Below are 114,949 nucleotides of genomic sequence, written 5' to 3' on the forward strand. Positions count from 1 at the left end.
GACCGCTGCATCCCACGGCAAAGGTAACGGAATGGATCCTCGGGTCTGCGCGCGTCGCTTCGCTCCTTGCTCCGCCCGTGGATGACGACATGACAAGCGCCTCGGCTAATCTCCAGGGGTGCTCGATCCAATCGCGCGATCATCCGCCGTCGCCTCGCTACCCTAGTGCACCGCCGCGTACATGATCTTCTCCTCCGTCGCCTCCGCCGGCGAGAACTCCTCGACGATGCGGCCCTGGCGGCAGACAAGGATGCGGTCGGACAGGTTCATGATCTCCGGCAGGTAGGACGAGATGACGACGACGGCGAGGCCTTCGTCCGCCAGCCGGTTGATGATCTGGTGTATCTCGGCGATGGCGCCGACATCGACGCCGCGCGTCGGCTCGTCGAAGATGACGATGCGCGGCTGCTGCACCAGACCTTTGCCGATCACCACCTTCTGCTGGTTGCCGCCGGAAAGCTCGACCACGCGGGCGTTGTCGTTGATCGCCTTGATGTTGAGTGTCTTGGTCCATTCGGCCGAGAGCTGCCGCATCTCCTGCTGGTTGATCATCCAGGCCTTCTCGCGGCCGGCGGCAAGCAGGCCACCGAAGAGGTTCTCGGCGATGCCCATGGTCTCGAAGATGCCTTCGCTCTTGCGGTCCTCGGTGACATAGACGATGCCGTCGGCCACCGCCTCGCTCGGCACGAGGTAGCGCACCGGCTTGTCGTCCAATTCAATCGCGCCGCCGCGCAAAAAGTCGCGCTTGTAGATACCCGAGACAATCTTGAAGGTCTCGGTGCGGCCCGATCCGATCAGCCCGAACACGCCGGTGATCTGGCCTTCGAAAATCGAGAAGGAATTGTTGCGCACGATGTTGCTCATCGAGATGTCCTGCACCGAGAGCACTTTCTTGCCGGCCTTGCGCAATTTCGTCTCGTCGCGCTGGCGATAGATCTGCCCCGACAGCGAGCGGCCCACCATGGCCGCGACGATCTTGTCGCGGTCGAAAGCCGATGTCTGGTCGGTGATCACCAGTTCGCCGTCGCGCAGGATGGTGATGCGGTCGGCAATCATCAGCGCCTCTTCCAGCGCGTGGCTGATGAAGACGATCGACACGCCGCGCGCTTTGAGCCTCCGGATCAGCGCGAAGAAATGGCGTTTCTCTTCCGGCGTCAGCGTCGCCGTCGGTTCGTCGAAGATGATGATCTCGGCATTATGGTGGACGGCGCGCGCGATCTCGACCATCTGCCGCTTGGCCGCGCCCAGCGTCGCCACCATCGCATTGGGATCGACCGGAAAATTCAGCGACTGCAGGAATTGCTGCGCCGAGATGTAGGTGCCGCGCAGCCGGTTGAGGAATTTCTCGGTGCCAAGATAAAGGTTCTGCGCCACCGTCATCGACGGCACCAGGCTGGTCTCCTGGAACACCATGGCGATGCCCGCTTCCAGCGCGGCGTGCGGCGATGCATAAGCCGTCTCGACGCCCTTGTGGAACATCTTGCCCGACGTGGCGTCGACGACGCCGGCAATGATCTTGGTCAGCGTCGACTTGCCGGCGCCGTTCTCGCCAAGCAGCGCATGGATCTCGCCCTTCCGCAGATCGAAGGTGACGTTCTTCACCGCCGGAACGCCGCGATAGGTCTTGGTGACGTTTTCCAGACGGACGATCGGTTCCATCAGAAACCTCCCGAAGCGAGGTCGAGCGCCAGGACGCAATCACCGCCCTTCGAGGCGACGAACAGGCGACCGTCTTTTTCCGCCACGCTGCAGATGCCGTGCCGCGTGCCGTTGGCGCGGCTGTGCAGGCTGAATTGCGGCTGCAGGCCCCGATCGAGCTTGACTACCAGCCCATAGGAGCGGCTGGGCGACCACGGCTTGTGGATGCCCATGGTGCGGATGCCGCCGCATTGCAGCGGCTCGAGGAAGCTGCGGTTGGAGGCCAGCGCCGGCGCGATCCAGTAGGCAGGCGGCACCTGGTCGATCATGTCCTGGCGATAATGCGTTTCCTGCAGCACGAATTCGATCAGCCGGTTGCGTGACGCAAATAGCGTCAGCCACGCGCCGCCATCTCCCGCCGGCGACAGCCGCGCGGGATAGCCGGGCAGATGCGTCAGCACCGTCGAGCGGTTGCCAGTCGCGTCAAAGCGCACGAGCTGGTGGCGCCAGCTTTCGCTCACCAGCACGTTGGCACCGACCGGGTGAAGTCCATAGGGAAAGGCGATGTCGCCGGCGATCTTCTGAAAACCGATGCCACCCGCCCCGCACCGCCACAGCGAACCGGATGCGCCCTTCTTCATCAGGTCGGCCGCCCATTGCGACGGAGCATGCGCGCCGGAGCCGTTGGCCAGCCACAACGTGCCGTCATCGGCATAGGCGAGCGCGGTGATGCACCGTATTTCGGCCGGCAGCGAAACCTCCTTGCCGGCAATCAGCAGTCTGCCGCTCTCCAGCCCGACGGTCAGTTCGCCCGATGGCGACAGCGCCAGCGCGGTGATGGGGGATTGAAAGGTTTCGACAGCGACGGGCTCGGAACCAGCCGCAACCGCCAGGATAGCGTTGCCGCTGGAGACAAGCAGCCGCCCGTCAGACACCAGCAGATTGTCCGGCTCGCTCAGTTCGGCGAAGGCCGGCGCGTCGTCCAGCCGCGTGTTGGGACGGAAGGCGCCGTCGAGCGGCGGAATGGTGACCGCTCTGCCGCGAAAGACATCCAGGATCGGATCGAGGATCATGGCTTGCCTCCCCAATAGGAGGCGGGGCTCGTCCAGCTCGGGTCTGCGCCTTCGATCCTGTAGCGCCCGATGCGGTTGTTGAGGATGCCGCCGACGAACAGATATCCCTTGTGCTCGCGCATCGAGGTGACCATCGGATGCGCGTTGCCGGAAAGATCGCCGAGCGTCTCGACGATGCCGCCCTTCTCGTTGAACTTCACCACGCCGCCGGTGTTGATGTTGGGAAACAGCCATTCGTCCTGCGGCAGGCGGCGGGTCATGCGTTTGCGCATGTCGGGATGGCGCAGCGACAGGTCGAAGCTTGGCGTGCGCATGCCGAGCCAGGCCATCCAGTAATTGCCGTCGGAGGCACGGTTGATGTTGTCGGGATAGCCCGGCATGTCGCGGATGACGCATTCGGCGGTGCCGGCCTTCGGTCCTTCCAGCCAATAGCGATGCACGCGGCAGGCCCAGCTTTCGGCAAAGAACAGCGACTTGCCGTCATGCGCCATGCACACGCCGTTGGTGTAGCGGTAGCCGTCCAGCAGCGTCTTGGTCGATCCGTCCTTCGGATCGTAGGCCAAAAGGCGGCCCGTGGCGCGGTTCTCGATCGAGTCCAGCGCCCAATCATGGGCATCATAGCGCTTGGTTGAATCCGTAAAATAGATGCGGCCGTCCGGCGCGATGTCGCAATCATTCGGGTCGCGCAGACGCGCATCGTCGACGATCGAGGTCCAGGAGCGCGCCGTCTCTGCCGAGAGGCGCTTCACCTCCCGGTCCGGCGAGACCGAATAGAGCCCCATGGCGCCGACGCAACTGATCAGATTGCCGGCCCGGTCGAAGGCCAAGCCCAGCGGAAAGCCGCCTATATGGGCAAAGACTTCCGACTTCACATAGTCCGGTGCGAAGAAGCGGACGATCTCGCCATGACGCGTGCCGCAATAGAGATGGTCGTCGCGGTCGAGGATGACGTCCTCCGGCCCCTCCAGCTCGCCGAGCCCGATATGGTCCGCCGCCGACAGCCGGTTGTCGAGCTCGCAGGACGTGCCGGAACCGGGCGCAGCCGATTGCGTCTCGCCCATCTTGAGGTAGACCGGCGCGACATAGACCTCGTTCAGCACCTTGTGGCGGTTCTTCAGCCAGCGGATGTCGATGGTGACGGCAACCGCAAGCAGGATGCCGAGCACCATCTGGTTGGTGCCGGTGCCGTAGCCCAGCCGGATCAGGCCGTTGGTCATGGTCAGAACGATGATGGCGCCCATCAAGCCCTTGACCACCGAGCCGCGTCCGCCGCCAAGGCTGACGCCTCCGACCACCGCCGCCGTCAGCGCCATGATCTCGAGATTGAGGCCGGTGCCCGGCCCTGCCCCGCTCAACCGGCAGGCGATCAGGAAGCCGCCGATCGAGGCGCAGAAGCCTGAGAAGACATAGCTCATGAACACGGTGCGCCGCACCCGGATGCCGGCATTATGCGCGGAGCGCCGGGAGCCGCCCACCGCCAGCACATGCCAGCCTGGGCGCGAGCGCGTCAGCGCGATATGCGTGACGACGGCGAGGATGATGGCCAGCCAGACCGAGACCGACAGGCCCCAGAACGTGCCGTCGCCGATGAAGTCGAGCACATCGGAACTTGCCTGGGAAAGCTGCACGTCGGCGGCATAGGTGGTAACGAGAATGTCGAACAGCGCCCGCCCGAAAATGAAGGTGACCAGCGTTGTCAGGAAGGCACGCAGCCTGAGATAGCCGACGAGGTAGCCGTTGATGGCGCCGAAGACGAGCCCCGTGCAAAGTGCCGCGGCCAAGGCCAGCCAGATCGACTGTTCGAGAATGAAGAAGACGTAGACGGCGGAAAAGCAGGACAGCGCGAAGATTGAGCCCACCGAAAGATCGATGCCGCCGCCCAACATCACCACGGTCATGCCGATGACGACCAGCGAGAACTCGCCGAGCTGTCGCGTGGATTCCTGCAGCGAGGTGAGCTTGAAGAAGCCCGGAATGATCGAGCCGAACACGCCGAGCGTCGCCACCAGCGCCAGGAAAGGTATGGCGTTGTCGGTCCAGCGCTTGGTCAGGATCTCGCCGACCAGATGGTCGGGCACGAGATTGTAGCGCCAGGCCTGGAGGCGTTCACGGAAATTCATCGGCTGCTGCTGTCATTAAAAACGGGAAAGAGGCGGCCGGAACAATCCGGCCACCCCGTGGATGCTTTTCCGGCTGCGCGGCTTATTTCGCCGCCGCTTCGGCTTGCAGAGCCTTCAGGTCCCAGCAGCTGTCGGGCTTGAGGTCGGCCTTGGTCGTCGCCTTCTCCAGCGTGTAGATGTAGGTGTGCGAGGTGCCGGCCGGCTGGCCGCTCTGCAGCAGGAACTTGATGATGGCGTTCATGTCGCCCGACTGGCGGGCAAGATCGGTCATCACCACGGCGCCATAGGTGCCGTCGTTCAGCTTGTCGCAATCGGCCGCCTTCTCGCCGCCGCCGGTGGTGACCAGGAACACCTTGCCCTCGAGCTTGGCGTCGCGAATCGCGGCCGAGGCACCAGTGGCGTCGCCGTCCCAGAAGTCGATGATCGAGCATATGTCCGGGTGCTGCTGCAGCATCGTCGTCGTCACGTTGCGCGAGGTGGTCGCGTCCCAGTTCGAGTCGGGCTTGGCCACCACCTGGAAGTCGGGATGCTTCTCCAGCACCTTCATGATGCCGGCATACTGGTAGAGGCTCGACGAGTTTGCCTGGTCGCCCTGCACCAGGCCGATCTTCTTGGACGAATTCTCGCCGCAGCCTTTGATCGCCGCTTCGGCTTCGAGCTGGCCGAGCTTGTCCCAGTCGCTGCCGACGAAGGCGTCGGCCGGGAAGTTCGCCGGATTGTCGACCAGCAGCACATAGGTGCCGGCGGCCTGCGCCTTCTTCATCAGCTTCGAGTAGGAGTTGAGGTCGGGCGCATGAATGATCAGCACGTCCGGCCGCGTGTCCGAAGCGATGGCGTCGGTGATCGCCTGCGCGCCGGCATCGACCACCCAGTTCGGGTCGCGGGTCTCGAACGTGCCGCCCCAGGCCTCGACTTCCTTCTTCAGGTAGTGCGCCCAACCCTGCGCCAGGTCGAAGCCCATCGCCAGCGGCACCAGCATGACGCGTTTGCCGTTGAGCGCCTTGGCATAGGCGGCGGGGCCTGGATCGTCTGCGGCAAAACTCGGCGCCGCGAAGGCGGTAACGGCGAGCGCCGTGGCGGCGGCCATCAATGTCCTGATTAGTCTCATGTCACACCTCTGGTTCGGTTTTCGTTGCCGGGCGATCGTCGCGATCGCCCGGGTACCCGAGAGCAAGATGGTCTAGCCCATCTGCTCTAAATGTCGCCTTGTTGCGCCGTCTGCTCGTCGCGCGGATTGATGATGCCGTCGACGATGATGGCACCGAGCAGGATCGCCGCCTTGATCAGGTTCTGGTAGAGCAGCGGAATGTCGATAATGGTCATGGCGTTGAGCAGGATGCCGATCAGCGCCGCCCCCACCAGCACGTTGCGCACCCCGCCCCTGCCGCCCGAAAGGCCGATGCCCCCGATCACCGCCACCAGGACGATGTCGTAGAGCAGCGTCGAGTTGACGATGCGGGTGTTGATCGAATGCAGGCTGGCTGCCGTCAAAAGCCCGGCGACCAGCGCCACGAAGGCCGAAAGCACGTAGCGCAGCACCAGCATGGGCCGTACCGGAACGCCGATGTTGCGGGCAGCGACCGGATTGTCGCCGGCGAAATAGATGAAGCGGCCCCATTTGGTGTAGCGCAGGAACAGGAACACCAGGAAGGCCAGCCCGGCGAAGACGAACACCTCGACAGGAATATCGAGGAAGCGGACGCCGCCGAGCAGCTCGACCCAGTGTCCGCCGGGCACCGGCACGGCATCCTGCGTGATCAGTTGCGAGCGCACATAGCCGAACACGAAAGAGCCGGTGGCCAAGGTCACGAAGATCGCCGGCACGTCGGCATAGGCGACGAGAAAGCCGTTGAGCAGGCCGATGGCTAAAACGCCCGCCAGCACATAGACGAAGGCGAGCCCGTCCGAGGTTCCGGTGTTGAGCAGTTGCAGGTACCAGGCGACCGACATCGCCATGATCGCCACCGCCGAAAGGTCGATGCCGCGGCCGATGATGACGACCGCCATGCCAAGCGCCAGAATGCCGAGGACCGAGACCGAGCGCACGATGGCCACCAGATTGTCGGCGGTCAGGAAACCGGGCAGGCCCAGCGCAGCGGCGGCGAACAACAGGATGGCGATCGCAAAGACGATGCCTTCCTGATTAAGGCGCCTCCAGTTCGGCCAGCCGGTCGCATTCATCGCTTGTGTCTTTCGCCCCGAGGGCAAGGCCTTGCCGGCCTGCACCCCGCACGAAAGCTAATCGGCTCAACAGCGGCTCGTCAAATGAATCCGCGTTCAAGAACCGCGCCTCTCCGACTATTTTCCGAGTGGACGCATCGATTGCCGTAACTGGCGCAATTGGCGGAAACTCTTGGGCTTTTGGCAGTTCATTGCCGTGATCGCACGGCGCGCGAAAGAACCTGTTCGGACCCCGCGGGACCGGCGCAATTCGAGTCCGCAAAATGCGCCCGACACGACGTCAATTGTTCGCTGAATGGCCTGAAATCTCGGCGCGGCATCGGCCGGCAGGACTAGGCAAACATCGCCGTGGCGCCGGCCCAGTCCAAAGCTTATCCAACAAACTTCCGTGTCGCCGTTTCGCCTGTTATGGATGAGCCGGGGTGGCCGAGGAAAACGCATGAAGCCGATTTATATCGACTATCTCAATGCTCTCGACATCGAAGCGCTTGCCATGACCGACGCCGAGATCATCGGCGCCGTCGAAGCCGGGCTCGTCGCGCAGGGCAACGGCCAGACGGTGATCGAGCCGCGCGTCCATCTCGAGCCGGATCCCTCCTTCCACGGCCACTTCAACGTCCTGCGCGGCTATGTGGCGCCGCTCGACGCCGCCGGCGTGAAGATCGTCGGTGACTATGTCGAGAACTACAGGCACGGCCTGCCGTCGGAATTCGGCATTCTCAATCTTTTCGATCCGCGCACCGGCACGCCGCGCGCCATCCTCGACGCCACCGTCATCACCGACATGCGCACCGGCGCGGTCACCGCCATCGGCGCCAAGCATCTGGCGAAGAAGTCGTCCAAGGTGCTCGGCCATATCGGCGCGCGCGGCACCGCCTATTGGAACGTGCGCCTGCTCGACCATCTCTTCGACTTCGACGAGATCCGCGTCCACTCACGCCGCCCCGAAAGCCGCGATAGCTTTGTCGCTAGGCTGGCGGCCGACCTCGGCAAGCCGGTCATGGCCGTGGCTGACTGGAAAAGCTGCGTCGAAGGCGCCGACATCGTCGTCGAAGCCTCGCGGCTGCCGGAACCGCAGCCGCTGCTCAAGACCGAATGGATCAAGCGCGGCGCGTTGGTCGTGCCCTATGGCACGATGAGCGCGGTCGAGCTGTCATTGACCGATATCATGCAGAAGATCGTCGTCGATGACTGGGGCCAGTGCAAGGGCGGCAAGTTCGGCTCGCTGCGCGCCCATGTCGAGACGGGACGGCTGAGCGAGGCGACGCTGCATGCCGAGCTCGGCCAGATCGCGGCCGGCCTCAAAGCCGGCCGGCAAAGCGATGGCGAGACGATCCTGTTCTGGCATCGCGGCCTCTCGCTGTCGGACATCGCGCTCGGCAAGGCCATGCTCGCCAAGGCCGGCGAAAACGGCATCGGCCAGAGGCTGCGCTTCGCATGAGCCCGCTCGCTCTCACCGGCGCCGGCGTCAGCATCGAGGATGTGGTTGCCGCCGCGCGCAACGCCTGCAAGGTCGAGATCACGCCTGCCGTGCTTGAAAAGCTCGACAAGGCTCGCCAGGTCCTCGATGCCGCCGCCGCGGGCCAGCAGATTTACGGGCTGAACACCGGGCTCGGCGCCAATCTCGTCACGGCTGTCGAAGGCGACGCCGGCGCCTTCCAGCGCCAGCTGATCGAAGGCCGCAGCGCCGCCGTTGGCGATGCTCTGCCGGTTCCGGTGGTGCGGGCGGCGATGTTCGCCCGCCTTGCGATGCTCGCCGCCGGCGGCTCGGGCCTGTCGCCGCGCGTGTTCAGCGCGCTGATCGATGCGCTCAATGCCGGCGTGCATCCGGTGATGCCGTCGCTGGGTTCGATCGGCGCCGGCGATCTTCTGCTGATGACGGCGGTCGCCCGCGTGCTGATTGGCGATGGCGAAGCCGAATATCAGGGCCGCCGCATGCCTGCCGCCAAGGCGCTGATGATGGCGCGGCTTGCACCCGTCACGCTCTCGCCGAAGGACGGTCTTTCCCTGATCAACGCTTCGGCGGTTTCCGTCGGGACCGGAGCGCTGGCGCTGACCGATGCGCTGTCGGCGCTCGACCAGCAGCAGCAGGCCGGCGCGCTGACGATGGAAGGCATCGGCGCCAACCGCACCATTCTCGATCCGCGCCAGCATCAGGCACGCCCGGGCGCCTGCCAGCAGCTTGCGGCAAAGGCGCTGCGCGACCTCTTGGCGCGCGATGAGGCGCCGGAGCCGACCACCATCCAGGACCCGCTGTCGATCCGCTGCATGCCCTCGATCCACGGCGCGCTGATCCAGGCCATCGACCATGCCAGACTGGCTGTCGAGATCGAGCTCAACGCCGCCGCCGACAATCCGCTGGTGCTTGCCGAGGATGAGCTGGTCATGTCGACCGGCAACTTCCATACCGCGTCGCTGGCGCTCGCCTTCGAGACCCTTGGCCTGGCGATCGCGCAATGCGCGGCAGCGTCCGCCGCGCGCTTCGTCCAGCTCACCGGCTCGACCCGCCACGGCCTGCCGAAATATTTGTCGCCAGTCGGCGGTGCGTCTGCCGGCTTCGTGCCGTTGCAGAAGACGGTGACGGCGATCCTGGCCGCGATGCGCCACAAGGCCAATCCGGTGATGCTCGATTTCCTGCCCGTGTCCGAGGGCGTCGAGGACCACGCCACGCAGACGCCGCTCGCCATCGCCAAATGCGCCGAGATGATCGTGCTGTGGCGGCGACTGATCGCCTTGGAACTAATGGCTGCAGCGCAGGCCGTCGACTTGCGCGAGGGCATGGCGCTCGCGCCGGCCACCGGCGCGATCCACGCGGCCGTGCGTTCGCATGTGGCGACGCTCAAGGAAGACAGGCCGCTCGGCATCGATGCCGAAGCGCTTTATGCCGTCCTTGTCAGCGGAATCTGGCAAGGGCCCCCGGCAACGGGCTGACGGTTTTCGACTCTTGGTTCAGGGCTTTGCGTCCACCTTCTTCATGAAGAGGGTGAGCTCTTCCGGATCCATATGCACGACATGCCTGTCTTCGGGATAGGCGCCGCTGTTGACGTCGGCGACATATTCGGAAAACGCCGCGATGCGCTCCTGCTGCAGCCGGTCATATTCGGCGGCGAAATTGCGATAGACTTTTGAGTGGCGCGGCATGTGACCGCGATTGGTGCCGAGAATATCCTCGGCGAACAGATATTGCGCATCGCAGCCCGTGCCTGCGCCCATCGAGAGCATGATCAGGGGGGTGCGCTCCGAGATCGCCTTCGCCACTTCCACCGGCACCACCTCGATCTCGGCGCCGATCGCGCCGGCGGCCTCGAGCTGCTTGACCGCCTCGAACACCTGCATGGCCGTATCGGCTGTCTTGCCGACCGCCTTGAAGCCGCCGGTCCAGGTCGCGCGCGACGGGATCAGGCCGACATGGCCGATCACCGGGATGGCGTCGTCGGCCATGCGCTTGATCGTGGCGTATCCGGCGCTGCAATAGACCGCGTCGGCGCCGGCTTTGTAGAGCCGGAACGACCAGCGCACGAAATCGTCGGCCGTGCCGATCTCGAAGAAATTGTCGCCCGGCATAGTGAAGAGGCTGGGCGCGGCGTCGCGATATTGCGGGTTGAGAACCAGGTCCGGCGGCACCGAGACGATGTCGACCCCTGCCCGCTCGGCGGCCTCGGCTTCCTCCAGCGTCAGCACGCGCAGCATGGTCAATTGCCGCTTGCCCTTCATGGCGCGCAGATCGGCAACGGTCGGTCTCTTCCGGCTCATTGATTTGTCCCTGTTGATTCGCCCACGGCCTTAGCCGATATCAATCATCACCTTACCGGCCTCGACCTTGACCGGATAGGTCTTGAGGTTGACGCAGACCGGCGCGCCCTTGGCCTGGCCGGTCTTGTAGTTGAAGCGGCCATTGTGCTTGGGGCATTCGATGATGTCGTCCATCACCAGCCCATCGGCGAGAAGGGCCTTTTCATGCGTGCAGAAGCCGTCCGTGGCAAAGAACGCGTCTTCCGGCGAGCGGTAGATCGCGAAGGTGCGGCCGCCATGGTCGAAGCGGATCACATCCTCCTCGTCCACGTCGTCCACCGCGCATGCTTCGACCCACTCCGCCATCGTCTTTCTCCAATTTGCCTAAGCTGCTCCTATTCGGCGGCCGCCGCCGTTATGGCGAGATCGTGGAACTCGCCGCGATAAGGCTTGGCCGTCGGCGGCAATTCGCGCTTGAGATAATAGTCCTCGTATTTCAGCTGCCTGAGCAGCACCGGCCAGACCTCGCGATAGGCATGCCACATCGACGGGTTCGGCACCGGCAGATCGTGCTTGATCAGCTCATGCAGCTTCGGCAGGGCGTGGTACGGCACCATCGGGAACATGTGGTGCTCTACATGGTAGTTCATGTTCCAGTAGATGAAGCGGCTGATCGGGTTCATGTAGACGGTGCGCGTGTTCAGCCGGTGATCGGTGACGTTGTCGGCCAGCCCGATATGCTGCAACAGCCCCGTCAGCACCATGTGCCAGGTGCCGTAGAGCCGCGGCAGGCCGATCAATACGAGCGGTATCCATGATCCAAGCGCGATCGCGACAGCAATCGTCGCGGCGTAGACGACCATGTGCCAGCGCGCCGCGGTCACCGCCTTGTGCTGCTCCATCTCAGGAATGTAGCTCTTCTCCTCGTCCGACAATCTGCCGAAGGCCTGGCGCACCAGGCTCGGCAGCGAATAACGGAAGTCGAGGATGCCGGTGAAGGCCAAAGCCGCCTTGATGAGGTCCGGCGGCCGCATCACCGCGATCTCGGCGTCGCGGCCGACGATGATGGTGTCGGTGTGGTGGCGCGCATGGCTCCAGCGCCACTGCACCGGGTTGCGCATCAGCATGAACGAGGCGATGTGGTAGACGACGTCGTTCATCCAGCGCGTGCGGAAGGCGGTGCCGTGGCCGCATTCGTGCCAGCGCGAGTCGCTTGACGAGCCGTAGAGCACGCCATAGACGAACAGGAACGGCACGACCCACCAACTGCCCCAGAACCAGACGATGCCGGCCGCCGAGCCCAGGATCGCGACGATCCAGATGATGGTGTCGCGGATCGCCGGCCCATCGGAGCGCTGCATCAATTCCTTCATGGTCTTGCGCGGCACGTCGGTATGGTACCACTCGGCCGAGGCGAGCCCGGTCTCGATCGCAAGCCGAGTGCTTTCGCCGACAAGGCTGTAGTCGCGCTTGCTGCTGCCGGCCATCGCCATCGTCATATTCCCCAGCCGTCAAACTCCGTTGGCGCAGAATTTCTCATCGAGGAATTTTTTCGCGCGCGGCACGTCGTCCTCGGTCAGGTGCTCGATGATCACCGGGATGTTCGGATGCTTCTCGCTGAGCCGCTTCAGATAGAGGTCGTAGTTCAGCGCGCCGAGGCCCGGCGCCGGCAGCTCGATCTCGCCGACGCCGCGGAAGGTAAGCCCCTCATGCGCGTCCGCGTCACCGATATCGGCATGCTTTTCGGTTTTGTCGCTGCCCGAGCGCTTGACGTCCTTGGCATGCGCGATCCTAATCTTGTCGCTCAGCGTGTCGAACACCTGGTTCAGCACCTGGTCCATGCGGTCGATGTTGTGCGCCTCGAAGTAATTGGTCGGATCCATCAACAGGCCGAGGCCGGGGTGGTCGACCTGTGCGAACATCCTGACCGTCTCCTCGACCGAACCGACGACGTTGTTGACATAGGTCTCAAGCAGAAACACTGCGCCGTGGTCGTAAGCCGTCCGGGCAAGGTCGGAAATCACTTTGCGGCATTCCTCGAACCCCTCCTCGGTCTTGTTCTTCGGGTGGTGAACCCAGTCGGATTCGGTGTTGTAGGTGCCGGTCTCCGAGATCACGTAAGGGCTGCCGAATTCGCGCGCGTTGCGGATAATCTCCTTCAGATACGCCAGTCGCCTGTCGCGCTCGGTCTTGTCCGGATGAATGATGTTGGTGTAGCCGGACACGCAGCAGACTGGCAGGTTATGATCGCGAAAAGTGTCGCGCACTTTCCGCGCCTTTTCCGTGGAGATCTGCCCGGCCGACAGGTCGATATCCTTGAAATGCAGGTCGAGCTGCACGGTGTTGAAGCCGAGCGCACGGATGCGCCTGGCGGACTCTTCCAGCTCGTAGGGAAAATAGCCTGTGAAGATACCTGCCTGCATCATGAGGTGAAGTCCTCTGGGTAAGCGATTCAGTTGCCCTGCCTTTTAGTCGCCTAGTCGACAGAGATTTCGGACAGCCTGATCGTGCGACCTTCCGCCATCGAACGGTAGCCGGCCTCGACCAGCGCCATGGTCTTGACATTGTCGGCGACCGACAGCGCCGGCGGCGTGCCGGTCTTCAGCGCGTATTGCAACTGCTCCATGACGCCGATGAATGCATGCGGAAACCACATCGTCTCCCAGCTTGGGCTGACCCATTTGCCGCCCGTCGTTTCGCTCGAGGCATGGGTCAACGTCGACGCGACGCCCTTCGGCCATCCAATCGTGCCCTTGGCGACGCCCTTGATGCCGTCGACCCGCCAATTGATGTGCTGATCGTCCTCGTAACCCTCCTGGCGCGGGCCGGACCAGACGTCCTCCAGCGAAACGGCAAGCACGCCCGAGGGGAAGCGCAGCGTCGACACGGTGATGCCGTCCGAGTGCTCGAACGCCGTGCGCGGATCCTTGCGCGTCAGCGTGGTTATCTCCTCCGGTTCGCCAAAAAGGAAACGCAGCACGTCGAGGTGATGCACGCTCATATTGGCGAGCGTCAGTCGGTCGTAATCGGCAAGGAAGGTCTGCCAGTGCGGGATCGCGTGCATGTCGATCTCGGCAAAGACGATGTCGCCAAGCGCGCCGCTGTCTATGATCTGCTTCAAGACGCGCATCGACTGATCATAGCGCATGTTCTGATTGACCGAGAGGATCTTGCCGGCCTTCGCCGCATCGTCGCGCAGCTTGACGGCTTCCTCGACCGACAGCGCCAGGGGTTTTTGCGCCAGGATCGCCTTGATGTGCTTCTGCTTCAGCGCGTGGCGGATCAAAGCCGGTTGCTGATCGGGCGGAAAGGCCAGATCGACGATCTCGACCTGGCTGTCCTCGATCAATTGCTCCGGCGTCTCGTGGACGGTCGCAATATTCCAGCGATCGGCGACCTTCTGCGCATTGGCCTTGGTGCGCGATGCTATGGCGACCACCGGAAAACCGGCTTCGCGATAGGCGGCGAGATGGCATTCTGCCATGATCATGCCGGCGCCGATACAGCCGATCCGGTATTCCCTGACCCGAACTGTCACGTCCGGTTCGAAGCCTATACTCGCCATCCATTCCTCCCTTGGAGGATGGATATAACGCCATGGTCCGGACCTCAGCCAAGGCCCGCGCCATCATTTCCCATCAGTCAGGCCGCGATCAGCACCGTGCTGTCCGGCGACCAGCTCAGCACGACGGGCTGACCCTCTGCGAGGCGCTCGGCGCCGGTGTTCTGGACGATCACCTTCAGCGTCTGGCCGAAGCGGTCGACGAAATAGGTGCTGTTGTTGCCGGCAAAGATGCGTTTCGAGACCTGCCCCGTGAGCGTGTTGACATTGGCTGGATCGGGCTTTGCCGCGCCGGGCGAAATCCGGATGCGCTCGGGCCGAACGGCGCAGCTCGCCTTGGCGCCGGCCGGCACCGATGCGCCTGTCGAAGCCGCGATCGTCGTGCCGTCGGGTAGCTTGATCCCTGAGCCGGTCGCGTTGCCGTGAAAGATATTGGCGTCGCCGAGGAAAGTCGCGGCGAACTCGCTTTGCGGCCTGTCGTAGATCTCTTCCGGCGGTCCTTCCTGCACCAGCCTGCCGTCGCGCAATATGCCGATGCGGTCGCTCATCGTCAGCGCTTCTTCCTGGTCGTGGGTGACGAAAATGGTCGTGATGCCGATCTCGCGCTGGATGCGCTTCAGCTCGATCTGCATGTCGACGCGCAATGCCTTGTCGAGCGCGCCGAGCGGCTCGTCGAGCAAGAGCACGCGCGGCTTGGTAACGATGGCCCGCGCCAGCGCCACGCGCTGGCGCTGGCCGCCGGAGAGCTGATGCGGCCTTCGCCCGCCGAGCTTGCCGAGCTGCACGAGATCGAGCGCGCGTTGCACTTCCGCAGCGATTGTCGCTTTCGGCTCGCCGCGCACCGACAGGCCGAAGGCGATATTGTCGGCAACGCTCATATTGGGAAACAGCGCATAGTTCTGGAACACCATGCCGATGCGCCGCTTTTCGACCGGCACGCGCTCGACGCTCTCGCCGCCGATCGCAATGCGGCCGGAATCCGGAAAATCGAAGCCGGCGATCTGGCGGAGCAGCGTGGTCTTGCCGCTGCCGGACGGTCCGAGCAGCGCATAGAAGCCGCCATCGGCAAAGTCGATCGAGACATCGTCCAGCGCCTTGTGCGCGCCGAAGCTGCGCGAAACGTTCGCGACCTGGACGCCAGCCATTATTTCTCTCCACCAAACTTGAAGAAGCGCGCCGTGAGCAGCATCAGCGCCATCGACACGACAATGATGATCGTCGAGACCGCGTTGATCTCGGGCGTGAAACCCTTGCGGATCGCGGCATAGATTTCGACCGGCAATGTCGTCTGGCCGGGCGTCGACAGGAAATACGAGACCACGAACTGGTCGAACGACACGGCGAAGGCGAACAGCCCGCCGGCGATCACCCCAGGCATGATCCACGGCAAAGTAACCCGCATGGTCACCTGCCACTGGTTGGCGCCGAGCGAGCGCGCCGCTTCCTCCAGCTCTGGCGCGAAGGTCTGCAGCCGGGCCGACACGACGACGATCACATAAGGCAGCGCCAGCGCGACATGGCCGAGCAGGATTGCCACCAGCCCGCGGCCGATGCCGACGCCGAAGAAGAAGATCAGCATTGCCGTGCCGGTGATCAGCCACGGGATGGCGATCGGTGGGAAGAGCAGCGCCTGCAGGACTTTCTTGCCGCGGAAGTCGTAACGGTAGAGCGCCAGCGAGGCCATCGAGCCCAGCACCGTCGAGATCAAAGTGGTGATGACGGCGATCTCGATGCTGTTCCAGGTCGCCGCGATCAACTGGTCGTTCTGCCAGAGCGATGAATACCAGTCCGTCGTCCATTCGAACGGCAATTGGTAGAAGGGCGAAGCGTTGAAGGACATCGCCGCCATGATGATGATCGGCAGGTAGAGGAAGCCGAGCAAAAGCACGATGTAGAAGCGCCCGAGCCATTCGAGGACGCGCGTCGTCGCCATCACGCAGCCCTCCGCAGGACAGGCGCGGCCAGCGCCAGGATGATCAGCACGACCGCGAGCAGGATAAAGGAGAGTGCCGCGCCCAGCGGCCAGTTGAAGACGGCGACGAACTGGTCCTCGATGATGGTGCCGTAGAAGGTACCGGTGCGGCCGCCGAGGATGCGCGGCTCCATGAAGGAGCCGACTACCGGTACGAAGATCAGCGCGGCACCCGCGATCAGGCCCGGCATCGACAGCGGGATGATCACCCGCCACAGCACCTGCCGCCGCGATGCGCCAAGCGAGCGGCCCGCCTCGATCAGCGAATCATCGATGGCCTGCAGCGTGAGATAGCAGGTCAGCACCATATAGGGCACATAGGAGTGCACCAGGCCGATGATGACGGCTGGGTAGGAATACATGAGATCAATGTTGATCTTGAACGGTAGCAACGCATTGAGCGCGGTGTCGAGGATGCCGCCTTCGCGCAGCACCATCGCCCAGGAGAAGATGCGCACCAGCCCGTTCGACCAGAAGGGCAGGATAACGAGCAGGAAGATCGCCTCGCGGCTGCGCCCTTTCAGCACCTTCGCAAGCACATAGGCCGCCGGGTAGCCGATGACGACGCACCACAGCGTCACCTCCAGCCCGAGCCGCAGCGATGAAAACAACAGCGTCGAATAGAGGCTCTGCGAGAAGAAAGCTGCATAGTTGCCGAGCGTGAACGACCATTCCTTTCCGGCCAGCGGCAGGTCGGTCATGAAGGAGAAGAACACCATGGCCGACAGCGGCAGGAAGATCGCCACCGTCAGCCACAGATAGGCCGGAAGGAGAAGCGGCAAGGCCGGCCTCAGTCCGCGGCGCGAACCGATCGCAAGCTGGTCAGCCATCTGCCTCTCCTCACCGAAAGACGTGATTACTTCACGTTGACCTTCAGCTCCTGCCACAGCGCCAGGTATTTCTCGCGCTGCGCGTCGGTGATCGGCGCCTGGAACTGGATGCGCTTTGCGACCTCGGGGCTGCCCATGACCTTGCGGTTGAAGGCGTCCTCGGGCAGCGCGTCGACAGCCTTGGTGTTGGCCGAAACCGGCGCGCCAACCTTGGTGACCCATTCGACGTAGAATTTCGGGTCGATCATATAGTTGATGAAGGCCTCGGCGCCCGCGACATTCTTCGAGCCGACCGGGATCGAAAAGGCGTCGAGCCAGGCGACGGCGCCTTCCTGCGGGATGACCAGCGAGACCGGCAGCTTGAAATGGGTCTTGGCGCGGTCGGCCGAGCCGCTCCAATAGGTGCCGATGTCGATCTGGTTGGAGGCGACCATCTGGTTCCAGTCGTTCTCCGAGCTCCAGAAGGTCTTGATCTGCGGCATCAGCGAGGTGAGCTTCGCCTTGACCGCGTCCATATCCTTGATGTCGTTGATGTTCTGCCCCGACGCGATCGCGCCGAACTGCACCGCCTCGACGGCGTCGTCGCGGATGATGACGCGGCCCTTATGCGCCGGGTTCCACATCTCGGCGATGCTCGTCGGCGGCTTGTCGAAGGACTTGTCGTTGATCGCCAGAGCCGTCAGGCCCCACACCCACGGCACGCCATAGACCTTGCCGTCATGGTTGAGCATCGGCGAGCTGGCCTTGTCCTTGGCGATATCGGCATAGTTGGAAAGCTTCGAGACGTCGATCGGCTGGATCAGCTTGCCGGCCATCGCCTGGTCGTTGAAGGCGGCGTTGATCATGACGACGTCGTAGAGGCCGGGATTGGTGCGGATCTTGGTCAGCATCTCCTGTTCGGAGTTGAAGAAGTCGTTGACCACCTTGAAGCCGGTCGCCTTCTCGAAATTGGCGACCGCCCATGGCTCGTCGGCGCCATAGCCTTTCCAGTTGAGCACATGCACTTCCTCGGCGGCCCGTGCGGCCGGCGTGAAGGCGGAGACGAAGACGGCCGTCGCCGTCAGGAAAGCGGTCAGTCTGGGCATGCGCATGTTCTTTTCCTCTCATTGTTTGCCCGATTGACGGGCTTGTTAAGTTGCAGTCGCTTCCGCCCGGCCGAGCGCGGTCGTCGCTTCGCCGCGCTCAGTCAGGAACTCCCGGATTTCCGTGTCGGTCGGCGCTGAGGACCCGCCATGGCGGGTGACCGAAAGCGCAGCCGCCGCATTGGCATAGCGTGCCGCCTCGCAAGCGCCCATGCCGCGCGAAAGGCCGCTGACGAAGGCGCCGATATGCGTGTCGCCGGCCCCGTTGGTGTCGACGGCTTCGACCTTGAAACCCGGCACCGCGCGGGTGCCGCCATCGGCCATGCGCACCAAGCAGCCATGGGCACCTGCGCGGATGACGACGCCTTCGGCCCTGGGGCAATGCTCGGCGAGCAATCGGATCGCGACGGTCTGGGCATCGCCGGCGCCGGCAATCTCGGCAGCCTCATTGGTGTTGCAGCTCAACCAGGTCGTACGCGCCAGAACCCTGTCCAGGATCGGCCGTGGAATGTCGGCGATCACCGGTGTCGGATCGAAGACGAAAGGAATGCCGGCCGGAAGCGCCTCGATCCAATCGGCAAGCGCGTCGCGGCTGCCGGGATAGCTCAACGTATAGCCGGAAGTAGAAACCCAATCACCCGCAACGACTTGCACTAGCTTCATCATGTCCGGCGTGAGCCGGCTCTCGGCGCCCGGCCACGAAACGAAGGTGCGCTCCGCGTCGCCGCTGATCATCGCGACGCAATTGCCGCTGTCCATCGAAGGCGATGGCGGCGTCAGCGTCTCGATGCCTTCGGCCGCGAAGGCTTTGCGCAGGAAGTCTCCGTCCGGCCCGGTGCCGAGCTGGCCGCCGAACACCACCTTCATGCCGGTGCGGCTCGCCGCCACCATCATGTTGAAGCCGCCACCGGCGACCCGCGCGTAAGCTGACGCGGTCTTTTCCGTGCCGGCCGCCGGCAGGGCGTCGATGCGGTAGACATAGTCGACCACGGCGCTGCCGACATGAACGAGGCGCCCGCTCATCAGGCAACCTCCTTGCCTGGGCCGGCCTTGGAGCCGCGTGCGGCGACCAGGTCGCCAGCCAGCGCACGGACGTCCGCGATGTCGATGCCATGCAGTTGGGCGATGCGGTCCTGCGGCAGCCTCGACAGGCCGGCGCAGGCGCCCGCCATGCCGGCGGCAATCGCCCCGATCGTGTCGGTGTCGCCACCGAGATTGGCGCCGATGACGGCTGCCCGCCACGGATCGCCTTGCGCGACCTCCAGCACGGCGAAGGCCGCCGGCACCGATTCCTGGCTGGCGACGCCGGTGCCGACCAGGTCAACGATCAGCTTGATGGCTTGCTTCTCCGCCTTGCCGCGGACAAGCTCCTGCGCCCAGACGATGCGCGCGGCGATGTCGCCGCCGGTGACCCAATGGCCGAGCGCAGCACCTAGCCTTGCGGCGGCGACCGCATGGCCGGAAGCGCCACGCCAGTCGCCGCCCGAGACACCGAGGCTGATGGCGGCTGCGACCGCCGCAGCCGATGCGATGGCGATCGAGGTGTTGTGCGTGGCCCGGCAGGTTTCCGCCACCTTGGAAACCAGAACGTCGAGCGGCTCCGGCGGCATCATGATACCGACCGGCGCGATGCGCATCGCAGCGCCATTGGTGTCGCCGCCGCGGCCGGCCTCCTCCGCGGGCACGCCGCTGTTGATGGCATCGATAGCGCGCTTGGTCGACGGCCCAAGCAGGTCGTAGCTGCCGCGCGCCTTGACCTCGCGCTCCCAGTCGAGCAGCGCGTTGACCCAGCGCGCATGATCGAAACGCTCGCCGGATTCGACGAGGATGCGGCCAAGCAGCAGCGCTTGTTCCGTATCGTCGGTGATCGCGCCGGCGGGCAGCCCTTTCGACACCGGGTGATCGGCGGCAGGCGCGACGAAATCCTCGACATGGCCGTAGAGCTCGGCGATACGGGCCGGCGACAGAAGCTGCGTCGGCATGCCCAGCGCATCGCCCAGCGCCCCGCCGATCAGCGCGCCCATAGCCCGGTCCATCGCGTCGGCCGCCATGCTCAGAACTCCAGGTGCAGCGCGAAATGCGCCGGGTTGAGCAGGCTGGTGACGAATTCGATGGCGCGCCCATCGGCGGCGCGTGTCAGGCGGCGTGTGCGCAGGAACGGCGTGCCGGGCGCGCAGGCGAGGATGGCTGCGTCGGAAGCGCTCAGCATCTCGATGTCGACCCATTCCTCGCCGTGATCGGGAACAAGCCCTGCCCCGCGCAGCGTCTGGTGCAGCGAGCCTTCGCGCAGGCCGCGCAGCGGTATGTCTTCCAACTCCGGCGACAGCGGCAGCCGGCTGCGCTCGATCGAGATGGCATGGCCGTCGTCGGCGTTGGTGCGGGCACGATCGACGGCGATGAAGGACGAGCTCTCGACGCCGAGCCTGGCCGCCAGTTCGGCGTCCTCGATGATCTCGAGCCGCAACGTGCGTGTCTCGGCATTGGCGCCCGCATTGGCAAGCGCGCGCGACCAGCCGATCGCGTCGTCGACCGGCATGCCGTCGAAGGTGACGAATGAGCCGATGCCGACCTTGGTGGTGATCAGCCCGCGGCTCGACAGTTCCTCGAGCCCCTTGCGGACCGTGTTGCGGCTGACGGAAAAGCGCTGGACGAGCTCGTTTTCGCTCTGCAGGCGGTCGCCGAAGCCGAGCAGGCCGGAGCGTATCTCATGCTCCAGAACCGTCGCGATCTGCTCGGGCTTGCCCGTGCCGGGAGTGATCTGCGTCGCGCGACGGGCCATATCGATACCTGTTCAGTGAACCTGTATAATCCTGTTCAATATCGGATTTGAATTCCCCCGTCAACGAACCTTCATCACCATTCAAGAACGGAAGGAGGACCGGGCGCAGAATGAACGTGCGGCGGCAACCGGAGACGCGCCGCTCAAGCGAAGAAGAACTCCTCCACGCGCTGCTTGGCCTGGCGCAGCACCGGCAGGATGTCGCGCTCCATCGCCTCGACCGAGAAACGCGCCGACTGCGTCGAGACGTTGATGGCGGCGACGGTGCGGCCGGCGCGATCGACGATCGGCACCGCGATCGAGCGCAGGCCGAGTTCCAGTTCCTCGTCGACGATGGCGAAGCCCTCCGCCCTCGCCTTGTCGATGGCCTTGCCGAGCGCGTTGCGGCCGGTGATCGTCTTCGGCGTCCGCCGCTCGATGGTCGCTTGCGCCAGGAAGGTCTTCAAGTCGTCCGCCTCCAGACCGGAAAGCAGCACCCGCCCCATCGAGGTGCAATAGGCCGGCAGCCGCGTGCCTACATCGAGCGCGACGCTTAAGATCCGCCGTCCGGGGATGCGCGCAACATAGACGACGTCCTCACCCGATAGCACCGCCGCGTTGCAGGCCTCGTCGAATTTGCCCGCCACCTCGCGCATGATCGGCGCCGCGAACGTCCAAAGCGATGCGCCGCCGAGCCAGGTCCGCGCGACGGTCAAAAGGCGCGGCGACAGCGAGAACAGCCGGCCGGACTGCGTCGCATAGCCCGTGGCGACCAATGTCAGCAGAAAGCGGCGGGCGCCCGCGCGGGTGAGATCGGCCTCTTCGGCCATCTGGGTCAGCGTCATGCCGGCCGGATGGCGCGCAAGGATTTCCATCACTGCCAGGCCGCGTTCCAGCGAGCCGACGTGGTCGCGCGAAATTACTTCCTCTCCCACGAGCGCCTCCATGCCGGCGTTGACTCAATGCAGAGCTCGGAGTTAGAAATATCTCATACAAAACAGATGTTCGCAATGCGAACTTTTTCGTGGGGTCTGGAGATGGTCAAGTTCCTGCCGCTGAAAGAGGCGGTCGCGGAAAACCTGCATGACGGCGATACGGTCGCCTTCGAGGGCTTCACTCATCTGATCCCGACCGCCGCCGCGCATGAGGCGATCCGCCAGGGCTTTCGCGACCTGACGCTTATCCGCATGACGCCCGACCTGATCTATGACCAGATGATCGGCATGGGCATGGCTAGGAAAATCGTCTTCTCCTATGTCGGCAATCCCGGCGTCGGCCTGCTCAGACGCGCCCGCGACGCCATCGAGAACGGCTTTCCCCGCGCCATCGAGATCGAGGAGCACAGCCACGCCGGCATGGCCAATGCCTATGAGGCGGGCGCCGCCGGCCTGCCTTGTGCGGTGTTCCGCGGCTATCGCGGCGCCGGTCTTGCCGTGGTCAATCCAAACATCAAATCCGTCACCTGCCCTTTCACGGGCGAGGTGTTGGCGGCCGTTCCGGCGATAAGGCCGGACGTCACCTTCATCCACGCGCAGAAGGCGGACCGCAAAGGCAACGTGCTGGTCGAGGGCATTATCGGCATCCAGAAGGAGGCTGTTCTTGCCGCAAAGCGCGCAGTGGTGACGGTCGAGGAAATGGTCGACAGCTTCGACGAACTCCACCCCAATCTCACCGTGCTGCCCAGCTGGACGATCGCTGCGATTTCGGTCGTGCCCGGTGGCTCGCATCCCTCCTACACGCATGGCTATTACGAGCGCGACAACGCCGCCTATCTCGAATGGGACGAGATCGCCGCCGACCGCGGTCGCTTCCAGGCGTGGATGCAGCAGAACGTCATCGAGAGCAGCCCGGATGACTTTGCCGGCCGCATCGAACATCTGAGGAAAGCCGCATGAGCGACGCGAAGGAGATTGGTTTCACCCCGAACGAGATGATGACGATCGCCGCCAGCCGCGCCTTGAAGAGCGACGATGTCTGCTTCGTCGGCATCGGCGCGCCGTCGGCCGCCTGCAACGTCGCGCGGCTGACGCATGCGCCGGATATCACCTTGATCTATGAGAGCGGCACCATCGGCACGGCGCCCGACGTGCTGCCGCTGTCGATCGGCGACGGCGAATTGTGCGAGACGGCGGTCACCACCGTCGCGGTGCCGGAGATGTTCCGCTATTGGCTGCAGGGCGGCCGCATCTCGATCGGCTTTCTGGGCGCCGCCCAGCTCGACAAATTCGGCAATATCAACACCACCGTCATCGGCGACTATGCGCATCCCAAGACCCGCCTGCCCGGCGGCGGCGGCGCGCCGGAGATCGCCACTTCGTCAAAGCAGGTCTACATCACCATGGCGCAGTCGAAGCGCGGCATGGTCGAAAAGGTCGACTTCTTCACCTCCTTCGGCCATGGCGATGGCGGCGATCATCGCAAGCGGCTCGGCATCGATACCGCCGGGCCAACGCTTTTGATCACGGACCTCGCCATCTGGAAGCCGGACCCTGTGACCAAGGAATTCACAGTGGTGTCGCTGCACCCCGGCGTCACGCGCGAGCAGGTACAGGAGACCTGTGGCTGGACGGTCAAGTTCGCGGAGGCTCTTGACGAGACGCCGGCGCCGACGGAACTCGAGCTGAAGACATTGCGCGACCTGCATGTCCGCACCAAGGCGGCGCATCAGGGGATCGCCGAGGGGAAAGCTGCCTAGATGACTGAAGCCTTCATTTGCGACTACATCCGCACGCCCATCGGCCGCTTCGGCGGCTCGTTGTCCTCCGTCCGCGCCGACGACCTCGGCGCCATCCCGTTGAGGGCCTTGGTCGAGCGCAATCAGGGCGTCGACTGGGCGGCCGTCGATGATGTCGTCTATGGCTGCGCCAACCAGGCCGGCGAGGACAATCGCAATGTAGCGCGCATGGCGCTGCTGCTTGCCGGCCTGCCGCAGGACATCCCCGGTTCGACAGTCAACCGCCTGTGCGGCTCGGGCATGGATGCCGTCACCATCGCCGCACGCGCCATCAAATCGGGCGAGGCCGAGCTGATAATTGCCGGCGGCGTCGAATCGATGAGCCGCGCGCCTTTCGTCATGCCGAAGGCCGACGCCGCCTTTTCGCGCAACGCTGAGATCTACGACACCACCATCGGCTGGCGCTTCGTCAACCCGCTGATGAAGAAGCAATATGGCGTCGAGTCCATGCCGGAGACCGGGGAGAACGTCGCCGAGGATTTTTCCGTTTCCCGCGCGGACCAGGACGCCTTCGCGGTGCGCAGCCAGGACAAGGCCGTTGCCGCTCAAGGCAGCGGCCGGCTGGCGAAAGAGATCACGTCCGTGACGATCCCGCAGAAGAAAGGCGATCCGGTCGTCGTCTCGAAGGACGAGCATCCACGCGCCGGCACCACCGTCGAGACCCTGGCCAAACTGCCGGCGCCATTCCGCCAGGGCGGCAGCGTCACCGCCGGCAACGCGTCCGGCGTCAATGACGGTGCGGCGGCCCTCATCATCGCGTCGGAAGCGGCGGCGAAGAAGTATGGCCTGACGCCGATCGCCCGCATCCTCGGCGGCGCCGTCGCCGGTGTGGCGCCGCGCATCATGGGCATCGGTCCGGCCCCGGCCACCGAGAAGCTTTGCGCCCGCCTCGGTCTGACGCCCGAGCAATTCGATGTCGTCGAATTGAACGAAGCTTTCGCCTCGCAAGGCATTGCCGTGCTGCGCCAGCTCGGCATCGCCGAGGACGCGGCGCACGTCAATCCGAATGGCGGCGCGATCGCCCTCGGTCATCCACTCGGCATGTCGGGCGCGCGCATCACCGGCACGGCCGCGCTCGAGCTGCGCGAACGCGGCGGCAAGCTGGCTTTGGCCACCATGTGCATCGGCGTCGGCCAGGGCATCGCCCTCGCGCTGGAGCGGGTTTGACCAGTCGGGCAGATCAATAGGGCAAGCCGACGTAGTTTTCGGCGAGCGCGGTCGATGCGGCTCTCGAATGCACGAGGTAATCGAGTTCGGCTTCCTGGATGCGTTGGCCGAACTCTCCCGTCTCCGGAAAACGGTGCAGCATCGTTGTCATCCACCAGGAAAAGCGCACCGCTTTCCACACCCGCGCCAGCGCCTTGGCCGAATAGGCGTCGAGCCCGGCGTCTGACTTTTCGCGGTAGAATTCACGAAACCCGGCAAACAGATAGCGCACGTCGCTGGCCGCGAGGTTGAGGCCCTTGGCGCCGGTCGGCGGCACGATATGGGCGGCGTCTCCAACCAGGAACAGCCGGCCGAAGCGCATCGGCTCGGCGACGAAGGAGCGCAGCGGCGCGATCGACTTCTCGAACGATGGGCCGGTGGTGACGGCGGCAGCGGTCGCCGGCGGCAGGCGGCAGCGCAACTCGTCCCAGAAGCGGTCGTCGGACCAGGCCTCGACGCGCTCCTCGGCGGGAACCTGCACATAGTAGCGGCTGCGCTGTGGCGAGCGCATCGAGCAGAGCGCAAAGCCCCGCTCATGGTTGGCATAGACCAGCTCGCGGTCGGCCGGCGGCACCTCGGCCAGCACGCCCAGCCAGCCGAACGGATAGTGGCGCTCGAACGTCTTCAAGGCGTTTTCCGGCACTGATCTGCGGCTGACGCCGTGATAGCCGTCGCAGCCGGCGATGAAGTCGCAATCGATGCGGTGCGTGACGCCGTCCTTCTCGTAGGTGACGAAGGGCGACGTGCCATCGAAACCATGCAGCGCGACATTCGACGTTTCGAAGAAAGTCACCAAGTCCGCCGCCTCGCGCTTCCGCATCAAATCGAGCGTCACCTCGGTCTGGCCATAGACAGTGACATGCTTGCCGCCGGTGAGCGCGGTCATGTCGATGCGGTGCGCGCGGCCGTCGAAGGCGAGCGAAATGCCTTCATGCGGCAGGCCCTGTTCATAGAGCCTCTCCGCCGCGCCTGCTTCGCCGAGCAGGTCGACCGTGCCTTGTTCGAGCACACCGGCGCGAACGCGGCCAAGCACATGCTCGCGGCTCGACCGCTCGAGGATGATCGTCTCGACGCCAATCGTGGCAAGCAATTGGCCGAGCAGCAGCCCGGACGGCCCCGAGCCAATGATGGCGACTTGCGTGCGCATCAATGACCGAGGCTCTCGATCTGTCTGGCCAACTCGGCTGCAAGCCTGAGCGCGGCCGCCGTCGCCACGACCATTTGCGGCAGGATGAGCCATTCCAGCGTCCAGGCCGAACCCGAGCGCTCCTGCTCATGCACCAGCGCCTGGTGCATGCCGGAAAGCTGGACGGCATTGAAGCGGGCGAGGGCCACCAGGGCTTCCGCCTTCACGGGATTCTGCTTGTGCGGCATGGTAGATGAACCGCCGCCGCCGGACAGCTTGATGTCGGTTCCCGCCTGCGCCATCAGTGCAACGTCCTTCCCGAACTTGCCGAGGCTGCCGGTCACCAGCGACAGCCAGCCGGCGAACTCGGCGAGCGCGTCGCGCTGATTGTGCCATTGCGGCGCGTCGGCAAGGCCGAGCTTCGCGGCAAGCGCGGCGCGCACTGCGGCGGCCTTGTCGCCGAGCTTTTCCAGCGTGCCGGCGGCGCCGCCGAACTGCACCGCCAGCAGCCGGCCGGACAGCTCCTTCAAACGTTCCTGGTGACGCTGGAGCGGCGCTCGCCATGAAGCGATCCGGTCGGTCACGACGATCGGTATGGCCGGCTGCATGCGCGTCACCGCCATCATCGCCCTGCCCTCGAAATCCTGTTCGAGACCGGCGAGCCGCACGACGTTCTCGCTGAGCAACAGGCCGACATGCTCGACCGCCCCGCTCAGGCGCAGCACCAGCGATGTATCGATCACATCCTGGCTGGTGGCGCCGAAATGAACGAATGCATCGTGCGGCACGCCAACAGCAGCCTTGATCTGTCGCACCAGTTCCGGCACCACGACGCCGTCGGCGGCGACGCCGGCGCGCAGCTTCGCCGTATCCGGCCGGAACGCCGCCAGCGCCTTCGAGATCGCCGTCGCCGCATCGCGGGAAATCGCGCCGCACTCGGCCTCCGCCTCGGCCAGCGCCCGTTCGAAGCTGAGCATCGCGGCGATGTCGGCTTCGACGGAAAAATGTCTGGCCGCCTCTTCGTCGCCGAGCAGGCCAGAAAGCAGCGGGTGATCAAAGGGCGAAACGGTCATGGCGGCCACGGTCAGCTGTCGAAGAAGACCGTCTCCTTTTCGCCCTGCAGGTGGATGTCGAAGACGTAAGTATCGCCCCGGCGCTCGGCGATCAGCGTCGGCACACGCAGGCGATGCTCGATGCGGGCGAGGATCGGGTCCTCGGCATTGGCCTTTTCCTCGTCGGAAAAATAGAGCCTGGTGTGCAGGCCGACATTGATGCCGCGCGCCACGATCCACAGCGTGATGTGCGGCGCCATCAGCCGGCCGTCGCGAAACGGCACGCGGCCCGGCTTGATTGTCCGGAACAGGCAGACGCCCGTTTCCATGTCGGTCGGCTGCCGGCCCCATCCAGGGAAATTCGGATCGGCGGCGCCGCGCAATTCCGACGGCGAATTGTAGAGCCCGTTGGCGTCCGCCTGCCAGATCTCGATCAGCGCATCCTTGAGCGGCGTGCCGGTGCCGTCGAACACGCGGATGCGCAGCTCGATGCGCTCGCCCTTGGTTTGGTCGTTGATCATCGATGAGCCAAGGTCGTTCGCATAGACGCCGCCGATGCCGCAGAAATTGGGCGTCAGCCCGATATGCACGTAAGGGCCGGCGGTCTGCGAAGGGCTTTCCTTCAACCGGTCGAGCGACTGCGCCATCAATTGCCCTCCGGCCTGTTCTCGAACAATGTCGAGCGGCGCCCGCGCAGCACGATGTCGAACTTGTAGGCGAGCGCATCCATCGGGATGGTCGACTGCATGTCGAGCGCGGCGATCAGCGCCTCGATAGCTTCCCTGTTGGAAATACCGCCGACGATCGGACAACGCCAGATCAGCGGATCGCCCTCGAAATACATCTGTGTGATCAGCCGCTGCGCGAAGCCATGACCGAACACGGAAAAATGGATATGCGCCGGCCGCCAGTCGTTCGGCCCATTCGGCCACGGATAGGGCCCGGGCCTGACCGTGCGAAAGGCGTAGCTGCCGTCTTCGCCGGTGATCGTGCGGCCGCAGCCGCCGAAATTCGGATCAAGGGGGGCGAGATAGGCGTCCTTCTTGTGACGGTAGCGGCCGCCGGCATTGGCCTGCCAGAATTCGAGCAGCACGCCAGGCACGCCCTTGCCCCGCTCGTCGAGCACGCGTCCATGGACGATGATGCGCTCGCCGAGGGCGCTCTCGCCAGGCCTGCCGAAATTGTGGATCAGGTCGTTGTCGAGCTCGCCGAGCATCGCGTGCCCGAAGACCGGTCCGGTCAGTTCCGACAGCGTGTTGTCGAATGCCACCAATGCCCGTTGGGGCGAGCGCAGCACCGAGCTCTTGTAGTTCGGCGTGAAGGCGGCCGGATGCCACTGGTGGTCGCGCTGGAAGAAGGCGCCGGTCTCGGGTGAACGGTTCGAGCCTCGCTCAGCCATGGGCGGCTCCGTCCATCTGCGCGAACACCTCCTTGGCAATCTTGAAGGCGCGGTTGGCTGCTGGCACGCCGGCATAGACGGCGACGTGCAGGAAGGCCTCGCAGATGTCGTCCCGCGTAGCGCCTGTATTGGCGGTGGCGCGCACATGCATGGCCACCTCGTCGTCATGGCCGAGCGCGGCAAGCAGGGCCAGCGTCACGATCGAACGCTCGCGCTTCGACCAGCCCGGTCGCGCCCACACCGTTCCCCAGGCAGCCTCGGTGATCAATTGCTGGAACGGCCGGTCGAAATCGGTCGCGGCATCCTCGGCGCGGTCGACGTGGGGATCGCCAAGCACGGAGCGGCGGACCTCGAGACCCGTCCGGTAGCGGTTCTTCGTGACATCATCCATGGGCAGACGTTTCCTCAGGCAATGAGGTGACGAAATCGCGGATCAAGGTGACGAGCGCCTCGGGCTGCTCGATGCACGGGATGTGCGCGGCATCGCGGATCATTTCGAAGCGGGCGCCTGGAATCAGATCCGCCAGCGAGCGAACAAGATCGGGTGGCGTCGAGCCGTCCTGATCGCCCACGATGCAGAGCGTCGGCGCAGTGATACGCCGCGCCGCGTCGGTAAGATCGGCATCGCGCACCGCCGCGCATGTCCCGATATAACCAGGCAGCGCCTGCCTAATCAGCATGTTGCGGCAGCCGGCCAGCTCGGCGGCGCGCGCTGCATGGAAATCCGGCGTGAACCACACTTTCAGCACGCCGTCGGCGATCGCCTCTATGCCGTCGCGCTCGACGGTCGCGATGCGCGTGTTCCAGCTCTCATCCGTGCCGATCTTGTGCGCGGTGTCGCTGAGGATCAGCGCCTCCACGCGTTTGGGATCGCGAGTATAGAGGCGCTGCGCGATCAGGCCGCCGACCGACAGGCCGAACAGCACCACCTTGTCGAAACCGAAATGATCAATGAGACCCAGCAGGTCGTCGACATGGTCGTCTATCGAATGAACCCCGTTGCCTATGTCGGACAGGCCGTGACCGCGCTTGTCGTAGACGAGCATCGGCATTTCGCCGATCAGTTTCGCGACGACATCGTCCCAGATCCGGAAATCGGTGCCGAGCGAATTGATGAAGATGATCGGACGCGAAGTGCCGGTCGCCTCGATGTAGCGGTGGTGCAGCGTGACGCCGCCTATGCTGACGAATGGCACGGTTCCGATCCTCCAAAGCCACATTGCACCAGCGGTTTGGTTCGGTAAAATGATATTTTGCGGCGTTTCATTAACTCTGAGGTTATCGAACCATGGCCGAAAGCCGGATCCGCTTCCGCCATCTGCAGGCCTTTCTCGAAGTCGCCCGGCAAGGCAGCGTGGCGCGCGCGGCCGACTTCCTGCATGTCAGCGCGCCGGCTGTGACCAAGACCTTGCGCGAGCTGGAAGAAGCGCTGGGTGTCGCCGTGGTCGAGCGCGACGGGCGCGGCATCCGGGTCACGCGTCTCGGCGAAATCTTCCTCGGCCATGCCGGCTCGGCGATCTCGGCGCTGAAGCGCGGCGTCGATTCCGTGCGCCAGGACGGCGCTCTCCATCGCGACCCGATCCGCATCGGCGCGCTGCCGACGGTGTCGGCCCGCGTGATGCCGCTCGCCATGAACCTGTTCCTCGAGGAAAACACCGGCGCCGCGCTCAAGATCGTCACCGGCGAGAACGCCGTGCTGCTCGAACAGTTGCGCGTTAGCGCGCTCGACCTCGTCGTCGGCCGGCTCGCGGCGCCGGAGCACATGACCGGCTTCTTCTTCGAACATCTCTATTCCGAGCAGGTGCTGTTCGTGGTGCGGGCCGGGCATCCCCTGTCGGAACCCGGGGCAGACATCTTCGCGCGGCTCGACGACTTCCCCGTCCTGATGCCGACGCGGGAATCCGTCATACGCCCCTTTGTCGACCGGCTCTTCATCACCAACGGCATGACCGCGCCCGCCACGGAGATCGAAACCGTTTCCGATTCCTTCGGCCGTTCCTTCATGCGCCAGAGCAATGCGGTATGGATCATCTCGGCCGGCGTCGTTGCCAATGAGATCGCCAGCGGCGCTTTCGTCGCACTGCCGGTGGATACGGAGGAGACCAAAGGGCCGGTGGGTTTGACCATGCGCACCGACACCGCGCCCTCGCCCGCCTTCACCATCCTGTTGCAGACGATCCGCGAAGCCGCGCGGCACCACGCCTGACGATCGAGCTAGCAGTTCGAATTTCGCTAACCCAGCGGTTAATAAAACACCGTAAAATATCATTTTACCGAACCAAACCGCTAGTGCAATGTGATCTCCGGAGGATCGAAAGCCGTGCCGTCCGGCCGCAAGCGGAAGACCCGTTTGCCGTCGTGTCGAACGGCGACTGAGGGAGGAGCAGATGTCTCATAATATCGGCAGCAAGCCCGCCATATCGGGCATTTCACGACGCCAGTTCATTGCTACATCGATGGCCGGTGGCGCAGCACTTGCGTTCGGCCGCGGCAAGGCTTTCGCGCAGGCCGCCGACACGCTCAAGGTCGGCTTCGTCAGCCCGCGCACCGGCCCGCTCGCCGGCTTCGGCGAAACCGACGGCTATGTGCTTGACCTCGCCCGCAAGGCCCTTGCCAACGGCATCGAGCTCGGCGGCAAGAAATACAGCGTCGAGATCCTCGACCAGGACACCCAGTCGGATCCGTCGCGCGCCGGCCAGTTGGCAAAAGACCTGATCAACAACCAGGCCATCGACCTGATGCTGGCCGTTTCCACGCCCGAGGTGATCAACCCGGTCGCCGATGCCTGCGAGGCGGCCGGCGTGCCGTGCCTCTCCACCGTCATGCCGTGGGAGGCGTGGTATTTCGGCCGCGGCGCCAAGCCGGGCGCGCCCTCGCCTTTCAAATGGACCTATCATTTCGGCTTCGGCGTCGGCGAATTCTTCAAGACCTATATTTCGCAGTGGAACCTGATCGAGACCAACAAGAAGGTCGGCGTCATGTATCCGAACGACGCCGACGGCAACGCCATTCGCGCCAACCTCGCGCCGCTCCTGGCCAAGCAGGGTTTTACGATCGTCGATCCCGGCGCCTATGAGACCGGCACAACCGACTATTCCTCGCAGATCGCGCTGTTCAAGCAGGAAGGCGTCGAGATCTTCAACTCCTTCCCGATCCCGCCGGACTTCGCCGCCTTCTGGCGCCAGGCCGCGCAGCAGGGGCTGACCCGGCAGATCAAGATCGCCCAGGTCGCCAAGACCGGCCTGTTCCCCTCCGACATCGAGGCGCTCGGCGATCTCGGCATGAAGATCTCGAGCGCCGCCTATTGGCACAAGGCCTTCCCCTACAAGTCGCCGCTGACCGGCGTCCCCGGCACCGAGCTTGCCGACGGTTACGAGGCGGCGAGCGGCAAGCAGTGGACACAGCAGCTCGGCGCCTCGATGTCGCTGCTCGACGCCGGCTTCGAAGCCCTGAAGGCGAGTTCCAACGCCAAGGACAAGGCGGCGGTCGCCAAGGCACTGAGCGTGCTGAAGACCGAGACCATGATCGGCAAGGTCGACTTCACCAGCGGCCCCGTCGCGAACGTGTCCCCCGGCCCGATCATTGGCACGCAATGGGTCGCCGCCAAGGAAGGCTCGAAATTCCCGCTCGACTATGTCGTGACCGAGAACGCCACAGACCCGAACGTGCCGGTTGGGGCCAAGCTCCAGCCTTACAACGGCTGATTAAGTCGGGGACCGCATCGTGAACGCGACGCCCAACGGTGCCGTCCTCAGCGCCGCCGGCATCCACAAGCGCTTCGGCGCGCTTGTGGTGCTCGACGACATCGACTTCGCCATGGGCGCCGAGGAAGCGGTCGGCATCGTCGGCCCGAACGGCGCCGGCAAGACGACGCTGCTCAGCGTGCTTTCCGGCGCCTATCCGCCGAGCGCCGGAACCATCGCCTTCAAGGGCGATGACGTGACCACGCTGCCGGCCACGCAGCGCTGCCGGTTGGGCCTGGTGCGCACCCATCAGGTACCGAAACCCTTCGGCGGCATGACCGTCTTCGAGAATGTCTTCGTCGCCGCCTCGCACGGCGCCGGACTCGGCCGCGACGAGGCTTATGAGGAAGCGCTCGGCTCGCTGAAGCTCTGCGGCATGCTCAGCATAGCCAACCGCCGCGCCGAAACGCTCGGCCTGCTCGACCGCAAGCGGCTGGAGCTCGCCCGCGCGCTCGCCGCGAAACCGACGCTGCTTCTGCTCGACGAGATCGGCGGCGGCCTGACCGACGGCGAGGCGGGCGAGCTCGTCGAGACCATCCGCGAATTGCGCCGCCGCAGGATAGGCATCGTCTGGATCGAGCACATCGTCCACGTGCTTTTGCAAGTGGCCGAACGGCTGATCTGCATGGACGCCGGCAAGATTATCGCCGACGGCGAGCCGCAGGCGGTGATGGCCGACCCGCAGGTGATCAGCGCCTATCTCGGCGGAGGCCCGAAATGAGCCTGCTGTCGGCCGAGGATCTCGTTGTCCGCCACCGCCTGCTGCAGGCGGTGCGCGGCGTCAGCTTCAGCCTCGAGCGCGGCGAGACGCTGGCGCTGGTCGGCGCCAACGGCGCGGGCAAGACGACGCTGCTGCGCGCAATCGCCGGCGCGCACCAGGCGGCCTCGGGCCGTGTGGTCTTCGACGGCGACGATCTCTCCGGTGTGCCTTCGCATGAACGCGTCCGCAAGGGCATCGCCCTGGTTCCCGAAGGCCGGCGGCTGTTCGTGCAGATGACGGTCGAGGAAAACCTTCTGCTTGGCCGCACTGCCGGCCGCCCCGGCGACTGGAGCGTCGAACGCGTGCTCGACACCTTCCCCAACTTGAAGCCGCGCCGCCATGCCAAGGCCGGGCATCTTTCCGGCGGCGAGCAGCAGGCGACCGCAATCGGCCGTGCGCTGATGAGCAATCCCGATCTGCTCCTGCTCGACGAGGTCTCGCTCGGCCTGTCGCCGCTGGTCGTCGACCGCGTCTATGCCTCCCTGCAGGGGTTGATCGGCTCCGGCACGACGATCATCCTGGTCGAGCAGGACCTTAACCGCGCGCTCTCCGTCTCCGACAAGGTGATCTGCATGCTGGAGGGCCGGATCGTCCTTGCCGGCGACAGCAAGAGCGTGTCGCGCGACGAGGTGACCAAGGCCTATTTCGGCCTGCACCGGAAGGGCGCCGGAGGCGTGCCGGCATGATGAACCAGATTGTCCAGGGCGTCCTGCTCGGCGGCTATTACGCGCTGATCGCCTGCGGCCTCTCCTTCATGTTCTCGGTGATGCGCATCATCAACCTGGCGCATGGCAGCCTCGCCGTGCTGTCGGCCTTCGCGCTGTGGCTGCTCGCCTCGCGCTTCCACATCTCGCCATTTCTGGGCCTGCTCGTCGTGCTGCCGCTGATGGCCGCGATTGGCTGGGCCCTGCAGCACTTCCTGCTCGAGCGCAGCGCGCGCGGCGGCGCGCTGCTGCCGATCCTCACAACCTTCGGCCTCGCCATCGTCATCGACAATGTGCTGTTCGAACAGTTCGGCGCCGACACGCGCTCGCTGGCGCCCTTCATCGGCAGCCTGTCCTACGATTCCTGGGAATGGCCGGGCAGCCTCTATGTCGGCAAGCTCGCGGTGATCATCTTCGTCACCGCCGTCGTCCTGCTTGGTGGACTGCAACTGTTCCTCACCCGCACCGGGTTGGGCCGCTCGATCCGGGCGACCTCGGAAGACCCTGATACCGCCGGCATTGTCGGTGTCGACGCGCGCCGCTCCATGGCAATAGCCGCGGCAATCGCCATGGTCACGGTCGGTCTCGCCGGCGCCTTCCTGGGCATGCGCGCCACTTTCGATCCCTATGCCGGCGCAACGCAACTTCTGTTCGCCTTCGAAGCCGCCGTCATCGGCGGCGCCGGCTCGCTCTGGGGAACGCTGATCGGCGGCATCGTGCTGGCGCTCGCCCAAACGCTCGGCGCCAGGATCCATCCGCAAGGTTTCCTCATCGGCGGCCACGTCGCTTTCCTGATCGTGCTGTTCATCCGGCTCTACACTTCCGGCCTCGGCCTGCACAGCTTGCTGCGCCTCTCCACGCGGAAAGCCTCATGAGCGCCGCCTCCCTGGTCATCGAGCGTGGCACGGCCGCTTCGCGCAGCGCCGGCATCGGCGTTTTGACCATCATTCTGCTGCTCGCCGTCGCGCCGCAATTCCTGTCGGCCGGCGCGGTCGATCGCATGACGGCGCTGTTCATCTATGTGATCCTCGCCGCCATGTGGAATGCGCTGGCCGGTTTCGGCGGGCTGGTCTCGGTCGGCCAGCAGGTGTTCTTCGGCCTCGGCGCCTACTTCGCCATCCGCCTCGCCAATGCCGGGCTCAATCCATTCGTCTCGCTCTTCGTCTCGGCGGTCATCGTCGGCGCCGTGTCGTGGCCGATCTCGTTGTTCATGCTGCGCTTGAGGAACGGCGAGTTCGCCATCGGCATGTGGGTGATCGCGGCGCTCACCCACCTGCTCGTCAATCTCGACCGGCTGATCCAGGGCGAGACCGGCACGTCGCTGATCTCGCTCAACGTCTACGATGCATCGACACGCCGGCTGACCATCTACTGGCTGGCGCTGGCGTCGATGACCGCCCTGCTCGCGATCCTGTTCGGTCTGCTGCGCGGCAGCACCGGCGCCGCCATTCGCGCCATCCGCGACAATGAGGATGCGGCGGCCTCCGTCGGCGTGCGCGTCACCGGCACCAAGCGGCTGCTCTTCATGCTCGCCGCCTTCGGCATCGGCGTCGCCGGCGCGCTGTGGCTGGCCACCGCGACCACCTTCCAGCCGAAGACCTATTTCAACGTGCAGTGGACCGCTTACATGATCTTCATGGTGCTGGTCGGCGGCATCGGCACCTTCGAGGGCGCCATCCTCGGCGCGCTGCTCTTCTTCCTCATCGAGACCTGGTTCGGCGGCACCGGCGTCTGGTACCTGATTGGGCTCGGCGCCACGGCACTGGTCTTCTCGCTGCTCTTGCCGCGCGGCCTCTGGGGCACGCTCGAAGAGCGTTTTGGTTGGCGCCTGCTGTCGGTCGGCTACCGCGTCAGGCTTCCCGCCAGCGTGGCGGATCCGACCGGCGAGGCCATTTCACCAGCACCCACTGCGGCACACAGCGAGAAGGCATGAGCATGCTGTTCGGCAAGACGATCCTCATCACCGGCGTCGCCTCGGGCATCGGCGCCCGCACGGCGGAACTCGCGGGCCAACTCGGCGCCGACGTCATCGGCGTCGACCTGCGCGAGCCGGCCGGACATCAGGGCGTCTTCGTCAAGTCCGACATCTCGTCCAAAGCCGGCGTCGACGACCTCGTGGCGCGGTTGCCGCAGCGCATCGACGCGCTCTGCAACGTCGCCGGCCTTTCCGGCAATATGGGCGCGGCGCCGACGCTCGCCGTCAATTTCTACGGCCTGCGCGCGCTTTCCGAGGCGCTGGCGCCCAGGCTTCGCGAAGGCGGCGCCATCGTCAACGTTGCCTCCATTGCCGGCTACGGCTGGCGCGCCAATCTGAACCGCGCTGCCTCGATGGTCAGCATCGAAGGCTTTCCCGACGTCGCCAAGGTGATTGCCGACCATGCGGTGAAGAACGAGGAAGGCTACCCGGTCTCGAAGGAGCTTTTGCTCCTGTGGACCTTCCGCGCCGCGCATCACGACCTGTTCAAGAGCCGTGGCATCCGCGTCAACGCGGTCAGCCCCGGTCCGGTCGAGACGCCGATCCTGAAACAGTTCCGCTCGGTCCTCGGTGACGCCAAGGTCGACAGCGATATCGCGCGCGTCGGCCGCGCCGGCACATCGGGCGACATCGCGCCCGTCGTGCTGTTCCTGTGCTCCGACGGCGCGCGCTGGATCAACGGCGCCAACGTGCCGGTCGACGGCGACCTCGAAGCGTCGATCAACGCGGAAGTGCTTGGCTTCTAATTTTGCAACGCTCCAGCGAAAGCGAGGGAGAAACCCATGGACATCGGACTTCTGATTGACGGCGACGAAAGGGCGGCGACCGGCAAAGCCTCTTACGAGCGCCTGGACCCCTTCACCGGCAAGCTCGCGACGCGCGCCGCCGCCGCAAGCATTGCCGACGCCAACGCCGCGGCAGATGCGGCGGCGGCAGCCTTCGACGCCTGGTCGAAGACCGGACCTGGCGAGCGCCGGATGCTGCTTCTGAAGGCGGCCGACGTCATGGCCTCGAAGGTCGGGGAATTCACCAAGCTGATGACGGAACAGACCGGCGCCACCGAACCCTGGGCGGGCTTCAACGTCATGCTGGCGTCCAACATGCTGCGCGAGGCGGCGGCGATGACCACGCAGATTTCCGGCGAGGTTATTCCATCCGACAAGCCGGGCACGCTCGCCATGGCGATCCGCCAGCCGGCAGGCGTGTGCCTCGGCATCGCGCCGTGGAACGCGCCGGTCATCCTCGGCACGCGTGCGCTGGCGATGCCGCTCGCCTGCGGCAACACGGTGGTGCTGAAGGCCTCCGAACTATGCCCCGGCACGCATCGTCTGATCGGCCAGGTGCTGGTCGAGGCCGGCCTGCCCAAGGGCGTGGTCAATGTCGTCACCAACGACCCGAAGGACGCCGCTGCAATCGTCGAGACGCTGATCGCGCATCCGGCGGTCAAGCGCATCAACTTCACCGGCTCGACCAAGGTCGGCCGCATCATCGCCGAGCTCTCGGGGCGGCACCTCAAGCCGGCGCTGCTCGAGCTCGGCGGCAAGGCGCCACTGGTCGTGCTGGACGACGCCGACATCGACGCTGCCGTGAATGCCGCGACCTTCGGCGCCTTCATGCATCAGGGCCAGATCTGCATGTCGACCGAGCGGCTGATCGTCGATGAGAAGATCGCCGACGAGTTCGTCGCCAAGCTCGCCGCGCGTGCCTCCAAACTTCCGGCCGGCGACCCGCGCGGTCATGTCGTGCTCGGCTCGCTGATCAGCAGCCAGGCGGCGGATAAGATGGAGGAGCTGATTGCCGACGCGACCGCGAAGGGCGCAACGCTCGCGGCCGGCGGCAAGCGGACAGGAACGGTGGTGGAAGCGACGCTCCTCGACCACGTGACGCCCGCGATGCGCGTCTATTCGGAAGAGTCGTTCGGTCCGGTGAAGCCGGTCATTCGCGTGAAAGGCGAGGACGAAGCGGTGCGCGTCGCCAACGACACCGAATACGGCCTGTCGTCCGCCGTGTTCAGCCGCGACATCCGCCGCGCCATGGCCGTCGCCGCGCGCATCCACGCCGGCATCTGCCACATCAACGGCCCGACCGTTGGCGACGAGGCGCAGATGCCTTTCGGCGGGGTCAAGGGTTCGGGCTATGGCCGCTTCGGCGGCAAGGCCTCGATCGCCGAATTCACCGACCTGCGCTGGGTGACGATCGAGGACCCGGGGCAGCACTACCCGTTCTAATTGGCCGCTTCTTCCTTCTCCCCTGTGGGAGAAGGTAGATCGGCGCGCAGCGCCGAGACGGATGAGGGGTGTTCCAGCGGAGTGAGACGCTGGCTTTCCCTGGAGCACCCCTCATCCGACCTCGCTTCGCGAGGCCGCCCTCCCCCACAAGGGGGAAGGAAGAAATGCCCTCACCCCAGCGTCAGCCCGGCCTTCCTCGCCTCCTCGCGCAAGAACGGCAGTCCGACCTCGATCACGTCGCGCGGATCCTCGGCCACCGGCCGCCACACGGCGAGCCCGCCGGCAATGTCGACATCGACATGGTTCATGCTTTCGAGCGTGATTGCGCCCTGGTAGCCGATGTCGGCGATGGCCTTCATGCAGGCCGCCCAGTTGAGCATGCCTCGTCCCGGCACGCCGCGGTTGGCTTCCGACACATGCACATAGCCGAGATAGGGCACCGCCGCCTCGAAACCGGAAGCAAAGCTCTCCTCCTCGATATGCATGTGGTAGGTGTCGAGATGAATGAAGATGTTGGGCGCGCCGATGCGCTCGATGATCTTTGCCGCGTCGATGCCGCGGTTGATCAGGTGCGTCTCGTATCGGTTGCAGGGCTCGATGCCGAGCTTCAGGCCGCGAGACTTCGCCGCCTTCGCCGCGCGTTCGAGGAAACGGCACATACCGTCGATTTCCCTTTGCGTCGGCGCGCGGCCGGTGGTCTTGCCGATCGTGCCGTAGGTGACGCCGCCGAGCGCTTCGGCGCCGACCTCATTGCAGACCCGGAAAGCCGGTTCGAGGAAATCCAGCGCCTCGTCCGGCCGTTCGACCACATCGAGCGCGCGCGGCAGGCCGAGCGAGGGGACCAGTTCAACACGATAGTGATTGGCAAAGCTGCGCGTCCGCTTGGTGTCGATCTCCTCAGGCCGAAGCAAAGGGATCTCCATCAGCCCGATGCCGTATTCCTTGAGCCTGTCCATCTGCGGCTCGATGCGGGCAAGGTCCCAGACCGGTGCGATGGCGAAAGTGTGCAGTCCGAAGGTGTTCATGTCAGCCTCGTTGCTCATGCGCCGCCGCTGCGGCCGTATCGCCGCCGCCGACGATGCGGCTGACGACTTCGTTCATGTTGGTCCTGGCGGTGACGAGATCGGCGTCCGCCCTGCCGTGGCGCAGCACGACGATGCGGTCGGTGACTGACAGCACGTCGTTCAGCCGGTGCGAGATCAGGATGACGGCGATGCCTTCGGACTTCAGCCGCCGGATGAGATCGAGCACGCTCTGCACCTCGCGCACGGCAAGCGCCGCAGTCGGTTCATCCATGATGACGAGCTTCGGATTGAAGGTGAGCGCGCGCGCGATCGCCACCGTCTGCTGCTGGCCGCCGGAGAACGAACCGACCGACCGGTTTATCGACGGCAGATGCGCGCCCAACCGCTCGATCATTTTCGACGCTTGGCGATCCATCTCGCTTTTGTCGACGAAGCCGGGGAACAGGCCGAACAGCCTTTTCGTCGGTTCGCGACCGAGGAAGATGTTCGACGCCACGTCCTGTTGCTTGGCTAGAGACAGATCCTGGTAGATCATTTCGATGCCGAGGCGCCGCCGCTGACCGGGGTCCAGCGCCAGGATATCCTTGCCGTCGAACTCGATCGAGCCGGTGTCGGCACGGTAGATGCCGGTGATGGTCTTCATCAGCGTCGACTTGCCGGCGCCATTGTCGCCGACCAGTCCGACCACCTCGCCGGCCGCGACCGAAAGATCGACGCCATGCAGCACGTCGACCGCGCCGAAGCTTTTGCGGATGCCGCGCAGCGAAAGCAGGATCATACGCGCGACTCCTTCCGCACCTGGTACTGGTCGATGAAGACGGCGAGGATCAGCACCGCGCCGATCGCCATCTGCTGGTAATAGGATTGCACGGCAAGCAGCGTCAGACCGTTCTGTAGCACGCCCATGATCAGCGCGCCGATCATCGTGCCGAGGATCGAGGCGCGGCCGCCGAACAGGTTGGTGCCACCGATAATCGCCGCCGTGATCGCGGTAAGCTCGTAGTTGATGCCGGCCGTCGGATCGCCGGCATTGACGCGGGCGGTGAAGAGCAGGCCGGCGAGCCCGGCAAGCGCGCCCGACAGCGTGTAGATGATGCGGCGGTGATGCTCGACACGGATGCCGGCCGCGCGGGCAGCTCCTTCACTGTCCCCCAGCGCCAGCGTGTGTCGGCCGAAGCGCGTATAGGCGAGCACCGCATGGGCGACGATGGCCGTCAGCACCAGGATGATCACCGGCATCGGGACGCCGAACGGCCGCCCCTGCCCGATATAGACGATCTCGGGCGGCAGGCCGTAGATCGCCCTGCCCTTCGAGATGACCAGCGCCAAACCGCGCGCCAGGCCTAGCATGCCGAGCGTGACGATGAAAGCCGGCACGAAGGCGCGGGTGACCAGTTGCCCGTTGATGTAGCCGGCGATCCCGCCGGCCAGGATGCAGGCGACCACTGCGAAGACCGACGGCCAGCCGAGATTGACCGCCACGAAAGCGCCTGCGACGCCCGCAAGCCCCATGACCGAGCCGAGCGACAGATCGAGCCCGCCGGAACCGATGACGAAAGTGGCGGCGATCGCCAGCACGCCGATCGTCGAGGTCGCGAGCAGGATGTTGAGGAAATTGCTGAGCGACAGGAAATAGGGCGACAGGAGCGCCATTGCCGTGCTCAGCGCCAGAAGCACCACCAGCGACTCCAGCCGGATGTGGAGCCTTTCGACGGATGCTCGCTGCACCCGAGCCCAGAAGCCGGGCTGTTCAGAAGCCATGTTTTCTACCCTTCGGGTAAGGGAGTAGGGGAGTAGGTTAGTAGGGGAGTAGGGAAAGATGGGCGAAGCGCAAACCGCGCTCCCCTACTCCCCTACTGCCTTACTCCCCTACTCCCTTCCTTCCTCACTTCACATATTGCAGCATCGGTTCCTTGCCGGCGTCGAGCACGTCCTTGGTCAGCACCAAAGTCGGCACGGCAATGCTTTCCGGAACCTTCTCGCCGCCGAGCGCCTTCTTGACGTTCTCGACCGCCTGCTTGCCGACCAGATAGGGAAGCTGCGCCACCGAGGCATTGAGGCGGCCTTCCTTGATCGATTTCACCGCATCGACATTGCCGTCGACGCCGATGATCGTCACCTGCGAACCCTTGCCCGCCGCATAGACCGATTCCACTGCACCAAGCGCCATGCCGTCGTTCGCGCAGAAGATGGCGACGAGATCAGGATGCGCGGTCAGCGTGTCGGTGGCGATCGAAGCGGCCTTGCCGCGGTCCCAGTCGCCCGGCAGCGAAGCGACGATTTCGAGGCCGGGCGCCAGCTCCTTCAGCTTGTCGGCAAAACCCTTGGCACGCTTCTCGCCGGTGATGTTGCCGGACAGGCCTTCGATCACCAGCACCGGACCCTTGGCGTCCTTGCCGAGCTTGTTGGCGAGATACTCCGCGCCCTGCGCGCCGGCGGCGATGTTGTCGGAGCCGATATGGAAGGTGACCTTGACGCCTTCCTTGTCGAGCACCGCCTGGTCGAGATTGTTGTCGAGGTCGACGATCTTGATGCCGGCGTCCTGCGCCGACTTCAGGCAAGGCAAAAGGTTGGTCGAGTTGATGGCCGCGGTGATCATCGCCACCGGCTTGCGCTCAAGCATGGTGTTGCAGAGGTTCAGCTGCGGTTCGGCTGCCTGATCGCTCTCGGCCGCCTGCTGGAAATACTTAACCCCGGCTTCCTTGGCGCCGTCCGCGACGCCCTGCGCCATCGCGCCCCAGAACGGGTTGGCCAGTGTCTTCATCAGCACGCCATATTCGCCGTCCTCGGCCTTGGCAACGCCGACGGCGGAAAACGCAAGCGCGACGCCCACGGCAAGGGTAAATCGATTTATCCTTGGGAAATGCGATATCATTCTATCCTCCGTTGATCCTTGGCGCCGGATGCCACGGCCAGGGCCGGCGCATGCTTCCGCTCACGACAATGGGGGCTGTTGTCGGTCTCCTCCCCCGGAATGCGGACCGCTGCCTGGCGAGCCAACGGATTCCCGCATCAACACCTGGCAGGGCTCGAGCCGCGCCGTGGGTGGTCCCACATCACCCTCGACCCTGCGAAACAAAAGGTTCATCGCCTCGCTGGCAATCCGGTGCACCGGCTGCACCACGGCGGCGATCGCCGGCCATGTCACCTGCATCCATTCGGCATCGTCGAAGCCGACCAGCGAGATGTCGTTCGGGCAATGCCAGCCACGCCGGCGGAACTCGGACAGCGCGACGAGCGTGCCCTTCAAAAGCAGCGAATAGACGGCGGTCGGCCGCTCTCCCCTGGCAAAGTAATCGCGCAGCGAGGATCGCAGCGGCTCGACGCTGACTTCCGAGGTGATGACGTCGATGCGCACCGATGGGTTGAGCGCCAGCGCCTGGCTGCGAAAACCTTCCAGGCGCGCGCGCACCGTCGCCGCCTGCTCCGCAAGGCCGATGACTAGGATGTGGCTGTGCCCGTTGCCCACCAGCATCCGCGCCACTTCGGCGCTGGCGGAGGCGCTGTCGGCCGAAACGGTGTCGAACGCGTCGTCGGACAAGACTCGGTCGATCAGCACGCCGGTCATCCCGTGGGCTTTCATGAAGGCGGCCGCCGGACCATGCTCGTTGCGCACAGGCGCCAGCACGACTCCGGCAACGCGCCAGTCATGCATGCGGGCAAGGATTTCCTTTTCGCGCGCCTCCGATTCACGGCTCGATGCGGCGACTAGTGTGTAGCCGCGCTGCTCGGCAAGGCCTTCGAGCTCGGTGACCATCTGGCCGAAGAACTCGCTCTCGAACTCGGGCATGATGGCGCCGATGATGCGGCGCTTGGCCCTGCGCATATCGGAAGCTAAAGGATCGACGCGATAGCCCAGATGCTCGACGGCATCGAAAACACGCTGCGCGTTTTCGGGCTTGACCGTGGTGACGCCGGCCAGCACCTTGGAGACGGTGGCCGCGGACACGCCGGCATGGCTTGCCACGTCGTGGATCGACGGACGCCGCTGCCGGGTTTGGTGTTGTGCCATTGACCTCCTCCCGAGGGCAGGCAGCCGATTTTGTGCCTCGCTATTGTAATCGATAAATCGATTTTTCGTTCTTGTAAATCGTTTCATCGGGAGTAAGACTTGAATGCGTGGTTGACGCGATCCAATCGCGCCCGGAGGAAAAACATGCCCGACAAAGCCTTGCCGCTGGTCATCAGCGCGCCCGAACCGCGCACATTGGAGCTCATCTTCACGCCGCCGCAGCTGGCGCGCCTGCGCAAACACTATCGCATTGTCGAGACCACCCCGGAAGGCGTCGCCGCCCTGCCCGCCGAAACCCTGGCCGAGGCGCGTTTTATCATCGGTCAGCCGCCGATTTCAGCTGAGACGCTGGAGAAGCTGAAGGCGCTGCGCTGCATCTTCAACGTAGAGACCAACCTGCTCAACAACATGCCTTATGAGACGCTGTTTGCGCGCGGCATCCATGTCGTCACCACCGGCCTGGTTTTTGCCGAACCGGTCGCGGAGCTCGGCCTTGCCATGGCGCTGAACCTCGCCAGAAACATCGTCGACGCCGACCTCGCTTTCCGGCAGGGCAAGGAGTTGTGGGGCGGCGACGGCAACCAGACCGCACGCCTGCTTTCCGGCGCCGATGTCGGCATCATCGGCTTCGGCGATCTCGGCCGCGCACTCAACCGCCTGCTGACCGGCTTCCGCACCCGCACGAAAGTTTTTGATCCATGGCTGCCGCCATCGATCCTGATCGACAATGGCGTCGAGCCGGCCTTGCTGGACGAGGTGCTGTCGCAAAGCGATTTCGTGTTCGTCGTTGCTTCCGTCACCAGCGAGAATGAAGGTTTCCTGGGCGCCGACGCCTTTGCCAGGATGCGCAAGGGCGCGGCCTTCATCCTGCTCAGCCGCGCTGGAATCGTCGATTTCCCGGCATTGATGCAAGCGGTGAAGAGCGGCCACATCGTCGCCGCGAGCGATGTCTTCCCGGAGGAGCCGCTGGCAAAGGACCATCCCGTCCGCACCCTGCCCGGCTTCCTGCGTTCGGCGCATCGCGCCGGCGCGCTCGATATCGCCTTCAAGCGCATGGGCGACATGGTGCTGGAGGACATGGACCTTATCGACCGCGGTCTGCCACCGCTGCGCTCCAAGCGCGCCGAACGCGAGACGGTTTCGCGCATGCGCTCCAAACCGGTCGACAGGAACTAAGTTCGAACAGGCTGTCTAGAGCGAACCCAGCCGAAGCGCGTCGCGCGCGATTTGCCAGGCCGTCTCCACATGCCGCCGCGCCGCCGCCTCCGCCGCTTCCGGCTTGCGTGAGCGGATCGCATCCATGATCGCATGCATTTCGGCGATCGCAGGCTCGCGGCGGTTCTGCGACAGGATCGTCATCGAACGCAGCTGGTTGATGCGGACATTGAGGCCGGTGACGATCTCCCAAGCGATGCGCTTGTCGGCGGCTTCGAACAGCACTTCGTAGAAGCTCGCCGTCGCCCGCATCACCTCGGCCGGCACTCCCGACGCCCACGCCTCGAGCAGCTTCGCCAGCGCCGCATCAAGCAAGGCGATCTGACCGTCGGTGGCCGACGTGGCGCAGGCCTTCGCCGCGATGCCCTCCAGCAGCGCGCGCAACTCGTAGATCTCGTCGGTCCGGCCAAGATCGGGCTTCGCCACGGCTGGCCCGTGCCCAGGTATCATCTGCACCAGGCCTTCGGCCTCCAGCTGCCGCAACACCTCGCGCACAACTGAACGGCTGACGCCGAGCTGATCGCATAACGGCCGCTCGACCAGCCTTTCGCCGGGCTGGAAATGGAAATCCATGATCGCCTCGCGCATGCGCTCCAGCGCCAGCGTCCTCAACGTCTTGGCGGAGCGGTCGATGCGAAGCGTGTCGGCAGCCATTTTCCTGAATCCCTAGCCTCATCACAAAAACAGATTCCATGATCGGTTGACAAGGCGCCCGGCACTCCATAGCATGGTATACCATAAGACGATACAGAAATCGATGGGCCCCGAGCGGCTCCATCCTGAGGAATTTCATGCAGCCGGCCATCCGCAAGATCGTCACCTATACCGAGAACACCCTGATCGAGGGCGGCAAGACGGCCCCGCGGCCGCTGCGTCTGATCGGCGTCGCCGCGGTGCTCACCAACCCATGGGCAGGCCGCGGCTTCATCGAGGACCTCTCCCCCGAGATCCGCGCTTTCGCGCCGGTGCTCGGCGAAACGCTGACCAATGAGATTATCGGCGCGGCAGGCTCGGGCGAGGTCATCGAAGGCTACGGCAAGGCCGCCATTTGCGGCACGTCGGGTGAGGTCGAGCATGCGTCGGCGCTGATCCACACGCTGCATTTCGGCAATCACTATCGCCGGGCCGTCGGCGCCAAGACCTATCTCGCCTTCACCAATCTGCGTGGCGGTCCGAACACGCCGATCATGATCCCGCTGATGGACAAGAACGACGAAGGCCGCCGCTCGCATTACCTGACCGTGCATTTCCAGATCGGCGACGCGCCCGCGCCGGACGAGCTGGTGGTGGCGCTCGGCGCGTCCATCGGCGGCCGCCCGCATCACCGGATCGGCGACCGCTACCAGGATCTGAAGGAGCTCGGAGATCTGCATGGCTGACGCCGCGACGATCCGCAGCAAGGCGCCCGACGGCACCGGCTTCATCCGCGCCGGTTCGGGCGCGCCGGTCCTGCTCATCCACGGCGTCGGCATGGATGCCGCGATCTGGCAGCCCCAGATCGCCGCGATGCAGGACCGCTTCGACGTGATCGCCATCGACATACTCGGCCACGGTTCTTCGCCCCTGCCGCCGGAGAACGCCCGCCTGTCGGACTTCGCCGATCAGGCGATCCGTCTGTTGGATCATCTCGGCCTTGCCCGCGTCGCTGTCATCGGCCACTCGATGGGCGCGCTTGTCGCACAGGAAATCGCGCTTCGCGCCCCGTCGCGCATCAGCGCCCTCATCTGCCTCAACGCCGTTTTCCGGCGCCCGCCCGAGCTCGCGCAGGCGGTGCGCGAACGGGCGGCAGCGCTTGGCGGACCTGGCGACCCATCGGCCATCGCCGCCACGATCGCCCGCTGGTTCGGCGATCCGATCCCGCCGGCTCTTTCGGACGCGGCCGCGACGGCCCGCGCGGCGCTCGAAGGCGTCGATCGGCACGGCTATGCCCGCACCTACCGCCTCTTTGCCAGCGCCGATACCGCGCACGCCGATCGTCTGCCCGATCTCACAGTACCCGCGCTGTTCATGACCGGCTCGGAAGATCGCAACTCGACAGCCGCCATGTCGGCCGCGATGGCACGACTGGCGCCAGCTGGGCGATGTGTGGTGCTGAACGACGAAAAGCACATGATGACAATTGCTTCCCCGCAAAAAGTGACTCAACGGATAATGAACTTTCTCGACGAGGCGTCGAGTGCTTCCGCAGGCGCGGAGGCCGGTCCCGCATTCGACGCCATGGAATTTCGACGCGCGCTCGGCTCCTTCCTGACCGGCGTCACCATCGTCACCACGATCGACGAGGCTGGCGATGCGCGCGGCTTCACCGCCAACTCCTTCACCTCCGTCTCGCTCGACCCGCCACTGGTGCTGGTCTGCATTGCCAAGAAGGCGCTGGGGCATCAGGCCTTCTCGACTTCGAGAGGCTTTGCCATCAACGTCCTGTCGGAAGCCCAGAAAGCCGCATCCGGTGTCTTCGCCTCAAAGACCGCGGACAAATTCGCCTCCGTGGCATGGCAGCCCGGGCAGACCGGCAATCCGCTGATCGAGGGATCAGTTGCGGTGTTCGATTGCGGCATGGAGCAATTGGTCGATGCCGGTGACCATTCGATCCTCATCGGCCGCGTCCATGACTTCAGCCACAATGGTGCCCAGCCTCTCGGCTACTGCCGGGGCGCCTATGTCACGCCGGGGCTTAGCCAGGAGGCGCTGGCGGCGAGCGCTCCCCCCGGAACCGAGGTCGGCGCGATTCTCGAGAAAGAAGGCCGCGTCCTCTTCTTCGAGACTGCCGAGGGATCCTACCAATTGCCGGCCGGTCGCGGTCTCGGTGCCGCGAACGATGCCCGCAGCCTCAGGGGAAAACTTGCCGCCAAGGCGATTGATGCCGAGCTCGGCTTCCTTTACGCAGTGTGGGACGACGCGACGGACGCTGCCCGCACGCACGTCTACTATCGCGGGACGGTGGACGCCCCCGTCTCCGGCGACGGCCAGATCCGGTTTGTCGAGATCGAACGCATCGCCGAATTGAAGATCGCCGATCCAGCAGTGCGTTCGATGCTCGCCCGCTACGCGCGCGAGCGCGCCGAAGACACGTTCGGCGTCTATGTCGGCAACGAGGTCGAAGGCGAGGTCCGGCCGCTCGCAAGGCCGGCGCCGTCGACGCCAAGCCATTCCGGCCCAATCCATTCCGGCCAGCGGTGAGACCGATGAAATTTTCGCTTTTCGTCCATATGGAGCGCTCGGATCTCGCCAAGCCGCATTCCGAATTGCTTACGGAACTTGAAGAACTGGTGCTGCTGGCGGAGCAGGCCGGCTTCGAGACGGCCTGGATTGGCGAGCATCACGGGATGGAATTCACCATCTCGCCGAATCCCTTCATCAACATCGCCTATCTCGCCGCCAAGACGAAAACCATCCGTCTTGGCACCGGCACGATCATCGCGCCGTTCTGGCATCCGATCAAGCTCGCCGGCGAAGCGGCGATGGCCGATGTCATCACCGGCGGTCGGCTGGATCTGGGCATCGCGCGCGGCGCCTACAGCTATGAGTATCAGCGCGTCTTCCCGGGACTGGATGCGTGGGGCGCCGGCCAGCGCATGCGCGAGATGATACCGGCGATCCGCGACCTCTGGGACGGCGACTACGAGCATTCCGGCGAGTTCTGGCAGTTCCCGCCGACCACCTCCTCCCCCAAGCCCTTGCAAAAACCCTCCCCGCCGATCTGGGTGGCCGCGCGCGACCCGAATTCGCACGATTTCGCCGTCGCCAACCGATGCCAGGTGCAGGTGACGCCGCTTGCCTCCGGCGATAGCGAGGTGGCGAGCCTGATAGAGCGCTTCAATGCTGCCTGCCAGGCGCACCCGGACATCCCGCGGCCGCAGATCATGCTCTTGATGCACACTTTCGTGGCCGAAGATGCCGCCGACGCCGACCGACTGACCGAGGACCTCTCGCAGTTCTACTGCCAGTTCGGCGCCTGGTTCCAGAACAAGAAACCCGTCCGCCAGGGCGTTCTCGAGCCGCTGACCGAGGAAGAGATCGCGGCCATGCCCCAATACGCGCCGGACAAGATCCGGCAAAACCTGGTCATCGGCGAGGCCGACGAGGTGATCGCCAGGCTGAAGACCTACGAGGCGCAGGGCTACGACCAGTATTCGATCTGGATCGACAGCGGCCTTTCGCATGAGCGCAAGAAGAAATCGCTGCAGCTGTTCATCGACAAGGTGATGCCGGCTTTCCAGGAGGCGCAGTCGCGATGAGCAGCACCGCCTTCAGGAACTACATAGACGGCCAGTTCGCCGAAGCGTCCTCCACCTTCGACAGCATCGATCCGTCAACGGCCTTGCCCTGGGCGACGATGCCCGCCGCTTCCGTTGCCGATGTCGACCGCGCCGTGGAGGCCGCGCACCGGGCGCTACGTTCCGGTCCGTGGGCATCGATGACAGCGACGGCGCGTGGAAAACTGCTGGTCAGGCTCGGCGATCTCGTCGCCGCCAATGCCAGCCGCCTGGCCGAGCTGGAAACGCGCGACACCGGCAAAATCATCCGCGAGACGCGCGCGCAGATCGCCTATGTCGGCGACTACTACCGCTATTATGGCGGGCTGGCCGACAAGCATGAAGGCGCCTTCATCCCGATCGACAAGGCCGACATGGAAGTCACGGTGCGGCCCGAGCCGATCGGCGTCGTTGCCGCCGTCGTACCGTGGAACTCGCAGCTCTTCCTGTCGGCGGTCAAGCTCGGCCCGGCTCTGGCAGCCGGCTGCACCGTCGTTCTCAAGGCCTCCGAGGATGGGCCGGCGCCGCTGCTGGCTTTCGCCGAGCTCGTCCATGAGGCCGGCTTCCCTGCCGGCAGCGTCAACATCCTCACCGGCTTCGGCCATGATTGCGGGCACCGCCTAACCAGCCATCCCCTCGTCGCCCGCGTCGCCTTCACCGGCGGTCCTTCAACCGCGCGCCGGATCGTCGCCAACACTGCCGAGAACCTCGCCTACACCACGCTCGAGCTCGGTGGCAAAAGCCCGGTCGTCGTCTTCGCCGACGCCGATCTCGACAGCGCCGCCAATGCAGTAGTGGCCGGTATTTTCGCCGCCACGGGCCAGAGCTGCGTCGCGGGCTCGCGGCTTCTGGTCGAGCGTTCGGTCAAGGACGATTTCCTTTCCCGTCTGAACCGCAAGGCGGAAGCCATCGTCATCGGCGACCCGCAGGATCCCGCGACCGAGATGGGTCCGCTGGCGACGGCGGGCCAGCGCGAAAGGATCGAGGCGATTGTGGCGGAGAGCGTGGCGGCAGGCGGCCGACTGGTCACCGGCGGCGCGCGGCCGAAGGGCAAGGCCGACGGATACTACTACGCGCCGACCATCATAGAGGCGCAGGACCAGACTCTCGCCTGCGTGCGCGAAGAGCTGTTCGGTCCGGTGCTGAGTGTGCTTGCCTTCGACAGCGAGGCTGAAGCGCTGGCTTTAGCCAACGACACGCCATTCGGGCTCGCTTCCGGTGTCTTCACCTCAAATCTGGCTAAGGCGCATCGCATGGCCCGCGGCGTCCATGCCGGCGTCGTCTGGGTCAACACCTACCGGGCCGTCTCGCCGCTGGTCCCCTTCGGCGGCTACGGCCTTTCGGGTCTCGGTCGCGAAGGCGGCATCGACGCCATCCGCGATTACACGCGCTCGAAATCGGTGTGGATACGCACCTCCGACGACCCGATCCCCGATCCGTTCGTCATGCGCTGAGAAGGCATGGCGAGGTGCAGACAAGAACAAGAAACGGAACAACCAATCAGAGGAGAACGACATGAAACTGATTTTCGCCGGCATCCTTGCCGGACTGATGGCGACCACGGCCGCGAAGGCCGATGAAATGGTGTTCACCAGCTGGGGCGGGACGACGCAGGAAGCCCAGACCAAATCCTGGGCCGAGCCTTTCACCGCCTCTTCGGGCATCAAGGTGCTGCAGGACGGACCGACCGACTACGGCAAGCTGAAGGCGATGGTCGACGCCAAGAACGTCACCTGGGACGTCGTCGACGTCGAGATGGATTTCGCCATCAAGGCGGCCAAGGACGGGTTGCTCGAGCCGATCGACTTCGCCGTCGTGCCGAAGGCCGATCTCGACCCCCGCTTCAGCAATGAGAACGCCGTCGGCAGCTTTTACTATTCCTTCGTGCTCGCCTGGAACAAGGGCGCCGTCTCCGGTGAGCCGGCAAGCTGGGCGGACATGTTCGACACCAAGAAGTTTCCGGGCAAGCGCACCTTTTACAAATGGTCGGCGCCGGGCGTGATCGAGATCGCGCTGCTCGCCGACGGCGTGCTGGCCGACAAGCTCTATCCGCTCGACCTCGACCGCGCCTTCAAGAAGCTCGACACCATCAAGTCGGACATCGTCTGGTGGGGCGGCGGCGCCGAATCGCAGCAGCTGATCGCCTCCGGCGAGGCCGCCTTCGGCCAGCTCTGGAACGGCCGCGTCTTCGCGCTCGAGAAGGACGGCGCCGATGTCGGCGTGTCCTGGAACCAGAACCTCACCGCCGCCGACGTCCTAGTGGTGCCGAAGGGCGCCAAGAACAAGGACGGCGCCATGAAGTTCCTCGCCGCCGCGACCAGCCCGACCGGCCAGGCGAAATTTGCCGAGGCGAGCGGCTACGCGCCGATCAATACCAAGGCCAAGGCCGAAATGCCCGCCGACGTGGTCAAGGGCTTGCCCGACGCGCATGTCGACGGACAGATCAATCTCGACATGAACTACTGGGCCGAGCATCGCGACGAGATCGCCACACGCTGGTACGCCTGGCAGGCAAAGTAGACGCCGTCCTTTCGTGACAAGGATCGGGACGGCGCTCGCCGTCCCGATCCCAATCCGGGATTACCGTCATGTCGGTGGAAGCACAGCAAGGGGTCGCAAGCCCTCGAATACCGGCAGGCCTCGGCGGCCTGCTTCCGGCGTTGATCCTGATCGGGCTCTTTTTCGGAGTGCCGGTGCTGGCGCTCCTGCTGCGCAGCGTCACCGACCCCGCTCCAGGCCTTCAGAACTATGCGGCGCTGCTGGGCGACGGCACCTATGCGCGGGTGTTCTTCAACACTTTCCTCGTCGCCTTTGTCGTCACCGTCGTCACCGTGGCCGTCGGTTTTCCGGTCGCCTGGATGCTGGCGATCATGCCGCCGGCGCTCGGCTCGATCCTGTTCGGCATCATCATCCTTTCGATGTGGACGAACCTCTTGACCCGCACCTATGCCTGGATGGTGCTCTTGCAGCGCACCGGCGTCATCAACCGGGCGCTGATGGGCGCCGGCATAATCGATCAGCCACTGCCGCTGATCAACAATCTCACCGGCGTCACCATCGGCATGGTCTACATCATGCTGCCCTTCATGATCCTGCCGCTGGTCGGCACCTTGCGCGCCATCGATCCGATGACTTTGCGCGCAGCCGCCCTTTGTGGTGCCAGCCCGCTCGCCGCCTTCAGGCGCATCCTGTTGCCGCTGTCTCTGCCCGGCATCGCCGCCGGCGGCCTGATGGTCTTCGTCATGTCGCTCGGCTATTTCGTCACGCCGGCGCTGCTCGGCGGCACGTCGAACATGATGCTCGCTGAAATGATCGCGCAGATGATCCAGTCACTGCTCAACTGGGGCCTGGGGAGTGCTGCCGCCTTCATCCTGCTCGTCGTCACCATGGCGCTTTATGCATTGCAGCTGCGCCTGGTCGGGTCAAAACGCGCGGCGGGAGGCACCTGAGATGCTGCTCGACTATGACCGCCTCGGCTGGTTGAAGGCAGCACTGCTCGCCTTCACCGCGCTGGTCGCCGCCTTCCTGCTGCTGCCCGTGGTGTTCATCGTGCTGCTGTCCTTCGGCTCGTCACGCTGGCTTGCCTTCCCACCGCCCGGCTGGACATTGAAATGGTATCAGGAACTGTTTGCAGATCCGTCGTGGATCGAGGCCGCGCTGACGAGCGCCCGCATCGCCACGATGACCGCTATCCTGGCCGTCACCATCGGCCTGCTCGCCTCCTTCGCGCTGGTTCGCGGTACGTTCCGCGGCCGCGAAGTCCTGCGCGGGCTGCTGCTCACGCCAATGGTGCTGCCGGTTGTCGTTTTCGCCATCGCCATCTACGCCTTCTTCCTGCGGCTTGGCCTCGGCGGCACCACCATCGGCTTCGTCGTCGCCCACACCGTATTGGCGCTGCCCTTCGCGATCATTCCGATCGCGACCGCTCTGGAAGGCTTCGACAAGTCGATCGAGGATGCGGCCATCGTCTGCGGCGCCAGCCCGCTGCAGGCCAAGCTCAGGATCACTCTGCCGTCGATCCGCATCGGCATCTTCTCCGCCGCGATCTTTTCCTTCCTGGCTTCATGGGACGAGGTGGTGGTGGCGATCTTCATGGCGAGCCCCACTTTGCAGACCTTGCCGGTCAAGATCTGGGGGAGTCTCCGCTCCGACCTCACCCCCGTCATCGCCGCCGCCTCCAGTCTGCTGGTCGCGCTCACGCTGGCCCTGATGATCGTGACGGCACTCTTGCGCCGAAAGCTGCAGACATGACCCAACCCTTTCTCTCGATCCGCAAATTGCGCAAGGCGTTCGGTGCCTTCACCGCCGTTCATGATTTGACGCTGGATATTCCGAAGGGCGAATTCCTGACCTTCCTCGGGCCGTCCGGTTCCGGTAAGTCGACCACGCTCTATGCCATCGCCGGCTTCCAGGATCCGACCTCCGGCGACGTGCTGCTGCAGGGCAAGTCGCTGCTTTCAGTGCCTTCGCACAAGCGCAACATCGGCATGGTTTTTCAGCGCTACACGCTGTTCCCGCATCTGAGCGTCGCCGAAAACGTCGCCTTCCCGCTTCGCGTCCGCCGCCGGCCTGAGACCGAGGTCAGGCGCAAGGTCGCCGACATGCTCTCCCTGGTGCGGCTGGAAAGCTTCGCCGAGCGTCTGCCCGCGGCTCTCTCGGGCGGTCAGCAGCAGCGCGTCGCGCTTGCCCGTGCGCTGGCGTATGATCCGCCGATCCTGCTGATGGACGAACCATTGTCGGCACTGGACAAGAAGCTGCGCGAGGAGATCCAGGCCGAGATCCGACGCATCCATCGCGAAACCGGCGTCACCATCCTTTACGTCACCCACGATCAGGAAGAAGCGCTGCATCTGTCGGACCGCATCGCCCTCTTCAGGGATGGCCGCATCGAACAGATCGGCACCGGCGAAGACCTCTACCTTAGACCCGCAACCGATTTTGTTGCCGGCTTTATCGGCAACTCGAATTTCCTCGCCGCCGAGCATCTGGAAACGGTGGGCGGCGCCTCGACCATTCGCCTCGCCGACGGCGCGCTTGTCTCCGGCATAAATGCCAATGGCAGCTTCGCGCCCGGACAGAAAACCAGGCTGATGATCAGGCCCGAAGCATTTCGCCTGGAGCGCTCGCCGAACAATGCGGAGCTTTCGGTCGAGATCGTCGATGTCGCCTTCTACGGCGAGCGCCGGCGTATTGTCGCGCGCACGAGCGCTGGACAGGAAATCGACATCCGGCCGACATCTTCGGCAGCGGCAACGCATGATGCCTCGCTGGGCAGGCGGCAGATATTCTTCGATCCTGCCGGCGCCTTCCTATTTCCTGCCTCGAGCAAAACCCCGGGCAAGGAGGTGACGTATTAACGGTCCCGATCAAAGTTGAACGCCCGGGCGAGCGTGCGCGAGTCGAAGAAGACCGACAAGGATGGGATCATCGCCATGATCCGGGCCTGCAGCAGCAGCTGTGGAGCACCTTTGCCGATTTAGGCGACGAGGTTGCGGCTCACCGTTGGTGCGACCGGCTCGCCGAAATTGGCTTCTAGCCAGGCGATCGCGCTTGCAACATCCTCGATGACGAAGCGGGCAGCCGTCTCGTCCTGCGGCTTCACGCGGATCGAGATTCCGCCCGCGGCATTGACCGTGTCGAAGCCGTTCTCGTCGGACGTGTCATCGCCGAGGAACACCGGGCGCCTGCCGCTGAACGGACCAGTCTGCATGAAGCGCCGGATCGCAGCGCCCTTGGCTGCCTCAAGCGGCATCAGCTCGACGCCGGCATTGCCGGCGATCACACGGTAGCCTTTGGGCAGGCGCTGAAGCGCTGCCTCGACCAGTTCCGTCGCCCGTGCCAGAAGCTGGGGCGCTGCTCTCGTATGGATGGCGAGCACAGGTCCCTTGCGCTCGACATAGACGGCCTTGCTTGCCAGCTCCAGTTCGATCTCGTCGGCGAGCGCCGCCATGTCCGCCGGCTCGTCGGCGGCCTCGATCCGGCCATCCGGCGCAAGCCTGTGTTCCAACCCATAGAGGCCGGCGATCCTGAGCTTCAAGGGATCGAACAGATGGTCCACGGCCGCGATCGAGCGGCCGGTGATGAAGGCGAGCGCTCCGTCCAGCCGCCGTTCGATCGTCTGCAGCAATTGCCGCAACTCGGCGCTGACCGACACGCTGTCGGGATGCGCCGCGTGCTCCAGCAAGGTGCCGTCGATGTCGAGGAAAAGCGCCCACCGGCCTTCGGGAAGCGGCGGGGTAAGGTCTGCTTGACTATTCATCGGAATCCGACTGCCTGCTTGCGTTCGAACATGGAAACGACATTGTCGCCGGTGGGACCTGCCGGCCGGTCGTATAGGGCCGTGACCCGGTCGAGGTCGCCGCGCTTCCTGAGCCGCGCCGCGTCGAGCAGCATGCTGCCGGCCCAGCGATAGACATTGTTGTCGCGCACGATGTCGCGCATGCGCCGCATGCGCTCGTGCTGCTCGTCCGGCCCCATCGTCATCGCCTGCAGCATCGCCTCGCTCATCATCGCCGCGTCGTAAGGATTGACGATCAGCGCCTCCAGCAATTCGCGCGAGGCGCCCGCGAAGGTGCTGAGCAGCAGCACGCCCTGCTCGTCATCGCGCGACGCCACGAACTCCTTGGCGACGAGATTCATGCCGTCATGCAGGCTGGTGACGAGGCAGATGTCCGCGGCGCGATAAAGCTCATAGACCGCGGCTTGCGAATGGTGCTCGGCCACCATGACGACCGGCTGATAGGATTTGTTGCCGTAGCGCTGGTTGAGCTCGTCGGCATAGCGCAGGCATTCTTCGTGAAGCTGCTTGTAGGCAGGCAGCGTGCCCCGGCTTGGTGCAGCGATCTGCAGGAATACGACGTTACCGATCGTTTCTGGATGACGGATGAACAGTTCCTCAAGCGCATGGAAGCGATCGAGGATGCCTTTGGTGTAGTCGAGCCGTTCGACGCCGACGCAAAGCTTGGCGCCAGTTGGAATTCTGAACCGCTTGCGCACGCGCGCCCGGCACTCCTCGACGCTCGGAAGAGTTTTCAGCAGCTCGACCGGCCACTCGATCGAGATCGGATAGGAATGCACCAGCGTCACCTGGCCGCCATAGGAAATGGCCGCGTCGGCTCGCTCGATCCGGCTTTCCATGAAACGATCGACGCTTTCGGTGAAGTTGTTGGCGTGGAACTGGGTGTGGAAGCCCACGATCGAGCTGCCGAGCAGGCCGTCGAGGATGCGCTCGCGCCACGGGCAGATGCTGAACACTTCCGAGTTCGGCCACGGTATGTGCCAGAAGGTGATGACGATCGCCTCCGGCAGGCGCTCGCGGATCATGCGCGGCAGAAGCGCGAAGTGATAGTCCTGGACCAGCACGATCGGCCGCTCGTTGCGCGCTTCGGCAACCACCGTCTCCGCGAATTTACGGTTGACGGCCTCATAGGCCTCCCAATCGGATTCGCGGAAGATCGGGCGCGTGAACGCGATATGGCAGAGCGGCCACAGGCCCTCATTGGCGAAGCCAAGATAATAGCCCTGATATTCGTCGTCGCTCAGCCAGACGCGGCGCAGCGTGTAGGAAGGATTGCCGGGCGGCACTTGCACGCGGTCGTTCCTGTCCACCACCGTCCGGTCGGCACTGCCGCCGCCATAGGCGATCCAGGTGCCGGCGCAAGCGCGCGTGATCGGTTCCAGAGCCGAGACCAGTCCGCTCGCCGGCACGACAAGCTCGACGTCGCCGTTCCTGGTTTCGTTGTGGATATAAGGCTCGCGATTGGAGACGATGATGACCTGCGCATCCGGCAACTCGTCAGCGAGGATCTTGCGCAACGTCTCCGGCGACCATGTGACCAGGGCCGCGTCGACCGACTGCCCGTTCTTTTCGAATTCGCGCAGCACCTTGCGCGCGGCCTCTGTGGCGAAGTCGTCGCCGGGGCCGGCCACAGCCGAAATCCTCGGGTGATTGCGACGGTACCGGGATATCGAAATGAAAATCGCGAATGCGGAAAGTCCAAGGCTTGCGAGAATAAGGACCAGTAACAGAACGCTGTATTGTGTCATTGAAATGCCAGGCTGCCTCCGGCTGTCCGCTCATTATTTTCGTTCTTGCCGGCTGCGGACGGCAGACCGGTCCACCTGTGCAACGCACAAGCCGGCCATGGGTTCCGACATTTTTCGATTGTTGAACGCGGGCTTGCGACGCCTTCTTCTAAGTCCGCACGATAAGCGGCACCTGGCCTTCATGACGATCGGAAAGGAAGGCGGCGACACGGTCGCCGACCCGCTGGAAGGTCACATCGACGACCTTGTCCCCGACACTCAGATGCCGGAGCATCAGGGTGTCGATACCGATCGGCAGCCTCGGGCGCGTGACATGCAATTCGCCTTTCCAGCCATCGATTTCCAGGCCCAGACAGGCCTGCATCAGCATGAAGGTTGAGCCTGCCGACCAGGCTTGCGGCAGGCAGGCCACCGGATAGGCAATCGGCGCTTCGCCCGGCGCCCGGGCGAAACCGCAGAACAATTCGGGCAGCCGCATATTGAAATGAACGGCCGATTCGAAAGTGCCGCTCATCAGCCGCACAACGCTGTCGCGTTCGCCGTAGCGCGCGAGGCCCACGCCGCAAAGCGCAGTGTCGTGCGGCCAAATCGAGCCGTTGTGGTAGGACATCGGGTTGAAGAACACCGCATCGTCGGCGAGCGTCCGCAGCCCCCAGCCGGAATGGAAGGCGGCCGACAGCAGCTGCTCGGCGACCAGCTTGGCGCGGTCGGGCTGCGGCAGCCCGACAAAAAGCAGGTGCCCGGCATTTGTCGTTCGAACCTTGCAGGGCTGGCCCTCGCCATCGATGGCCAAGGCGTAGAAATTCAGGTCGTCCAGCCAGAAATCGCGTTCCACGGCGATCCGCATTTCCTCGGCGCGGCCCTCCCAGTGCTCGGCGTCGGCGAATTCGCCGCGGCGGCGTGCGAGCGCCGCCATGCCGCGGAAGGCGGCAAAGACATAGCCCTGCACCTCGACCAGCGCGATCGGCCCCTTTGGGATGCGCCCATCGGCGTGGAAGACCGAATCGAAGCTGTCCTTCCACCCCTGGTTGGCGAGGCCGGACTCGGCGGCGCGCTGGTAGGTGACGAAACCGGTGGCGCGGCTCGCCTCCTCCGTCCAGTCGGCAGCGGCTTTCAGCGAAGGCCAAAGCTTGTCGATGAAGGCCATGTCGCCGGTGCGGTCGGCATAGGCGGAAGCCAGATGGATATAGAGCGGCGTGGTGTCGACGCCTCCGTAATAGCGGCCGAAAGGAAGCTCGCGCAGCGCCGCCATCTCGCCCTTGCGCGTCTCATGCATGATCTTGCCGGGCTGCGAATCCGAAAACGGCGACGTTTCGGTCGCCTGGTGCTCGGCCAGAAAAGCAAGCACCCCGCGCGCCAGGCCGGGATTGAGCCAAAGCATCTGCAGGCTTGAGATCACGCCGTCGCGCCCGAATGCGGTCGAAAACCACGGGATGCCGGCATAGGGATAGGGGCCGGTCGGAAGCTCGGTGGTAAGCAGCGCCACGTCGGCGCGGGCGCGCTCGACCCAGTCGTTGAACACGCGCCCCGAGCTGTGCACCGTGGCGCCGTGCCTGCGCTTGGCGCGCATGCCGAACCGCGCGCGCGCCGCCGCGGCGCGGAAGCGGTCGCGATCGGGCGGGTCGGCGATCGCGGGGCCGACCTCGACATAAAGCACCTTTCGGCTGCGCTTGGTCACGGCGATGAGGAAATCGGCGCGATTGTCGCTCAACTGGTCTGGCGCCTGCGAAAAGGAGATTGCCGAAAGTCGCGGCAAGCCGTCCAGGCCGTCATAGCCGAGCAGGACCGTGGTCTTGTCGGTCTTGGCGATATGCGTGGTGCCCCGCTTCACCCGGGTCGAGCCGCGCACCTCGAACATGTCGCGAAAGTCGGCGGCGAAATGCAGCGACGCGGTTATGGTGGAATGCTCGCGGCTGTAGTTGGAAAGCGTGATGCGCTCGAACAGCCTGTCCTGCCAGATCAGCCTGACGCGCTCGATATGGATCGCGCCCTGCGGCATATCGCGGCCGGCAGCGCTTTGAATAGGCAGGTTGGTCAGGTTGGACGTGAACAGCACATTGTCCTGGCTGAGCGATGCACCGAGCAGCGACATCGGCCTGCCGCCGATGGTCAGCCGGAATTCGGACAGCACGCGCGTGTCGTCGCGGAAGAACCCGTCGCCCGAACCCCTGATGTCGCCGTAGGCGTCGGCGACGGCGAAGCAGTCGCCCTGCTTGAGGGCAAAAAGCCGGTGCGGTTCTCGCGGCGCCGTCTCGTCGAGCGAGGAAAGGGCCACGGCAGGATCGAGCTTGCGCTCGTCGAGCTCCGTCATTCGTCACCTCTTCGGTTGCCCCACCCTAGAGCATGATGCCGAAAAGTGTGAGGCGGTTTTCGGACGACATCATGCTCTATCTCTTTGATTTGGAGCCGGATTCAGATTTCAGGTCGAACAGACCTGAAATCATCCGGCTCTAGGCAGTCAAGGTCAGGAGGCCCTGGCCTCCGGCATGCCGGTCAGACGCATATAGGCAGAAAGGTAGTCGCGCGCCATTCTTGTCGCCGAGAACCTTTTCTCGAAGACTGCCCTCACCTGCCGCCGGTCGAGTTCGAGAAGCGCGGGCATCGATGCGACCGCATCGTCGATATTGTCCACGACGAAGCCGGTGACGCTGTTGTCGACGATCTCCGGCAGGGCGCCGTTGTTCCAAGCGATCACCGGTGTGCCGCAGGCCATGGCCTCGATCGCGACGAGGCCGAACGGCTCCGGCCAGTCGATCGGGAACAGCAGGCCTGCCGCGTTGCCCAGGAATTCGGCCTTCTCGTCTTCCGTGATCTCTCCGACATAATCGATGCGGTCGCCATCGATGAGCGCCTCGATGTTGTCGCGGAAATAGGCGCGGTCATCGTCGCCGATCTTGGCCGCCAGCTTCAGCTTCAACCCGGACCGGCGCGCGATCTCGATGGCGCGGTCCGGCCGCTTGTCGCGCGACAGGCGGCCGAGGAAAGCGAGATACGGCTCTTCCCCCCGTGGTTCATAGGTCGGCTGGTAGGCATCGAGCGGCAGTCCGTGATGGATCGTGGCCAGCCAGTTCGCATCCGGCAAACCGCGCTTTTGGCTTTGCGAGATCGAGATCATGGGGAAACGCGGGAAACGTTTGTAGGCAGGCGCCAGGTCGACATAGTCGAGCCTGCCATGCGGCGTCGTCACCGTGCGACCCGCGATCTGCTCGAAGAACGGAAAATGCAGGAAATGGCTGAGATGGAAATGAATGACGTCGAATTCGCCGGCGCGTTCGCTCACATCGGCGAGCATCGCCAGATGCGCGGCGATTTCCGATTTCTTCGGCCGCGGATCGAGGCGTATCGCCTGGTCGCGGCCTGGCACCAGTCGCGCCGATGTCTCGCTGTCACCGCTCGCGAACAGCGTGACGTCATGCCCGAGCTCGACGAGTGCCTCGGTGATGTAGAAGACGATCCGCTCCGTGCCGCCGTAAAGTTTCGGCGGCACGGCTTCATAAAGCGGCGCGACATGGGCTATGCGCATCTGGTCCCTCAGCTGTTGACGCGAGGCAAAATGCGTCAGCCGCGAGATCGTTCCTGCCCAATTGGTCGCGGGTTAGCCTCAGGACTTACGGCTGCGCCGTGCCAAAATGTTCGCCACCAGCAAAAGCAGGATGGATAGCGCCATCATTAGGGTCGCCGCGGCAGTGATGGCGGGCGAGAGTTTTTCGCGCAGGCCGATGAACATTTCGAGCGGCATGGTGCGCTGGCTGGCGCTGGCCAGGAACTGCACGACGACCACTTCATCGAAGGAGGTGACGAAGGCGAAGGCCGCGCCCGAAAGCACGCCGGGCAGAATCAGCGGCAGCATGACGCGGAAGAACGACGTCAGGGGTTTGGCGCCGGAGATCGCCGCGGCTCGCATCAGGTTGCGGTCGAAGCCGGTCAGGCTAGCGCCTACCGTCACCACCACGAAGGGGCTGGCCAAGGCGGTATGCGCCAGGATGATGCCGGCATAAGTGCTGGCGAGCCCAACGCGGGCGTAGAATAGATAGGAACCGACGGCTGTGATCACCACTGGCACGATCAGCGGCGAAAGAAGCAGCGGCATGATAATGCGCCGACCCGGAAACTTCTCGTCGGAAAGCGCGATCGCCGTCAGTGTCCCGAGCGTCGTCGCGATCACCGTCGTCCCGAGGGCGATGATCAGGCTATTGCCGATCGCCGACTGCCAGCGCTGAGTGCCGAGCACGACCTCGTACCAGCGCGTCGAGATGCCCTCCAGCGGGAAGATGAAGAAGGCGCCGCTGTTGAAGGAGAGCGGCACCGGGATGAGGATCGGCACCAACAGAAACAGGATGACCAGCCCGCACCAAATCCACAGCAGCGTGATGCGGATGCGTTCGCCTGTTGTGGGATAGGGAGAGAGCAGCATGGGCTACACCAGCTTCAGGCGGTCGAGGCCGAGGACGCGGGCAAAAATGCCGAACAGCGCCAAGGTGAAGACGAGCAGGATGAAGGACAGCGCCGCCGCCATCTCCCAGTTCAGTTCGACATTGACGTAATTGGCGATGAAATTGCTGATGAGCTGGTCGCCTGCCCCGCCTATCAGCGCCGGCGTGATGTAATAGCCGAGGCACAGGATGAAGGTGAGCATGCAACCGGCCATCACGCCCGGAAACACCTGCGGGATGTAAATACGGCGAAACGCGGTGAAAGGCCTGGCGCCTAGCGAATAGGCGGCCTTCATCTGCGAAGGCGGGATGGTGCGCATGACGCTGTAGATCGGCAGCAGCGTGAACGGCAACTGGATATGCGTCATGGCGATGACCAGCCCGATGCGGCTGTACATCAGGTCGAGCCGGTCGCTGGTAACGCCGATAAGAAGCAGGAAATCATTGACCAGGCCGAACTTTTGCAAAAGCACGGTCCAGGCCGCGGTGCGCACCAGGATCGAGGTCCAGAACGGCAGCAGCACCGCAACGATCAGGATGGCGGCCAGCCCTTTCGGCACGTTGGCGATGAGATAGGCGAGCGGAAAGCCGAGGATCAACGTTGCTAGCGTCACCGACGCCGCAACGAAGAAAGTGCGCAGGAACACCTGTATGAAGATCGCCTGCTCGGTTGGCACCCGCTCGATGCCGCCATCGGAGTTCCAGCGCAGATCGAGCGCGCTGAGCAGGTAGAACGAGGTGAGGCTGCTTGTGCCGCTCTGGATCACCGGCCAGGTCGATGGTACAGACCAGAACGGCACCGATTTCATGGTGTCGAGCGCGGTCTGACCGTCAGCGCTTTCCAGCTTGCGAACCGTCTTCAACACCTGGCTGCGGGCTCCAGGCAGCCGCGCGTTCAGGCTCTTGGCCAGTTCATAGGCGGTGCCCTTGACCTGGTTTTCCTTGAGGTCCGCCGCCAACGCGGCGAAGGCGTCGTCGCCGGGAAGGCCCTGGCCGTTCCAGCCGGCCTGGGCCGCGGTCGTCTTGGGCAGTGCGTCCGCGATGGTCGGGTCATAGACCGCGCGGGACAAAAGCAGCACGATCGGAATACCGAAACTTAGGGCCAGAAGGACAAGCAGCGGCGCTGCCAGAAGCAACGAGCGCATCCGGTCGCCGAGTTCGGCGCGGCGGAGCGCCGCCGACACGGATTTCAGATCCGCGTCGGCGGCTGACCGGTCGCGGGCCAGCATCGGCCGGTCGATTTCGCTGGGCTGGAGCGCCGACATCTCGCCTTCCTACTGCGCAAGCCAAGCGTTGAAACGCTTGACGAGATCCTCGCCGTAGTCGCCCCAGAACTCAGTGTCGGCGACGAGATAGGCGCCGGCGAGATGATCGGGAGCATTGGGTAGTTTCGGCAGCGCGTCGGTTGCGACGAAGGACGCCGCGTCGGTGCGCACCGGCCCATAGGTGATGTAGCTTGCGAGCTTGGCGTTGTTCTCGGGCTTGCTGATATACGCGAGATATTTGTAGGCAAGCTCCGGATTGCGCGCGCCCTTCGGAATGCTGATCATGTCGTATTCGAGGATCTGGTTGTTCCAGACGATCTTGAACGGCTTCTTGTCGGTGTCGATCGCGTTCTGGATGCGGCCGTTCCAGGCGGTGGTCATCACCACTTCCCTGGAAGCGAGAAGCTGTGCCGGCTGCGCGCCGGCGTCCCACCAGACGATGTCCTTCTTGATGGTGTCGAGCTTCTTGAACGCACGGTCGACGCCTTCCGGCGTGGCCAGCACCTTATAGACCTCGGCGGGTGCGACGCCGTCCGCCATCAGCGCCCATTCGAGGTTCTGCGCCGGGAACTTGCGCATGGCGCGCTTTCCCGGGAATTTCGTCGTGTCGAAGAGGTCGAGGACCGAGGTCGGAGCTTCCTTCAGCACGGTGGGGTCATAAGCAAGGATATCGCCGTAAGCATCGAGACCGACTCCACAATCCAGCGCCGAGCCTTCGATGAATTTGTCGCGCGGCCCGATCTTGGAATAGTCGAGCCGCTCGAGGATGCCGGCGTCGCAACCCTGCAGCACCGTCGCGGTCTCGACCGTCACCAGATCGATCGGCACGTTGCCGGTCTCGACCATGGCTTTGACCTTGCCGAGGTCGCCGAGATATTCCTGCTCGAGGATCTTGGTCCCGGTTTCCTTGCTGAACGGCTCGAACCAGGCCTTGCGCTGCGCGTCCTGCCAGGCGCCGCCACTCGCCATGATCGACAACTCGTCGGCGAAGGCGGCACCGGCGATGGTCATGCAGGCCGTGACGGCCGCGAGCGCGAGGAGGCGTGTTTTCAACTGTGTCATTTCGTTTTCCCCTGTTTTGGAATGGCGCCGCCCGTTCCGGCGTCGTCGGCCGGAAAGGCGCGGCAATCGTTGGGCGCGCAAGAAACCGTCACAGTCTCGCCGTTCGCCATCGTCGCTTCGGGGCCGACCTTGACGGTCAGCACCTGGTCGTTGGCGAGCCTGGCCAGGAGGCGCAGGTGATCGCCGAGATAGATGCGCCCATCGACCGTCGCGGCCAGCGCGTTGCCGCCATTGGCGGCAGCCGACAGGCTGAGCCGTTCGGGCCGGACGGCGACATGGCAGGCGGCGCCTTGAGTCACCCCGACCGCCAGCGCGGTGATCTCGCCGCCGCCGCTCAGCCGGACAAGGCATTCCTGGCCTGAAACGCGGTCGACCACGCCTTCCAGCGTGTTGTTCTCGCCGATGAAGCTCGCCACGAATGAGCTTTGCGGGGTGTTGTAGAGATCGTCTGGCGAGCCCAACTGGGCGATGCCACCATTGTTGAATACCGCGACGCGGTCCGACATCGTCAGCGCCTCGCTCTGGTCGTGCGTGACATAGACGATGGTGACGCCGAGCATGGTGTGGATCTGCTTGATCTCGAGCTGCATATGCTCGCGCAATTTCTTGTCGAGCGCGCCGAGCGGCTCGTCCATCAGCACCAGGTTCGGCTGAAAGACCAGCGCGCGCGCCAGCGCCACGCGCTGCTGCTGGCCGCCGGAAAGCTGCGTCGGGCGGCGGTCGCCGAATTTGTTCAGCCGCACCATGTCAAGCGCGCGGCCCACACGGGCCGCGATGTCGGCCTTGCTCGCCTGGCGGACGGAGAGCGGGAAGCCGACATTCTCCTCGACCGTCATATGCGGGAACAGCGCATAGTTCTGGAACACCATGCCGATATTGCGCTGGTAAGGCGGCAGCCGATCGACCGGCTGACCCTCTAGCGTGATCGTGCCATGCGTCGGCCGCTCGAAGCCGGCAAGCATGTTGAGCGTGGTGGTCTTGCCTGAGCCGGAGGGCCCGAGCAGCGTCAGGAATTCGCCGCGCGCGACGGAGAGGTTCATCCGTGTCACCGCGAAAGTGCGGCCGTCATAGGACTTCTCGACGTCGGCGAATTCGACAAAGCCTTGGTTGGCACTTGCCGACGCGACGGTCTGGCCGGCGCTCATCGCGCGCAACCCCGGCTGCCGCGGGGCGATTCGGTCTGCTGCTTGCGATCCATGCTTCGTCCTCCCGGACCGGCCCACCTAAACAGGAAGTCGTCCAACTTGTATGGTCACACAATTAGGCTGAAAGTGAACATAGATGCGGACAACTTTGACCGTCAAGCGCAAAAATGCGGCATTGTGTGATAATTTTGATCAGTTGAATGCCACACAATCTCTATTGTATGGATCGTTGTCTTATGCTAGATGCCCGACAAGCGAGACGTCAGCCACAGTTCGAATTCCTCATGCTCGAAGATCTTCGCCTCACCGAGGATGAAAGCCCGGTCTATCGCCGTCTTGCCGACGCGATCGCCGAACGCATTGCCGCGGGCACACTTGCCGTCGGCGACCGGCTGCCGCCGCAACGCGAGATCGCCCGTACGTTGGGCATCAATGTCACGACCGTGACGCGGGCACTGTCCACCTTGCAGGAGCAAGGCTTGCTCGAGGCGCGCCCCGGGCGCGGCACCACGGTCGCCGCCCGCGACATTGTCGAACGTCCAGGGTTTGTGTCGGCGCCGAGCGACCAGAGCGGCATCATCGATCTTTCCGTTAACAGGCCGCCCACGTCAGCCTATCTCGACGCCGTCGGGGCGCTGATGCCGCGCCTTTCCAAGGATCGCCACTACGCCTCGCTGCAGGATTATCATCCGCCAGAGGGGCCGCTTTGGGGCCGTGTCGCGGTCGCCGATTGGCTGAAATCGGTCGCCGGCGATGGCGATCCCGGCCGTGTCGTGCTCGCAGCCGGCGCCCAACACGGCCTCGACTGCGTGCTCGGCGCCGTCACCAGGGATGGCGAAGTGATACTTGCCGACGAGGTGACCTATCAGGGCATCAACGCACTGTGTCGCGTCCATGGTCTCGATCTGCGTGGCGTCGCGATGGATCGCGGCGGCATGCGTCCGGATGCCTTCGAGGCAGCTTGCGTTCAGCTCCGCCCCCGTGCCGTTTTTCTGGTGCCGACACTGCACAATCCGACGACGATCACGCTGAGCGAGGAGCGGCGGCACGAATTGGCGGCCGTCGCACGCCGTCACAACGTGCTGATCATCGAGGACGACGTCTACCGTCCATTGGCCGACGATCCGCCGCCCTCCTTCGCCAGCCTCGAGCCGGAGCTGACGATCCATCTCGGCGCATTGTCGAAATGCCTAGCGCCCGGCCTGCGCCTCGGCTTCGTCATCGCCCCGCGCCCGATCGCCGGCCAGGTCGCCGCGGCGCTCCGCATCAATTGCTGGAGCATCAGCCCGCTCACGGCGTTGATCGGCGCCAGGCTGATCGAGGAAGGGGCTGCCGCCCGCATCATCGACATCCAGAAGCAGGAGTTGCGCCAGCGCCAGGCGATCTTGAGCGAAATCCTCGGCCGTTTCGACGTTCAAAGCAACCCGATCTCGACGCATGCCTGGCTGCGCCTGCCCGAGCCCTGGCGTGGCGCCGGCTTTGCCCGCACCTGCCTGGACCGCGGCGTCGCCGTGCTGCCGGGCGACGCTTTCGCCGTCGGGCGCGAGCCGGTGCAGCACGGCGTGCGCATCAATGTCGGCGCGGCGCGATCGCAGGAGGACCTGCGTTCGGCGCTGACCATCATGGCCGAGCTGCTCGCCGCTGGCCATCTGCAATTGCCGGGCTTCGTCTGAGGCCATGATCTCCGCGCCGAAATCAGTCGAGATCGCCATCATCGGCGCCGGCGTCATCGGGCTGGCTACGGCCTTGCGCCTTGCCGGCGAAGGACGCGAGGTCCTGGTCATCGACCCGAACGAGCCCGGCTCGGGCGCTTCGTTCGGCAATGCGGGCACGATCGCCGAATATGCCTGCATGCCGGTCGGTAATCCTGGTGTGCTGCGCGCGCTGCCGAAACTGCTGCTCGATCCCGACAGCCCGTTCTCGCTGCGTTGGGCAGCACTTTTCCAGCTCGCGCCATGGCTGGTTCGCTTTGTTCGCCAATCGCTGCCTGCGGCAACCCGAGCCAATGCGCTGGCGCTAGCCGGCCTGCTCGCCGAAGCCCTGCCGGCCTGGGGCGAAATGGTGCAGGAGGCCGGGCTTCAGGATCTGATGCGCCGAAACGGCTGCCTCTATGTCTACCGCCGCGACATCGATTTTGCCGCCTCCGAGGGCGGACGGGCCTTGCGGGCCGAACTCGGCGTCCATCAGCAGGTTCTGACCGCCGATGAGGTGGCCGCGCTGGAGCCGCGGCTCGCGACGTTCGAGGCGAAAGGTCTCTATTTCCCGGATTCGATCAATGTCAGCGATCCCAGGACGGTGATGGCGCGGCTGGCGGCAGCCGCTGCCGCCAAGGGCGCTCAATTCATGCGCGCGAGCGTGACCGGCCTCGCAGCGGGTGCCTGCGGCGTGCGGCTGAGCGGCCCAGGGCTTGTCATCGCGGCGCAAAAAGTGGTGATTGCGGCTGGCGCGCGATCCCGCCCGCTCGCGGCCCAGGCCGGCGACCGCATCCCACTGGACACCGAGCGCGGCTACCATCTGGAGTTTCCGACCACGGCACCTTTGCTCAACCGCCCGGTCTGCCCGGTCGATCTCGGTTTCTATATGACGCCGATGGACGGCAGGCTCCGGGTTGCCGGCACTGTCGAGCTCGGCGGGCTCAATAAGCCGCCCAATCCACGCCGGCTGGCGCTGCTCGGTCGCGGCGTGCGGCAGTTTTTCCCCGACATCGGCAAGCCTTCGTCGCAATGGCTGGGCTTCAGGCCCTCGCTGCCGGACTCTCGCCCAGTGATCGGACCCTCGACGAAATCGCCTGATGTGATCTATGCCTTCGGCCATGGCCATCTGGGGCTGACGCTGGCCCCGGTGACAGCACGCTGGGTCGCCAGCTTAATCGCCGGCCGATCCCTGCCATCGGCCGCCGATTTTTCCGCGGCGCGTTTCGGCTGAACGGCCGAGCCTGGCAATCGATTCCGATATGTGGAAATTCGAGCCTGTGGAGCGGCCTAAGCTTTCGGCCAGCCGATAATCAAATCAACTTGATTTTCTAAAGTGGCATTCTAGGGTTGCCGCGGCTGGTAACTATCTCATGATCCTCAAGAAAGCCATCTCCGGCACCAATCTCGAGCAGGCGAAATCGCACAACCGGCGTGTGGTGATCGAAGCGATCCGCATCAATGGCGCGCTGTCGCGGGCGGCGATCGCGAGGCTGACGGCGCTGTCGTCGCAGACCATTTCCAACATCGTCGAGGAATTGGAAGCGGCCGGGCTGCTGCAACCTGAAGCAACGCTGAAAGGCGCGCGCGGCCAACCCGCCGTCCCCTACTCGATCAACCCCGATGGCGGTTATTCGATCGGCCTGCAGCTCGACCACCAGCTGGCCGTCGGCGTCGTCACCGATCTCTCCGGCACCGTGCGCGCGCGCATCGAGAGAGATGTCGACCGACCGACTCCCACGCAGGCCATGCCGCTGCTAGCCGCGATCTCGAGCGACCTGATCGCAACCAGCCGGCTGGACCGCACGAGACTGCTCGGTATAGGGATGGCGATGCCCGGGCCGTTCGGCGTCGAAGGCATGACTTCGGTCGGGCCGACCGCCCTTCCAGGCTGGCAGGATTTTCCGGTGGCCGAAGAACTGGAGCGCCTGACCGGCATCGCCGTGATGGTCGAGAACGCCGCCACAGCGGCGGCAGTAGGCGAGCGGCTTTATGGCGTTGCCCGCAAGCTCGACAGCTTCGTCTATCTCTTCATCGGAACAGGCCTCGGCGCCGGCCTCTTCCTCGACGGCCATCTCTACAAGGGCAGCCGCCACAATGCCGGCGAGATCGGCCACATCATCGTGCGGCCCGGCGGCCTGCCCTGCGACTGCGGCAAGCGCGGCTGCCTGGAGCGCTACGTCTCGCTGCGCGCCGCCTATGACAAGCTCGACCTGCCGGATCCGGACCATGCCTCACCCGACCTGCTGGAAGAGCTTTTGGCAAGCGGCGACAGCCGGTTCGAAGCATGGCTCGCCGAGGCGGTCGAGCCGTTGCGGCAGGCGATCGACGTCCTTGAAATGGCGCTCGATCCCGAGACCGTCGTGCTCGGCGGCTTCATGCCGCTGCCGGTGCTCGAGGCACTGGCCGGCCGGCTGGAACCGCTCCATCTCTCGGTGAGCTCGACCAGCGCCCGTACCACGCCGCGCGTCGTGGTCGGCGCCGCGGGAAAGGACACATCCGTCCTCGGCGCCGCGGCCCTGCCGATCTTCTCGGAAACCAACCCGCAATTCGACGTGCTGCAGAAACCGTTGGGCTGATACGTCGGCGTTGAGCCAGGTTCCTACGAGGGGCCGGGTGCCGCAGCGGTCACCCGCCACACCGTGTTGCCGACATCGTCGGCGATCAGCAGCGCGCCGGATTTATCAACGGCAACACCGACCGGGCGGCCCCTCGCCTCGCCCTTGTCGTTGAGGAAGCCGGTGACGACATCCTGCGCCATGCCGTTGGGATGCCCGCCGCTGAACGGCACGAAGACGACCTTGTAGCCGTTGAAGCGGGAGCGGTTCCAGCTGCCATGCTCGCCGACAAAGGCGCCGCCGCGATAGGATTGCGGCAGGTTGTTCGCGGTGTAGAAAGCAAGCCCGAGCGGCGCGACATGCGAGCTCAGCGCGTAGTCCGGCGGGACGGCCTTCGCCACCATGTCCGGCCGCTGCGGCATCACGCGCGGATCGACATGCTGGCCATAGTAGCTGTAGGGCCAGCCATAGAAGGCGCCGTCCTTCACCGAGGTCATGTAGTCCGGCACCAGGTTCGGCCCGAGCTCGTCGCGCTCGTTGACCACCGTCCAAAGCGCCTTGCTTTCAGGTTCGAACGTCAGGCCGTTGGGATTGCGCAGCCCGCTGGCGAAAATGCGCGAGCGGCCGGTGGCGCGGTCGACCTCCCAGATCGCAGCGCGGTCCTTCTCGGCCTGGATGCCGTTCTCGGTGATGTTGGAGTTCGAGCCGACGCCGACATAGAGCAGCGAACCGTCTGGGCTCGCCACCAGGCTCTTCGTCCAGTGGTGATCGATCGGCCCGCCCGGCAGTTCCGTCAGCACCTTGCCCGGCGCCGTGATCTTCGTGTCGCCCGGCTGATAGGGATAGCGCATGATGGCATCGGTGTTGGCGACATAGAAGTCGTTGCCGACCAGCGCCACGCCGAAGGGCGCGTTGAGATGGTCGAGGAACACGCCCTGGTAATCCGGCTTGCCGTCGCCATTGGTGTCGCGCAAGATCGTGATGCGGTTGCTCGGGCCGGTGTCGCCGCCGGAGGTGACCCAGCTTTCGACCAGACCCATGACGATGTCCTTCGGCCGCTTGACCGACGCTTCTTTCGGTGCCTTGGACTCCACCACCAGGATGTCGCCATTGGGCAGCATGTAAACCGAACGCGGATGCTGAAGCCCCTTGGCCATCGCCTCGATCTGCAGGCCTTGCGCGACCGTCGGCTTTTCATCGTTTTTCCAGCCGACCACCGAGGCAAGATGCATCGGCGGGAATAGGTACTGCTTTATCTCCGGCAGTTTCGGATTTGGGCCGATCTGCGCGCTCGGGTCGGTGTTGTCGTCGCTGCAGCCGGCAACGCCCAGGATCATTGCGTAGCAAAGCGCCGCCGTCGTCCATTTGATTGCGCTGTCAAGTCGTCTCATCGGCCACTCCTACATGATGGCGATAGACCAGAGCCCAGCCGAGCCAGCCGGTGAAGATCAGGATGATCACCACCAGCGCCGACAAGATCAGCCCGGTCGGCACCACGGAGGTCCAGGCGTCGCGCGTGTGGACGAGCATGTTGAAGAAGGACAGCACGAGCACGACGAGGTTACCCCCCATGTGCAGCCATGCGGTCGGCTGAGCGCGTATCCTGCGGTCCCCAAGAAAGTCGGTAAGCCCTGCAATGGCGGCCAGGATGGCGACAATGACGCCCACGGTCAGCAGCCAGGCCGAGAAATTGGCCCAGGTCATTTCCGCTGTCCGCCAGTAGGCAATATCGGTGAGCAAGGTCCCGACGAAACAGGCGATCGGGATGGTGACAAGCATGGGATGTATGGGATGGCCGGCAATGCTTGCCGTGGATTGCGGATTTTCCATGCGGAAGCTCCTTTCCGCGCTGCAGCTTGGATGTAACAGCGCAAAAACGCGAATGTTCCGCCGGAATTTCTCGCGCTCACCGGAAGGTGAACGTCCGATTGTCAGCCCGCAGGCTACCGCTGGCTAGGCCTTCGCGGCTTGGTCAGCTCCGCGGGTGGACCTGCGGTATCGCCTCGTCGAGCGAGCGCTCGAACGCATCGACCAAGGCGTCGACCTGCGCCTCGGTGATGATCAACGGCGGACAGAAGGCGATCGCGTCGCCCATATTGCGTGAGATGACGCCGTTCCGCTGCAGCAAGCCATTGACCAGCGCGCCGAGCACTGCCGGCTTGCCCCAGGGAGCCTTGGTTGCCTTGTCGGCGACGAGCTCGACGGCGGCGATGAGACCGACGCCGCGCACCTCGCCCACCAGCGGATGCGATGCGAGTTGGCTGAGTCGCGCCTGCAAATGCGCGCCGACCTTGCGCGCATTGCCGACCAGGTCGCGCTCCTCGATCAGCTTGATATTCTCCAGCGCAACGGCGGCTGCGACCGGATGACCGCCGCCGGTGAAGCCGTGGCCGAACGTGCCGATGCGGTCGCTCTCGTCGGCCATCGGCTCGAACACACGATCGTTGATCAGCAGCGCCGAGATCGGCAGGTACGATGACGAAATCTGCTTCGACAGCACCATGATGTCGGGCTTGATGCCGAAGGTGTGCGAACCGAACATCTCGCCGGTACGGCCGAAGCCGCAGATCACCTCGTCGGCCACCAGCAGGATGTCGTATTTCGCCAGCACCGCCTGGATCTTTTCCCAATAGCCGGCGGGCGGAACGACGACCCCGCCGGCGCCCATGATCGGCTCGCCGATGAAGGCGGCGATCGTTTCGGGACCCTCGGCAAGGATAAGCTTTTCCAGCTCCTCGGCGAGTCGCGCGGAAAACTGCTCCTCGCTCTCGCCAGGCTCGGCGTCGCGCCAGTGGTGCGGTGTCGACGTGTGCAGGATATTGGCGATCGGCAGGTCGAAGGAGAGATGGTTGTTGGGCAGGCCGGTCAGGCTTGCCGACGCGATGGTGACGCCATGATAGCCGCGCTTGCGGCTGATGATCTTCTTGCGCGCCGGCTGTCCAAGCGCGTTCGATCGATACCAGATCATTTTGATCGCGGTGTCGTTGGCCTCCGAGCCGGAATTGGTGAAATAGGCCTTGCTCATCGGCACCGGCGCCATCTGCACCAGTTTTTCGGCCAGGTCGATCAGCGGCGAATGCGCCTTGGAGCCGAAGTCGTGATAGAAGGGCAGCTTCGACATCTGTTTTGTCGCCGCCTCGACCAGCCGCTTTTCCGAGAAACCGACGGCGACGCTCCACAGGCCCGCCATCGCCTCGATGTAGCGGTTGCCGGCAATGTCCTCGACATAGATGCCGTCGCCCTTTTCGATGATCAGCGGACCGGTTTCCTGATGCTTGCGGGCGTTGGTATAGCCATGCATGTGATAGCGGATGTCGCGGGCTTCAGGCGAATTCGGTGTGGCGTCCATCGTGATAGCTCCTGTGTGCAGGCGTCAAAGCGGAAATAGGACCGCTCCTCTGATCGAAAAGTCCGAAGATTCCGCCTTGCATTGTGGCGGTTGATGCCTCATCGCGCTGGCTGATCGCAAGAGCCGCGACGTCGGGATCGATAGCGCCAACAAGCTTCGGCCTGTCTCGGCAATGATATAAGTGACGCGCAGCAGGATCAGGACGTGGAGCAGGTCGATTGCATCATCGCGGGCGCCGGCGTGATCGGTCTGGCGATTGCGCGCAAATTGGCGGCGCTTGGCCTCGAAACCCTGATCCTCGAAGCGGCGGACGCCATCGGCACCGAAACGAGTTCGCGCAACTCCGAAGTCATCCACGCCGGCATCTATTACCCGCAGGGTTCGCTGAAAGCCCGGCTCTGCGTCGCGGGACGCGATATGCTCTATCGCTACTGTGCCGGCCATTCGGTCCCTCATCGCCGCTGCGGCAAGCTGATTGTTGCGACCGACGAGACGCAGGAACCGGTGCTGGCCGCCATTCGCGCCAACGCCAACACCTGCGGTGTCGATGACCTGCGCTTCCTGACCGCTGAGGAGGCGCAAGCGCTGGAGCCGGCGCTGCGTTGCACCGCGGCGCTGCTCTCGCCCTCGACCGGCATTGTCGACAGTCACGGGCTGATGCTTGCCCTGCTCGGCGATGCCGAGGGGAGCGGCGCAATGCTCTCGCTCAACACCCGCATCGTCTCCGGCCGCGTCGAGCCCGGCCGCATCGTGCTGCGGACGATGGATTCCGCGAGCGGCGCAGAGTTCGAGGTCGCCGCACCGCGTCTCATCAACGCGGCCGGTCTCGGCGCGGTCGCGCTTGCCGGCTCGATCGAAGGCTTCGGCCGGCAATTCCTGCCGGCGCTTCGCTACGCCAAAGGCAATTATTTCTCGATCGCCGGGCGGGCGCCGTTTTCACATCTGGTCTATCCCGTGCCCGAGCCTGGCGGCCTCGGCGTCCATCTGACCCTCGACCTTGCCGGCATCGCCCGTTTTGGGCCTGACGTCGAGTGGACGGACACAATCGACTATCGCGTGGACCCGGCGCGCGGCGAGCGCTTCTATGCCCAAATCCGCAAATACTGGCCCGATCTGGCCGACGACAGCCTGCAGGCAGCCTATAGCGGCATCCGGCCGAAATTGTCAGGGCCGGGCGACGCCAACAGCGACTTCGTGATCCAGGATGCCGCAACGCATGGCATCGACGGCCTGGTCAACCTCTTCGGCATCGAAAGTCCCGGCCTGACCTCCAGCCTGGCGATCGCCGACCATGTGGCGCGCGTCGTCACGTCATAGATCACGCAAGCCGCGCGGCATGCCACTTCAGATGATCGTCCATGAAGGTCGAGATGAAGTTGTAGGAATGGTCGTAGCCTTCCTGCATGCGCAGGGTGAGGTCGATCCCTGCCTTCTTGCAGGACTCTTCGAGCAGCCATGGGCGCAGGCCATCCTGCAGGAAGCCGTCAGCGGTGCCCTGGTCGACGAGGAATTCCGGAAACCGCTTGCCGTCCTCGATCAGCAGTGTCGCATCATAGGCGTGCCAGGTCCTTTCGTCCGATCCGAGATATTTTTCGAAGGCCGGCCGCGACCACCCGGCCGTCGACGGCTGCACGATCGGCGCGAAGGCCGAGCAGCTCCGGTAGCGCTCGGGATTCTTGAGCGCGACCGTCAGCGCGCCATGTCCGCCCATCGAATGGCCGAAAATGGCCTGGCGTGACATGTCGACCGGGAAATTGGCGGCGACAAGCGCCGGCAATTCCTCGGCGATATAGGAATACATCCGGTAGTTCTTCGCATAGGGCTCTTGCGTCGCGTCGAGATAGAAGCCGGCGCCGCAGCCGAACTGCCAATTGTCCTTTTCGTCCGGAACGTCGGGTCCGCGCGGGCTGGTGTCGGGACACACGACGACCAGCCCGAGCTCGGACGCCATCCGCCGGTACTCGCCCTTGTCCATGACATTTGCGTGCGTGCAGGTGAGGCCCGACAGGTACCACAGGACCGGGAGCCGCCCGTCCTTGGCCTGCGGCGGCACGAATACCGCAAAGGTCATGTCGCAGGCGCAGACTTCGGAAGCGTGCGAATAGACGCCCTGGATTCCGCCATGCGATTTGGAGATGGAAACGACCTTCATCAGCCCTGCCTCTCGCGGGAAAATCTCAATCCGGCATAACCGCCGGCCGGAGCCTGCGCAACCGCACGCTTCGCAAAACGGTCAGGCGATGGAACAGCCCGGCGCTCGTTAGCCCCGCCGGAGCAACAGCGGCCTGTGCCGCCGCCCATCGATGCATCGCCGAGGGGAAGACGCGCGTTGCACGTCCGATTATCTGAACGCCCTTTTGGCTTTCCTTGTTTGAGGTCGTCGGCCGCGGGAGTAATAGTCGCGTCGGAATTCACGAGGAGGAGACAATGACGCTGAACTTCGACCCGAGGGCGAAGGCCGCCATGCTCTACCATGGCGAATTCCGGCCGATGTTCATCGGCGGCAAGTGGGTCGCGGCGCAATCCGGCCAGCAGATGCAGGCGCTGAACCCGGCGACGGGCGAAGTGCTGGCGACGGTGCCGCGCGGCGGAGCCGCCGATATCGACGCTGCGGTGGCCGCGGCACGCGCGGCCTTCGAGGGCCCCTGGTCGAAATTCTCGCCTTATGAGCGGCAATGCGTGCTTCTGCGGATCGCCGACCTGTTCGAGAAGCATTGGGAAGAGCTCAGCGTCTCCGACACGCTCGACATGGAGTTGCCGATCACCCGCACGCTGGCCAACCGGCGCCGGGTCATCGGCATGCTGCGCTTCTATGGCGGCATGGCGACCGCGCTGCATGGCGAGACAATCGACAATTCCATCCCCGGCGAGATCGTCACCTTCACCCGGCGCGAGCCGGTCGGCGTCGTCGGCGCGATCATTCCCTGGAATGCGCCCACTGCCGCCTCGATCTGGAAGATCGCGCCGGCTCTGGCAACCGGCTGCACCATCGTGCTGAAACCGTCGGAGGAGGCATCGCTGACGCCGCTCTTAATCGCGCGGCTGATGCAGGAGGCCGGCGTTCCAGACGGCGTCGTCAACATCGTCACCGGGACCGGCGCCGAGGCCGGCGCGCGCCTTGCCGAGCACCCGGATGTCAACAAGATCGTCTTCACCGGCTCGACGCTGACCGGCCAGGCGATCGCCCGCGCCGGCGTCGCCAACCTCAAGCGCATCTCGCTCGAGCTCGGCGGCAAGTCGCCGATCATCGTCTGCCGCGACGCCGATATCGATAAGGCCGTCCCGGTCGCGGCGATGGCGGTGTTTGTGCATTCGGGCCAGATCTGCATTGCCGGCTCGCGCCTGTTCGTGGCGCGCGAGATCCATGACGAGTTCGTGCGCCGGGTCGCCGAGTTCGCCGGCAAGCTTCGCATTGGCCACGGCATCGAGGCGGAGACGGAAATCGGGCCGCTGATCAATGCCAGGCAGGCCGGCAAGGTGGAGAGCTACATCAAGGCGGGCAGCGACGAAGGCGCCAAACTGGTCGCCGGCGGCTCGCGGCTGACGGGCGAGCTCTATGACGGCGGCAACTTCATCGCCCCGACCGTCTTCGGCGCGGTGTCGGACAAGATGACGATCGCGCGCGAAGAAATTTTCGGGCCGGTCATCTCCGCGATGCCCTTCGACACGCTGGATGAGGTTGTCGCGCGTGCCAACGCGACGCCTTACGGCCTCGCGGCCGGCATCTTCACCACCAATCTCGGCGCCGCGCACAAGCTCGCACGTCGCGTCAAGGCCGGCTCGGTCTGGGTCAACATGTATCACGCCATCGACCCGGCCGTGCCGTTCGGCGGCATGAAGATGTCCGGCTACGGCCGCGAAGGCGGCATCGAGCATCTGCACGAATACCTTGAGACGAAGGCGGTCTGGATCCAGACAGATTGATATTCAGGTGAAGCCGGCCCGCGACGCTCGGTTTCTTAGGCCTGCGGCGGCTCGCCGGCATAGGCGCGCGCGATGAGAGCCCGGATCGGTTCCCGCTTCAGCGCCCGCGGGTTCCAGTAAGGATTGGCCAGCGCACGATCCGTGGCGATGTCGATCCCGTCTGACGGCATGCCTATCTCGGATAGGGCGCGCCTGGCGCCGATCCGGCCGGCGAGATCGTAGAGAGCCGTGGCAGGATCATCCGCCTTCAGCACGGCCCGCAGGGTTTCCATGACGGCCGGAACCGCGGGTGCGTTATAGGCCAGCGCATGCGGCAGCACGATCGTATGGGTCTCCGCGTGCGGCAGATCGAAACTGCCGCCGAGCGTGTGGCAGAGCTTGTGGTGCAGCGCCATGCCGACCGAGCCGAGGCAGATGCCGCAGAGCCAGGCGCCGTAAAGCGCCTCGGAGCGAGCGTCGCGGTCATGCGGGCTCCCGGCGATGACCGGCAAGGCGCGCACCAACGCGCCGATGGCCTCCACGGCCATCAGATTTATCACCGGGTTGCTTTCCCTGGCATAGAGCGCCTCGACCGCATGGGCGATGGCGTTCATGCCGCTCGTTCCCGACAAGGAAGCAGGAAGCGTCATCGTCAGGTCGACGTCGTAGATCACCACTTCCGGCAGCACCTTCGGGCTCGACTGGGTGACCTTCACGCCATCCTTCGTCTCGCCGAGGATCGGCGTCATTTCCGAGCCGGCATAGGTCGTGGGCACCACGATCTGCGGCAGGTCTGTGCGCAAGGCGATCGCCTTGGCGAGGCCTGTCGTGGAGCCGCCGCCCACCGCAACCAGGCCGTCGGCCTGGAGTTCCTTCAAGACCAGCAGCGCGTCCTCGGTCACCGACACCGGCGTATGCATCGTCGCCTTGGCGTAGATCCCGGCAGCGGTGCCGCCCAGCGATCCGGCAAGACGCCGGGCATCAGCCTCGCGCGGCGGCGTTGCCAGCACGAGCACGCGTTTCAGCCCCAGCCGGTCGATCTCTTCCGGCAATCTTGCGATGGTGCCAGATCCGAAAACGACGCGTGCCGGCTGGCCGTTATAGACGAAGCTTTTCATCGAGCCTCTCCTCCGTCAGCCGCGATTGTCGACACGCAGCAGGAAGGGATTGATGCCGACGCTTTGCCAGACATTGGCGGCATTGAACGGATCGGTCAATTAGGGTCCAATATGGACAGATGCTTGCCGGATGCCGTCGTGACGGCTTGCGACGAAGAGGCGCGCTGACCGACAGCGTGCGGTCCGGAATTGTCCGCGGCCGGAAGCGTATATTGACCGATCGCGTCGTGCGATCGGGAACACGCGCAGCCGCGAGATCGCCGTGACGTCAGGCGATCCGCTGCTCGAACTGCGCGATGTCCGCGCTCTTGCGCAGACCCGTCGCGACGACGGACACGCGGAACTTTCCCGCCAGTGCCTGGTCGAAGATGGCGCCAACGATGATGTCGGCATCGGCGTCGACTTCTTCCCTTATCCGTGTCGCGGCTTCGTCGACCTCGAACAGCGTCATGTCCATGCCGCCGCAGATTGATACCAGCAGCCCCCTGGCGCCGGACATGGAGGCTTCGTCGAGCAGCGGATTGGCGATCGCCGCCTCGGCCGCGATCTTGGCGCGCCCCTCCCCGGAGGCCTCGCCGGTTCCCATCATCGCCCGGCCCATGTCGCGCATCACAGACTTCACGTCGGCGAAATCGAGATTGATCAGGCCTTCCTTGACGATCAGGTCCGTGATGCAGCCGACACCCGCGTAGAGAACGCGGTCCGCCATGGCGAAGGCGTCGGCGAATGTTGTCCTAGCGTCCGCGACCCTGAAGAGGTTCTGGTTTGGAATGACGATCACCGTGTCGGCGCTCTCGCGCAGCCGTTCTATGCCTTCCTCGGCCGCCTGGGTCCTGCGCTTGCCTTCGAACACGAAAGGCTTGGTGACGACGGCCACCGTCAAAATGCCGGCGTCGCGCGCAGCACGCGCGATCACGGGCGCGGCGCCTGTCCCCGTGCCGCCGCCCATGCCGGCGGTGATGAAGCACATATGCGTTCCCGCCAGGTGATCCATGATCTCGTCGATGGATTCCTCCGCGGCGGCGCTGCCGACCTGGGGCAGCGATCCGGCGCCGAGGCCCTCGGTCACATGCGCGCCCAGCTGGATCAGCCGCGACGACTTCGACATGGTAAGCGCCTGCGCGTCGGTGTTGGCGACGACGAACTCGACGCCCTGCAGCCCTTCGGCGATCATGTTGTTGACGGCGTTGCCGCCGGCGCCGCCGACCCCGACAACGGTGATCTTGGGCCTCATCTCCAGGATTTCCGGCTTGGCGGTCATGTTCTCATCTTTCTACCGTAGGTACTGCTGCTCCGCCGCACGATCGTGCGGAACCGGAACAACAAGCACACGAATCAGGCGATCCCCACCAACTGCAGGGAATCAGAGCAGGCGCCTCCCTGCAAGGTCCGCTGACATTCTGCAAGCGCAAACGCCCCAGCTAAGAGCCGGAAAGCGTCTGGACGCTCGCATGATTCGAGCCGGCGTCGTTGCAGCAAATTCTATTGCGTCACCGAAGTCGAGGTGCCCCAGGTGTCCGACAGCACGTAGCCTTGCGGGTACGGATCCGTCGGATCGAGATAATAATTGTGCTCTCCTGTGATCCAGGCTCTGCCGGTTATCTGCGGCACGATCGCCTTGCGCCCGGCGATTTCGGTGAGTTCGAGGATCTTGCCGGTGAAGCGCGAGCCGATGATCGATTCATGGATCAGCACCTCGCCTTCCTTCATCTGGCCCCGCGCCTGCAGCACCGCCATGCGGGCCGAGGTGCCGGTTCCCGTCGGGCTGCGGTCCGAGCGCCCAGGCGAGACGATGCAGGTGTTGCGCGTGACGTTGCCCGGCCCTTGGAACGGCATCGCGAATTGCACGATGGACACACCGCGCACATTGTCGAACTGCGGATGCACGACATCGAGCTGCTCGCGCGCCGCGCGGCGGACTTTCTCGCCGACCACGGCCAAGTCGCGGGCCTCGTCGGGCGTGACCGAGAAGCCGAGCGCGGGCGCATCGACAATCGCGTAGAACATGCCGCCATAGGCGATATCGGCCTTGATCGTGCCGAGCCCTTCCACCTCGATATCGGCATCGAGGCGCTCGGCGAAGGCAGGAGCATTGCGCAGCGTGATCGACAGACATTTGCCGTCGCTGCATTCGGCGCGCACCTCGATGACGCCGCCTGGCATATCGAGCTTGAACCGCGTCTCCGGCTCCTGCATCGGCACCATGCCGGTCTCGAGCAGCACGGTGGCGACGCAGATCGTGTTGGAGCCGGACATTGGCGGATATTCGGTTGGTTCCATGATGATGGCGCCTGCGGCGCAATCCTCGCGCGTCGAGGGCAACAGCAGATTGACATGACGGGCAACGCTGCCGCGCGGCTCGCAGATCAGCATGCGCCTTATATGATCGTGATCGCGTTCCATTGTGATCATCTTTTCCATCATCGTGCGGCCCGCGGGCGGCAGCACGCCGCCCACGATGACATCGCCGATCTCGCCCTCGGCATGGCAGCCGACGACGCGGATGCTGGTTCTGGTGCGCATTTCTTTTCTCCCCCGCGACTATCGCCTGTTTCATGTTCCGGCGGATCGGTGCCGCAACCCGACCTAACGCGCGCTTGAGCCTGCCTGCCGATGGCGGCCCGAAGGATACCCATCGCCCCTTGGCGGCGCCATTATGTTCTTGCGGATTTCAAGAGCCGGGCGCGAAGCCGAGCCCGTTTGGAAGTCAAGCCAGCCCGAACCGCTCGACGGCGCGCATGATGCCGCGCAGTTCGGCGAGGCCCTTGAGCCGGCCGATCAGCGAATAGCCCGGATTGATCCTTGTCTTGCCGATGTCGTCGGCGAGCAGATGCCCATGATCGGGCCGCATCGGAATGCGCCAGTCAGCGCGGCCTTCCTTGCGGCGACGCGCTTCTTCCTGCATCAGCGCGAGGATGACATGCGCCATGTCGGTGCCTCCCTCGAGGTGCTCGGCTTCATAAAAGGAGCCGTCGCCCTCGATGGTGACGTTGCGCAGATGGACGAAATGGATGCGCTCGGCGAACTCCTTGACCATGGCGACAATGTCGTTGTCGGCGCGCGTGCCGTAGGAGCCGGTGCAGAACGTCAACCCGTTGGCCGGGCTGTCGACGGTATCGAGGATGAAGCGCGCATCCTCGGCGGTCGAGACGATGCGCGGGAGGCCGTAGAGCGAGAATGGCGGATCGTCGGGATGGATGCACATGCGCACCCCTTCCTCCTCGGCCACCGGAATGATCTCGCGCAGGAACCAGGCCAGGTTCTCGCGCAATTCCTTCGGTCCGATTGCATCATAGTCAGCCAGGGCCTCGCGAAAGCTGTCGCGGTTATAGGCGCGCTCGGTGGCGGGCAGGCCGGCGATGAGATTGCGCTCGATCCTGTCGATCTTCTCGTCGCCGAGCTCCTTCAGCCGCGCTTCCGCCTCGGCGATGCGGGCAGGCGTGTAGCCGGCCTCGGCATTCCGGCGCTTCAGCACGAACAGATCGTAGGCCGCGAAATCGATCGCATTGAAGCGCAGCGCGTAACCCGTCGTCGGCAGGCGGTAGGCCAGATCCGTCCGCGTCCAGTCAACCACCGGCATGAAATTGTAGCAGATCGTCGCGATACCGGCCTTCGCCAGGGCGCGGATCGTGTCCTTGTAGAAATCGACATAGCGGAGCCGCTCCGGCGAACCGATCTTGATCGAGTTGTGGACCGGAATGCTCTCGACCACCGACCAGGTCAGCCCCGCCGCCTCGATGATGCGCTTGCGCTGGAGGATGTTTTCCAGCGGCCAGACACGCCCGTCATAGATGTCGTGCAGGGCCGAGACCACGCCTGTCGCACCCGCCTGCTTGACATGATCGAGTGTTACCGGATCGTCCGGGCCATACCAGCGCCAGCACTGTTCCATTGCCGCTTTCCTCCGCGAGGTGGGCAACTTATTGTTGGACGACAACGAGAGTCAAATAGGCCCGCGACAGGCTGGCTTACGCCTATCTGACGAGCCGCCATCTCGATTTCGCCCTGCGTTTCCTGCCGAAAGAACCGGCTTCCGAGACGTGACCAAAGGAGTTCAGCAATGAAGGATTTTGACGGCAAGGTCGCGCTGGTGACCGGAACGACCGGGATCGGTCTCGCAACTGCCAGGCGCCTCGCCGCCGGAGGCGCTGCGATCGTCGCCTGCGGCATCGACCGTTCGGCCAATGCCGCGATGCGAGCGGAGTTGGAAAGCTCCGGGGCCGGCGCGCTGGTCGTGGACACCGACGTCTCCGTGCCGGACCAGGTCCGCGGGGCCATCGCGGCCGGCGTCGAGCGTTTCGGCGGCCTCGACGTGATCGTCAATTCGGCGGCGGTCCATCCCTATGGAACCGCGACGACGACCGACTGGGAAACCTGGAACAAGGCGATGACGGTCAATGTCGGCTCGATCTATCTGACCGCCCATTTCGGCATTCCGGAAATGATCAAGCGCGGCGGCGGCGCCATCGTCAATGTCGCCTCGGTGCAGGGTTTCGCCTGCCAGCAGAACGTCGCCGCCTATGCCACCACCAAGGGCGCCATCCACACGCTGACGCGTTCGCTGGCGCTCGACTATGCGGCAGCCGGCATCCGGGTCAATTCGGTCAGCCCCGGCTCGATCCGCACGCCGATTCTTGAGAAGGCCGCGCGCGGCGACAACGGCAGCGATGCCGACGTCCAGGAAGCCTACAGGCGCTTCGGCGCGGCGCATCCGCTCGGCCGCATCGGCGAGCCCGAGGAAGTGGCGGAGCTGATTGCCTTTTTGTGCTCTTCCAAGGCCGGCTTTTGCACCGGCGCGGACTACAAGATAGATGGCGGCCTGACCGCCGGCATCGGCGTGAAGTGACCATGAAGATCGATCTTGGCCTTTACCGGGAGTCGCGCCAAAGAGGAGCGTTCCCGGCTCTATGCGCACGTCGCCGATCTAGTCGACGACCTTGCCACGCCGTGGCGCGTCAGCGTTGCTGTTGCTGCACCCCGACTGTCGGATCAGGCCACGAGTCGGCGCTGCCGACCGACGCCAACCGCCTTCACCCGCTGGCTCCGGCTGGCGGTGGTCCGTCTGTCAGATGCCTGTGGGTCTCGAAAATGCGTAACTTTTCAGGATATCCTAGCCGCAGCGTCGTGTTGCAGCGGGGGCATCTGAAAGTGGCAATGACCTTGAACCATGAGCCCTTGCGGATGATTGGATGCTCGCATCTTGGACAATCAAATCTGAGATATTCGTGATTTAAGCTCTCTGGGATCGGCAATCAAAACACCCCCGATTGATGCAGATCCCCCATCGCAGGTGATGGTGGGCATCCACGAACTGGCAATGAAGAGACTATGCTCGCCAGCACCCACCAATGGACTTCTCTGGAAGATGTTTCGTGGCCGGGACCTATGAGTTGCCGGGTAGGACGTTGGTCTCACGCAGGGTCCGACTGACGGACAAGCACAGCTGTTCGCGCAACAGCGCAGGCTCTCCCTCGTTGCCAAATCGCTTGCCGCACACATTGCCAGTTTGCGCATTCCTGGGCACCCAGTAGCGGCCCGTCGGCTTCGGTCACGGGCTCTTTGTTACGCCGAATTTTAATCATGGGAAGCATTGCCTCTCCTGATGGTGCAGCACTCCGAGCAGTAGAAGAGCTGCCCGACGTCCTTCGTTCAAAGGGCGTAACCATTAGCCAGAGTTGATATAGAGGCCGCCAGCCGACTTTTTTAAAGTCGGTTAGGCCCGGCGGTTCATCCCGATCCACCCCAAAACGGCGGACTGTCGGGCCGCTCTGGTCGGCAGCGTCTCAAGAGCGGATATGACGGGGAGTGTTGTCGAACAGCCCACCTTTTCGGCATATCCAGTTTACCGGCCCGCGGCCCGGCCTTTGACAGGATAGAACCAAATGAATTTGACGGTATTTGGGATTGGCTATGTCGGTCTCGTCCAGGCCGCTGTGCTGGCCGAGGTCGGCCATGAGGTGGTGTGCATCGATATCGACGAGAAGAAGGTGGAGCGGCTCAACCAGGGCTTGGTGCCGATTTTCGAGCCGGGCCTGGAGGCTCTCGTCAGGGAAAACCACGCGGCCGGCCGCATCCGCTTCACCACCGACGCGGCGGCGGCGGTCAGGCATGGCCAGATCCAGATGATCGCGGTCGGCACGCCGCCCGGCGAGGATGGCTCGGCCGACCTGAAATATGTGCTGGCCGTCGCCGAGACCATCGGCCGAGAGATGGACAGCGCCAAGATCGTCGTCGGCAAGTCGACCGTGCCGGTCGGCACTTGCGAGAAGGTGAAGGCCAGGATCGCCGAAACGCTGAAGAGGCGCGGCCGCGAGGATCTCGCCTTCGACGTCGCCTCGAACCCCGAATTCCTCAAGGAAGGCTCGGCGGTCGCCGATTGCATGAAGCCGGACCGCATCATCGTCGGCACCTCCAGCGAGGACACCGAGATGGTGATGCGCGAGCTCTACGCGCCGTTCAACCGCAACCACGAGAAGATGATCGTGATGGATGTGCGCAGCGCCGAATTCACCAAATATGCCGCCAACTGCATGCTGGCGACCAAGATCAGCTTCATGAACGAGATGGCCAATCTCGCTGAGCAGCTGGGCGCCGACATCGAGGAGGTGCGCAAGGGCATCGGCTCGGATCCGCGCATCGGCTACCACTTCATCTATCCCGGCCTCGGCTATGGCGGCTCGTGCTTCCCGAAGGATGTGCGCGCGCTGATCAAGACCGCCGAGGGCGTCAAGTTCGACGCCAAGCTGCTGCGCGCCGTCGAGGAGCGCAACAATGCGCAGAAGTCGGTCCTGTTCGACAAGGTCAACCACTATTTCAAGGGCGCGCTCAGGGGCAAGACCTTTGCCGTCTGGGGGCTGGCCTTCAAGCCCAACACCGACGACATGCGCGAGGCGCCGGCGCGCACGCTGATGGAGGCGTTGTGGGCGGCCGGCGCCAAGGTGCAGGCCTACGATCCCGAGGCGATGCAGGAGTGCCAGGCGATCTACGGCCTGCGCGACGATCTGCTTTTGTGCGGCACCAAGGAAGCGGCACTGCGCGGCGCCGACGCGCTTTTGATCTGCACCGAATGGAAGAGCTTCCGCGCGCCGTCCTTCGACGCGCTCAAGGATGCGCTGACCACGCCGGTCATCTTCGACGGCCGCAATCTCTACGATCCCAAGGTGATCGCGCGCTACGGCATCGAATATTTCTCGATCGGCAGGATGGCGGCATGAGGGCGCCAACCAGGCATCTTACTTCAACATGTCCGACAGGGCAGCTGTAGTTCCTATCGTTGTGGGCCGGAGCGCTTCTTCGGTTGCGCAGCCCACGTTCTGCTCTCAATCCGGCACGGGATCCCTGCTTCCAAGCGCCTCGATCATCGTTGAGAAGATGCTGCCGACCTCCTCCGAGATCTCTTCGGATCGAATTCCAGCCTTTTTTGCGTCGCTGGTTAGTCGCCTTGCAAGCTCTTGCGCTAAGATCGTGTCAGATGATGAATGATGCGGCAGATTGCTATCCATCCACTCCTGAAGGAATTTCAGGCCTCGTTCACTCACTGTAAAACCATTCCAGGGTTGTATCCATGATTAAGTGCAACCAAGCTTGACCAGTTTATCCACGCTATAATTTGTCACCGCCGGGATCGTTCCCTATTCAAACTCGCATATGGCTCATATTGTCCGCGCATGGAACGACGGCACGCCATCCGGCGGGGGATCGACAGGCTTTGGGAGGTCTACGACGTAGGCGACCAAAAAGTTTTGCTCGTTGACGGAATTCCTTTGGCGCATTTGCGGGTCGAAGAAGCGCTGGACGCTCTGGACCTGCTAGAAGGCGGCTTCCTCGTTCCAAGTGACACTCCCCTGGTAGGGTGAAGTGATTGTCGACAGCCGTTTCTTCCACGACTATCTCCGCGCCAGCTCGCACACCTGCCACCCCGAGAGCACGCACTGGGTAGCAAATTTAGATACCCACCTGGTTCGTTCGCATGTTCGCCCACAATTAGTCCGAACGGATATGTTCGTTCTGGCGAGATTGCGAAAACCTTGCTGGCTAGGCCCGGCGGCTAGCCGCTGCCACCCGCTGCTCCAGACGCCGTGTTCCCCAAACCGTTGCGACTCTCCTCTCGTACATAGCGCAACTAAACGCCTGGCTAGGTGAACCTTTTCACATAGCGGATGATCGGGTGCGCTGCGGCAACGCAGGCATATCCCGGTGTTATTAGACCGAATGAGCTTCCACCTCCGCGGCCCTCATTCATTTAGCCGATGCGCCGGCATGGCGGAGGTTCTAAGCGGGAGAATTGATGAGGTTAATTGCCGCGACTTGAGAAAGCTTCAGCAGGCTCGATTGAAGGACTGACGCGTTTGCCGGCAACGGACACCTGCTCGCTGGTGGCGAGAATGACCTTTCCATTCGCGTTGGTGGCAATTGTTTTATTAGCTCTGCTGCCCGGCGGTATTCTCGATATGCTGGGCATGGGTTTCACGTTCAGTCACGACAAGCTCAATCATGCGGTCGCCTTCACGACTTTGGGGGTCCTCGGCGGTCTCGGTTGGCCCAAGCAAAAATTGAGGCTGGTTGTATTGGTCCTTTTTGTAGGGGCGGCGATCGAGGTTCTTCAGGCCACCCCGCTGGTGGCGCGGGACACGGACATGTTCGACTGGATTGCTGATTTTGCAGGCGCGATCTGCGGACTGGCCATCGCCGCGTGGACAAACAGGATCGCCGGCGGAACTCGCTAAGTGCCGTCGATGCAAAACCGGTCGTATAGACTGCGGTATTTCCAAAGGACCGTCCGAAGGACAGCAACCGAGTCGATCGCGCGCTGCGCGCTGTAACTATCTTCAAAATTTTCTCGGTGGATATCGTGTAGCGAGTGGCTGAGCGCGACGTGCCTTTTGGCAAACACAGACCGCGGCGCTAGACGAGCCATTCAGAATGCAAATCTGCCCCGGCCCGCGCCGCGGCATCAGCTCTCCATCTCGCACGGCTGTTCTTTAGTCTGACGCCCCGCCGCCATAAGGCGGGCGCGAAATTTTTCGATGTACACCTCTAGCGTCGCCAGCATCATCAGAATGATCGATGAAATGGTTTGGGCGGGCGGCGATAACTGACGCTATCCATAGCGTGAGCCCGTCATGTCACCAGCCTACTCAGGATCGGAACTCGCGATTGAATATCCGCGGACGGATTCTCAATCGGCGGCAAATAACAAATGGACGAATGTCCCGGAATACGCTCTCGACCAAGGCGGCCCTGTCTTGCGCCCCTATCAGCGGATGGACGCTGATTATGCCGATGTCGCCATTGTCGATCATTTGAAAAATGTGGCCAGTCAGCATCCCGAAAAGCTGGCGATTACCGACGCAACCAACCGCTTCACTTATTCGGAACTCGTCTCGGCTGTCGAAGCACTGGCTAGCCGCATCCTCGCCATCACTCCCGCCGAAAACGCCGTCGGTATTCTTCTTGCGAATACGGCCTTCTTTCCGTTGGCGATGCTGGCGAGCATGGCCGCAGGGCGGCCTTTGGTACCCCTGAATACGAGGGATCCGGATACCAGGATCAATGCGATCGTGTCCGAGGCGCGGTTATCGACCATCATAGGGGATGGAGATGTCCGACCCACGGGCCTGCCGCGAGCTGTCGGCTGGATAAATGTCTCGCCCCGCGGCGAACCAAAGAGCGATCGCGTTCCCCAGCTCCATCCGGTATCCGTGGATGCCGCCGCGATCGTCCTTTACACTTCAGGCAGTACAGGTCGGCCAAAAGGCATCGTTAACAGTCAACGCAGCCTGCTATGGCGTGTTCAGCAATATGTAAATGCCTGTCACATCAATGCGCAGGATGTATTCCTGCCTCTTACGGGACCGGCCACTATCGCTGGGTGTCGAGAGGTGCTCGCCGCCCTTCTTACCGGCGCCACATTGCATCTTCTTGAGGTCGAAGCCGTAGGCTTGCGCGCGGTTTTACACCGGATGCAAGCCGAGGGAGTGACTGTCACTTACCTGGTGCCGGCTCTCCTGCGGGCGCTCATGGCGAACAAATCAGAAGACGCATTCCGCAGTCTCAGGGTGGCTCGGATCGGCGGCGAAAAGGTGTCATGGTCTGACATCAAGCTGCTACGCGACGCCGTTTCAAGCAACTGCCTGGTGCAGATCGGCTACTCGTCAACCGAGACGACAGGATCACAATGGTTTGTACCGACCGATTGGCCGGAGCAGGCTGCCTCGGTTCCCGTCGGATGGCTCCTTCCAGGGATCAGTTTCGCGATTATCGACGAGCAAGGACGCCCGGTGCCGCCCGGCGGGACTGGAGAGCTTGTCATAAAAAGTCCGTATGTCTTGCTTGGCCATTGGGAGAACGGCGTCGTCGTGCCCGTGGCTGCAGACCCCGAGAACCCGTCCGTCCGCATCTTTGAAACGGGTGATCTCGTCCAACTGGACAACCATGGCCTGCTACAGATCATGGGTCGCAAGGGACGTCAGATAAAAATCAATGGCCGACGCGTTGAGCCCGCGGAGCTGGAGCGGGTTTTGCGTGGCGCGCCTTCCGTTGAGGACGCTGTAGCGATTGTGACGGCGTCAACGGAACTCATCGCCTTCGCCGTACCTCGCGGGCCGGCCACTTCCAACTTCGCGGACGATCTCCGCCATCTTGCCCGAACGACACTGCCGCCGCCTCTATGCCCGTTGAGACTGCACGCCATTGCCGAAATTCCACGCCTGCCGGGCGGGAAGGTCGACATGGCGAGGCTTGCCGAGTTGGACGGCGCAAGCGTGAGGCAGGACCGCATTGTCCAGGCTCCGAATACAGGACCCGAACGGACTATCCAGCAGATCGTGCAACGTGCCTGGACCAAGATTCTGAACACGCGCGTTGCCGCGGGACGTTGGGATGACGCCGGCGGCGATTCGCTGAAGCTGCTGCATTGTGTCATGGAGATCGAAAGCGTCCTCGGCCTGGAGATCGACCTTGAACCTTTCACCGTCGGAATGAATTTCGACGAAATGGTGAAGGCCGTCGCGGCCGCGAAAGCAGGTAACGAGCAGGCCAGCTCGCGCAAAGAGCATCCGCCAATTCTCTTCCTGCTCCCCGGGTCCGTCGGCTATGGCCCTAGCCTTGCCGCCTTCGCGGCCTCCATGGGTAGAACCGCCCGGGTTGTCCCGATCAGGTATCCCGCCCTGGCAATGATACTGCAGGGAAAAAACTCGGTCGCGGATATGGCCGAGGCCGCGCTCGACCAGATACGCCGCGCCCAGCCTGAAGGTAACGTACGACTTCTCGGCCATTCGCTTGGCGGCGTCGTTGCTTTTGAAGTTGCTTCAAGGCTGCTGGCTGTCGGGCGAAATGTGAAGTTTCTGGGCATCCTCGACACCAGCCTGCTCGGTGAACGGAGCACTTACCGAGAGACGGTCGTCCGCACAATTCATCGAATCCGAACCAATCGTATTACCGCCTACAGAATGGCTTGCCGCGCCCTTGCAAAGGTCGTGGTCCGAATGGGCTACGAGATGCAACTGGCCCGCTTGCTTGATCGCTATGCCCAGGAGAAATTCAACGCGACCAGCTTTAGGGCCAAGCTGGAGCTTCAGGAAGTTTTGAGGGCCAAAGCGTTTTTTCAGTGGCTCCAGACGCCAAGACCCCGACTGCCGATCACCGGTACCCTATTTCGCTGCGCCCGTCCTGGAATGCCTCGCGCCATCGGGTGGGACAATGCTTTCGCAGACCTGGATGTGATTCCAATCATTGGCACCCACATCGACATGGTCTCGGAGCCTAACGTGGCCTTCAACCGACCGCTCATCGAGGCGGCCGTGGCCCGAACTTATCTGCCAGAAGAATCTCGCCAGGGGGAGGAACGGTCATCGACGTGATCTCCGGGTTTGGCAAGGATGCCCTGGTGCTCGACGCTCGTGCCGAGGTCGATCGCATCGTAGAAGCCTTGCGTCGACAGGTCTTTGGTACACTCCGGCGCCGAGGCGTCGTTGTCGGCCTCTCTGGGGGCATCGACAGCTCCGTTGTCGCAGCACTCTGCGTCGGCGCGTTCGGGAAAGATAAGGTCCTCGGCCTATTCATGCCGGAATCCCATTCTTCCGGCGACTCGCTGCGGCTTGGCCGAACGGTTGCATCGCAACTTGGTATCGATTCGATCGTTGAAGACATCACGCCTGCCCTGGAGGGCATCGGTGCCTATTCACGTCAGATCGAGGCGATACGGACCGTCGTTCCCGCCTACGGTCAAGGCTGGAAGTGCAAGCTGGTGATGGCGTCGGTTCTGGAAAGCAACGGCATCAACATTACCAGGCTGACGGTCGAGGATCCGGATGGCAAAGTCGACACGGTCAGACTGCCACCCGCAACCTATCTGCAGATCGTCGCCGCCACCAACTACAAGCAACGCGTGCGAAAGATGACGGAGTATTATCACGCGGACCGTCTCAACTACGCGGTGGCAGGCACGCCAAACCGGCTGGAGCACGACCAAGGCTTTTTCGTCAAACAGGGCGATGGAATCGCCGACGTGCTGCCGATCGTCCACCTCTACAAGACGCAAGTCTATCAACTCGCGGAGTATCTCGGGATAGACCCTGAGGTGCGGCGCAGGCCGCCAACCACGGATACGTTCTCCATGGCGCAAAGCCAGGAGGAGTTCTATTTCGCATTGCCATATCACCTGACGGATTTGTGTCTCTATGGCCTGAACCACGGCATTTCTGCCAACGAGATCGCAGCGGTCGCCGGCCTCACTCCCGACCAGGTTCAGAAAGTCTTCAAGGACATTGAAAGCAAGCGGCGCGCAGCGCGTTATCTTCACGCGAGACCCCTGCCCGCCGTCGAGATGGACGAGGGCTGAGCGTGTGCGGCATAGCCGGAATCGTGGCACTGGACGCTACCGCGGCGCGGCCTTCGCGCGAGGCGCTTCTGCGCATGGCGGGGTCGCTCGTGCATCGCGGTCCGGACGAACACGGCCTCTACCGCGACAATCGCGTGGGGCTGGCCCACGCACGCCTTTCAATTGTCGACCTTTCGAGTGGGCAACAGCCGCTTGCCGACACGAGCGGCAAGACCTGGATTGTCTTCAACGGCGAGATTTTCAATTACGTTGAGCTTCGCGAAAAGCTGGTCGCGCTCGGTCATCGCTTCCGCACCCGCAGCGACACCGAAGTGGCGGTTCATGCATATCGCGAATGGGGCGACTCCGCTTTTGAGCGGATGAACGGGCAATGGGCAATCGCGATCTGGGATTCGCTGGCCGGCCGCCTCGTGCTATCGCGCGATCGGTTCGGCATATGCCCCCTGCATTTTTGCGAGCACGCTGGGCGCCTCTATTTTTCCAGCGAAGTGAAGGCCATTTTCGCGGCCGACGCGGCTTTGCCGCGAGCCTTCGATCCAGCCGGCATTGATCAGACGTTCACTCTCTGGACGGTGGTCCCGCCGCAAGGCGTATTCAAGGGGGTCCGGGAACTCAAGCCTGGCCACATTCGGGTCTATGAGAACGGAACCGTTCGTGAGCAGGCATTCTGGAAACCCAGCTATCCCGAGGCGTTCGACGAACGCCGAGAATTCCCAGGGTCGCTCGATGATGCAGTGGACGAAGTGCGCGAGGCTCTGCAGTCGGCGACGGCGCTGCGGATCGACCAGGCCGATGTGCCTGTTGGCTGCTACCTGTCTGGCGGACTCGACAGCTCGCTTGTCGCCATGATGGCAAGCCGCATCGCCGGCGAGCGCTTCCAAACGTTTTCGCTGCGGTTTGCCGATGCTGAATATGACGAGACCAGCTACCAGCGATTGGTGGCAGGCGCGACCGGCAGCGAGCACCACGAGGTGACGGTTTCTCGCAGCGATATCGCCGATGTCTTTCCGGAGGTGATCTACCACACCGAACGTCCGATCCTGAGGACCGCGCCGGCGCCACTTCTTCTGCTTTCAAGATTGGTAGGCGAGCACGGAATCAAGGTCGTGCTGACGGGCGAAGGCGCGGATGAAATGTTCGCTGGCTACGACCTGTTCCGGGAAGGGAAGGTGCGCCGCTTCTGGGGGCATCAACCATCCTCGACGAGACGCGCGCGATTGCTGGAACGCCTGTACCCCTATCTCACTCGTTCTCCGGTGCATCAGCAAGCAATGGCGCGTCAGTTCTTCGGACATGATATCCACACCCATGATGCGCCAGGCTTCGCACATGGTACCCGTTGGCGCACGACCAGCGCTCTCAAGCGGTTGTTTTCTGCCGACATGAAAGCCGAGACGGAACCGTACAACGCGGCCGCCGCGTTCCTTGCGCGCCTGCCCGACGAATTTTCGCGCTGGGACTCTCTGGCACAGGACCAGTATATCGAAATCCAGACTTTGATGTCCGGCTATCTGCTCTCCTCGCAGGGAGACCGAATGCTGATGGGCAACTCTGTCGAAGGGCGCTTTCCGTTCCTCGACGATGACGTTGTAAAACTCGCGAACTCGCTTCCAGCCAAATACAAGCTGCGCATTCTGGACGAGAAGCATGTGCTGAAGCGGGTGGCCGAGCCGATCCTGCCGCCGGAAATCATCGCCCGCAAGAAACAGCCCTACAGGGCGCCGAACGCTCAATGCTTCGTTGCCGACAATGCACCAGCCTATGTGCGCGAGGCACTTTCGGAAAGAGCGTTGCGCGACGCAAACGTCTTCGATGCGGAGTCGGTCGCGCGCCTGCTGGGCAAGTGTCGAGCCAGGACCGTGGACCAAGACCTTTCCAATTCCGACAACATGGCGCTGGTGGGCGTGCTCTCCACCCAGCTTCTTCACCAGCAGTTTATCGCAAGCCGCCCCATCGGCAGGCAGAAGATCGAGCTCAGCGTCGACGTTGACCATGAGATCAGGGAAGAGGTGTTGGCATGATGCATGGAGCCATACCGCTGTTGCACGACTATCTCAGGCACTCGGCCGATCGGCTGGGTGACAAGGTGGCGCTGGTCTGCGGCGGGCAACGCGTGACCTATGCCGAGATCGAGACTCGTGCCAACAACGTTGCGCAACACCTGGCTGACGCCGGAGTGACCCGCGGCGATCGCGTTTTGATCTTCGCCGACAACACCGTCGAGACGGTCGTCAGCTTCTGGGCCGTGCTCAAGGCGAACGCCGTGGTGTGCATCGTCAATCCGCTGACCAAGAGCGACAAGCTTCATTACCTGCTCAACGATTGCCTGCCAGCCGCGCTGATAACGGACAACCATCTGACTTCGGTCTTCAGCGAGCCGGCCCGCAACTGCCCGTCACTGCGCCGGATGATTGTCTCCGGGCGTATAGATGACGCCGAGTTGATGCAACTGCCTCATGCGGTCCGCTGGGATGTTGCGATTGCCGGCAACAAGGAGGCACCGGCGCGCAGATGCATCGACATTGATCTCGCCGCCATAATCTACACGTCAGGTTCTACCGGCGAGCCCAAGGGCGTGATGCTGACGCACACAAACATGATGGCGGCTTGCACCTCGATCGCATCGTACCTTGAGCTCGGCGAAGACGAAGTGATCCTCAATGTCCTGCCCTTGGCATTCGATTACGGCCTGTACCAGATGATCATGGCGTTCCGCACTGGCGCCCGTCTGGTGCTTGAACGCTCGTTTGCTTTTGCAGCGCAGATCCTTGGACTGATCAAGCAAGAACGGGTCACAGGTTTCCCCGGCGTGCCTACTATTTTTGCGGCGCTCTCGGAACTCAAATCGCTGAAGGATCAGGATTTTTCGAGCATTCGCTATGTTACGAATACCGCGGCCGCCCTGCCGTTGAAACATATTCTCATGCTCCAGGACCTTTTTCCGAGCGCGCGCATCTATTCAATGTACGGGCTCACCGAGTGCAAGCGTTGCACCTACCTGCCGCCAGAGGACCTTGAACGAAAGCCGTCGAGCGTCGGGATAGCCATCCCGAACACGGAAATGTGGATCGTCGACGACGACGACAAGCGGGTCGGCCCCGACGTCGTCGGCCAGCTCGTCATCCGCGGCGCGACCGTGATGAAGGGCTACTGGGGCAAGCCAGAGGCGACCGCAAGGAAGCTTAAACCTGGTCCTCTGCCCGGTGAACAGGTCCTCTACACCGGCGACTACTGCCGGATCGACGCGGAAGGGTACCTTTATTTCGTAGGTCGTGGCGATGAGATCATCAAATCCCGTGGCGAGAAGGTCGCGCCCAAAGAGGTTGAGAACGCGCTTGTTGGCATTCCAGGGGTGCGGGAGGCCGCCGTGATAGGCGTTCCGGACGAACTTCTTGGGCAGGCGGTGAAGGCGTTCGTCGTGATGGAGCAAGGAAGGTCCATCGACGAGAAACAACTGCAGAAGGAATGTCAGAGGCGCCTGGAAAATTTCATGGTCCCAAAATCAATTGTCATTGTACCCAGCCTGCCGATGACAGATACGGGAAAACTTAAGAAGACGGCTTTGTCATGAGGCGTTTTCCGCGAGACTTGGCGTCAATTTTCTTGTTTTAACCGGGGAAGCAAAATGTTGTCCAGCGAAGACAGGATAGAGACTTACAGCGAGAAAATTAGGGGGTTTCTGGCGTCCAACTTCTATGTTGCTGACGCTGAGGCTCTGGAAAACAATACGTCACTGCTCGACCAAGGTATCGTCGACTCGACGGGAGTCCTGGAGGTCATCGGATTCATTGAGGAAACCTTTGGCATTGTCGTCGAAGACAGCGAGCTTCTGCCTGAGAACCTCGATTCCATCCAAGGGATTGCACAATACGTCATCCGAAAAAAGAACTGATCATAGCTGTCTCCCGAACGACAGCATTGGGAAAAGCGGGTTGTCGTGAGCCAAGAAATCAGCGTCGAGGATGCCTACAGCAAAGGGCGCACCATCTTCATGGGGCTGGAGTTGCTCGTGACACCTGGCGCGCTTGTGCCACGCCCGGAGACGGAACTGCTGGGCACAGCCGCCCTCGGCGCCTTGGATCAGTTGAGGACTGCAGAACCCCGCGTTATCGATATGTGCTGCGGCGCCGGCAATCTGGCATGCGCCATAGCGCACTATGCCCCCACCGCGCGGATCTGGGCGAGCGACCTAACGGATGGGTGCGTCAACGCCGCGCGCCGCAACGTCGACCATCATGGATTGGCAGGGCGCGTTTCGGTGCTGCAGGGCGACCTGTTTGAGCCTCTCTCCGGCCCGGAACTTGTCGGCAGGATCGACATGATCGTCTGCAACCCGCCATACATCTCGGAAAAGCGGCTCGAGGGCGACCGCTCTCACTTGACCGAACTCGAGCCGCGCGAGGCGTTTGCGGCTGGCCCTTACGGCCTGAGCATCCACATGCGGGTGATAAGAGACGCGCCGCAATACCTGCGGCCAGGTGGCATGCTGCTGTTCGAGGTTGGCCTTGGCCAGGACCGGCAAGTCGTGAGTCTGCTCAACCGCGCAAAGGCCTACGAGAATATTGGCACGATTTCGAACGAAGCTGGCGAGGGCCGTGTCGTCGTCGCCCATATGAAGAACCCCGATGAACCACGCGCGTCGAATGTCTGATCAGGTCACTTTCCTCATCCAACAGACATCAAAACGTGATCCGACAAAGGGCAAACCCCGTCGACCTTCAAATGGTCAATAAACGCTCGCTTTCCAGGGTCGGTTATCCCCAGCTTGTTCGTGGCGATTCACGATTTAGCGTCTGAGCGTCATGATTTTGCTGCATTTTGATAAAATTTGACGAATGTTAGCTTGATGTAATGTTCGGGGTGGGCGGGTCACAACGAAAGGTAAGATCTTGTCCTACGCTGACAGCGTCCACGAGGCCGTGCGACAATCTCGAGTGAGAGATCGCGCGTCGTGAGGGAACATCGTACGCAACATTTGCTCTCAGCCATGTCGGGTTGTTGGTCCGGGCTGGTTGGCATTGGTCTCTTTTCGGCGGTGATAAACATTCTAGCCCTGACCGGCTCCGTCTACATGCTGCAGGTGTATGACCGTGTGCTTCCCTCGCAGAGCGTTCCGACGCTCGTGGGATTTACGGTCGGCATGCTGGGCCTCTATGCCGTATACGGGCTGCTCGATTTCGTGCGGCTTCGCTTGCTGGTTCGAATTGGCAATCGCCTGTACAGAAACCTGCAGCACAAGGCCTTCACCATATCGCTGTCGGTGCCCCTGGTCGCCGGGCAGGAGGCGAACCGGGTGCAGCCGCTTCGCGACTTGGACCAGCTGCGCGGCTTTCTCTCCGGCCTGGGGCCGACCGTTTTTTTCGACGCCCCGTGGATGCCGTTTTATATGGTGGTCATCTACCTGTTGCACCCTTCCCTTGGGCTACTGGCAACCGTCGGCGCCGTTGTCGTCGTGCTTTTGACCGTGGTCGCAGAAATTGCCGGCCGCGGCCCCGCGGCCCGAACTTCCGAAACACTGGTCGCGCAACGCATCCTTGCCGATGCAGGCCGCCGCAACGCGGAAGTCGTTCAGGCGATGGGTCTCTCCGCCAGGCTTGGCCGACGCTGGGGAGAAGTCAGCCATGCCTATCTCAAGAACCAGGAACGGCTCTCCGACATCGTGGGCGGAACCGGATCATTGTCGAAGACACTCAGGATGGCCTTGCAATCGAGTGTACTCGGGCTGGGCGCTTATCTGGTGATCGGGGGGGACGCTTCCCCGGGTGTGATCATCGCATCTTCGATATTGCTTGGCCGCTCTTTGGCGCCGGTCGACGCCGCGATCGCAAACTGGAGAGGATTTCTGGCCGCGCGCCGAAGCTACTCCGACTTGACTGCAGCGCTGGATGCTTTCGGTAGCCAAAGCGCTCCTATGGAGCTTCCCAGCCCGCGGGGGCAACTCTCCGTCGAGGAATTGACAATAGCGCCCCCAGGCGCACAACGGCCGACGGTTCTCAATGTAAGCTTTCGCCTGGCGAGCGGCGCTGGGATGGCAGTCGTCGGCCCTAGCGGTTCCGGGAAGACAACGCTGGTGCGCGCGCTGGTCGGAGTATGGAAGCCAATTCGGGGAACCGTTCGATTGGACGACGCTGCTCTCGATCAGTGGAGTTCGGAACTGCTCGGTGCTCATATCGGCTATTTGCCGCAGGATGTCGAACTGTTCGATGGAACGGTTGCCGACAACATTTCGAGATTTGGTGGCCAGAGCGACCCAAAAGGCGTCATGGCAGCCGCTCGAGCGGCGGGTGTCGACAAGATGATCATGCGATTGCCTCAGGGGTTCCAAACACGAATCGGCGAAGGCGGGACGGCCCTGTCGGCCGGGCAGAGGCAACTGGTCGGACTGGCCAGGGCACTTTACGGCGATCCGTTTCTTGTCGTGCTCGACGAACCGAATTCCAACTTGGATTCAGACGGTGATGTTGCGTTGGCGGGGGCGATCCTGGCGGTGCGTCAGCGTGGCGGTATCGTGATCGTCGTGGCGCATCGCCCCTCTGCGCTCGTCAATATCGATCAGGTATTGGTCATGTCGAACGGGATGGTTCACGCATTTGGCCCGCGAGAAGATGTTCTCTCGAATGTCGTCCGCCCCTTCCCCCAGCCGGCAGTCGTTCCGCTGCAAAAAAATGCCGGCAACGCTTGAGGTCCTATTCCGTGTCTGACGCGACGATTTCTTATGCTCGTGTCGACGACGCAAGTCGTTGGCTCGGAACCAGGCTGATCAATGATCCGGATGGCATCCGCGCCAACCTGGTTCTGGGCTTGGCAACCACCGCCTTTCTGCTCGTTGGCGGCGGGACCTGGTTGGGATTAACCAAGATCGCCGGCGCTGTGATAGCGCCAGCGACCGTTGTGGTCGAAAGCAGTGTAAAGAAGGTCCAGCATCGGACCGGCGGCACCATCGGTGGAATCTTCGCCCAGGATGGTGATCATGTGCGTGCCGGCGCCGTGTTGGTCAGGCTTGACGACACGCTCACACGCTCAAACCTGCAGATCGTCAGTGAAGATCTCGACCGGGTCACCATCCGCCTGGCCAGGCTCGAGGCAGAGCGGCAAGGGCTGCCGGAAATGCAGGTTCCTCCCAGTCTGCGCGTGAGGATGAGCGACCCGCGGGTGGCTGCTCTTGTCAACGGGGAACGTGCCTTGTTTGAAAGCCGGGCTACGGCGTTGGCTGGCCAAAAGGCGCAGTTGCAGAGCCGCTCGATGCAACTTCGACATCAGATTGACGGCCTCAAGGCTCAGCTTGCGGCGACGAACGACTCCTTGGATCTCCTTACCCGCAGCCTTGCCGACGTCCAAGCTCTTTACTCCAAGAAATTGGTGTCCAAAGAGCGACTGAGCAATGTCAGCCTGGAAGAAGCTCGTGCTCGCGGTGAGTCGGGGCGACTTGTTGCAGCAATCGCTGAGGTGCAAGCCCACATCAGTGAAACGGACTTGCAGGTGCTTCAGCTCGACGAGCAGATGCGCAGCGACGTGACAAGCGAGCTCCGCGAAAACGAAGCAAAGCGCACAGAGCTCGAAGAGCGCAAGATAGTGGCGGACGACGAGCTCGCAAGGACGGATATCCGATCTCCCCAGACCGGGACGGTACAAGAATCCTCTATCCACACCGTCGGAGGCGTAGTTGGACCGGGAGAGGTGCTCATGGTGGTTGTACCCGACACCGACAACCTTGTCGTGGATGCGCTCATTCCGCCGACCCGGATGGATGATGTCCAGCCCGGGCAGCGGGTATCAATCCGCTTTCCCTCTTTCGACGTCGGAACCACACCTGTTTGCGAGGGTTCGGTGAAGCGTATCTCTGCAGATCTGATCAAGGATCAGGAACGCCAGCTTTCCTATTTTTCGGCTCGCATCCACGTCGACAACCAGGCCACCTGCCTGAAGGGTGAGAAAATCCTAAAGCCAGGCATGCCTGCCGAAGTTCACATAAGCACCGAGGAGCGCAGCGTCTGGTCGTATTTGCTTAAGCCATTGACCGATCAGATTTCACGAGCCTTCAAGCAATAGCGGGATCGCAAACGCGGCCCCCTACTGGCTTGCTGCACGTCCTAGATCGCTGCTGAACCTCACCTCGATCGTATCTCCCGGAAGCACTTCTGAATCTTCTTCGACGAGTTGTTTGCGCCATTCTTCACCAATCTTGCGCACGATGGTGATCTGGGTCTGAATGGCTTCTCCGCTTACCGGCAAAGGCAGAGCGGACGCGCCAGCGGGCTGTAATTTCTGGCTAGTGGCGTGGAGCCTTGCGGTGGTGTCGGCAAGACGGACATCGGTATCCTTCAACTCGGTCAGCAAACCGATCCTTCGCAGGTTTTCATTGCGCTCGCGTTGCCTGAGATAATCTTCCTGCTGGCGTCGCGCCCGCATGAGCTCGACCGATGTCTGAAGCTGCCCATTGGAAGAGAGAAGCGCGGAGCGCCTGACGTCAGACAGCCTGGCGTTGGTCAGATTGCCCGCTTGAAACAATTTCGTCACCCGAGCCAGGTCATCCTCATCCGCCTTGACCCCGTCGCTCTCGACCTGCTGGCGCTTGGTCAGAACGTCGATCTGCGCCGCGGCATCCTTTGCGCCCTGATCAACGTAGCTTTGCTCCTGCTGGAAGTTATCGAGAGAGATCTTCAGCGCCTCTCTTTCGGCGTCGGCAATAGCCGAGCTGAAGGCGGCAGACAGTGGTGACCCTTGGGGAGGCTTGGTATCGAAACTTGGCTGATCCTGCAGTTCGGCGCGAATGCGAGCACTGTGGTAATAGTCGCGGGTGTATTCCCCCCAAAGCGATTCATAGTCGCGCTGCAGATCAACCGGGTCAGGACCGGTCTGATTCACACGTGAGCGCAGAAGACTGAGACCGCCAGACACCGCAATCGCCTGTCTCACCGTCATGAGAGGCCGATATGCCTGCTGGCCGGGAGTGAGCACCTCGCCAGTCACATAGATCGGACGATATTCCGCGACGATCGCGGTCACATCGCCAGGTTGGACAACGATCATCTGCTCTCGCCCATCGGGCAAACGCTGCTGAAATATCTTGGTAGGCAAGATCGTTTCCATGCGGGCCTGCAGCTCGGCAGGCGTCAGACCGCCGATGGATATCTTCCCGACTTGGGGAAGCGCGATCGTACCGTCCATCTGGATTACCGCACGTTGAGTTCGTTCCGGTATCGAAGAGATTCCTATTTCGACGATGTCGCCGGGGGAGAGATGGTAGGCTGGCCGGTCCTCCGCCGCGGAGGCAGCATCAACCGCAGCCAGCACACCTATCGCTGCAAGAAGATTTCGGTTCATGAATGCCATCGGTGACATCTCCATTCAGTTCGACTTCGCCTCTTCCGACCAGTCGACGCGGGTGACGAAATCATAAACAGGTCCGCCGGGCACACCCCAGTTGCTGGACCAGATTACCTGCGAGCCATCGGGCGACGGCGAGGCATGGGTCTCGCTGCGGTAGTCGAAATCAACGCTGCGCGTTTGCGCTATGCGCCGAACCTCTCCGCTGCCATCGAGGCGCAGCGCGATAACCTCTCGTGCATAGGGTGCCATTTCCGGACGGGCCGAAACCACATTCGGGTCGCCGCCGTAGCTCAGGAACACCCAGCCAGGTTTGTTCAAAGCACGCAGAGAAGCATGCGAGGCCTCGCCGTATTTCATAAGCGAAGTTACTTTCCCGTCAGACAGCCGGCGTTTGATCACCTGATAGCTGTCCGGATAGGATTTGCTGATGCCGACGTAGATCTCGCTCCCATCGGCGTCGACCGTCATGTCGCCATGCCCCGGCCGATGATGCTCTGTCCACTGCTGGCCTGGAGCGCCGTCGATCGAAAAAATAAACGACTGTTCGGTGCCGTCCGCCAGTGCCTGGATGCAGAGAATATTTTCGCCCAGAGGAGAGATCGAACAGTTCTCATTGACCCCAGCAAGCCGCCCAAGTGCGATATCGGCAAACTTGCTATGCTGCTTGAGATCGTACGCGAAGACGACCTCGGCACCGTCCGATCGAAGTGCACGCACTGCCAGGCGATTACCGTCTCGGCTCGGGTTACCTTTGCCTGGTCCGAAGTGCAGATCCCGATAGTCCTTTGAATCGAACAGCACATCCTCGTGATTGGTCCGCGGCGCCCAGGTCGATATTCGCTGGCCTCCAACGCAGATCATCAGATCCGCATTTTGGGGATGCCACTCACATTCGCCCGATCGATCGCGCATCAGCTGCGGTAGGAATGTGTGTCCGTCGAAAAAGCACATCCCGTTGCAGCCGTTGGTTATAACGAGAAGGCTCTGGTCCGCATTCCAGGCTTGGGCGCTGGAATAACGGTGGCTGCAATAATCTTTTATACACGCGACCCCATTTCCAAGCGGCCCGGATTTTGTGATCCGGGTGAATGTTTCCCCAAACGCGGGATCGACCGTAGGACGCAGATAGTCGGGCAACTGCATCGCCGGCGTCGCAACAAAGTGCGTTGACGTATTGCCCGCCTGGCTTGCGGCAGCATGCGGACCAAGGCACGCGACAGCGAAGATCATCGACAACGCATGTCGGCGACGACAAGTCATGTCATGTAGCCCATTTCCCGGCGCACCCGCCCCTCGCTGAGACGCGCTTTCCACCATGATATGGTGCGCTCCAACCCATCTCGCAGATTGGTACGGGCTCGCCACCCGGTCTGCGTTTCGAATTGCGTCGAGTCTGCAAGCAACGCGCGAACCTCGGAGTTCTGCGGGCGCAAGCGGCTTTCATCTCGATAGACAGGCTTCTTCGATCCGCTCAACTCGACCACCAGGTCCAGGACTTCCGCGATCGTCGCGGCACGCTGGCTTCCGGCATTGTAGGCATGGCCGAATTTGAGTTCCGCCACGCCTGCGGTCAGGAATGCTGCCGCCGTGTCTTCAACAAAGGTTAGATCGCGGATAGGGCTCGTATCCCCGACCATGATAGCCGAACAGTTCTTGTCGAGGGCCTGCCTGATTATGGTCGGCACTATCGCCCTCTCGCTCTGGCGTGGGCCGTAGGTATTGAATGGCCGCAGAGTTACGACGGGAACGTCAAATGACCTGGCGTAGGCTTCGGCCATCATGTCGGCACCGATCTTCGATGCCGAATATGGAGACTGGCCCTGCAGCGGATGAGATTCCTTGATAGGCATGGTCAGCGCCGTGCCGTAAACCTCGCTGGTCGAGGTGTGCACGACGCGTTCGGTGTCCCACTGACGCGCTGCCTCGAGAACATTCATCGTGCCCATGACATTGGTTTCCACGTATGACTGGGCAGCCGCATACGAATATGGAATCGCGATGAGAGCAGCCAGATGAAAAACCACAGCTTGGCCGCGCATGATCCTGTTCAGGAACGCGCTGTCGCGCACGTCGCCACGCACGGATTTCAGGTGGGCTCGGATGTTGTCCGGCAAATCGTCAAGCCAGCCGTGACTGTCGAACGAATTGTAGAGCGCCAATGCTGTGACATCCGCTCCATTGCGGACCAGCGCCTCGGTGAGATGCGATCCGATAAATCCATCGGCGCCCGTGACCAGTACCTTTTTGCCTTTGTAGTCCATGACCAATCGTCCCTCTTGCCATGTCCACTCTGACGGTGACACTCACCGGAGTGTCAGCCCGAACGCGCTTTAGTCGCGATCGGCGACGGCGGTACCCGGCCGACAACGGCTAGAAAACCGCGAGCCATCCAGACGGCGTCAGCCACCAGAGTTCGCTGCGGATAATAGGAAAGGTCGATCCTCGCCTTGGCGGGAAACAGGGTCTCGCGATAGTACTGCACCGGATCCGTGAACTTCGGATAGAAATTCGCTTCGTTGCGGAAGAGAACCTGGCTCGGACCGAGTAAGCCAGGCTTGTACTGCAAAACAGCCTCGGCGCCGCCGTGGAAACAGTCGGCGAACGCCAGGCTCTCCGGCCGCGGCCCAATGATTGCCATGTCGCCTATGATTACATTCCACAGTTGCGGCAGTTCATCGAACTTTGTCGCGGCGAGCACTCGCCCTATCGTTGTCATGCGCTTGTCGTCGGCGACGGTCAGCGCGAGGCCGTGGGGATCGCATCGCACATCGAACTTGCGGAACTTGTACATGCGAAAAGGCTGAGCCCCGGCGCCCAGGCGGGTTTGTGCAAACAAAACCGGCCTACCGCCCTCGGCCAGAAGGGCGATGGCGATCAGCAGCATCAGTGGCGCAAACAAGACCGCAGCAACGCTCGCAATGGCAATGTCGATCAAACGCCGCACAGACCCATGGGCCGAGACTGCAACGTAGTGTCGGTGGAGGGATTGATCTGTCGCATTCATGCGGCCGTTCCTGCTTTGGTACAGCCGTTCACCGCAGTTGCCAGAGCCTCCACAACCGCTTCGACCACCGCTGAGGTCATCTGCGGGTGAAGTGGAATCGTCAGCTCCCGCTGAGCAAAGTCTTCTGTTCGCGGCAATTGGGTCCCGGGAAAAAGCTCGCGGTACAACGTCATCCGGTGCACGGGCGGATAGTGGATCGTTGTTTGGATTCCCTGGTTGCGCAGTTCGTCGATAACGGCTTGCCTGTCGGCGTATCGCGGTAAAAGTATCGGCATGATGTGGTGCGCCGACCTCCGCGATTCACTGAATGGAACGGTTATTGCCGGGCAGTGCATTGCAATGAGTCGCCGATAAAGGACGACGAGGATACGCCTTACTTCGTTCCATTCTTGCAGGTTTCCTAACTGGACAAGTCCGATTGCGGCCCGCATCTCGTCCATACGGTAATTGAACCCAAGCATGGTGACGTCATACTGCGGCGTGCGGCTGTTCAGCCGCTGGTGTGTGCCGGTGGTCATCCCATGCCCGCGCGCTTGGCGAATCCTTTCCAGCAGTTCATGGTCTTGGGCGATTACGGCGCCGCCCTCGGCGGTTGTCATGTTCTTGTTGCCGTAGAAGCTGAAGGCCGCGGCAACGCCGAAGGTCCCTACTTCTCTCAAGCCAGGAGCATGCGCCGCGTCTTCAATGATGTGCAGTCCCCGAACACGAGCGAACCTTTGCCATTGTTCTCGATTGGCCAGATACCCGGCGAAGTGAACGAGAATAATGGCCTTCGTTCGCGGCGTGCATCGAGCCTCGGCTTCCGCAAGCGACATCAACGGCAAGTCGGCTGACTCAATATCGACAAAGACGGGAGTTGCACCGACATAGAGCACTGAGTTCGCGGTCGCCACGAAGGTTAGCGACGGAACCAGCACCTCATCGCCCGGACCAATGCCAAGTCCGTGCAAAATGAGATGAAGCGCCGCGGTACAGGAACTCACCGCAACGCAATCGTCCGCGCCATGCATGCGGGCAAACGACTCTTCGAACAATCGAACCTGCTCGCCCATGGTCAACCAGCTGCTATCAATGACCTTTGATAGAGCCGCCTTCTCCGGAACACCCAAAATCGGGGCACTGACCAAGAGCATGGTGACCTCACTCCCAAATCATCATTCGTGTTTGAGTTTCTCGCCGTTTGTCAGGCAGCCGCTGCCGCGACTTCGATCGAAGCCGACTGCTCTTCCCAGGAAATGGCTTGAGCATTCTGGAAATCGTCGACGCGGCCGATATCGAGCCAGAGTCCCTCATGCTTGTAGACATGGACGACCGTGCCTTGCTGCATCATCTGCAGCATCAGGTCGTCGAATCCGAATGGAATGCCGGAGGGAATAAAACTCAGAACATCCGGATTCATGCAGTAGATGCCCATGCTAACGAGATGAGAAAGCGTCGGCTTCTCGCGGAACATCTGCACTGCATTGTCGACTTCGTCGATGACACCGAAATCCATCTTGATAAGACGGTTGGCGGTAGCGATGGTCACCGGATCCTTGTGCTTGCGGTGGGCAGCCGTGAATCGGCTGAGGCTAAGATCGGTGAGAACGTCGCCGTTCAGCACGATAAAGGGTTCGGTTAGTTCATCTCGGATAAGCGACAGTGGCCCGATGGTGCCCAGCGGCTCCATCTCCTGAGTGTACCGTATTTTCAGGTTCCATTGCGAACCATCACCGCACACGCTGCGGATGAGATGGCCGAGATACCCGGTCGTGATGTAGACCTCTTCAATGCCATTGCGTCGCAGCCACTTGAGAAGCAGCTCGAGCACCGGCCGGGCACCAATTGGCATCAGCGGCTTCGGCAACACCGACGTAAAGGGACGAAGTCGTGTTCCCATCCCACCGCATTGAATAACCGCTTTCATCCGATCCTCCATAGTTCAACGCCGCTTCAATGGTTGGTGCCTGGGTAGACGTGTTCAGACCTCTTCCGACTATGGGTCGGATAGAAAAGTCGCCACGTGTCCGTCCCGAGCATCTTATGAAGAACGGTAAGTGAGCGTTCGAAGGATGTCGTCGTGCAATCGAATGGCACCAATCCATTGCCTCCGCAGGTTCAGCGACTAGGCCGGTCCGCCCTGTCCGCCGCGAGGCACGATGGCGCCGAATATGCCGACCTACATCTGCAAAATAGCTTGGCCACGAGACCTTCAAATGCCCCAGTGCGGACCTCAGAATCCACCTGCTGGAATTTACGTCTCGCTACCGCTCAAACAGCTGATGTCACATGGAATTTGGTAGTTGGCCATAGACGCGCCTGATCGCGATGTTGGCTTTCTGACAAAGGCAGAGACGGTGCGATTCAAGCCGGTTGAACGGTCCTCGGAAAAAAAAAGAGATTTTTCCGCCATAGAGGAATATATTAGCAATACGGCGCGCAAGTGGTGCGGATTTCTGGGCGTTCGACGAGTGGTTGGCCACCGCCAAGGCCATTCCCCGATTGACCGTTTAGCCGCATTAGGCGTTTCAGGGCCCGCTTTGTAGGGCCTGCGTTGGGGTGGAATGCAAATGTATCGAGTCGTCATTGCGGACGATCACGGTCTGTATCGTCGTGGGCTGAGTTTGGCGCTCAAGGCCGAGCTCCCGGAACTGGAAATATTCGAAGCTGGATGTTTTGATGCCGCTGCCAGTGTCCTGGCTCAGCGGGACATCCATCTAGCCATTCTGGATCTGAACATGCCGGGACTGTTCAACCAGCAAGTGCTCGGCGACGTTTTGTCAGCGTATCCGGACACCCGTTTTGCAATCGTTTCCGGCAATGATTCACGAGCGGAAATATTGAAGGCCCTGTCGATCGGGCTGCACGGCTACATCGTGAAATCTCAGACGGACCAAGAAGTGGTATCGGCAGTGCGCGAGATTCTGGCAGGCCGCATCTATGTGCCGGCGCTGTTGTCTCGACCTTCCGGGGGTCCCGGGTCACACGCACCCCAATCGGCGAGGGCATGGACCCAACGGCGGATGGGAGCGGCCAGCCTTAGCAAGCTGACTTCAAGGCAACGTGACGTGCTCAAGCTGATGGCGGAAGGCTTTTCAAACAAGGAGATAGCTCGCGATTTGGACATTTCCGAAGCAACGACAAAAATTCACGCCGCTGCGGTAATGCGTGAGCTGGGAGTACGCAACCGCACCGAGGCAGCCGTCGCGCTACAAAACTGGCGTTCGAAATATATCGACTAGGGCGCGATTTCACGTCGAGACAGCCGCAGCGAGTATCGTAGACCGCCTTCAAATATTTCCAGCTTCGAGGCATGGCCGATAAGCGGCGCGGTGTTGACGCCCAATATCATCGAACCAATGCCATGGCCGATGTTCTTGGCCTTCCTGCGCCTTCCCGATTCGATCCAATCGAAGACGACGTCATCGCTTTCTCCACTATCGGCCCATCTAACCTCAAGGCGCCCTCGGGAACCGCCAAGCGCGCCGTATTTGACGGAGTTCGTCGTAAGCTCGTGAACAACCATTGCGAAGGTTTCGGCAGCGCCGCTTGACATCATGACGTCAGGGCCATGGGTCTTTATCTTTCGCGTTTCCATGTAGGGCAACAGTTCCTGGACCACGAGATCCCGGAGCAATACCGAACTGGCGGTGCGACCGGAGATCATCATATGCGTGACTTCAAGCGCTCGTATCCGATCGATTAGGTCCTCCTTGAACTTCATGACATTGTTCGCCGGAGCACCAACCATTTTGACCAGCGCTATCACGACCGCGAAAAGATTGCTGAATCGATGGCGCTGTTCGATCAAAATACGGTCCCGTCTCCTGACCGTGGCGCGCAAAAGCGTGGTCTGCCGACGTTCAGTCAGGTCAGCTGCTATCCCGATCAGCAACTGCTGATCATGATACCGCTCCTCCCGTCCGCGCAGAGCGACCCAACGAACAGGTCCATCCGGACGTCGCACCCTTATCTCAATGTCGTAATTCGTGGTCGCGCCGGATTCTTTGGGGAGTGCAAGCTTTGGCCAGTCCGCGGGATAGACGACGGCAGCTAGCTCGTCTATCGGCCGGCTGGTGGCGCGCGGCAGGCCTAAGATTTCCCAAAATTTGTCGGAACCCGTGACGACGCCGCTTTTGAGGTCGACTTGCCAGGTTCCCAGCCGCCCCGCCGAAAGCGCCAGATCAAGCCGTTCCTTCTGAACCCGGATCGCTTCGCGCGCCGTCCGTCGTTCCGAGATGTCATCGACAACGATGATCGCGCTCTCTGAAAGGAGGCCGTCGGAACGGTACGACGATAGGTTCAGGCGAGCCCAGAATGTGGAACCGTCCTTCTTCTTCAATCGGACTTCCATATCGAATGGCATCGCGGACTTGCCTTGATCGGCAAGCGCTTCAACAACGCTATCGCGATCATCGGGATGAACAAGCTGCGCAAGCGGAAATTGAGCAAGGTCGGCTTCGGTATATCCTGTCAGTTCACAAAGGCGTTTGTTGGATTGCAGAAGCTCGCCTTTTTCATTCGTGTTCGCAAAGCCGAGGGCCGCACGCTCGAACACCGAACGGAAGCGGCTCTCGGTGGCCTCGACGGCGGCCAATCGAGTTTCGGCGACCTCCAGGGCCGCGCTAAGGTCCTGCCGCAAGCGGTGGAACATGAAGGCGATCATGAAGCCGGAAACCAGGAGAAAGATTGCTCGCGGCCAGTCCTCTGCGGGAATCGAACCGCGCAGAAGTCGTTCGGCCCCGAGGCTGGCGGCGACTGTCACGAGGGTCGCAATTATTGCACCGCAACGCCCAGTAAGATATGCAGCGACAATTATAGCTGGAATAGATGATATGAAGGTTGCTTCAGTTTCCGTCTGAATTAAGTTTGTTATTACGAATATTAGCGTGAAAACTAGCACCAGCATGGAAGCCATGTGAGCTAGCGAGATGCCCTTCAAGGCCGAAACCATTCTACGCAGATGCAGCCCCATACCTCACAGACTACAACTTTCGGATTAGTCCGTCGAGCCTAGAACTCCACCGCCTGATCTAATACCACTGCCGGATTGCGGCCCTCAAATCCAAGCTTACTATCATTCACGAAGAGCGTCCGGTTCGCCTGGACTCTTTGTAAGAGAGCATGAAGAAACCGATGCAAGCCTCTGAGATCAAAGATTTTTGGCAGAGAAATCTGTCTTGGAGTCAAGCGTAACGATTGGAGATCTTAGCGGTTTTCGGCCAACAGGGGTGGGAAGGCAATGTCTTTCATTGATAGGCACAACGATACCGTTGCGAATAAGCGCCATATTGAATTGAGCACTGCTTACGGCAGTGTCGCTCGCCTGGCACGCTACACGTCGGACAGGCAGGGCACAGCATGTGCGTCAAAGCGTCGGAGCCTGGAATCAGTCACCGGGATGCTGGACCGCATTGGCTGTGGCTTCCTGGTCCTCAATCGCGAGAAAAAGGTGGTGGAGTGGAACATTGCCGCTCAAAGCACCTTTGAACGACAGGGTGAGACGGCCGGCACGGCTCCGGAGCTTACGGCTGCGCTGAGGCGGCTGGTCGCGAACGTTCCAACCAACTTCCTGCCAGGTTCGTTGTCATGGGTGGTGATCCGCACCACTGACGATCGGCCGGTGATACTCAATGAGGGCGGGGTGATTGCGCCCGACGGTACAAGTATCGTAGCGTTGTTAGACCGGGAGACCCGGTCCTCGGCTAATCCGCAGACATTGCAAAAGATGTTCGGCCTCACGAGCGCAGAAACTCAGCTTGCCATGAGGTTAGCTCAAGGGGACGCACCATTGGAAATCGCCCGCAGCTGGCATCTCAGCCGCACCACGATCCGGTCCCAGCTTGCCTCGCTTTTTGCCAAAACAGAAACCAAGCGCCAGGGTGAACTGGTAGCTCTGCTCGGACGAATTTCCGTATTGCCGTGATAATGCCGCCTCGACCGCGAGGCGGCGCGTGTCCGGTATGTTGGTTTGGCATTGCGTCTGTGCGAGCGCATTCCCTGCCTGATCCAGATATAGCCGAGGATCTCGATGCAGAAAATTCGAAGCGGGGCAATTCGTCATGGCCGGACATAATCCCAAGACCGCGGGCATGCTTGACGCACAACCTGACAAATCCAGTTCAACAGGAACGAAATACGGTCGATCCAGTCCGGATATGGCGGTTATGCAGCTGGCACGAAAAGGTCCTGTTGTAGTCACCGGCGCCGCAGGCTTTATCGGGTTTCATGTGGCATCGCGGCTTTTGCGTCACGGTGCGCGGGTCATAGGCGTGGATAATTTCACGCCCTACTACGATCTAAAGCTCAAGGAAGCGCGTTTTGCGCACCTCTGCGCGGAGCCAGGTTTCACTCCGATGCGTATGGATCTGGCGGACCGATTGTTGGTGCAAGCTTTGTTCTCCGACTTTCAACCATCGTATGTCGTCCACCTGGCTGCGCAGGCGGGCGTGCGTTACTCCCTTGTCGACCCGCATGCCTATGTTCATTCCAACATCGTGGCGTTTCTCAATGTTCTTGAGGGTTGCCGGCACTTCGACATCAAGCATCTGGTCTACGCTTCGTCCAGTTCGGTTTACGGCGCCAACCAAACCATACCTTTTTCCGAACATGGCGGCGCTAACCATCCAATAAGCTTCTATGCCGCCACCAAGCGCTCGAATGAAGCCATGGCGCATTCCTATAGTCATCTATTTCGCTTGCCGGTGACAGGATTGCGGTTCTTCACCGTCTACGGACCATGGGGCAGGCCCGACATGGCTGTCTACGCGTTTACCCACGCCATCGCCGAGGGACGCGTGATCGAGGTGTCCAATGCCGGCCGTGTCTGGCGAGATTTTACCTACATCGACGATATCGTCGAAGGGGTGGCTCGAATACTCGCAACGCCACCGTGTGCCGACCAGAATTGGGACGGTCACGCGGCTGATCCAGCCACCAGCTCAGCCCCATATCGCCTGTACAACATTGGCAATGACCGGCCAGAGGAGATCAATAGGCTAATCGCGATTATAGAGACAGCCGTAGGTCGCAAAGCTCTCAGGAGGGATGTGCCTTTGCCTCCAGGTGATGTTCTCGAGACGCGCGCCGATGTAGGCGATCTTCGCCGGGCCGTAGACTTCGCGCCGGCGACCACGCTCCAGGATGGCGTTGCCCGTTTCGTCGAATGGTATCGACACTTTCATGGAAGCGCGACGGACCCTGAGACGGAGCAACAAACGCTCGTGTCAGCGTAGATTGCCGGCAGTTCGCGCTGCTCACTCAGACCCGCGCGATCGGCTCACTGGCGTCGCCTGGCTCTGTCGGCGCCCTGTTCACATCCCTCTCAACGCGCTCGCCTCGCTGATCGGCAAGAACGAGGCATTCTCTGCGTCTCTTTTCGTTCGGCGTTTCATCGAGACGCCGATACGCAAGCCAGCCAATCCGTGCGTACCTTGATGCCTGCGCTAGAATGGATCACATCGCGCCAGCCGGGGTCTGTCGCCGGTCACCAATCCCAGAGCATCGAGTCAGCGCAAGAACCAAGTCCGCTGGGTGCTTTCGACCGTGCGGCTGTTAAAGGACGTGATCGCGTAGATCAGTCCGGGCGTGATCTTCAGTCGCTTGCGAATATAAATCGCCATGGCCACGTTCCAGACGACCAGGGCAAGCGCAAGCCCTATTGCTGCGCCCAGCGGACCGTAGATCTCTACTCCTATGGCACAGCCGACGACACCAAAAGCTGCCCCGAGGATCATCGTCACAGCGGCCGCCCATTCGTTTCCGGTCATGGTCAAGAGATTGAGCTGCGGTCCGCACAGGGCCACGAATACGTAGCCGAGCATCAGCACCCGCGCGATCGGTGCTCCAGTTCCGAAATCCTCACCGAACCAGCTTAAAAGCGGCCGAACAATCAAGAGCAACGGGATTGCCATTGCTATTGCGGCACCGGAGGAAAGCAGGGCAGCTCGTGAAAACAGCTCTTGCAAACCTCTTCGGTCGTTTTTTGCGTAAAGCGTAGCTGCCGTCGGCGAGAACATTGTAGAGACGGCCACCAACGAGAGACCGACAAGCAACGCGACATTGAGCCCCAGGGCGAAAATGCCTGCGTCGCGTATGTGGCCGGTCCAGCCGAGCACCATTACCCCCGCCCTGTTGATGAAGACGTCAAGACCCGCCATCAGCATGATAGGGGGGACCGCCGACCACCAATCCTTGGATGCATCGGCAGGTTCAGCATGTCGTAAACCCGGCGGCTGAAATCTTGCCAACAGGACAAAGACGAATGCGACTGTTACGGCCGAACTCGTCAGCACCGCTTGCATGACCAACGGTGCATTCAGAGTCCACGAACCGGACAAGGCGGCGGCACTTAGCAATGTGAGCAGCAGTCCATCACGCACAATGCGTTCTGGCAGAAGGGCAGAAACACCGCCGCCGAAGGCACGGATGAGAGCCGCGCCCAAGGCTGAAGTCGTGACCAGCGGAACGGCGGCCATACCCAAGAGCTGGCTGATCTCAAGTTCCCTGTTGTGTGAGGACGAAGACAGAAAGATGTAGGTCGCCCCTGCCAAGCCGAATAGAGACGCCACTGCCAACGAGCGTTGAAAGGCAAATCTGATTATGCCGTGGGCCAGGTCCAGGCGCCCCTGGGCCCTATAGGCAGATACGAAGCGCAACAACGATACGTTGAAGCCAAGGGTTGCGAGATATGCGAGCACCGATGTGGTTGAAAGGACGTAGGAGTAGATACCATAGCTGGTAGAGCCTACGATACGAGCAATCAGCAATTGCGCCAGGCTGGTTAGACCTGCCCCGGTCACATAGATCATGAGCGCAAAAACGGTGGCATAGCCCAGGCTACGGTTTATTTCTTGCTTCCCGAGCGTTACCGCATCGCTTCCAGCTGCGGAATTTACGGGGTTCTGTATTGTTATGGTATCCACGCCGTCATCAAGGTAGGCATTGTCTACCGTCAGCGGCTGCGATGAGTGGACAACTTGATGTCGGTACATGGGAGTGACCTGATCGCGGGCCATCTTGAAGGCGATCTTGCGGCTGACGAGTTCAACGCTTTTCGACAACGATCGGTCGTCGAGGGTTTCAACGGAGATTGTTTTCCTGTCGGTTGCCACAAGGATGTCGTTGATATTTTGAAACACTCCGAAAGCTCGCATGCTCGCTTCGAAATCCGCATCGAGAATGCGTTCGGCCGGAGCCGCCTGCATCATCCGCTCCCGCAACCGCGCCTCGGCTGCTGCACGAGGCAATACCACTCGCAAGGTAAAATCCGCGGTAGGAGTGACCTTCAGCGCTCTTGCAATCGCAACGTTGTCGACGCACCCGTGAAAAATCGACAGTGAAGCAACAGCCTGCACGTATCCCTGGTCGAATATTGTAATCTCTCTGCACTGTCGCGCTTGGTCCCAACGATTGGAAAGGTTTATGATTTTTTGCCAGACCCGAGCTCGCCAAATAAATTTCCTTGGCTCAATCGCCTTTAGCATCGACGACGCGATCGACAGATATTTTATCAAATCCGACGTATAGAAGAACAGTTTTGCAGTTGAAAATATTGCAGAAAATACTCTATAGATAAACATAAATATCCCGAGATCTACACTCCTTGACCTTCTACTTGCTTTGTGACTGAATACCACCTTCGTAGCGTAGCCCTGCCCACGCAGCGACTTAGCAAGCGCATGGGCAAAGACTGCTTTACCAGCTCCAGGCGGTCCAAAGAGTTCGATAATCATTTCTCGCGACCCAGGGGGCTTGAGGGCTTTATCGTTTTCCGAACAGCAGAAGATCGCCACTGTCCCCAAAATGATATTTGGCGTGCTGCTTGAGATTTACTCCAGTGAGAGCAATCCCTACCGGAGCGGATCTCGAACCATCAGGCTGCAGCGATTCCAGAATACCGCGCGCGACACTGCGCGGTGTCTTGGCCCACCGGACAGCAAAGATAACGGTATCTGCCCAACTGCTGAGCAGTCGGGATTCCGGACCGTGCAACCCTGGCGGCCCGTTGAGAATGACGAGATTGTACACGGCGCCCAGCTTGTCCGCGAAGTGTCGCGGCACATCGACGTCGACCAACAGCTTCAAAAGATCGTCCGAAACTATGGGTGAGGCCATGAAATCGATGCCGATACCGGGCATGCTCACAACAGCCTCGTCTAACTCGCAGCGGCCCCTCACATAATCCGCAAACGACTTATGCGGCTTGGAAATGCTGAATTCGCGCACAAAGTCGTTGGTCAGTTGCTTATCCTGCGGGTCAAGATCGATGAACAGGACATTGCTGCCCAGGCGTGTGGCCGAGAGCGCCAAGCTCCATGCCAGCTCTGTTTTCCCATCACCTTTATCGCTGGAAGTGACGAGCACCATCTGCGACGATCGTCCGGGGGCCGGTTCGGATGCCACATTGATCAATAGGGACAATGCAGCGCGGCCATAGGCGGAATTTTTCTGGCTCAGGGTGAGGGTCTGCAGGCGCTTGGCACTCGCTCTTGATGTCCTCGGCAATAGCCCAACGGAAGGGAAGCCGAGCGCTGCTTCTGTCTCAGCCTCACCGCGCATTGTGCGGCTCATGCGATTTTTCAAGAGAACCAAGACGCCCCCGATGAGGCCGAATACGACCATACCCGGCGGGATGAGGAAGATCGGTGAAAGGCTCTTCGGGTTGCTCGGTGGCCATGCCGCCGAAATTATCGAAACTCCCGCAGAAGGAACCGCGATGCGGTTCCTCAAATCCTGTTGCCTGTTCAGAAGATCATTGTACCGCTGCGTCAATATGGTGACTGCCGGCTCCAATGCGTGAAGCCCGGAAAGCCTGCCTGCTGTGTCGGCTACGACCGCGTCAAGCACATTCTTGCGCGCCTCCAGAGCGGAAACCTGCGAGCGATAGATGTCGGCTTCCGACTTGATGCGTTCGATGCTCTGTTCGATTTCGCGCTTCACCGCAACATTCAGATCCGCATCGGCCGCCGCGCCGCCCTGCCGGGCTATCAGATCGCTCAGCGTCGGCGATCCGATTGCGCTCGCAAGCGTGGCGTTCGTGGCACCGGACCGTTGCAATTCTTGAATATGCTGAACACGGGCCTCGGCTGTGGAGAGGTTTGCGCGAGACAATGACAGTTGCTGATTAAGCTCGGCCGTGTCGCGGACAGCATTGTCGACGGCACCCTGGTCGACAGTCCCGTGACTTAGCCGGTATTTTTCAAGGCGGTCGGTCGCTTGCGCGAGATCGGACTGCACCCCAGGCAGCGCAGCGACAACGGATTCGAGCTCCAACCTATCAGCGGCCTGAGCAGTCCGCGCGAGATCCTGGACATACACTTGCGCGAATGTGTTGGCCACGAATGCCGCCCGGACGGGATCCGGATCGGTAAAGCCGATGGTAATGACTCGCGATCGCAGTTCCTGCCCGACCCTGACGTAGCGCCTCAACGCCTTCAGCCTCGCAGCCTCCCTGCCCTCTGGGGTCATGTCAGCGTGATCCGGCCAAATCCCGGCCAAGAATGCACCTGCAAACGATTGCGATTTGGCTGGAGAAGCGGCGTTTTGCGCCGCGGCGCCATTGAGGTTGGCCTGCCGATCGGGCGTTGCCTTATAAATTGCGTCAATTACCCGACGCAGATGAGATTGCGAGGCCAGCATCGTCAGATGGTTGTCAATGCTGGTATCGAGCATATCCTGACCGCCCGTCGGCTGAGGAGTGCTTCTGGTCGGATTGTCGACGATGATTTGCGTGGTGGCTTCATACAGCGCCGGCCGGGCGAAGCCGGCTAGACCCGCAACCGCACCGCCCAAAACGACCATTGCGACCAAAAACCATTTGCGCGCCGCCAAGGTAACCAACAATTGGCCGAAAGGGGTCAGGTCTTCTCGAGGGTCACGTAGCGGACGCCGCATGCGCGGATTGGGCTCTCGCACTTCGACGCGCATCTCTGTGGCGCGCGGTAGCTTTGTTCGCCTAGCTATCGAACCTTCCATTTTAAACTCCCGTCATTTCAAGCATGCGCGACTGTCTCGCGGGCACTGGAAGCCGGTTGGCGTCGGCGCGCCATGCCAGGAACATCAATGTTGCCCAAAGATCCCGGGAATGATCCCGCTTTCCGTTGACATGATCGCGCCAGCACGTCTGGACCTTATCGATGTCCAGAAGCCCATCCCCTGACTGGCGCATGTCGGCGAACAGGTCACTCGCCCATGCACGCAACGGTCCTGTCAACCAGACCGCAATCGGAACATCGAAACCCTGCTTAGGCCTATCTATCAGCCGCCGGGGAACGTAGCGATGCAACAACCGTCGAAGCAGCCACTTGCCTCGTCCATGGCGGACCATTGCATTCGGTGGCAGCCGCCAGGCGAATTCAACGACGCGATGGTCGAGCAGCGGGCAGCGGCCTTCCAGCCCGTTCGCCATGCTGGCTCGGTCCAGCTTCACCAGGATGTCGCCGGGCAGATATCCTGCCATGTCGTTGTAGAGGAGCCGGGACAGCAAATCGTCGAGTCGCGGAGTTCGCCGAGTTGACGCCCGGTGGCCAAATCGGGTCAGGCTTGTCGTCGATGACCCTGTCAGACGCTGGTACAGTTCTTCCTGGTCCGAAGCGGCGAGCAATTGAGCCAATCGCTCCAGCCGATCACCGCGCAACGCATGGCCGAAGAGCGCTGAAAGTGGCAGCCTGCCAAAAAAATCGTAACGGGTGGCGCGCGCCACAAGCCCGATGCTTGCGGCAACTGAACCACGCAGCGACGAAGGCAAACGACGACGCCGATTTGCTTGCGCCGCCATCAGATGGCGAGCGTAACCGGCGAAACATTCATCGCCTCCGTCGCCCGTCAGCGCCACAGTAACG

Annotated in this window: 98 protein-coding genes (1 of these 98 cut by a window edge); 41 read left to right on the top strand and 57 right to left on the bottom strand. The window is 62.8% G+C overall.

The features are described 5' to 3' along the window. Positions 1–162: 162 nt before the first annotated feature. The 5 genes from LB515_RS03530 to LB515_RS03550 form a co-directional block, all read right to left on the bottom strand. The gene (locus LB515_RS03530; protein WP_224600716.1) at positions 163–1,659 is read right to left on the bottom strand and encodes a sugar ABC transporter ATP-binding protein; all 1,497 of its coding nucleotides are present in this window, start codon (positions 1,657–1,659) and stop codon (positions 163–165) included. Continuing rightward, the gene (locus tag LB515_RS03535) at positions 1,659–2,711 is read right to left on the bottom strand and encodes a hypothetical protein (RefSeq protein ID WP_224600715.1); all 1,053 of its coding nucleotides are present in this window, start codon (positions 2,709–2,711) and stop codon (positions 1,659–1,661) included. The genes LB515_RS03530 and LB515_RS03535 overlap by 1 nt, the downstream gene beginning before the upstream one ends. Continuing rightward, positions 2,708–4,831, bottom strand: coding sequence for an ABC transporter permease (locus tag LB515_RS03540; protein ID WP_224600714.1), 2,124 nt, complete (start codon positions 4,829–4,831; stop codon positions 2,708–2,710). The genes LB515_RS03535 and LB515_RS03540 overlap by 4 nt, the downstream gene beginning before the upstream one ends. Before the next feature lie 82 nt (positions 4,832–4,913). Then, positions 4,914–5,939 carry a sugar ABC transporter substrate-binding protein gene (locus LB515_RS03545; RefSeq protein ID WP_224600713.1) on the bottom strand — a complete coding sequence of 342 codons (1,026 nt, stop codon included), beginning with the start codon at positions 5,937–5,939 and terminating at the stop codon, positions 4,914–4,916. 86 nt (positions 5,940–6,025) lie between these two features. Then, positions 6,026–7,012 (bottom strand): ABC transporter permease, encoded by a 987-nt coding sequence (locus LB515_RS03550; protein ID WP_224706771.1) that lies wholly within the window; start codon positions 7,010–7,012, stop codon positions 6,026–6,028. A gap of 439 nt (positions 7,013–7,451) precedes the next feature. Here LB515_RS03550 and LB515_RS03555 point away from each other — a divergent pair, with 439 nt between their 5' ends. Both LB515_RS03555 and hutH read left to right on the top strand, forming a co-directional pair. Beyond that, positions 7,452–8,453: an ornithine cyclodeaminase family protein gene (locus LB515_RS03555; protein WP_140838899.1), complete on the top strand. Its 1,002-nt coding sequence runs from the start codon at positions 7,452–7,454 to the stop codon at positions 8,451–8,453. Continuing rightward, the gene (gene hutH, locus LB515_RS03560; RefSeq protein WP_224706772.1) at positions 8,450–9,943 is read left to right on the top strand and encodes a histidine ammonia-lyase; all 1,494 of its coding nucleotides are present in this window, start codon (positions 8,450–8,452) and stop codon (positions 9,941–9,943) included. The genes LB515_RS03555 and hutH overlap by 4 nt, the downstream gene beginning before the upstream one ends. An 18-nt stretch (positions 9,944–9,961) precedes the next feature. Here the strand turns inward: hutH and LB515_RS03565 are convergent, their stop codons facing one another. From LB515_RS03565 to LB515_RS03625, 13 genes are all read right to left on the bottom strand, one after another. Beyond that, positions 9,962–10,765: a 3-methyl-2-oxobutanoate hydroxymethyltransferase gene (locus tag LB515_RS03565; RefSeq protein ID WP_224706773.1), complete on the bottom strand. Its 804-nt coding sequence runs from the start codon at positions 10,763–10,765 to the stop codon at positions 9,962–9,964. Positions 10,766–10,795: 30 nt separating this feature from the next. After that, complete coding sequence (locus tag LB515_RS03570) at positions 10,796–11,110, bottom strand: MocE family 2Fe-2S type ferredoxin (RefSeq protein WP_224706774.1); 315 nt, start codon at positions 11,108–11,110, stop codon at positions 10,796–10,798. A gap of 29 nt (positions 11,111–11,139) precedes the next feature. Then, positions 11,140–12,231, bottom strand: a complete 1,092-nt coding sequence (locus tag LB515_RS03575) for a fatty acid desaturase family protein (RefSeq protein ID WP_224707151.1) — start codon at positions 12,229–12,231, stop codon at positions 11,140–11,142. A 24-nt stretch (positions 12,232–12,255) separates the two neighbouring features. After that, on the bottom strand, positions 12,256–13,170 hold the full coding sequence (locus LB515_RS03580) for a sugar phosphate isomerase/epimerase family protein (protein ID WP_224544910.1): 915 nt from the start codon (positions 13,168–13,170) through the stop codon (positions 12,256–12,258). Between the two features lie 50 nt (positions 13,171–13,220). Beyond that, the gene (locus LB515_RS03585) at positions 13,221–14,309 is read right to left on the bottom strand and encodes a Gfo/Idh/MocA family protein (protein WP_224706775.1); all 1,089 of its coding nucleotides are present in this window, start codon (positions 14,307–14,309) and stop codon (positions 13,221–13,223) included. Positions 14,310–14,386: 77 nt separating this feature from the next. Beyond that, positions 14,387–15,451, bottom strand: coding sequence for an ABC transporter ATP-binding protein (locus LB515_RS03590; RefSeq protein ID WP_224706776.1), 1,065 nt, complete (start codon positions 15,449–15,451; stop codon positions 14,387–14,389). Then, a complete protein-coding gene (locus LB515_RS03595) occupies positions 15,451–16,239 on the bottom strand; it encodes an ABC transporter permease (protein WP_224544912.1) in 789 nt (262 codons plus the stop codon). The genes LB515_RS03590 and LB515_RS03595 overlap by 1 nt, the downstream gene beginning before the upstream one ends. Further along, positions 16,239–17,108, bottom strand: a complete 870-nt coding sequence (locus LB515_RS03600) for an ABC transporter permease (RefSeq protein WP_140838915.1) — start codon at positions 17,106–17,108, stop codon at positions 16,239–16,241. The genes LB515_RS03595 and LB515_RS03600 overlap by 1 nt, the downstream gene beginning before the upstream one ends. 26 nt (positions 17,109–17,134) lie before the next feature. Continuing rightward, complete coding sequence (locus LB515_RS03605; RefSeq protein WP_224706777.1) at positions 17,135–18,199, bottom strand: ABC transporter substrate-binding protein; 1,065 nt, start codon at positions 18,197–18,199, stop codon at positions 17,135–17,137. Between the two features lie 39 nt (positions 18,200–18,238). Further along, positions 18,239–19,213 carry a PfkB family carbohydrate kinase gene (locus LB515_RS03610; RefSeq protein WP_224544914.1) on the bottom strand — a complete coding sequence of 325 codons (975 nt, stop codon included), beginning with the start codon at positions 19,211–19,213 and terminating at the stop codon, positions 18,239–18,241. Then, positions 19,213–20,241 (bottom strand): ADP-ribosylglycohydrolase family protein, encoded by a 1,029-nt coding sequence (locus LB515_RS03615; RefSeq protein WP_224544915.1) that lies wholly within the window; start codon positions 20,239–20,241, stop codon positions 19,213–19,215. The genes LB515_RS03610 and LB515_RS03615 overlap by 1 nt, the downstream gene beginning before the upstream one ends. 2 nt (positions 20,242–20,243) lie before the next feature. Beyond that, complete coding sequence (locus LB515_RS03620) at positions 20,244–20,969, bottom strand: GntR family transcriptional regulator (RefSeq protein ID WP_140838923.1); 726 nt, start codon at positions 20,967–20,969, stop codon at positions 20,244–20,246. 143 nt (positions 20,970–21,112) lie between these two features. Next, the gene (locus LB515_RS03625; RefSeq protein ID WP_224706778.1) at positions 21,113–21,883 is read right to left on the bottom strand and encodes an IclR family transcriptional regulator C-terminal domain-containing protein; all 771 of its coding nucleotides are present in this window, start codon (positions 21,881–21,883) and stop codon (positions 21,113–21,115) included. Positions 21,884–21,985: 102 nt separating this feature from the next. Here LB515_RS03625 and LB515_RS03630 point away from each other — a divergent pair, with 102 nt between their 5' ends. The 3 genes from LB515_RS03630 to pcaF are packed head-to-tail and all read left to right on the top strand — an operon-like array spanning position 21,986 to position 24,849. Next, on the top strand, positions 21,986–22,843 hold the full coding sequence (locus LB515_RS03630) for a CoA transferase subunit A (RefSeq protein ID WP_224522916.1): 858 nt from the start codon (positions 21,986–21,988) through the stop codon (positions 22,841–22,843). Next, positions 22,840–23,643 carry a CoA-transferase subunit beta gene (locus tag LB515_RS03635; RefSeq protein ID WP_140838927.1) on the top strand — a complete coding sequence of 268 codons (804 nt, stop codon included), beginning with the start codon at positions 22,840–22,842 and terminating at the stop codon, positions 23,641–23,643. The genes LB515_RS03630 and LB515_RS03635 overlap by 4 nt, the downstream gene beginning before the upstream one ends. Beyond that, positions 23,644–24,849: a 3-oxoadipyl-CoA thiolase gene (gene pcaF / locus LB515_RS03640; RefSeq protein WP_140838929.1), complete on the top strand. Its 1,206-nt coding sequence runs from the start codon at positions 23,644–23,646 to the stop codon at positions 24,847–24,849. A 13-nt stretch (positions 24,850–24,862) separates the two neighbouring features. On the opposite strand, the gene pobA is transcribed toward pcaF, so the two are convergent. The 6 genes from pobA to pcaD are packed head-to-tail and all read right to left on the bottom strand — an operon-like array spanning position 24,863 to position 29,661. Beyond that, positions 24,863–26,035: a 4-hydroxybenzoate 3-monooxygenase gene (gene pobA / locus LB515_RS03645; protein WP_224706779.1), complete on the bottom strand. Its 1,173-nt coding sequence runs from the start codon at positions 26,033–26,035 to the stop codon at positions 24,863–24,865. Next, complete coding sequence (locus tag LB515_RS03650) at positions 26,035–27,087, bottom strand: 3-carboxy-cis,cis-muconate cycloisomerase (protein WP_224706780.1); 1,053 nt, start codon at positions 27,085–27,087, stop codon at positions 26,035–26,037. The genes pobA and LB515_RS03650 overlap by 1 nt, the downstream gene beginning before the upstream one ends. A gap of 11 nt (positions 27,088–27,098) precedes the next feature. Next, positions 27,099–27,713, bottom strand: coding sequence for a protocatechuate 3,4-dioxygenase subunit alpha (pcaG, locus tag LB515_RS03655; protein ID WP_224706781.1), 615 nt, complete (start codon positions 27,711–27,713; stop codon positions 27,099–27,101). After that, complete coding sequence (pcaH, locus tag LB515_RS03660; protein WP_224706782.1) at positions 27,713–28,465, bottom strand: protocatechuate 3,4-dioxygenase subunit beta; 753 nt, start codon at positions 28,463–28,465, stop codon at positions 27,713–27,715. The genes pcaG and pcaH overlap by 1 nt, the downstream gene beginning before the upstream one ends. After that, the gene (gene pcaC / locus LB515_RS03665; protein WP_140838939.1) at positions 28,458–28,856 is read right to left on the bottom strand and encodes a 4-carboxymuconolactone decarboxylase; all 399 of its coding nucleotides are present in this window, start codon (positions 28,854–28,856) and stop codon (positions 28,458–28,460) included. The genes pcaH and pcaC overlap by 8 nt, the downstream gene beginning before the upstream one ends. Beyond that, positions 28,849–29,661 carry a 3-oxoadipate enol-lactonase gene (pcaD, locus tag LB515_RS03670; protein ID WP_224706783.1) on the bottom strand — a complete coding sequence of 271 codons (813 nt, stop codon included), beginning with the start codon at positions 29,659–29,661 and terminating at the stop codon, positions 28,849–28,851. Before pcaD ends, pcaC begins: the two co-directional genes overlap by 8 nt. Before the next feature lie 92 nt (positions 29,662–29,753). On the opposite strand from pcaD, the gene pcaQ reads away from it, so the two are divergent. From pcaQ to LB515_RS03710, 8 genes are all read left to right on the top strand, one after another. After that, positions 29,754–30,671, top strand: a complete 918-nt coding sequence (gene pcaQ, locus LB515_RS03675) for a pca operon transcription factor PcaQ (RefSeq protein WP_224706784.1) — start codon at positions 29,754–29,756, stop codon at positions 30,669–30,671. Positions 30,672–30,852: 181 nt separating this feature from the next. Continuing rightward, entirely contained in the window at positions 30,853–32,169 is a 1,317-nt protein-coding gene (locus LB515_RS03680) for an ABC transporter substrate-binding protein (RefSeq protein ID WP_224706785.1), read from the top strand. 85 nt (positions 32,170–32,254) lie between these two features. Next, a complete protein-coding gene (locus LB515_RS03685) occupies positions 32,255–32,929 on the top strand; it encodes an ABC transporter ATP-binding protein (RefSeq protein ID WP_224544960.1) in 675 nt (224 codons plus the stop codon). Continuing rightward, positions 32,926–33,654 (top strand): ABC transporter ATP-binding protein, encoded by a 729-nt coding sequence (locus LB515_RS03690; protein ID WP_224706786.1) that lies wholly within the window; start codon positions 32,926–32,928, stop codon positions 33,652–33,654. The genes LB515_RS03685 and LB515_RS03690 overlap by 4 nt, the downstream gene beginning before the upstream one ends. Next, positions 33,651–34,547 (top strand): branched-chain amino acid ABC transporter permease, encoded by an 897-nt coding sequence (locus LB515_RS03695; RefSeq protein WP_224706787.1) that lies wholly within the window; start codon positions 33,651–33,653, stop codon positions 34,545–34,547. The genes LB515_RS03690 and LB515_RS03695 overlap by 4 nt, the downstream gene beginning before the upstream one ends. Beyond that, a complete protein-coding gene (locus LB515_RS03700; RefSeq protein WP_224706788.1) occupies positions 34,544–35,605 on the top strand; it encodes a branched-chain amino acid ABC transporter permease in 1,062 nt (353 codons plus the stop codon). The genes LB515_RS03695 and LB515_RS03700 overlap by 4 nt, the downstream gene beginning before the upstream one ends. A gap of 2 nt (positions 35,606–35,607) precedes the next feature. Beyond that, positions 35,608–36,393 (top strand): coniferyl-alcohol dehydrogenase, encoded by a 786-nt coding sequence (locus tag LB515_RS03705; protein WP_224707152.1) that lies wholly within the window; start codon positions 35,608–35,610, stop codon positions 36,391–36,393. A gap of 36 nt (positions 36,394–36,429) precedes the next feature. After that, a complete protein-coding gene (locus LB515_RS03710; RefSeq protein WP_224706789.1) occupies positions 36,430–37,875 on the top strand; it encodes an aldehyde dehydrogenase in 1,446 nt (481 codons plus the stop codon). A gap of 170 nt (positions 37,876–38,045) precedes the next feature. Here the strand turns inward: LB515_RS03710 and LB515_RS03715 are convergent, their stop codons facing one another. The 5 genes from LB515_RS03715 to LB515_RS03735 form a co-directional block, all read right to left on the bottom strand. Then, positions 38,046–38,918, bottom strand: coding sequence for a sugar phosphate isomerase/epimerase family protein (locus tag LB515_RS03715; protein WP_224706790.1), 873 nt, complete (start codon positions 38,916–38,918; stop codon positions 38,046–38,048). Then, positions 38,902–39,678 (bottom strand): ATP-binding cassette domain-containing protein, encoded by a 777-nt coding sequence (locus LB515_RS03720; protein ID WP_224706791.1) that lies wholly within the window; start codon positions 39,676–39,678, stop codon positions 38,902–38,904. The genes LB515_RS03715 and LB515_RS03720 overlap by 17 nt, the downstream gene beginning before the upstream one ends. Further along, positions 39,675–40,661: an ABC transporter permease gene (locus LB515_RS03725; RefSeq protein WP_224639443.1), complete on the bottom strand. Its 987-nt coding sequence runs from the start codon at positions 40,659–40,661 to the stop codon at positions 39,675–39,677. Before LB515_RS03725 ends, LB515_RS03720 begins: the two co-directional genes overlap by 4 nt. 124 nt (positions 40,662–40,785) lie before the next feature. Beyond that, entirely contained in the window at positions 40,786–41,775 is a 990-nt protein-coding gene (locus tag LB515_RS03730) for a substrate-binding domain-containing protein (protein WP_224522932.1), read from the bottom strand. Between the two features lie 60 nt (positions 41,776–41,835). After that, a complete protein-coding gene (locus LB515_RS03735) occupies positions 41,836–42,912 on the bottom strand; it encodes a LacI family DNA-binding transcriptional regulator (RefSeq protein ID WP_140838955.1) in 1,077 nt (358 codons plus the stop codon). A 144-nt stretch (positions 42,913–43,056) separates the two neighbouring features. Here LB515_RS03735 and LB515_RS03740 point away from each other — a divergent pair, with 144 nt between their 5' ends. Beyond that, the gene (locus tag LB515_RS03740) at positions 43,057–44,088 is read left to right on the top strand and encodes a hydroxyacid dehydrogenase (RefSeq protein WP_224706792.1); all 1,032 of its coding nucleotides are present in this window, start codon (positions 43,057–43,059) and stop codon (positions 44,086–44,088) included. Positions 44,089–44,103: 15 nt separating this feature from the next. Here LB515_RS03740 and LB515_RS03745 read toward each other — a convergent pair whose 3' ends face one another. Further along, the gene (locus LB515_RS03745) at positions 44,104–44,781 is read right to left on the bottom strand and encodes a GntR family transcriptional regulator (protein WP_224522935.1); all 678 of its coding nucleotides are present in this window, start codon (positions 44,779–44,781) and stop codon (positions 44,104–44,106) included. Positions 44,782–44,918: 137 nt separating this feature from the next. On the opposite strand from LB515_RS03745, the gene LB515_RS03750 reads away from it, so the two are divergent. The 8 genes from LB515_RS03750 to LB515_RS03790 all read left to right on the top strand — a co-directional run bounded on the left by LB515_RS03750 (position 44,919) and on the right by LB515_RS03790 (position 53,740). After that, complete coding sequence (locus tag LB515_RS03750) at positions 44,919–45,506, top strand: amino acid synthesis family protein (RefSeq protein WP_224625592.1); 588 nt, start codon at positions 44,919–44,921, stop codon at positions 45,504–45,506. Continuing rightward, positions 45,499–47,307 carry an alpha/beta fold hydrolase gene (locus LB515_RS28250; RefSeq protein ID WP_318012605.1) on the top strand — a complete coding sequence of 603 codons (1,809 nt, stop codon included), beginning with the start codon at positions 45,499–45,501 and terminating at the stop codon, positions 47,305–47,307. Before LB515_RS03750 ends, LB515_RS28250 begins: the two co-directional genes overlap by 8 nt. Before the next feature lie 5 nt (positions 47,308–47,312). Further along, on the top strand, positions 47,313–48,365 hold the full coding sequence (locus LB515_RS03765) for an LLM class flavin-dependent oxidoreductase (RefSeq protein ID WP_140838966.1): 1,053 nt from the start codon (positions 47,313–47,315) through the stop codon (positions 48,363–48,365). After that, positions 48,362–49,837, top strand: coding sequence for an aldehyde dehydrogenase (locus tag LB515_RS03770; RefSeq protein WP_140838968.1), 1,476 nt, complete (start codon positions 48,362–48,364; stop codon positions 49,835–49,837). The genes LB515_RS03765 and LB515_RS03770 overlap by 4 nt, the downstream gene beginning before the upstream one ends. 61 nt (positions 49,838–49,898) lie before the next feature. Continuing rightward, positions 49,899–50,903 carry an ABC transporter substrate-binding protein gene (locus LB515_RS03775; RefSeq protein ID WP_224706793.1) on the top strand — a complete coding sequence of 335 codons (1,005 nt, stop codon included), beginning with the start codon at positions 49,899–49,901 and terminating at the stop codon, positions 50,901–50,903. Positions 50,904–50,971: 68 nt separating this feature from the next. Beyond that, a complete protein-coding gene (locus LB515_RS03780) occupies positions 50,972–51,832 on the top strand; it encodes an ABC transporter permease (RefSeq protein ID WP_140838972.1) in 861 nt (286 codons plus the stop codon). Position 51,833: 1 nt separating this feature from the next. Continuing rightward, a complete protein-coding gene (locus LB515_RS03785) occupies positions 51,834–52,634 on the top strand; it encodes an ABC transporter permease (protein WP_140838974.1) in 801 nt (266 codons plus the stop codon). After that, positions 52,631–53,740: an ABC transporter ATP-binding protein gene (locus tag LB515_RS03790; protein WP_224522943.1), complete on the top strand. Its 1,110-nt coding sequence runs from the start codon at positions 52,631–52,633 to the stop codon at positions 53,738–53,740. Before LB515_RS03785 ends, LB515_RS03790 begins: the two co-directional genes overlap by 4 nt. 119 nt (positions 53,741–53,859) lie before the next feature. Here the strand turns inward: LB515_RS03790 and otsB are convergent, their stop codons facing one another. The 8 genes from otsB to LB515_RS03830 form a co-directional block, all read right to left on the bottom strand. Next, positions 53,860–54,642 carry a trehalose-phosphatase gene (gene otsB, locus LB515_RS03795; protein WP_224706794.1) on the bottom strand — a complete coding sequence of 261 codons (783 nt, stop codon included), beginning with the start codon at positions 54,640–54,642 and terminating at the stop codon, positions 53,860–53,862. Further along, a complete protein-coding gene (locus LB515_RS03800; protein WP_224706795.1) occupies positions 54,639–56,429 on the bottom strand; it encodes a trehalose-6-phosphate synthase in 1,791 nt (596 codons plus the stop codon). Before LB515_RS03800 ends, otsB begins: the two co-directional genes overlap by 4 nt. A 148-nt stretch (positions 56,430–56,577) precedes the next feature. Then, positions 56,578–58,740, bottom strand: coding sequence for an amylo-alpha-1,6-glucosidase (locus tag LB515_RS03805; protein WP_095769803.1), 2,163 nt, complete (start codon positions 58,738–58,740; stop codon positions 56,578–56,580). 153 nt (positions 58,741–58,893) lie between these two features. After that, positions 58,894–59,952 carry a glycosyltransferase family 4 protein gene (locus LB515_RS03810; RefSeq protein WP_224706796.1) on the bottom strand — a complete coding sequence of 353 codons (1,059 nt, stop codon included), beginning with the start codon at positions 59,950–59,952 and terminating at the stop codon, positions 58,894–58,896. A gap of 78 nt (positions 59,953–60,030) precedes the next feature. Further along, positions 60,031–60,843, bottom strand: coding sequence for an ABC transporter permease (locus LB515_RS03815; RefSeq protein WP_140838984.1), 813 nt, complete (start codon positions 60,841–60,843; stop codon positions 60,031–60,033). 3 nt (positions 60,844–60,846) lie between these two features. After that, positions 60,847–62,127: an ABC transporter permease gene (locus LB515_RS03820; RefSeq protein WP_224706797.1), complete on the bottom strand. Its 1,281-nt coding sequence runs from the start codon at positions 62,125–62,127 to the stop codon at positions 60,847–60,849. Between the two features lie 9 nt (positions 62,128–62,136). Further along, positions 62,137–63,189, bottom strand: coding sequence for an ABC transporter substrate-binding protein (locus LB515_RS03825; protein ID WP_224706798.1), 1,053 nt, complete (start codon positions 63,187–63,189; stop codon positions 62,137–62,139). After that, the gene (locus LB515_RS03830; protein ID WP_224706799.1) at positions 63,186–64,334 is read right to left on the bottom strand and encodes an ABC transporter ATP-binding protein; all 1,149 of its coding nucleotides are present in this window, start codon (positions 64,332–64,334) and stop codon (positions 63,186–63,188) included. The genes LB515_RS03825 and LB515_RS03830 overlap by 4 nt, the downstream gene beginning before the upstream one ends. Before the next feature lie 284 nt (positions 64,335–64,618). Here LB515_RS03830 and LB515_RS03835 point away from each other — a divergent pair, with 284 nt between their 5' ends. From LB515_RS03835 to LB515_RS03845, 3 genes are all read left to right on the top strand, one after another. After that, positions 64,619–66,007, top strand: coding sequence for a PLP-dependent aminotransferase family protein (locus LB515_RS03835; RefSeq protein ID WP_224706800.1), 1,389 nt, complete (start codon positions 64,619–64,621; stop codon positions 66,005–66,007). Positions 66,008–66,011: 4 nt separating this feature from the next. Continuing rightward, a complete protein-coding gene (locus LB515_RS03840; protein WP_263490177.1) occupies positions 66,012–67,259 on the top strand; it encodes an FAD-dependent oxidoreductase in 1,248 nt (415 codons plus the stop codon). A gap of 139 nt (positions 67,260–67,398) precedes the next feature. After that, a complete protein-coding gene (locus LB515_RS03845; RefSeq protein WP_224706801.1) occupies positions 67,399–68,604 on the top strand; it encodes an ROK family transcriptional regulator in 1,206 nt (401 codons plus the stop codon). 23 nt (positions 68,605–68,627) lie between these two features. Here the strand turns inward: LB515_RS03845 and LB515_RS03850 are convergent, their stop codons facing one another. The 3 genes from LB515_RS03850 to LB515_RS03860 form a co-directional block, all read right to left on the bottom strand. Next, positions 68,628–69,920: a PQQ-dependent sugar dehydrogenase gene (locus LB515_RS03850; protein WP_411969125.1), complete on the bottom strand. Its 1,293-nt coding sequence runs from the start codon at positions 69,918–69,920 to the stop codon at positions 68,628–68,630. 40 nt (positions 69,921–69,960) lie between these two features. After that, on the bottom strand, positions 69,961–70,413 hold the full coding sequence (locus LB515_RS03855) for a DUF2231 domain-containing protein (RefSeq protein WP_224544947.1): 453 nt from the start codon (positions 70,411–70,413) through the stop codon (positions 69,961–69,963). 142 nt (positions 70,414–70,555) lie between these two features. Continuing rightward, complete coding sequence (locus tag LB515_RS03860) at positions 70,556–71,932, bottom strand: aspartate aminotransferase family protein (RefSeq protein WP_224706803.1); 1,377 nt, start codon at positions 71,930–71,932, stop codon at positions 70,556–70,558. A gap of 204 nt (positions 71,933–72,136) precedes the next feature. Between LB515_RS03860 and LB515_RS03865 the strand changes: the two genes are divergently transcribed. Further along, positions 72,137–73,249 carry an NAD(P)/FAD-dependent oxidoreductase gene (locus tag LB515_RS03865; RefSeq protein ID WP_224706804.1) on the top strand — a complete coding sequence of 371 codons (1,113 nt, stop codon included), beginning with the start codon at positions 72,137–72,139 and terminating at the stop codon, positions 73,247–73,249. A 1-nt stretch (position 73,250) separates the two neighbouring features. On the opposite strand, the gene fghA is transcribed toward LB515_RS03865, so the two are convergent. Beyond that, complete coding sequence (fghA, locus tag LB515_RS03870) at positions 73,251–74,084, bottom strand: S-formylglutathione hydrolase (RefSeq protein WP_224706805.1); 834 nt, start codon at positions 74,082–74,084, stop codon at positions 73,251–73,253. 275 nt (positions 74,085–74,359) lie between these two features. Between fghA and LB515_RS03875 the strand changes: the two genes are divergently transcribed. Next, positions 74,360–75,856: an aldehyde dehydrogenase family protein gene (locus tag LB515_RS03875; protein ID WP_224706806.1), complete on the top strand. Its 1,497-nt coding sequence runs from the start codon at positions 74,360–74,362 to the stop codon at positions 75,854–75,856. Positions 75,857–75,891: 35 nt separating this feature from the next. Here the strand turns inward: LB515_RS03875 and LB515_RS03880 are convergent, their stop codons facing one another. The 4 genes from LB515_RS03880 to uxuA form a co-directional block, all read right to left on the bottom strand. Then, positions 75,892–76,953 (bottom strand): maleylacetate reductase, encoded by a 1,062-nt coding sequence (locus LB515_RS03880; RefSeq protein WP_224706807.1) that lies wholly within the window; start codon positions 76,951–76,953, stop codon positions 75,892–75,894. A 268-nt stretch (positions 76,954–77,221) separates the two neighbouring features. Next, on the bottom strand, positions 77,222–78,214 hold the full coding sequence (ftsZ, locus tag LB515_RS03885; protein ID WP_040996104.1) for a cell division protein FtsZ: 993 nt from the start codon (positions 78,212–78,214) through the stop codon (positions 77,222–77,224). Between the two features lie 221 nt (positions 78,215–78,435). Next, the gene (locus tag LB515_RS03890; RefSeq protein WP_224706808.1) at positions 78,436–79,476 is read right to left on the bottom strand and encodes a proline racemase family protein; all 1,041 of its coding nucleotides are present in this window, start codon (positions 79,474–79,476) and stop codon (positions 78,436–78,438) included. A gap of 184 nt (positions 79,477–79,660) precedes the next feature. Then, positions 79,661–80,845 (bottom strand): mannonate dehydratase, encoded by a 1,185-nt coding sequence (gene uxuA, locus LB515_RS03895; RefSeq protein WP_224706809.1) that lies wholly within the window; start codon positions 80,843–80,845, stop codon positions 79,661–79,663. 168 nt (positions 80,846–81,013) lie between these two features. On the opposite strand from uxuA, the gene LB515_RS03900 reads away from it, so the two are divergent. After that, complete coding sequence (locus tag LB515_RS03900; RefSeq protein WP_224706810.1) at positions 81,014–81,799, top strand: SDR family NAD(P)-dependent oxidoreductase; 786 nt, start codon at positions 81,014–81,016, stop codon at positions 81,797–81,799. Positions 81,800–82,835: 1,036 nt separating this feature from the next. Next, entirely contained in the window at positions 82,836–84,167 is a 1,332-nt protein-coding gene (locus LB515_RS03905; RefSeq protein ID WP_140839019.1) for a UDP-glucose dehydrogenase family protein, read from the top strand. Positions 84,168–84,272: 105 nt separating this feature from the next. Here LB515_RS03905 and LB515_RS03910 read toward each other — a convergent pair whose 3' ends face one another. Beyond that, a complete protein-coding gene (locus tag LB515_RS03910; RefSeq protein WP_140839021.1) occupies positions 84,273–84,455 on the bottom strand; it encodes a DUF768 domain-containing protein in 183 nt (60 codons plus the stop codon). An 882-nt stretch (positions 84,456–85,337) separates the two neighbouring features. On the opposite strand from LB515_RS03910, the gene LB515_RS03915 reads away from it, so the two are divergent. The 9 genes from LB515_RS03915 (at position 85,338) to LB515_RS03955 (ending at position 97,843) form a co-directional block, all read left to right on the top strand. Next, the gene (locus tag LB515_RS03915) at positions 85,338–85,679 is read left to right on the top strand and encodes a VanZ family protein (RefSeq protein WP_140839492.1); all 342 of its coding nucleotides are present in this window, start codon (positions 85,338–85,340) and stop codon (positions 85,677–85,679) included. A 396-nt stretch (positions 85,680–86,075) separates the two neighbouring features. Then, positions 86,076–88,814, top strand: coding sequence for a non-ribosomal peptide synthetase (locus LB515_RS03920; protein ID WP_181174699.1), 2,739 nt, complete (start codon positions 86,076–86,078; stop codon positions 88,812–88,814). After that, positions 88,811–89,794 (top strand): NAD(+) synthase, encoded by a 984-nt coding sequence (gene nadE / locus LB515_RS03925; protein WP_181174700.1) that lies wholly within the window; start codon positions 88,811–88,813, stop codon positions 89,792–89,794. The genes LB515_RS03920 and nadE overlap by 4 nt, the downstream gene beginning before the upstream one ends. A gap of 2 nt (positions 89,795–89,796) precedes the next feature. Further along, positions 89,797–91,815, top strand: coding sequence for an asparagine synthase (glutamine-hydrolyzing) (asnB, locus tag LB515_RS03930; protein WP_224706811.1), 2,019 nt, complete (start codon positions 89,797–89,799; stop codon positions 91,813–91,815). Then, positions 91,812–93,365, top strand: coding sequence for a class I adenylate-forming enzyme family protein (locus LB515_RS03935; RefSeq protein WP_224706812.1), 1,554 nt, complete (start codon positions 91,812–91,814; stop codon positions 93,363–93,365). The genes asnB (LB515_RS03930) and LB515_RS03935 overlap by 4 nt, the downstream gene beginning before the upstream one ends. 54 nt (positions 93,366–93,419) lie before the next feature. Then, a complete protein-coding gene (locus tag LB515_RS03940; RefSeq protein WP_095768673.1) occupies positions 93,420–93,686 on the top strand; it encodes an acyl carrier protein in 267 nt (88 codons plus the stop codon). A 45-nt stretch (positions 93,687–93,731) separates the two neighbouring features. Continuing rightward, on the top strand, positions 93,732–94,445 hold the full coding sequence (locus LB515_RS03945; protein ID WP_224706813.1) for a N5-glutamine methyltransferase family protein: 714 nt from the start codon (positions 93,732–93,734) through the stop codon (positions 94,443–94,445). Positions 94,446–94,781: 336 nt separating this feature from the next. Further along, positions 94,782–96,476, top strand: a complete 1,695-nt coding sequence (locus LB515_RS03950; protein WP_224707154.1) for a type I secretion system permease/ATPase — start codon at positions 94,782–94,784, stop codon at positions 96,474–96,476. Positions 96,477–96,487: 11 nt separating this feature from the next. After that, positions 96,488–97,843, top strand: coding sequence for an HlyD family type I secretion periplasmic adaptor subunit (locus LB515_RS03955; RefSeq protein ID WP_224706814.1), 1,356 nt, complete (start codon positions 96,488–96,490; stop codon positions 97,841–97,843). 21 nt (positions 97,844–97,864) lie between these two features. Here LB515_RS03955 and LB515_RS03960 read toward each other — a convergent pair whose 3' ends face one another. From LB515_RS03960 to LB515_RS03985, 6 genes are read right to left on the bottom strand one after another with little or no spacing between them, the layout of a single operon-like run. Then, positions 97,865–99,127 (bottom strand): polysaccharide biosynthesis/export family protein, encoded by a 1,263-nt coding sequence (locus tag LB515_RS03960; protein WP_224706815.1) that lies wholly within the window; start codon positions 99,125–99,127, stop codon positions 97,865–97,867. A gap of 15 nt (positions 99,128–99,142) precedes the next feature. Further along, entirely contained in the window at positions 99,143–100,354 is a 1,212-nt protein-coding gene (locus LB515_RS03965; RefSeq protein ID WP_224706816.1) for a hypothetical protein, read from the bottom strand. A 26-nt stretch (positions 100,355–100,380) separates the two neighbouring features. After that, a complete protein-coding gene (locus LB515_RS03970) occupies positions 100,381–101,385 on the bottom strand; it encodes an SDR family NAD(P)-dependent oxidoreductase (RefSeq protein WP_140839031.1) in 1,005 nt (334 codons plus the stop codon). A 53-nt stretch (positions 101,386–101,438) separates the two neighbouring features. Next, positions 101,439–102,128, bottom strand: a complete 690-nt coding sequence (locus LB515_RS03975) for a sugar transferase (protein WP_224522972.1) — start codon at positions 102,126–102,128, stop codon at positions 101,439–101,441. Continuing rightward, entirely contained in the window at positions 102,125–103,261 is a 1,137-nt protein-coding gene (locus tag LB515_RS03980; protein ID WP_224706817.1) for a DegT/DnrJ/EryC1/StrS family aminotransferase, read from the bottom strand. The genes LB515_RS03975 and LB515_RS03980 overlap by 4 nt, the downstream gene beginning before the upstream one ends. A gap of 50 nt (positions 103,262–103,311) precedes the next feature. Next, positions 103,312–104,034: an NDP-sugar synthase gene (locus LB515_RS03985; protein ID WP_095768666.1), complete on the bottom strand. Its 723-nt coding sequence runs from the start codon at positions 104,032–104,034 to the stop codon at positions 103,312–103,314. Between the two features lie 643 nt (positions 104,035–104,677). Here LB515_RS03985 and LB515_RS03990 point away from each other — a divergent pair. Further along, the gene (locus LB515_RS03990; protein ID WP_095768696.1) at positions 104,678–105,349 is read left to right on the top strand and encodes a LuxR C-terminal-related transcriptional regulator; all 672 of its coding nucleotides are present in this window, start codon (positions 104,678–104,680) and stop codon (positions 105,347–105,349) included. Here the strand turns inward: LB515_RS03990 and LB515_RS03995 are convergent. Continuing rightward, a complete protein-coding gene (locus LB515_RS03995) occupies positions 105,346–106,872 on the bottom strand; it encodes a PAS domain S-box protein (RefSeq protein ID WP_224706818.1) in 1,527 nt (508 codons plus the stop codon). The two genes, LB515_RS03990 and LB515_RS03995, sit on opposite strands and share 4 nt — an antisense overlap. 636 nt (positions 106,873–107,508) lie before the next feature. Between LB515_RS03995 and LB515_RS04000 the strand changes: the two genes are divergently transcribed. Further along, a complete protein-coding gene (locus LB515_RS04000; protein ID WP_224706819.1) occupies positions 107,509–108,033 on the top strand; it encodes a helix-turn-helix transcriptional regulator in 525 nt (174 codons plus the stop codon). A 241-nt stretch (positions 108,034–108,274) separates the two neighbouring features. Further along, a complete protein-coding gene (locus tag LB515_RS04005) occupies positions 108,275–109,342 on the top strand; it encodes an NAD-dependent epimerase/dehydratase family protein (RefSeq protein ID WP_224707155.1) in 1,068 nt (355 codons plus the stop codon). Between the two features lie 273 nt (positions 109,343–109,615). Here the strand turns inward: LB515_RS04005 and LB515_RS04010 are convergent, their stop codons facing one another. The 3 genes in view from LB515_RS04010 to asnB (LB515_RS04020) are tightly spaced (at most 28 nt apart) and all read right to left on the bottom strand, a layout consistent with a single transcriptional unit that may run on beyond the window. Continuing rightward, the gene (locus LB515_RS04010; RefSeq protein WP_224706820.1) at positions 109,616–111,841 is read right to left on the bottom strand and encodes a lipopolysaccharide biosynthesis protein; all 2,226 of its coding nucleotides are present in this window, start codon (positions 111,839–111,841) and stop codon (positions 109,616–109,618) included. A 28-nt stretch (positions 111,842–111,869) separates the two neighbouring features. After that, positions 111,870–114,083 carry a GumC family protein gene (locus tag LB515_RS04015; protein ID WP_224706821.1) on the bottom strand — a complete coding sequence of 738 codons (2,214 nt, stop codon included), beginning with the start codon at positions 114,081–114,083 and terminating at the stop codon, positions 111,870–111,872. A gap of 1 nt (position 114,084) precedes the next feature. Further along, a protein-coding gene (asnB, locus tag LB515_RS04020) for an asparagine synthase (glutamine-hydrolyzing) (protein ID WP_224706822.1) crosses the window boundary here: on the bottom strand, positions 114,085–114,949 show its final stretch. Its footprint extends 1,130 nt past the window's final position; only the last 865 of its 1,995 coding nucleotides appear in the window; its start codon lies beyond the right edge, outside the window — the gene reads right to left on this strand; the stop codon is at positions 114,085–114,087.

It is taken from the genome of Mesorhizobium sp. CA15 (genome assembly GCF_020165215.1).
In the GTDB taxonomy this organism is placed as follows: domain Bacteria; phylum Pseudomonadota; class Alphaproteobacteria; order Rhizobiales; family Rhizobiaceae; genus Mesorhizobium.

Excerpts from the sequence above, each read along its gene's own strand:
- LB515_RS03820 (WP_224706797.1), bottom strand. The coding sequence starts at position 62,127 with ATGTCGGCGCTCCAGCCCAGCGAAATCGACCGGCCGATGCTGGCCCGC.
- LB515_RS03785 (WP_140838974.1), top strand. The coding sequence starts at position 51,834 with ATGCTGCTCGACTATGACCGCCTCGGCTGGTTGAAGGCAGCACTGCTC.
- LB515_RS03875 (WP_224706806.1), top strand. The coding sequence starts at position 74,360 with ATGACGCTGAACTTCGACCCGAGGGCGAAGGCCGCCATGCTCTACCAT.
- LB515_RS03980 (WP_224706817.1), bottom strand. The coding sequence starts at position 103,261 with ATGCTCTTGGTCAGTGCCCCGATTTTGGGTGTTCCGGAGAAGGCGGCT.
- LB515_RS03940 (WP_095768673.1), top strand. The coding sequence starts at position 93,420 with ATGTTGTCCAGCGAAGACAGGATAGAGACTTACAGCGAGAAAATTAGG.
- LB515_RS03615 (WP_224544915.1), bottom strand. The coding sequence starts at position 20,241 with ATGGCGGCCGACGCGATGGACCGGGCTATGGGCGCGCTGATCGGCGGG.
- LB515_RS03580 (WP_224544910.1), bottom strand. The coding sequence starts at position 13,170 with ATGATGCAGGCAGGTATCTTCACAGGCTATTTTCCCTACGAGCTGGAA.
- LB515_RS03815 (WP_140838984.1), bottom strand. The coding sequence starts at position 60,843 with ATGCTGCTCTCTCCCTATCCCACAACAGGCGAACGCATCCGCATCACG.
- LB515_RS03680 (WP_224706785.1), top strand. The coding sequence starts at position 30,853 with ATGTCTCATAATATCGGCAGCAAGCCCGCCATATCGGGCATTTCACGA.
- LB515_RS03720 (WP_224706791.1), bottom strand. The coding sequence starts at position 39,678 with ATGATCCTGCTTTCGCTGCGCGGCATCCGCAAAAGCTTCGGCGCGGTC.
- LB515_RS03855 (WP_224544947.1), bottom strand. The coding sequence starts at position 70,413 with ATGGAAAATCCGCAATCCACGGCAAGCATTGCCGGCCATCCCATACAT.
- LB515_RS03740 (WP_224706792.1), top strand. The coding sequence starts at position 43,057 with ATGCCCGACAAAGCCTTGCCGCTGGTCATCAGCGCGCCCGAACCGCGC.
- LB515_RS03590 (WP_224706776.1), bottom strand. The coding sequence starts at position 15,451 with ATGGCTGGCGTCCAGGTCGCGAACGTTTCGCGCAGCTTCGGCGCGCAC.
- LB515_RS03555 (WP_140838899.1), top strand. The coding sequence starts at position 7,452 with ATGAAGCCGATTTATATCGACTATCTCAATGCTCTCGACATCGAAGCG.
- LB515_RS03765 (WP_140838966.1), top strand. The coding sequence starts at position 47,313 with ATGAAATTTTCGCTTTTCGTCCATATGGAGCGCTCGGATCTCGCCAAG.
- LB515_RS03605 (WP_224706777.1), bottom strand. The coding sequence starts at position 18,199 with ATGCGCATGCCCAGACTGACCGCTTTCCTGACGGCGACGGCCGTCTTC.
- LB515_RS03600 (WP_140838915.1), bottom strand. The coding sequence starts at position 17,108 with ATGGCTGACCAGCTTGCGATCGGTTCGCGCCGCGGACTGAGGCCGGCC.
- LB515_RS04010 (WP_224706820.1), bottom strand. The coding sequence starts at position 111,841 with ATGATTATCGAACTCTTTGGACCGCCTGGAGCTGGTAAAGCAGTCTTT.
- LB515_RS03725 (WP_224639443.1), bottom strand. The coding sequence starts at position 40,661 with ATGGCTTCTGAACAGCCCGGCTTCTGGGCTCGGGTGCAGCGAGCATCC.
- LB515_RS03575 (WP_224707151.1), bottom strand. The coding sequence starts at position 12,231 with ATGGCCGGCAGCAGCAAGCGCGACTACAGCCTTGTCGGCGAAAGCACT.
- LB515_RS03915 (WP_140839492.1), top strand. The coding sequence starts at position 85,338 with ATGACCTTTCCATTCGCGTTGGTGGCAATTGTTTTATTAGCTCTGCTG.
- LB515_RS03730 (WP_224522932.1), bottom strand. The coding sequence starts at position 41,775 with ATGATATCGCATTTCCCAAGGATAAATCGATTTACCCTTGCCGTGGGC.
- LB515_RS03845 (WP_224706801.1), top strand. The coding sequence starts at position 67,399 with ATGATCCTCAAGAAAGCCATCTCCGGCACCAATCTCGAGCAGGCGAAA.
- LB515_RS03565 (WP_224706773.1), bottom strand. The coding sequence starts at position 10,765 with ATGAGCCGGAAGAGACCGACCGTTGCCGATCTGCGCGCCATGAAGGGC.
- LB515_RS03805 (WP_095769803.1), bottom strand. The coding sequence starts at position 58,740 with ATGACGGAGCTCGACGAGCGCAAGCTCGATCCTGCCGTGGCCCTTTCC.
- LB515_RS04000 (WP_224706819.1), top strand. The coding sequence starts at position 107,509 with ATGCTGGACCGCATTGGCTGTGGCTTCCTGGTCCTCAATCGCGAGAAA.
- LB515_RS03890 (WP_224706808.1), bottom strand. The coding sequence starts at position 79,476 with ATGCGCACCAGAACCAGCATCCGCGTCGTCGGCTGCCATGCCGAGGGC.
- LB515_RS03965 (WP_224706816.1), bottom strand. The coding sequence starts at position 100,354 with ATGATCTTCGCTGTCGCGTGCCTTGGTCCGCATGCTGCCGCAAGCCAG.
- LB515_RS03850 (WP_411969125.1), bottom strand. The coding sequence starts at position 69,920 with ATGATCCTGGGCGTTGCCGGCTGCAGCGACGACAACACCGACCCGAGC.
- LB515_RS03860 (WP_224706803.1), bottom strand. The coding sequence starts at position 71,932 with ATGGACGCCACACCGAATTCGCCTGAAGCCCGCGACATCCGCTATCAC.
- LB515_RS03545 (WP_224600713.1), bottom strand. The coding sequence starts at position 5,939 with ATGAGACTAATCAGGACATTGATGGCCGCCGCCACGGCGCTCGCCGTT.
- LB515_RS03770 (WP_140838968.1), top strand. The coding sequence starts at position 48,362 with ATGAGCAGCACCGCCTTCAGGAACTACATAGACGGCCAGTTCGCCGAA.
- LB515_RS03695 (WP_224706787.1), top strand. The coding sequence starts at position 33,651 with ATGATGAACCAGATTGTCCAGGGCGTCCTGCTCGGCGGCTATTACGCG.
- pcaQ (WP_224706784.1), top strand. The coding sequence starts at position 29,754 with ATGGCCGAAAGCCGGATCCGCTTCCGCCATCTGCAGGCCTTTCTCGAA.
- LB515_RS03570 (WP_224706774.1), bottom strand. The coding sequence starts at position 11,110 with ATGGCGGAGTGGGTCGAAGCATGCGCGGTGGACGACGTGGACGAGGAG.
- hutH (WP_224706772.1), top strand. The coding sequence starts at position 8,450 with ATGAGCCCGCTCGCTCTCACCGGCGCCGGCGTCAGCATCGAGGATGTG.
- LB515_RS03535 (WP_224600715.1), bottom strand. The coding sequence starts at position 2,711 with ATGATCCTCGATCCGATCCTGGATGTCTTTCGCGGCAGAGCGGTCACC.
- LB515_RS04015 (WP_224706821.1), bottom strand. The coding sequence starts at position 114,083 with ATGGAAGGTTCGATAGCTAGGCGAACAAAGCTACCGCGCGCCACAGAG.
- LB515_RS03780 (WP_140838972.1), top strand. The coding sequence starts at position 50,972 with ATGTCGGTGGAAGCACAGCAAGGGGTCGCAAGCCCTCGAATACCGGCA.
- fghA (WP_224706805.1), bottom strand. The coding sequence starts at position 74,084 with ATGAAGGTCGTTTCCATCTCCAAATCGCATGGCGGAATCCAGGGCGTC.
- pcaG (WP_224706781.1), bottom strand. The coding sequence starts at position 27,713 with ATGGCGCAGTCGCTCGACCGGTTGAAGGAAAGCCCTTCGCAGACCGCC.
- LB515_RS03750 (WP_224625592.1), top strand. The coding sequence starts at position 44,919 with ATGCAGCCGGCCATCCGCAAGATCGTCACCTATACCGAGAACACCCTG.
- LB515_RS03880 (WP_224706807.1), bottom strand. The coding sequence starts at position 76,953 with ATGAAAAGCTTCGTCTATAACGGCCAGCCGGCACGCGTCGTTTTCGGA.
- LB515_RS03710 (WP_224706789.1), top strand. The coding sequence starts at position 36,430 with ATGGACATCGGACTTCTGATTGACGGCGACGAAAGGGCGGCGACCGGC.
- LB515_RS03550 (WP_224706771.1), bottom strand. The coding sequence starts at position 7,012 with ATGAATGCGACCGGCTGGCCGAACTGGAGGCGCCTTAATCAGGAAGGC.
- LB515_RS03540 (WP_224600714.1), bottom strand. The coding sequence starts at position 4,831 with ATGAATTTCCGTGAACGCCTCCAGGCCTGGCGCTACAATCTCGTGCCC.
- LB515_RS03745 (WP_224522935.1), bottom strand. The coding sequence starts at position 44,781 with ATGGCTGCCGACACGCTTCGCATCGACCGCTCCGCCAAGACGTTGAGG.
- LB515_RS03630 (WP_224522916.1), top strand. The coding sequence starts at position 21,986 with ATGGTCAAGTTCCTGCCGCTGAAAGAGGCGGTCGCGGAAAACCTGCAT.
- LB515_RS03735 (WP_140838955.1), bottom strand. The coding sequence starts at position 42,912 with ATGGCACAACACCAAACCCGGCAGCGGCGTCCGTCGATCCACGACGTG.
- LB515_RS03700 (WP_224706788.1), top strand. The coding sequence starts at position 34,544 with ATGAGCGCCGCCTCCCTGGTCATCGAGCGTGGCACGGCCGCTTCGCGC.
- LB515_RS03960 (WP_224706815.1), bottom strand. The coding sequence starts at position 99,127 with ATGGCATTCATGAACCGAAATCTTCTTGCAGCGATAGGTGTGCTGGCT.
- LB515_RS03840 (WP_263490177.1), top strand. The coding sequence starts at position 66,012 with ATGATCTCCGCGCCGAAATCAGTCGAGATCGCCATCATCGGCGCCGGC.
- LB515_RS03905 (WP_140839019.1), top strand. The coding sequence starts at position 82,836 with ATGAATTTGACGGTATTTGGGATTGGCTATGTCGGTCTCGTCCAGGCC.
- LB515_RS03530 (WP_224600716.1), bottom strand. The coding sequence starts at position 1,659 with ATGGAACCGATCGTCCGTCTGGAAAACGTCACCAAGACCTATCGCGGC.
- ftsZ (WP_040996104.1), bottom strand. The coding sequence starts at position 78,214 with ATGACCGCCAAGCCGGAAATCCTGGAGATGAGGCCCAAGATCACCGTT.
- otsB (WP_224706794.1), bottom strand. The coding sequence starts at position 54,642 with ATGAATAGTCAAGCAGACCTTACCCCGCCGCTTCCCGAAGGCCGGTGG.
- pcaH (WP_224706782.1), bottom strand. The coding sequence starts at position 28,465 with ATGGCTGAGCGAGGCTCGAACCGTTCACCCGAGACCGGCGCCTTCTTC.
- pcaF (WP_140838929.1), top strand. The coding sequence starts at position 23,644 with ATGACTGAAGCCTTCATTTGCGACTACATCCGCACGCCCATCGGCCGC.
- LB515_RS03910 (WP_140839021.1), bottom strand. The coding sequence starts at position 84,455 with ATGGATAGCAATCTGCCGCATCATTCATCATCTGACACGATCTTAGCG.
- LB515_RS03985 (WP_095768666.1), bottom strand. The coding sequence starts at position 104,034 with ATGAAAGCGGTTATTCAATGCGGTGGGATGGGAACACGACTTCGTCCC.
- uxuA (WP_224706809.1), bottom strand. The coding sequence starts at position 80,845 with ATGGAACAGTGCTGGCGCTGGTATGGCCCGGACGATCCGGTAACACTC.
- pcaC (WP_140838939.1), bottom strand. The coding sequence starts at position 28,856 with ATGGATGATGTCACGAAGAACCGCTACCGGACGGGTCTCGAGGTCCGC.
- LB515_RS03935 (WP_224706812.1), top strand. The coding sequence starts at position 91,812 with ATGATGCATGGAGCCATACCGCTGTTGCACGACTATCTCAGGCACTCG.
- LB515_RS03900 (WP_224706810.1), top strand. The coding sequence starts at position 81,014 with ATGAAGGATTTTGACGGCAAGGTCGCGCTGGTGACCGGAACGACCGGG.
- LB515_RS03825 (WP_224706798.1), bottom strand. The coding sequence starts at position 63,189 with ATGACACAGTTGAAAACACGCCTCCTCGCGCTCGCGGCCGTCACGGCC.
- LB515_RS03635 (WP_140838927.1), top strand. The coding sequence starts at position 22,840 with ATGAGCGACGCGAAGGAGATTGGTTTCACCCCGAACGAGATGATGACG.
- LB515_RS03650 (WP_224706780.1), bottom strand. The coding sequence starts at position 27,087 with ATGACCGTTTCGCCCTTTGATCACCCGCTGCTTTCTGGCCTGCTCGGC.
- pobA (WP_224706779.1), bottom strand. The coding sequence starts at position 26,035 with ATGCGCACGCAAGTCGCCATCATTGGCTCGGGGCCGTCCGGGCTGCTG.
- LB515_RS03835 (WP_224706800.1), top strand. The coding sequence starts at position 64,619 with ATGCTCGAAGATCTTCGCCTCACCGAGGATGAAAGCCCGGTCTATCGC.
- LB515_RS03595 (WP_224544912.1), bottom strand. The coding sequence starts at position 16,239 with ATGGCGACGACGCGCGTCCTCGAATGGCTCGGGCGCTTCTACATCGTG.
- LB515_RS03970 (WP_140839031.1), bottom strand. The coding sequence starts at position 101,385 with ATGGACTACAAAGGCAAAAAGGTACTGGTCACGGGCGCCGATGGATTT.
- LB515_RS03585 (WP_224706775.1), bottom strand. The coding sequence starts at position 14,309 with ATGGCGAGTATAGGCTTCGAACCGGACGTGACAGTTCGGGTCAGGGAA.
- LB515_RS03810 (WP_224706796.1), bottom strand. The coding sequence starts at position 59,952 with ATGCGCATAGCCCATGTCGCGCCGCTTTATGAAGCCGTGCCGCCGAAA.
- LB515_RS03610 (WP_224544914.1), bottom strand. The coding sequence starts at position 19,213 with ATGAGCGGGCGCCTCGTTCATGTCGGCAGCGCCGTGGTCGACTATGTC.
- LB515_RS03775 (WP_224706793.1), top strand. The coding sequence starts at position 49,899 with ATGAAACTGATTTTCGCCGGCATCCTTGCCGGACTGATGGCGACCACG.
- LB515_RS04005 (WP_224707155.1), top strand. The coding sequence starts at position 108,275 with ATGCAGCTGGCACGAAAAGGTCCTGTTGTAGTCACCGGCGCCGCAGGC.
- LB515_RS03715 (WP_224706790.1), bottom strand. The coding sequence starts at position 38,918 with ATGAGCAACGAGGCTGACATGAACACCTTCGGACTGCACACTTTCGCC.
- LB515_RS03830 (WP_224706799.1), bottom strand. The coding sequence starts at position 64,334 with ATGAGCGCCGGCCAGACCGTCGCGTCGGCAAGTGCCAACCAAGGCTTT.
- LB515_RS03975 (WP_224522972.1), bottom strand. The coding sequence starts at position 102,128 with ATGAATGCGACAGATCAATCCCTCCACCGACACTACGTTGCAGTCTCG.
- LB515_RS03950 (WP_224707154.1), top strand. The coding sequence starts at position 94,782 with ATGTCGGGTTGTTGGTCCGGGCTGGTTGGCATTGGTCTCTTTTCGGCG.
- LB515_RS03790 (WP_224522943.1), top strand. The coding sequence starts at position 52,631 with ATGACCCAACCCTTTCTCTCGATCCGCAAATTGCGCAAGGCGTTCGGT.
- LB515_RS03920 (WP_181174699.1), top strand. The coding sequence starts at position 86,076 with ATGTCACCAGCCTACTCAGGATCGGAACTCGCGATTGAATATCCGCGG.
- LB515_RS03690 (WP_224706786.1), top strand. The coding sequence starts at position 32,926 with ATGAGCCTGCTGTCGGCCGAGGATCTCGTTGTCCGCCACCGCCTGCTG.
- LB515_RS03800 (WP_224706795.1), bottom strand. The coding sequence starts at position 56,429 with ATGACACAATACAGCGTTCTGTTACTGGTCCTTATTCTCGCAAGCCTT.
- LB515_RS03705 (WP_224707152.1), top strand. The coding sequence starts at position 35,608 with ATGCTGTTCGGCAAGACGATCCTCATCACCGGCGTCGCCTCGGGCATC.
- LB515_RS03620 (WP_140838923.1), bottom strand. The coding sequence starts at position 20,969 with ATGGCCCGTCGCGCGACGCAGATCACTCCCGGCACGGGCAAGCCCGAG.
- LB515_RS28250 (WP_318012605.1), top strand. The coding sequence starts at position 45,499 with ATGGCTGACGCCGCGACGATCCGCAGCAAGGCGCCCGACGGCACCGGC.
- LB515_RS03990 (WP_095768696.1), top strand. The coding sequence starts at position 104,678 with ATGTATCGAGTCGTCATTGCGGACGATCACGGTCTGTATCGTCGTGGG.